This is a genomic window from Amycolatopsis sp. cg9 (assembly GCF_041346945.1).
Taxonomy (GTDB): Bacteria; Actinomycetota; Actinomycetes; order Mycobacteriales; family Pseudonocardiaceae; genus Amycolatopsis.
Window position 1 is genome coordinate 5,899,663 of record NZ_CP166850.1, and the last position, 115,343, is coordinate 6,015,005.

The 115,343-nt window shown below is 74.2% G+C and carries 47 protein-coding genes and 1 pseudogene (2 of these 48 only partly in view); 35 read left to right on the forward strand and 13 right to left on the reverse strand.

Annotated elements, in window-relative coordinates:
- Together AB5J73_RS28125 and AB5J73_RS28130 are read left to right on the forward strand one after the other, a co-directional pair.
- A protein-coding gene (locus tag AB5J73_RS28125; protein WP_370961670.1) for a TauD/TfdA family dioxygenase crosses the window boundary here: on the forward strand, positions 1 to 416 show its 3' end. Its footprint begins 430 nt before the window's first position; only the last 416 of its 846 coding nucleotides appear in the window; its start codon lies off the left edge, out of view; it ends in the stop codon at positions 414 to 416.
- Positions 416 to 1,417, forward strand: a complete 1,002-nt coding sequence (locus AB5J73_RS28130; protein WP_370961671.1) for an aldose epimerase family protein — start codon at positions 416 to 418, stop codon at positions 1,415 to 1,417. The genes AB5J73_RS28125 and AB5J73_RS28130 overlap by 1 nt, the downstream gene beginning before the upstream one ends.
- 309 nt (positions 1,418 to 1,726) lie before the next feature.
- On the opposite strand, the gene AB5J73_RS28135 is transcribed toward AB5J73_RS28130, so the two are convergent.
- Positions 1,727 to 2,224, reverse strand: coding sequence for a hypothetical protein (locus AB5J73_RS28135; protein ID WP_370961672.1), 498 nt, complete (start codon positions 2,222 to 2,224; stop codon positions 1,727 to 1,729).
- A gap of 64 nt (positions 2,225 to 2,288) precedes the next feature.
- Positions 2,289 to 3,029 carry a hypothetical protein gene (locus AB5J73_RS28140; protein ID WP_247024876.1) on the reverse strand — a complete coding sequence of 247 codons (741 nt, stop codon included), beginning with the start codon at positions 3,027 to 3,029 and terminating at the stop codon, positions 2,289 to 2,291.
- 431 nt (positions 3,030 to 3,460) lie between these two features.
- On the opposite strand from AB5J73_RS28140, the gene AB5J73_RS28145 reads away from it, so the two are divergent.
- The 6 genes from AB5J73_RS28145 to AB5J73_RS28170 are packed head-to-tail and all read left to right on the forward strand — an operon-like array spanning position 3,461 to position 8,962.
- The gene (locus AB5J73_RS28145; RefSeq protein WP_370961673.1) at positions 3,461 to 5,035 is read left to right on the forward strand and encodes a pyridoxal phosphate-dependent aminotransferase; all 1,575 of its coding nucleotides are present in this window, start codon (positions 3,461 to 3,463) and stop codon (positions 5,033 to 5,035) included.
- Positions 5,028 to 5,849: a BtpA/SgcQ family protein gene (locus AB5J73_RS28150; RefSeq protein WP_370961674.1), complete on the forward strand. Its 822-nt coding sequence runs from the start codon at positions 5,028 to 5,030 to the stop codon at positions 5,847 to 5,849. The genes AB5J73_RS28145 and AB5J73_RS28150 overlap by 8 nt, the downstream gene beginning before the upstream one ends.
- A gap of 25 nt (positions 5,850 to 5,874) precedes the next feature.
- A complete protein-coding gene (locus AB5J73_RS28155; RefSeq protein ID WP_370961675.1) occupies positions 5,875 to 6,909 on the forward strand; it encodes an SIS domain-containing protein in 1,035 nt (344 codons plus the stop codon).
- A 28-nt stretch (positions 6,910 to 6,937) separates the two neighbouring features.
- On the forward strand, positions 6,938 to 7,231 hold the full coding sequence (locus tag AB5J73_RS28160; protein ID WP_370961676.1) for a phosphopantetheine-binding protein: 294 nt from the start codon (positions 6,938 to 6,940) through the stop codon (positions 7,229 to 7,231).
- Positions 7,218 to 8,171 (forward strand): LLM class flavin-dependent oxidoreductase, encoded by a 954-nt coding sequence (locus tag AB5J73_RS28165; RefSeq protein WP_370961677.1) that lies wholly within the window; start codon positions 7,218 to 7,220, stop codon positions 8,169 to 8,171. The genes AB5J73_RS28160 and AB5J73_RS28165 overlap by 14 nt, the downstream gene beginning before the upstream one ends.
- Before the next feature lie 5 nt (positions 8,172 to 8,176).
- Entirely contained in the window at positions 8,177 to 8,962 is a 786-nt protein-coding gene (locus tag AB5J73_RS28170; RefSeq protein WP_370961678.1) for a class I SAM-dependent methyltransferase, read from the forward strand.
- 112 nt (positions 8,963 to 9,074) lie between these two features.
- Here the strand turns inward: AB5J73_RS28170 and AB5J73_RS28175 are convergent, their stop codons facing one another.
- The 3 genes from AB5J73_RS28175 to AB5J73_RS28185 all read right to left on the reverse strand — a co-directional run bounded on the left by AB5J73_RS28175 (position 9,075) and on the right by AB5J73_RS28185 (position 14,792).
- Positions 9,075 to 10,427, reverse strand: coding sequence for an aldehyde dehydrogenase (locus tag AB5J73_RS28175; protein WP_370961679.1), 1,353 nt, complete (start codon positions 10,425 to 10,427; stop codon positions 9,075 to 9,077).
- On the reverse strand, positions 10,414 to 12,000 hold the full coding sequence (locus AB5J73_RS28180) for a class I adenylate-forming enzyme family protein (RefSeq protein WP_370961680.1): 1,587 nt from the start codon (positions 11,998 to 12,000) through the stop codon (positions 10,414 to 10,416). Before AB5J73_RS28180 ends, AB5J73_RS28175 begins: the two co-directional genes overlap by 14 nt.
- Before the next feature lie 125 nt (positions 12,001 to 12,125).
- On the reverse strand, positions 12,126 to 14,792 hold the full coding sequence (locus AB5J73_RS28185) for a BTAD domain-containing putative transcriptional regulator (RefSeq protein ID WP_370961681.1): 2,667 nt from the start codon (positions 14,790 to 14,792) through the stop codon (positions 12,126 to 12,128).
- A gap of 722 nt (positions 14,793 to 15,514) precedes the next feature.
- Here AB5J73_RS28185 and AB5J73_RS28190 point away from each other — a divergent pair.
- Positions 15,515 to 17,389, forward strand: a complete 1,875-nt coding sequence (locus AB5J73_RS28190) for a Calx-beta domain-containing protein (protein ID WP_370961682.1) — start codon at positions 15,515 to 15,517, stop codon at positions 17,387 to 17,389.
- A gap of 52 nt (positions 17,390 to 17,441) precedes the next feature.
- On the opposite strand, the gene AB5J73_RS28195 is transcribed toward AB5J73_RS28190, so the two are convergent.
- Positions 17,442 to 17,885, reverse strand: coding sequence for a hypothetical protein (locus AB5J73_RS28195; RefSeq protein WP_370961683.1), 444 nt, complete (start codon positions 17,883 to 17,885; stop codon positions 17,442 to 17,444).
- Between the two features lie 167 nt (positions 17,886 to 18,052).
- On the opposite strand from AB5J73_RS28195, the gene AB5J73_RS28200 reads away from it, so the two are divergent.
- The 4 genes from AB5J73_RS28200 to AB5J73_RS28215 all read left to right on the forward strand — a co-directional run bounded on the left by AB5J73_RS28200 (position 18,053) and on the right by AB5J73_RS28215 (position 25,092).
- Positions 18,053 to 18,220 (forward strand): hypothetical protein, encoded by a 168-nt coding sequence (locus AB5J73_RS28200; protein ID WP_370961684.1) that lies wholly within the window; start codon positions 18,053 to 18,055, stop codon positions 18,218 to 18,220.
- 155 nt (positions 18,221 to 18,375) lie between these two features.
- Entirely contained in the window at positions 18,376 to 19,296 is a 921-nt protein-coding gene (locus tag AB5J73_RS28205; protein WP_370961685.1) for an esterase/lipase family protein, read from the forward strand.
- Complete coding sequence (locus tag AB5J73_RS28210; RefSeq protein WP_370961686.1) at positions 19,293 to 23,834, forward strand: hypothetical protein; 4,542 nt, start codon at positions 19,293 to 19,295, stop codon at positions 23,832 to 23,834. Before AB5J73_RS28205 ends, AB5J73_RS28210 begins: the two co-directional genes overlap by 4 nt.
- A gap of 97 nt (positions 23,835 to 23,931) precedes the next feature.
- Positions 23,932 to 25,092 (forward strand): cytochrome P450, encoded by a 1,161-nt coding sequence (locus tag AB5J73_RS28215; RefSeq protein ID WP_370961687.1) that lies wholly within the window; start codon positions 23,932 to 23,934, stop codon positions 25,090 to 25,092.
- A gap of 1 nt (position 25,093) precedes the next feature.
- On the opposite strand, the gene AB5J73_RS28220 is transcribed toward AB5J73_RS28215, so the two are convergent.
- Positions 25,094 to 25,855, reverse strand: coding sequence for a DeoR/GlpR family DNA-binding transcription regulator (locus tag AB5J73_RS28220; protein ID WP_370973365.1), 762 nt, complete (start codon positions 25,853 to 25,855; stop codon positions 25,094 to 25,096).
- Between the two features lie 58 nt (positions 25,856 to 25,913).
- Positions 25,914 to 26,711: a thioesterase II family protein gene (locus AB5J73_RS28225; protein WP_370961688.1), complete on the reverse strand. Its 798-nt coding sequence runs from the start codon at positions 26,709 to 26,711 to the stop codon at positions 25,914 to 25,916.
- A 207-nt stretch (positions 26,712 to 26,918) separates the two neighbouring features.
- Here AB5J73_RS28225 and AB5J73_RS28230 point away from each other — a divergent pair, with 207 nt between their 5' ends.
- From AB5J73_RS28230 to AB5J73_RS28260, 7 genes are all read left to right on the forward strand, one after another.
- Complete coding sequence (locus tag AB5J73_RS28230) at positions 26,919 to 27,182, forward strand: hypothetical protein (RefSeq protein ID WP_370961689.1); 264 nt, start codon at positions 26,919 to 26,921, stop codon at positions 27,180 to 27,182.
- A 13-nt stretch (positions 27,183 to 27,195) separates the two neighbouring features.
- Positions 27,196 to 29,952: a LuxR C-terminal-related transcriptional regulator gene (locus AB5J73_RS28235; RefSeq protein ID WP_370961690.1), complete on the forward strand. Its 2,757-nt coding sequence runs from the start codon at positions 27,196 to 27,198 to the stop codon at positions 29,950 to 29,952.
- Between the two features lie 32 nt (positions 29,953 to 29,984).
- Positions 29,985 to 30,263: a hypothetical protein gene (locus tag AB5J73_RS28240; protein ID WP_370961691.1), complete on the forward strand. Its 279-nt coding sequence runs from the start codon at positions 29,985 to 29,987 to the stop codon at positions 30,261 to 30,263.
- A gap of 88 nt (positions 30,264 to 30,351) precedes the next feature.
- Complete coding sequence (locus tag AB5J73_RS28245) at positions 30,352 to 31,209, forward strand: 3-hydroxyacyl-CoA dehydrogenase family protein (protein ID WP_370961692.1); 858 nt, start codon at positions 30,352 to 30,354, stop codon at positions 31,207 to 31,209.
- Positions 31,210 to 31,485, forward strand: a complete 276-nt coding sequence (locus AB5J73_RS28250) for an acyl carrier protein (RefSeq protein ID WP_370961693.1) — start codon at positions 31,210 to 31,212, stop codon at positions 31,483 to 31,485.
- A complete protein-coding gene (locus AB5J73_RS28255) occupies positions 31,478 to 32,599 on the forward strand; it encodes an acyl-CoA dehydrogenase family protein (RefSeq protein ID WP_370961694.1) in 1,122 nt (373 codons plus the stop codon). Before AB5J73_RS28250 ends, AB5J73_RS28255 begins: the two co-directional genes overlap by 8 nt.
- 26 nt (positions 32,600 to 32,625) lie before the next feature.
- On the forward strand, positions 32,626 to 33,696 hold the full coding sequence (locus AB5J73_RS28260; RefSeq protein ID WP_370973367.1) for an HAD-IIIC family phosphatase: 1,071 nt from the start codon (positions 32,626 to 32,628) through the stop codon (positions 33,694 to 33,696).
- Between the two features lie 134 nt (positions 33,697 to 33,830).
- Here AB5J73_RS28260 and AB5J73_RS28265 read toward each other — a convergent pair whose 3' ends face one another.
- Positions 33,831 to 34,496: an O-methyltransferase gene (locus AB5J73_RS28265; RefSeq protein ID WP_370961695.1), complete on the reverse strand. Its 666-nt coding sequence runs from the start codon at positions 34,494 to 34,496 to the stop codon at positions 33,831 to 33,833.
- 57 nt (positions 34,497 to 34,553) lie between these two features.
- Positions 34,554 to 35,756: a DUF742 domain-containing protein gene (locus AB5J73_RS28270; RefSeq protein ID WP_370961696.1), complete on the reverse strand. Its 1,203-nt coding sequence runs from the start codon at positions 35,754 to 35,756 to the stop codon at positions 34,554 to 34,556.
- Between the two features lie 246 nt (positions 35,757 to 36,002).
- Here AB5J73_RS28270 and AB5J73_RS28275 point away from each other — a divergent pair, with 246 nt between their 5' ends.
- The 11 genes from AB5J73_RS28275 (at position 36,003) to AB5J73_RS28325 (ending at position 49,323) form a co-directional block, all read left to right on the forward strand.
- On the forward strand, positions 36,003 to 38,912 hold the full coding sequence (locus AB5J73_RS28275; RefSeq protein ID WP_370961697.1) for an AAA family ATPase: 2,910 nt from the start codon (positions 36,003 to 36,005) through the stop codon (positions 38,910 to 38,912).
- Positions 38,913 to 38,918: 6 nt separating this feature from the next.
- Positions 38,919 to 41,729, forward strand: coding sequence for an AAA family ATPase (locus AB5J73_RS28280; RefSeq protein WP_370961698.1), 2,811 nt, complete (start codon positions 38,919 to 38,921; stop codon positions 41,727 to 41,729).
- A 363-nt stretch (positions 41,730 to 42,092) separates the two neighbouring features.
- A complete protein-coding gene (locus tag AB5J73_RS28285) occupies positions 42,093 to 42,785 on the forward strand; it encodes a LuxR C-terminal-related transcriptional regulator (RefSeq protein ID WP_370961699.1) in 693 nt (230 codons plus the stop codon).
- Positions 42,786 to 42,801: 16 nt separating this feature from the next.
- Complete coding sequence (locus AB5J73_RS28290; RefSeq protein ID WP_370961700.1) at positions 42,802 to 43,071, forward strand: hypothetical protein; 270 nt, start codon at positions 42,802 to 42,804, stop codon at positions 43,069 to 43,071.
- 272 nt (positions 43,072 to 43,343) lie between these two features.
- A complete protein-coding gene (pfkB, locus tag AB5J73_RS28295) occupies positions 43,344 to 44,279 on the forward strand; it encodes a 1-phosphofructokinase (protein WP_370961701.1) in 936 nt (311 codons plus the stop codon).
- 79 nt (positions 44,280 to 44,358) lie between these two features.
- Positions 44,359 to 45,471, forward strand: a complete 1,113-nt coding sequence (gene mtlA / locus AB5J73_RS28300; RefSeq protein WP_370961702.1) for a mannitol-specific PTS transporter subunit IIC — start codon at positions 44,359 to 44,361, stop codon at positions 45,469 to 45,471.
- Between the two features lie 34 nt (positions 45,472 to 45,505).
- Complete coding sequence (locus tag AB5J73_RS28305; protein WP_247024825.1) at positions 45,506 to 45,814, forward strand: PTS lactose transporter subunit IIB; 309 nt, start codon at positions 45,506 to 45,508, stop codon at positions 45,812 to 45,814.
- Complete coding sequence (locus AB5J73_RS28310; RefSeq protein ID WP_370961703.1) at positions 45,804 to 46,259, forward strand: PTS sugar transporter subunit IIA; 456 nt, start codon at positions 45,804 to 45,806, stop codon at positions 46,257 to 46,259. The genes AB5J73_RS28305 and AB5J73_RS28310 overlap by 11 nt, the downstream gene beginning before the upstream one ends.
- Positions 46,256 to 47,311, forward strand: a complete 1,056-nt coding sequence (locus AB5J73_RS28315) for a zinc-dependent dehydrogenase (protein ID WP_370961704.1) — start codon at positions 46,256 to 46,258, stop codon at positions 47,309 to 47,311. The genes AB5J73_RS28310 and AB5J73_RS28315 overlap by 4 nt, the downstream gene beginning before the upstream one ends.
- Before the next feature lie 35 nt (positions 47,312 to 47,346).
- Positions 47,347 to 49,014, forward strand: a complete 1,668-nt coding sequence (gene ptsP / locus AB5J73_RS28320; RefSeq protein WP_370961705.1) for a phosphoenolpyruvate--protein phosphotransferase — start codon at positions 47,347 to 47,349, stop codon at positions 49,012 to 49,014.
- Between the two features lie 24 nt (positions 49,015 to 49,038).
- The gene (locus tag AB5J73_RS28325; RefSeq protein WP_370961706.1) at positions 49,039 to 49,323 is read left to right on the forward strand and encodes an HPr family phosphocarrier protein; all 285 of its coding nucleotides are present in this window, start codon (positions 49,039 to 49,041) and stop codon (positions 49,321 to 49,323) included.
- 263 nt (positions 49,324 to 49,586) lie between these two features.
- Here the strand turns inward: AB5J73_RS28325 and AB5J73_RS28330 are convergent, their stop codons facing one another.
- Positions 49,587 to 50,642: a DegT/DnrJ/EryC1/StrS family aminotransferase gene (locus tag AB5J73_RS28330; protein WP_370961707.1), complete on the reverse strand. Its 1,056-nt coding sequence runs from the start codon at positions 50,640 to 50,642 to the stop codon at positions 49,587 to 49,589.
- 194 nt (positions 50,643 to 50,836) lie between these two features.
- Here AB5J73_RS28330 and AB5J73_RS28335 point away from each other — a divergent pair, with 194 nt between their 5' ends.
- The 4 genes and pseudogenes from AB5J73_RS28335 to AB5J73_RS28350 all read left to right on the forward strand — a co-directional run.
- Positions 50,837 to 51,868 carry a GDP-mannose 4,6-dehydratase gene (locus tag AB5J73_RS28335; RefSeq protein ID WP_370961708.1) on the forward strand — a complete coding sequence of 344 codons (1,032 nt, stop codon included), beginning with the start codon at positions 50,837 to 50,839 and terminating at the stop codon, positions 51,866 to 51,868.
- 133 nt (positions 51,869 to 52,001) lie between these two features.
- Positions 52,002 to 79,022 carry a type I polyketide synthase gene (locus AB5J73_RS28340; protein WP_370961709.1) on the forward strand — a complete coding sequence of 9,007 codons (27,021 nt, stop codon included), beginning with the start codon at positions 52,002 to 52,004 and terminating at the stop codon, positions 79,020 to 79,022.
- 26 nt (positions 79,023 to 79,048) lie between these two features.
- On the forward strand, positions 79,049 to 104,323 hold the full coding sequence (locus AB5J73_RS28345; protein ID WP_370961710.1) for a type I polyketide synthase: 25,275 nt from the start codon (positions 79,049 to 79,051) through the stop codon (positions 104,321 to 104,323).
- Positions 104,324 to 104,372: 49 nt separating this feature from the next.
- Positions 104,373 to 113,798, forward strand: a pseudogene (locus tag AB5J73_RS28350) (SDR family NAD(P)-dependent oxidoreductase); the annotation flags it as partial.
- An 86-nt stretch (positions 113,799 to 113,884) separates the two neighbouring features.
- On the opposite strand, the gene AB5J73_RS28355 reads toward AB5J73_RS28350, so the two are convergent.
- The gene (locus AB5J73_RS28355) at positions 113,885 to 114,652 is read right to left on the reverse strand and encodes an ABC transporter permease (protein ID WP_370961711.1); all 768 of its coding nucleotides are present in this window, start codon (positions 114,650 to 114,652) and stop codon (positions 113,885 to 113,887) included.
- Positions 114,642 to 115,343: the 3' portion of an ATP-binding cassette domain-containing protein gene (locus AB5J73_RS28360; protein WP_370961712.1), read on the reverse strand. 270 nt of this gene lie beyond the right edge of the window; only the last 702 of its 972 coding nucleotides appear in the window; its start codon lies beyond the right edge, outside the window; it ends in the stop codon at positions 114,642 to 114,644. Before AB5J73_RS28360 ends, AB5J73_RS28355 begins: the two co-directional genes overlap by 11 nt.

The window sequence follows — 115,343 nt, forward strand, 5'->3', positions numbered from 1 at the left end:
TGTGCTGCCACCCGGGCCGGCGGCCCACCGCCGCGCAGACCGTCCTGGTGCCGATGGAAGAGATCGCCGGACGGTTGTCCGCGCCGGACCGCGAGGTGCTGTCCCGCACCCGCTACGCGCACCTGCCGCCGGGGGAACCGATCCTGCGCGAGCACGACGGCCGTCCGGTGTTCTCGTTCCGCGACTTCCTCGGCGGACGCCTCGACTGGGTCAACGACGGCGGCGACCCGCCGGAAGCGGTCGACGCGGCGCTGGAGAGCCTCCACGCGGCGATGTACGCACCCGGCGCGCGGGGCGTGCACTGGCAGCGCGGGCTGCTGGTGGTGATCGACAACCGGCGCCACTTCCACGGCCGGACGGCGGGCACCGCCCCGGCGGGTGCACCGCGTCACCTCAAGCGGCTGCGGATCCGCTGATGCGGGGCATCGAGCGCACGACCGTCGGCAAGGTCCCGGACCGGCCGGCCACGGAGGTCGAGTCGTACACGCTGCACACCGGCACCGGCTTCGCGATCACGGCGTGGAGCTACGGCGCGACCCTGGTGGAGGTGCTGGCGGCGGACCGGGACGGGCGGTACGCCAACGTCTGCCTGCGCCTGCCCGACCTGGACGCCTACCTCGACCGGGCCCGCAACCCGTACGTCGGCGCGACGGTCGGCCGCTACTGCCGCTGCGTGGCGGGGGCCGAGTTCACCCTGGACGGCGTGCGCCACCGACTGGACCGCAACGAGGGCCCGCACCACGTCCACGGTGGAGCGGAGGGCCTCGACCGGCACGTGTGGTCGGCGGAGGCGTCCCGCGACGGCGACGCGCTGGAGGTCCGGTTCACGGCGACCAGCCCCGACGGCGACCAGGGCTACCCCGGCGAGCTGACGGTGTGCACGAGCTACCGCGCCGAGCCGGACGGCACGCTGGTGATCGCGCACCGGGCGAGCACGACGGCGCCGACCGTCGTCGGCCTCACGAACCACGCCTTCTGGAACTTGGCCGGGGAGGGGACGATCGACGACCACCGCCTGCGCCTCACCGCGACGGAAGCGGTCCGGTTCGACGCGGACCTGGTCCCGCTGCCGGGACCGCCGGAAGCGGTGCCGGGTACCGCGCGGGACTTCACGGCGGAGCGGGCGTTGGCGGGGGTGCGGGTGGACAACTGCTTCCTGGTCCCGGGGGAGGAGGAGCTGGCGGCGTTGACGCACCCGGCGAGCGGCCGCGTGATGCGGGTGAGCACGGACCAGCCGGCGGTCGGGGTCTACACGGGGGACTGGTTTTCCGGCCGTCCGCGCGGCGGCATCTGCCTGGAGACGGGTGCGTTCCCGGACGCGCCGAACCGGCCGGACTACCCGTCGGTCCGCCTCGACCCGGGTGAAACGCACCGGCACCGGACGGTGCACCGCTTCGGGGTGGCCGACGCCGGGTGACTTGCGCCGGCACCGCGCGGTGCGCCGGTTCGGGTGGCCGACCCAGGGTGACTCGGGCCGGCATCGTGTGGTGCGCTGGTTCGGGGTGGCTGACGCCGGGTGACTCGGGCCGGCACCGTGTGGTGCACCGCTTCGGGCGCTCCGGCACTGGATGGTGCGCCGCTGCGGCTACGCAGCCGGTTCCAGCGCTGTCTGCCCCTCGCGGGCGCGTTCCCGGTGCCGCGAATGACTCATTCGCGACCTCCAAGGTCCCGAATGAGTCATTCGCGACCTCGGGGCGACCCAGCACCACAACCCGTGAAGCGGGGGTCAGCCCAGCGGGTGGTGGAGGTAGGTCCGCCGCGGGGAACCCTTGCCGCCGAAGATCGGGCCGCAGCGGGCGAAACCCAGCAGGACCATCACGTCCACTGTGGACTCAAGGTCCGGATTCGCCTCGGCCCGCAGCGCGTCCGCGCCGCTCTCCCGCGCAATCGACACCGCACGACGTAAACACTGCGGTCCGGCCAGAGAACCCACCAGATCGGGGTGGACGGCGAGCCTGCTCAGGTAAGCCGGGGTACGCGCCTCCGGAAAGACCCCGGTGGGCGGCTCGAAGGCCGGGTGCCAGGTCAACGTGAACATCGCGGCCGCGCGGTCGTCCGCGCGCAGCAGGTGCACCACCCCCGCGCGCACGCGGGACTCGGTCGTCGCGGGGTTGCGCGCCGGGACGGGGGAAGCGAAGCGGCGGCCCTGGTGCCGGTCGCTCGCGCAGAGCAGTGCGTGGACCTCGGCGGCGTCCGTCGCGATTTCCCAGTGCTGCGTGGTCATCGGTTCCCCGTTCGTCGGGCGGCACGCGGGGGCGCACGGTCCGGGAGAACCGTGCGCGTCCCGCTCACCGCGGCAGGTCGGCGCAGGTTTCCGCGCTCTGCTTCTCCTCGGCGAGGAAGATGGTCTGGGCCATCATCTTGTAGTCGCGCATGCTTTCGCGGAACACCTCGATGGACTCCTCGGGGTGCACCGAGTCGATGACCGCGTTCGGGCCGATCGCGTTGAACTGGTGCGAAGTGCCGCGCGGGATCTGCATGTCCACCCACGAGTTCTCCGGCACGATCAGGTTGTACCGCGTGCGCCGGTGGCCCTCCGGGGTGCCGGGCAGGTCGTCTTCGAAGGCTTCGGGTGCGAACGGCGTCACACCGGGGACGTCGCCGACGATGAACGGCGAAAGGCTGGAAACGCGGATGCGCGTGCCGGGGCCGGTCATCATGCGCACGAACCGCAGACCCGTGTGAAGGTGCATGCGGGAACACATGTCCCGCTCTTCGACGTCGTAGAAGTCCATCAGGTAGCGGTCGGCGAAGTAACCGTCGAACGGGCTCGCCAGCATGTAGACGTCGCCCTCCTCGAACGTCTGGGCGCGGACGATGCCCTCGGCGTCGGGGGAGGTGGCTTCTTCGGACTTGTGGGCTTCGCGGACCACCGACGCCAGCCGGTCGACGATCGCGAAGGCGATGTCGGCGGGCCATTGGGCGACCGGTGTCACCCGGTTCTGCGCCGGGTCGCGGAACCCGATGAGGTCCTGGACCTCGTTCTCCTCGTCCGGCGCGTGCTTCATCGTCTGGGAAACCGCTTCCATCGACCAATCCTTTTCCTCGGCGTTCCGGGCTCTCGCTCCGGGGCGAACGGCGATTCGTCGGGATCGCCAGTGATCCTGGCCGCCACCGAACGTACGGTGCCGGTGCGACATCTGTACAGTTACGAATTCAGGGATCCGCTCATCGCGCGGTAATCAAGGACGCGGTATTCACCACGGGAAATCGCGCTTTACCGTCCGGTTACCCCGGACATTTTATGTCGCCGGGGTCGATTACCCGGTGATGAGGGGGCGAAGAGCGGCGTGGTTGGCCGGGCCCGGACCGAATCGCTAACGTGATCGGTGCCCGCAATTCGGGGCGAAATCACCGAAGTCGCACCTTCGCGCTGCCGGCGGCTCGTGCCGGCCCCATCCCACGCCTGCGGATCTGGTGAGCTGTCCGCTCAGGCCCGGCCCAGAACGGAGCCCGGTTCATGCCGCTGTTCGATCCCCCGTCCCGGCCACGGCGCATAACGGTTCCCGAAGACGCGCGAGCCTGTGCCGCGCTCGCCCGGCCCGCCGAAGCGGACCTGGACACCTTCTGCCCCGACGTCGACGACCGGCTGCTCGACGTCATCGCCCGGGCGGAAGACCCCGGGGACGCCTTCGAACTGCGGGACCTGTGGCTCGGCCGCGTCGAACACGAACTCGGCGCCGACGCCCTGCGCCCCGGGCTCGCCGAGCTCTGGCGCGGTTCCCGCCCCCGCCGGCACGTCGGCGCCGAAGAAGCACTGACTTCGCGAGCCACCGTCCGGTTCGTCAAGGAGCTCTTCAACTGGTACTTCCGCGACGACCTCTACGGCGACCTCGCGGCCGACCGGCAGCTGCTGCTCTCGAGCGGCGCGGTCGACGAAGAGCGCTGGGGACTGCCCGCGGCGCTCAAGGACTGCGTGCGCTTCGCCCTCGACCGCGACTGGTACGGCTACTCGGACTCGCGCGGCCGGATCCCGGCGCGCGAAGCCGTCGCCGCGTACGAGAACGCCTTGATGGAGCGGGACGTCTACGACGAGCACAACGTCGCGCTCACCATGGGCGGCACCTTCACCGTGAGCACCCTGGCCGACTTCCTCCTCACCGGCCGGACCGGCCCGACCGGGCCCGCACTGTGCGGCATCCCCAACTACCCGCCGCTGGTGGAGGCGGTCGCCCGCCGCGGCGACGTCCGGCTGGTGCCGCTGCCCAGCACCGCGGGCCGGACGTCGCTCGAGCCGCTGATCCAGGCGTTGTCGGCCGACACGCCGCTGGTGCTGATCCAGACCGCCGCCAACCCCACCGGCGCACTGGTCGACGAGGACGAGCTGACCCGGCTGATCCGCGCCGCGGGCCCGCGCACCACGATCATCCTCGACGAGTGCCACGAATGGCTCGGGCCGCGGCGCACCCGGGGCACCGCCCGCGCCGCCGCCAACGTCGTGCGCGTGTCGAGCCTGTCGAAGAACTGGTCCGCGCCGGGCATGAAGATCGGCTGGATCCTGGCCGGCCGGGAGTTCATCGACGAGTACTACGAGCACGCGTCGACCGCCTTCGGGGGGCCGCCGTCGTTCCTCTACACGGTCGTCGAGCTGCTCGCCCGGATGGAACGCTGGCTGGTCACCGGGCTCGACCGGCCCGGCGCGGCCGAGGTCGCGGAGTTCGAGCCCGCCTACCGCCTCGACGCCGACCGGCTGGGCGTGGCCTACGCGGGCTACCGGCGGGAGCGCTGGGAGCGCCAGGACGCGCTCACGGCGTTGCGCGACGCGGCGTGCCACCGGCTCTCGGCCGTGGCGAGGGTGACCGTCCCGGCGTACTCCATCAACGCCGCCGTCCGCGTCCCCGGCTGGGACGACAGTTACCGGTGCTTCCGCGACCTGCTGCGCACCACCGGGGTGTCGACCTACCCGGGCATCCTCAACTTCTGCTTCTCCGGCGGGGTGGTCCGGGTGACCACGGCCCGGCCGTGGGCCGAACTGGCGGAGGCCGGGGACCGCCTGGCCTACGCCGTGGCCGAGCCGGGGGTGCTCCGTGTCTGAGCTCGTGCCGGCCGGGTTCGCGGCCCGCGCCGGGCACAAGGCGGTGCTCGGCATGATCCACCTGCCGCCGCTGCCCGGCAGCCCGTACCACCGCGGCGGCACGTTCGCCGGGATCACCGAGACCGCGGTGCGGTCCGCGCGCGCCCTGGAGAACGGCGGCGCCGACGGGTGCCTGGTCCAGACCGCCGATCGCGTCTACGGGACCGAGGACGAAGCCGATCCCGCCCGCGTCGCGGCGATGGCGCTGGTGGTGGCCGAAGTCGTGCGGGCCACCGGACCGGACTTCCGGACCGGGGTGCAGATCATGCGCAACGCGATCTCGGCGTCGCTGGCCGTGGCGTCGGTGGCGGGCGCGTCGTTCGTGCGCGCGGCCACGCTGGTCGGGGCCACGCTCAGCCCGCAGGGCCTCGTCCAGGGCGACCCGCTGCGGGTGATGACCTACCGCCGCGCCATCGAAGCCGGGGACGTCGCGGTCGTCGCCGACGTGGACTCGATGCACTTCTCGTGGCTCACCGGGGACAAGACCACCGGGCAGGTCGCGAAGCACGCCGTGGACGCCGGCGCGGACGCGGTCACCCTGGCCCACCGCGACGAGGACACGGCGCTGGCGATGATCGCGTCGGTCCGCGAGACGGCACCCTCGGCACCGGTGCTCCTCGCCGGGCACACGAACCACCGCAACGCCGCGCGGTTGCTGGGCGCGGCCGACGGCGCGTTCGTCGGCACCTGCCTGGAACGCGACGGCTGGGGCGGTGAGATCGACGAGCGGCTCGTCCACGACTACGTGCGCGAAGTCCGCGCGGTGCGGCAGTGAACCACGAAGGGCGGGCGAGACGCGGATGAAGGCGGAAGTGCTGGTGCGGCAGGCGGATCGGCTCGGCGCGGACCTGCGGGCGTGCTCGGGCGGGATCGCGGAACGGGTGGCGGACCTCTCGGCGGCGCCCGGGTTCGCCGGGATCGGGCGGGTCGTCCTGCTCGGCAACGGCGATTCCCACCACGCCGCCCACGCCGCCGCACTCGCGTTCGCGCGGTTCGCCGGCGTCGCGGCCGACCCCCTGCCCGCGCAACGGTTCGCCGACCACCCGGACCCCGCGACGGGTCCCGGCACGCTCGCCGTCGGCGTCTCGGCCTCGGGTGGCAGCCCGATGGTGGCCGAGGCCCTGGGTCTGGCGCGGGAACTCGGCGCGGTCACCGTGGCGGTGACCGGGCGGTCCGGCACCGCCGTCACCGACGCCGCGGAGCACGCGCTCGTCACCGCACTGCCGGACCTGGAACCGTCGCCGGGCGTCCGCACCCACCAGCTCAGCCTGCTGACCCTGCTCGAGCTCGCGATCGGGCTCGGCGCGCGCCGGGCCACGTTGTCCACAGTGGACGCCCGCGGGCTGGTGGCGGAACTCGGCGGCCTGGCCGCGGTCGTCGAAGAAACGGCGGGACTCGTCCGGCCCGCCTGCGTCAAGACCGCGGCCGACATCGCGCACGCGCCGCTGCGGGTGTTCCTCGGCACCGGCCCGAGCCACGGCACCGCCCTCCACGCCGCCGCCAAGCTCATCGAGGCCACCGGCGCGCCCAGCATCGGGCAGGACACCGAAGAGTGGTGGCACGTCGAGCGGTTCTGCCGGCCCGCGGACATCCCGGTGTTCGTGCTCGCCCAGCCCGGGACCGCCGAGCGGCGGGCGCGGGCCCTCGCCGAACGGGCCCGGCAGCGCGGCCGCCGGCTGCGCTTCGTCGGCGGAAGCGAGGCCGACATCCCGGTCGCGGGCCCGGTGCGGGAGGAGTTCGCCCCGCTCGTGCACGGCGTCTTCGCCCCGTACCTCGCCGCGGCGATGGCGGCCGAGCTGGACCGCGAACCGTTCCTGGCCGACCTGCCCGGCTGAACCCCACCGAGGAAAGGAGACAGCGGACATGGAAAACGCACTGGCGGGGCGGACCGGTGACGCACTGGTCGCGGCCCTGCGCGAGCTCGTCCTGCGCCAGCTGCCCGCCACCGCGGCGGACCTGGGCCCGGACTCCCCGCTGGGCGAGGCCGGGCTGACGTCGCTGCGCACCGTCGCGACGCTGGTCGCCATCGAGGCCGGCCTGGGCGCGGAGCTGCCCCCGGAACTGATCACCCCCGACACCTTCCGCAGCGTCCGCACGCTGGCCACCGCGATCGAACCGGTGGCCGCGGCGGCGGAACCCGCTCGTGACCACGCTTGAGCCGCGGCTGCGGTTCGGAGTCCACTCCGGACAGCAGTACGAAAGCTACGGCGAGATAAGGGAACTGTGGCAGCGCGCCGAAGAGCTCGGCTACGACTGGTGCTCGGTGTTCGACCACCTGCGTCCGCCGATGGGCGGGCCGGCCGGTCCGTGCTTCGAGGGCACGACCCTGTTGTCCGCGCTCGCCGCGAGCACCAGCCGGGTCCGCTGCGCGCTGATGGTCGCGCCGGTGGCGTGGCGGCACCCGGCGGTGCTGGCCGCGCTCGCCGCCACCATCGACCACGTCAGCGACGGCCGCGTGGAACTGGGCATCGGCGTCGGCGGCGCCGACCTGGCGCACGGGCAGTACGGCCTGCCCCAGCCGTCCCGTGTGGACCGGCTCGGGATGCTCGAAGAGACCGCGGAGGTCCTGAGAGGACTGTGGTCGGGCGAGCCGGTCACGTTCGTGGGCAAGCACTTCCGCCTGACCGACGCCCACCTGCGGCCCGTCCCGGTCCAGCCGCGGCTGCCCCTGGTGGTCGGTGGGGTGAGCGAGCCGGTGCTGCGCACCGTGGCGCGGCACGGGGACGTCTGGAACAGCCTGCTCGCCGGCCCGGCCGAGTACCGCGAGCGCAGCGCGCGCCTGGACCGCTGGTGCGAGGAAGCCGGCCGCGATCCGGCGGGCGTCCGGCGGTCGATGACCTTCCGCGCCCTGCTCGTCGAGGACGCGGCGGACCTGCCCGGTGCACTCGACCGGCTGCGGCGCCGGTACCCGCCTGATTCCCCGGTGTGGCCGGAATACCTGGTCTTCGGCACCCCGGAGCAGTGCGCCGAAGCGTTGCGGCCCTATGTCGGGCTCGGGGTCACCGACCTCGTGCTGGGCGTCCGGCCGCCGGTGGACTGGCGCAGCGTCACGCTCTTCGCCGACCAGGTCGTCCCCCAGCTCCGCGCGTCCCGGTGACGGCGGTGAGAAAGGAAGCCACGATGGGCAACTACTACTCGGAGGGGTTCGCCTCCTTCTTCGACAACAGCTACACCGGCTGGGTCAACCGGTTCTCGCCGAAGCTGGTCGCCCACCTGGCGACCGTGCCGGGCACCGACCGCACCGCCGTGGACATCTGCTGCGGCACCGGCGTCACCGCGGCCTGCTTCCTCGACGCGGGCTGGACGTTGCACGGCGTCGACGGGTCCAAGTCGATGCTGGACCTGGCCCGCGCCCGCCACGCCGGGGCGATCGAAGCCGGCCGGTTCTCGGTGGTGCAGTCCGACGCCCGCGCGTTCCGGCTGCCGGCCCCGGTGTCCGCGTGCGTCAGCATGGACGGCGCGCTCAACCACCTGCCTTCCACGGAGGACTTGCGGGCGTGCTTCTCGGCGGCGCACGCGGCGCTCGCCCCGGGCGGCGAGTTCGTCTTCGACCTCTACGAGCAGACGCACTTCCTGCACTGGAACCACGTCACCCTCACCGACACCGACGAGGCGGTCGTGGTCAAGCGCGGGGTCTGGGACACCGACACCCGCACCGGCATGCTGCGCGTGTCCGGGGTGTTCGGCGCGGGGGACCGGGTGCAGCGCGTGGACCAGACGCTGACGAGCTGGTACTACGACGCCGAGGACGTCACGACCGCCCTGCGCGCGGCGGGCTTCGAGCCCCTGCCGCACGGCTTCGGCGGCGAGGACCTCAAGTGCGACTCGGGCTCCTGCTCCCGGACGGCGGTCCCGTGCCGGGCGATCTACCGCGCCCGCAAACCCTGACCCGCCCCGCCCCAAGCACCCCAATGTGGCGTTGGGTGCGCTGGACGCACCGAACGCCACATTGGGTGCGCTGGACGCACCGAACGCCACATTGGGGCGCTCGGGGCCGGCGTCACGCGGGGGGCGGCAGCGGCCAGATGGTCCGCTTGACCCGGTAGTCCTCGACCGCCGCGGCGAGGTGCTCCGGGCGGCACGGGAACCCGCCGCCGCCGAGCGCGCCCGCGGCGCCGGGCACCCAGTTGACCGAGATCTCCTTGGCGCGCACCAGGTGCGCCACCTCGAAGGCTGCTTCCGGCGGTCCCCACACGCTCGCGGCGTGGGCGGCCGCCGAGGTGGAACCGGCCAGCCGCGCCGCCGCCTCGGGGTCGGGCGCGGCCTGGACGGTCAGCAGCGGCCCGGGCACCTCCTGCAGCACGGCCGGGGCGTCCGGCGCGAGGTCGGCCAGCACGCGGGCGCCCCGCCAGAAGCCGTGCTGCTCGGCCGGCCCGAGGCGCGTTTCGGCCTCGAAGCAGAACCCGGCGTCGCTGGTGGCCACCGCGGTGTCGAACAGGCTGAGCTGGTCGAGGTTGTTCAGCGGCCCGAAGTCCACGCCCGCGCGGCACTCGGCCACCGCGTCGGCGAGGCCGTGCACCACCTGCTCGTAGTTCTGCCGCAGCGTGATCACCCGGGCCGGCGCGAAGTTCTGCCCGGCGTTGTGCGTGCGGGCCCTGGCCAGGGCCCGGAACGTCGACCCGGGCGCGCCGGGCAGCACGACCGCGGCGCTGTTGCCGCCCCACCGCAGGTGCGCCGGCCGCAGCCCGGCGCGGTGGGCGACGTCGATCGCGCCCCCGGTGTTCCCGGCGAAGGACAGCGCGTCCACCTGGCCGGCCACCAGGCTGCGCCCGGTCCGGCGGTCGCCGGTGACCACGCCCAGCACGTCGGCGCCCAGCACCGGAACGGCGCTTTCGGCGAGGAACTGCACCGAGTCGGGGGTGCTCTCGGCCGGTTTCACCACCACGGCGTTGCCCGCCACCAGCGCGGGCCCGGCCTGGTGCAGCGCCGACAGCAGCGGGAACGCCCAGTGCACGAGCACCCCGACCACCCCGAGCGGGGCGGAACTGCCCGGCGACAGCGCACCGGCCACGGCGGCGCAGGACCGCAGGTGCCGCACGCCCGCCGCCACCTCGAGCCGGGCGTCGGCGGCCGGCTTGCCGGTGCCCGCGCACTCCAGCTCCACGTACCGGTCGGCGCGGTCCTCGAGGTGGTCGGCGAGCGCGTCCAGCCGCTCCGCGCGATCCGGGCCGCTCAGCCGGGACCACGTCTTCGCCGCGTCCCGAGCGGCCGCGACCGCGGCGGACACGGTGTACTCGTCGCCGATCGGGGCCATCCCGCGCACCTGCCCGGTGCGCGGGTCGAGGAGCAGGGTCGCGGGCCCGCCGGTGACGGCCGGTTCGTCCCCCGGCGTCCGGTGCTCAGTCCCGAACACGCGCGCTCAGGTCGTCCCTCAGCTGCGGGCGCAGCACCTTCCCGGTCGCGGTGCGGGGGATCGACGGCAGCGTGATCACCTGCGCCGGCAGCACCCCCTCGGCGAAGGTGGCCCGCAACGGCCCGGTCAGCGCGGCGGCGTCGGTCTCGCCGCCGGACAGCACGACGGCGGCGATGATCTTCTCCCCGGCGAAGCGGTCCGGCACCGTGACGCACGCGGCGTCCCGGACCTGGGGCAGCGCGCGCAGCACGCGGTCCATCTCGTCGAGGGAGACGGTCTCCCCGGCGACCTTGGCGATGTTCTTGAGCCGTCCGGTGAGGACGAAGAAGCCGCGCCCGTCCCGCTCGACCCGGTAGCCGAGGTCCTGGGAGTGGAACCAGCCGTCGCGGAACGCTTCGCGGGTCGCCTCGGCGTTGCGCACGTACCGCGACATCACGTTGAAGCCCCGCATGCAGACCTCGCCCACCTCACCCGGGGGCAGCGGCGCGCCCGCCGGGTCCAGCACCGCGACCTCGTTGCCGTAGACCGCGACCCCGACGGAGGGGATTTCCGCGTCGAGCATCAGCCCGCGGTAGGTGTCGTCGGACAGGCCCGGCGGCATGGTGCAGGAGAAGTTGGTGGTCTCCGAAAGGCCGTAGCCCTGCAGGACCCGGGCACCGAGGCGCTCGGCGACCGACCGCGCGGTGCGGCTGGTCAGCGGCGCCGCGGCGGAGACGAAGTAGCCGAAGTCCGACGGGAGCTCGGGGCGGCGCCACGTCTCGACGAGCGCTTCGAGGATGCCGGGCACGACACTCGCGATGCGCGGGCGGTAGGTCCGCAGGGTGCCGGGGTAGGCGAGCGGGGAGAAGGAGTCGCACAGCACCGTGTGCGCGCCGGCCGCCATCGTGCCGAGGACGGTGAAGTGCAGGCCGTTGACGTGGTGGATGGGCAGGCACGCGAGCACCCGGTCGTCCCGGACGAGCCCGTGGTGGCGGCGCACGGCTTCGGCGTTGGCCACCGCGTTGAGGTGGGTCTGGGCGACGAGCTTGGACGCGGCCGTGGAGCCGGACGTCGCGAAGTAGAGCGCGTCCGCGGCCGGGTCGAGCGCGGGAAGGGCCGCGGTGGGTTCCGGCAGCTCGGTCCAGTGCGGGAGGGCCCGCGAGTCCGGGCCCGGGGCGCCGGTGCCGGGCAGGTGGACGGTGGCGAGCGCCCCGGCGGCTTCGAGCTGCCGGGCGCGGCGCTCGGGCGGGTCCGACGGCCCGAGCATCAGCAGCCCGAACCCGGCCCGGAGCACGGCCAGCACGGTGAGGACCGACGGGACGTCGTTCGACGGCGCGAAGCCGAGCGCGGCGGGCCTCCCGGTCCCGAATTCGGCGCACAGCCACCCCGCGAGCGCGCGGCTCGCGACGGCGGCCGTGCGGTAGTCGAGGGTGGTCGCGGTGCCGTCGGGCGCGACAGCGGTGACGAAGGGCGCGTCCCCCTGGCTCACGGCGAACCAGTCGAGCGCGTCGAGCGGGGTGCGCCAGGGCGAGGAGGGCGCCGCCGGCCCGGCATCGCCGTAGCGGCGCGCGAGTACGTGATCCGCAACCGTCATCGAACGTAACCCTTTCCTCCGGCGCACCGCCCGTTCGGTCTTGCCGAACGAGCCTAGGCCGGGCGGCCCCGGTGAGCGGTAATCCGGAAACCGGCCCGGAAACGGCGGAGTAATCGGGCCCGGGCTCAGCCGGCCGGGGACCGGGCCGGGACCGCCGTGCTCTCCACACTCGCCCTCGGCGTCCGCGCCGCGTCGATCAGCTGCTCCTTCCGCGCCCGCACCGGCGCCGGCACCCGGGACAACGCGACCTCCCGCAGCCGGGTGTTCGTGAACGCGTAGCGCGTCCAAGCGAGGTCGCCCGGGCGCCGGACGCAGCGCAGGATTCCGCGGTTCACCAGCAGGCGCAACCACCGTCCGCTGGCGTGGTGGCCGTCCTCGGCCGCCAACGTCGCCACCACCGTCTCGGTGACGTCGTCCCCGCACACGGCCACGTCGTACAGCACCGCACGGGCCTCCGTGGGCAGCAGGTCGAGCGCGACCTCCAGCCGGGAGCGGACCGAGTACGGGATCGGGTCCGGCAGGCTCGCCGGATCCTCGTCCGGCAGCCGCCTGCCGTACTCGATCGCGAACAGCGGGTTGCCGCCGAGGGCTCCCGCCAGGGGGACGAGGGTTTCCGGGTGCTCGTCCGGGACCGCGTGGCCGGCGGGGATGCGCGTCGCCTTGTACGCCTCCCACATGAGGCGCGCGGCCTCGGTGTCGGCGAGCGGGTGGAGGCAGACCGACGTGCTGTGCAGCTTGCCCCCGCCCCACGACCGCCGGCGGGTCAGCAGGTCCGGGCGGGCGCTCGCGACGACGAGCAGCGGCACACCTCCCGACCGCTCGAGGAGGTGGTCGAGGAAGTCGAGGACGACGTCGTCGCTCCACTGCAGGTTCTCCACCACCAGCACCACCGGCGCGCGCGCGGCCAGCGCCTCGAAGAACTGGGTCCACGCGTCGAACGTGTCCGCGGTCCACGCCCGGTCGCCGTGGTCCGCCTCCAGCAGCACGCTCAGGTGGGAGAGGATCCACGGCGCCCGGCGTTCGTCGACGACGCCGTTCACGACGTCGCCCAGCCGCGCCAGCGCGAAGGGCATGGCATCGGCGGGGCTGATGCCCGCCGCCGCGCGGACCAGCTCGGCCAGCGCCGTGACCCGGCTGCCCACGCTGATCGCCGACGGCGTGCGGCCGACCAGCACCGTGGTGCGGGTCCCGCCGGCGCCCGGGCCGCGGCGCCGCCATTCCTCCAGCAGCCGGGTGCGGCCGGAACCGGCCTCGCCGAACAGGGTCAGCAGGTGGGGCTGCCGCAGCGTGCGGGCGCCCTCCAGAGCGGCGTCGAGCGCGGCGAGCTCGCGCTCGCGGCCGACGAACGGGAGGTCGTCCGGCCGGTTCAGCAGCCGCACCGCCTCGGCCGTGGTCGGGCACACCCGCACCGGGCCCGCGGCGTCGTCCTCCAGCAGGCGCAGGCAGAGCTCGACCAGGTCGTCGGACGGCCGGGGCCAGGACCGAGCCGGGTCGCCGTGCCGCACCACGGCCGGGCCGGTGGCGACGACGACCCGCACCTCGAACGGCAGCTGCTGCCCGTCGGCGGTGCGGCACCGCGGCTCGGCGGTCAGCCTGCCGTTGAGCGCGTGCGCCAGCTGCAGCGCCTGCCACGGTTCGGCTTCGCCCGCCGCGCCGTGCCCGGCGGTGACCAGCCACACCGGGGCCGACGGCGCTCCCGTGACGTCGCGCCACACCCGGTGCGCGGGACCGAGCAGCGCGGCGCAGTCACCGTCGCCGGTCCCGTCCGGCCCGATCACGCGGGTCCGGCGCGACCGGGCTTCGGCGCGGACGACGTCGTCGAGGTAGCCGCGGATCGCGGCGAGGTCCTGCGGCCCCGCGGACAGCCCCGGCGCGGGCCCGGCGGCGATCACCACGGTGCTGATGCGCTTGAGCTCCTCCAGCGGGACGCGCGCGCCCTCGGTGCCCGCCGGCCGCGGTTCGGGAACTTCGGCTCCGGGCCCGCCGGACGGCGGCTCCGGGGCGCGCTGCCCGGCGACGACCGGCTCGGCGACCTGGCCCAGCGAGCTGTCCTGGGTGAGGATCGCGTGCTCCAGCTGCTGCAGCTCGGGGCTGGGGTCCAGGCCCAGCTTCTCCACCAGCGCGCCGCGGGTGCGGCTGTAGACGGCGAGCGCGTCGGCCTGCCTGCCGCGCTGGTAGAGCACCCGCATGAGCAGGCCGCACAGGCGTTCCCGCAACGGTTCCTGCTCGACGAGCACCTCCAGCTCGGTCAGCACCTCGCGGTGCCGCCCGAGGTGGAAGTCCGCCTCCATCCGGTCTTCCAGCGCCATCAGCCGCGCGTTGCCGACGATGCCGATCTCGGGCCAGTCGAGCGCCTGGTCGGTCAGGTCGGCCAGGATCGGGCCGCGCCACATGGCGGTCGCCTCGCCCAGCAGTTCGGACGCCTGTTCCCAGCACCCGCCGGCGAGCGCCGCGTGCCCCTGCACGGCGATCTCGTTGAAGCGCACGAGGTCGATGTCCTGCGGCCGGATGCGCAGGAGGTAGCCGGGGGAGCGGGTGAGCAGCAGCGGTGGCTCCGCGCTGTCGTCCGAGGCGAGCAGCTTCCGGAGGCCGGAGACCGCGTTGTGCAGCATCTTGCGCGCCGAGACGGGAGCTTCGTCCGGCCAGAGCGCGTCCATCAGCTGGTTGACCGAGATCAGCGAGTTGTGCCGCAGCAGGAGGAGCGCGAGGGTCAGGCGCTGCTTCACGCCGCCCAGCGGAACCCGGCGTCCCCGCGAGGTGACTTCGAGCGGGCCGAGCAGGGAAAACTCCATGAATTCGCTCCAGGTGGTCGCAGCCGGGCCGGTACCAATTCGGATTGATCGCGGAACTCGGTTCGCAGGCGAATTCCCCCAGGGCATCGGGAACGGTGGTGGCTTTGCCGATGATCTTAGGTGATCCGCCGGGCCGGGGTCGGCTGAGCGGGCCTTCCGGGCACATCCGCGGGCACTTACGGGCAGCGGGCCGCGCGGACACCGCCATTGTGCGGATTCCGGGTAAGTCCTTCCGCCGCAGGGTGTTCGGGGCGTCCCGCTGACCGGGCAGTCCCGGCTGTCTTTCTGTCGCCCGATCGGTCCGGGTCCGGCGGGAAAAGGACAAATCGGATACGTCGTTCTCGGTGCCGGTGCGGATTGTTCCCGCGCTTTCCGCGCGACGGCTTTCGCCGCTCGGCCCCGCTACGACATCCGGGTGGTAGTTCCGGTGCCGAGGGGCCGGAAACCGTCGTGCCCCCGGCGAAAAGTGCCACGCACGGTTCCGGAATACGCGCTTCCCGTCGCTCCGAAGTGTGAGGGAAACCCGGCGGATTCCGATCGTTCGGCGCATTCCCGGCATCACCTGCGTAGGCCCGTGCACAGGCCGTTAACCCGTTGGGCCCTGAGCGCAGGGCGCTCCGGGTGACGTCGGCGGCCACGGCTAACAAATCCGCGTGCCGGCCGTCTTTCCCACGAACCCCACACCGGATCCGGCATTCCGCCGGTGCTCGAAAGGGACGTCCATGTCGCGAAGATCAGTTTTCGTCGCCCTCACCGCGGTCAGCGCGCTGCTGGCCCCGACGGCGGTGGCGGCCGCCGCGCCACCGGGGGTCGACCCGGCCACCGTCGACCTCACGCTCGGCGCGGGGCAGAGCACCACCGTCACCAAGCACGTGACCACGTCCGCCGTCCCGCCGAACCCCGACCTCGTCCTGCTCGCCGACACCACCGGCAGCATGGGCAGCGCGATCTCGAACGTGCGGACCAACGCCAACGCCATCACCGGCGACGTGCTCGCCGCGCAGCCGACCGCCCGGTTCGGGGTCGCGGAGTACAAGGACTTCGGCGACGCCGTGCCGTTCAAGGTCGACCAGGGCCTCACCGGGGACACCGCCGCGGTGCAGGCGGGCACGAACCAGTGGGTGGCCTCCGGGGGCGGGGACTTCCCCGAAGCCGACCTCAACGCGCTCTACGAACTGGCCACCGGCGCGGTCACCTTCCGGCCCGACGGCACGCGCATCGTCGCCTGGTTCGGCGACGCGCCGTCGCACGACCCCAGCGGCGGGCACTCCCTGGCCGACACGATCGCCGCGCTCAAGGCGGCGAACATCCGCGTGGTCGCGGTCAACGTCGGCGCACTCGACGCCGAGGGGCAGGCCACGGCCATCACCGAAGCCACCGGTGGCGTGCTGCTGAACAACGTGCCCTCGAGCCAGGTGTCGCAGGCCATCCTGGCCGGCATCAAGTCCATCGAGGTCACGGTGACCCCCAAGGTGACGGCCTGCGACCCGCAGCTGACGCTCACCAACGCCCCGGCGAGCGTCAAGGTGGCCGGCGGGGACGTCGCGACGTTCACCGAGGCGATCGCGGTCGCGGCGAACGCGGCGCCGGGCACGTACCACTGCTCGGTCGACTACCTGGTCGACGGCGTCTCGCGCGGGTTCGTCGAGACGACGACCGTGCGCGTGCTCGGGCTGAGCATCGGCGACGTCACGGTGGACGAAGGCTCCGGCGGCGCGCTGGTGCCGGCCACCTTCACCGTGTCGCTGCTCGGCGGGGCCGCCCCGGACCCGGTGACCGTCCACTACGCCACCGCGAACGGCACCGCCACCGCGCCGGCCGACTACGCCGCGGCCAGCGGGGACGTCACCTTCGCGCCGGGTGAGACGGCCAAGCCGGTGACGGTGCTGGTCAACCCGGACACCGTCGACGAGCCGGCCGAGACGTTCACCGTGAACCTCTCGGCCCCGGCCGGCGCCGGGCTGGTGGACCCGACGGGGGTCGGCACGATCGTCGACGACGACCGCGACGGCGCCTTCTCCTGCACCGGCACCGCGGCGAACGTCATCGGCAGCACCGCCGCCGTGGCGAACCCGCAGAACCTGCCGTGCGCCGACGACAGCGAGACCGTCCTCGACGCGACGCTCAACGCGGGCCTGATCAAGGTGCAGACCCACGCGCTGACCTCCTCGACCGACCTGACCCCGGACAACCAGTCCGCGGCCCCGGCGGCCGGTGACCACGCGCAGGCATCGGCCAAGATCGACAAGACGGTGATCAGCACGGTCGGGCTGACGATCGAGCTGGGCGTGATCCAGTCCCAGGCGGCGGCGACCTGCCAGCCGGTCACCGGCGGGCTCGCCCCGGCGCTGACCGGCAGCTCGAACGTCGCCTCGCTGAAGATCAACGGCGTCCCGGTCACGGTCGGCTCGGCACCGCTGACCATCCCGCTGGTCATCGGCTCGCTGAAGCTGAACGGCCAGACCGTGTCCGGCGGCGTCGTGAAGCAGCAGGCGGTGGCACTCGACACCGCGCTGGCGAAGATCGTGCTGGCGGAGTCCCAGGCCGACGTGCACGGCACCACCGCGCACCCGGCGGGCAACCCCTGCCGGCGGTGACCGGCTGACCGAGCCGGGGCGGACTCCGGTCCGCCCCGGCTCCTCCGGGGCTTCAGCTCGGCGGCTGCTGCGGGTACCCGGGCTGGGCGTAGCCGGCCGGCGGGCCCGCGAAACCCGGCTGCCCGGCCATCGGGTGGCCGGCCGGGCCCGGGTACGGCGCCTGGCGCGCCCGGCCACCCTTGACGGCCGCGAGCGCGACCAGGAGCCAGGAGATCGCCGTGGCGACGTCCAGCGGGACGGCCACCGCCATGAAGATCAGGCTGATGTCACTGGCGCTCAGGTTCCCGGAACTGATCCAGGACGCCGCGTCCAGCGACACGAACTGCCACGCGATGGCCGCCGCCGTCGTCAAGAGCATGACGGCGAAGGCGCCGACCAGCAGGCCCGAGCCGCCCCTGGCGCGGGCCTTGATCGCGAAGATCAGGCCGAGCACGCCCACCACGAGCAGCAGCACCCGCGGGATGATCTCGATGGTCGTCAACGCCAGGGGTGTCATGCCCGCCTCCACGCACTCGCTGCCGGAGATCGAGGCGTCCGGGCCGCGCCGCGCCGATCGTATGCGCCCGCCGGATCCCGCGTGGGCGATTCGCGGGAAGCGCCGGCGGATGGAAGCGCTTTGGAAGCCGGGTCTGCGACCGTTCGGGAAACGAAAGGGATCGAACCATGAAACGTGCTGGTGCAGCCGCTTTGCTCGCCGCGGCCCTGGTCGCGGTGCTCGCCCCGGTGGCCGCCGCGGCGGAAGGCCCTTCGGCCGGCTCCGCCCCCGTCGGCGGGATGGGCGGCGGTCCCTACATCGGCGACATCCCGGCACCCGGCACCGGCGACCGCTGAACCGGCCCGGATCGTCGGCCGCCGCGCCGCGGGCGATCTCCGTCCGCCGGGGTAACGGACGTGCGCTCCGCAACGACTGTGGACACGAGCATCGGCGGGGTTGCCCGGGACACCCCGCGGTCTTGCGGCGGTGTGGCGGTTCGTGGAGGTAGCGGATGACCGAGGTCGTAGCGGTGGGTTCGGCCGAAGGTGCGGTGCTGGACGTCGTCTTCGTGCACGGCCTCGACGGCAACGCGCGTACGTCGTGGTCGGGAAAACGGGAGGACTCGTTCTGGCCGCGGTGGGTGGTCGAGGACATCCCGGGCGTGGCCGTCTGGTCGGTGGGGTACGACGCCGCCTCGAGCAAGTGGCTGGGGCACGCGATGCCGATCCAGGACCGGGCGATCAACGTGCTGGCCCAGCTGCAGAACCGGGGCATCGGGCAGCGGCCGCTGTGTTTCGTCACGCACAGCATGGGCGGGTTGCTGGTCAAGGAGATGCTGCTGCACTCCGCCGAAGGACGGGCCGGCTATCGCGAGTTCGCGGCCGCGGTCCGCGGCGTGGCCTTCCTGGCCACCCCGCACACCGGTTCGGACCTGACGAAGGTCGTGAAGGCCCTCAGCGTCGTCTACCGGGCGACCAGCGCGGTCGAGGACCTGCGGCACAACAGCGCGCACCTGCGTCAGCTCAACGACCGGTACCGGGACTGGGTGGCCGAGCCCGGCGTCGACGTGGCGCACCGCGTGTTCTTCGAGACGCTGCCCACCAAGGGCGTGCGGGTGGTCGACGCCTCGTCGGCGAACCCCGGTCTCGCGGGCGTGCGGCCGATCCCGGTGGACGACGACCACATCGGGATCTGCAAGCCCGCTGATCGCGAATCGGTGGTCTACGGGCAGGTCAAGCTCTTCGTCACCGGCGTCCGGGATTCCGCTCGCGCCGGCACCGGCTCCCCGGCGGGCGAAGCGACGGCCGGCGGGCGGCGCGTGATCGAGGGGCCGGTCGCGGGGGGTGGCGTGACCCTGACCGGCACCTACGTCGCCGGGCACGACATGTGGATCGACGGGGCCGAAGGCGCCCGCGGAAAGCCCCGGCCGTGACCAGCGACCGGGAGGCACCTGGCGCCTCCGCGCTCGCGACGGCTCGGCAGACCTTCGTGGAAGGGCCGGTCGCCGAAACCGGCGACGTCAACCTCGAAGGCAAGTACGTCGCGGGCCACACGCTCAACGTCAACCACTACGGGCCGCAGCCCGAGGAGGGGGCGCTTCCGTTCCTGGTCGTCGACAAGGCGTACCTGGAAGAGCAGGCGGGGAAACCCAAGCGGGTCTACGTCGCGCGGTCGCCGGACTGGGCCGACGTCGTGCACGGCGCCGACTCCGAGCTCCGGTTCATCGAACGCGACCAGACCGCGGCACTGCGGGACGCGGTCCGCGAAGAACTGCTCGCCCCGATCGCGCGCGGCACCGACCACCAGCTGCACTCGCTGTTCGTGCTGGGCGCCCCGGGCTCCGGGAAGACGACGCTGGTCCGGCGCGTGGCGGCGATGCTGGTGCTCGCCGGCGAATGCGTCGTCGTCGACTTCGGGGTGAAGACGGAGCGGGTGACCAGCGGGGACGTCGCCGCCTACATCCGGGCCATGGACCGGATCGCCGGCGAAGGCGTCCCGGTGCTGATGCTGCTGGACGACCCGTTCTTCGCCAACTCCGGGTGGGTCGAGTTGCTGCAGGCACTGGGCCGGCCGCAGCACCAGGGTGTCTCGGTGCTGGGCGCGAGCCCCGACTTCCTCTTCCGCCGGTTCGCCCACTGGTTGTTCGGGAAGCAGGTGGTCGGCCGGAACTTCGACATCACCAGACCGTCGACGGGGGAACGGCGGCAGCTGGCGCAGTTGCACGACCGCGATCCGGCGAGCTTGCTCACCACGGAAGAAGACCTGCTCGTCGTCGCGATGGAAGCCGCGGCGGGCGAATCCTTCCGGGACATCATGCAGCGGATCTGGATCACGCTGAACGACGGTGTCCCCGTGGACCCGAACGCCGACGTGCGGCGCCTTCCCTGGCCGGTCGTGGCCTTCGCGATGATCTGCTACTTCCACCGCCACTACGTGCTGTGCCCGGAATCCCTGCTGCACGAGTTCCTGTCGAACATCCTCGACGAAGCCCCACCCGACCTGCTCGCGCAAGCGCTGGAAGAGCTGGTGACCCAAGAGGGCTGGCGCATCTTCTCCGTGCACTTCCCGCGCCAGGGGCACCCCGGCAGCAGGCTGATCGGCGCGACCCACGCCCGCGTGGCGCGTGAGGCGTGGCGGTACCGCCCGACGCAGGGTCTCAACGTCGAGAAGGGCGTGATCGACGCGTCGGTCCAGGCGCTGGGAGCGGCTCCCCAGCTGGCGGAAATGATCCTCGTGCAGCGGCCGTCGCTGAGGAGCCAGCTGGCCAAGCACTTCGCCGCGCGGTGGAGCGCCGCGGTCGAGGACGGCACCATGGAAACGAAGTCGCTGTGCGCACTGGTGCGGGCGCTCAAGCCGTCGCGCGACGCACGGATGACGTTCCGCCCCGTGCTCCGCAGGTGCCTGAGCCTCCAGAACCGGCAAAGCTGGCTCGCCGCGTGGCAGCTGTACCACCTGTCCTCGGGCAACCTGCTCTCGCAGGAGCGGGAAGCACTGCTCATGAAGAGCCTGCCCGGGATGCTGAAGATCGCCGATCTCTCCGCGGGGCCGGCGGAGTCGATCGAGATAGCCCGGCGCACGAACACCTTCCGGGACATCGTCGTCGAGCGCCTGAGGTCGAGCTTGCGGGGCGAGCTGGACTGGACGGTGGACGCCCAGCAGGCGGCGTGGCTGCTCAAGAGCCTGCCGTCCGCCGAGGTGGCCGACCTCCTGGAGCGGGTGTACGAGTGGCTGGAGAACGCCTCCCTCGACGACGAGGGCGGTTCCTCGCGCACGGCGCTCGTCGTCAAGACGCTGTTGACGCTCTACGACGCCGGCGGACTGCTCGGCGACGGGGAAAACGCCCGGTTGTTCAGCGTGGTCCTGGACTGGCAGCTCACCACCCCCGAGATGAACCAGGATGTGCTCCAGGCCCTGCTCGGCATCACCGAGGGGGCCTTGAACCGGGGTGATCCGAACGGCGGGGCCGCCCTGGACCAGCTGCTCGACTTGCTGTGCGAGCACTCGGGCAGCAACGAGGCCGCCTGGAACGTCTTCCTGGCCGCGCTGGGGCGGCTCTCCGGTACCCCCGATCTGCTTCGGGAAGTCTTGCCGAGGGTCGCCCGGCAGCTGGCGGATCGACCGGAGGTCAACGAGAGCTCCTGGGCCGCGGTGCTGTCGATGGCCGGCCGGGATCCCGATCTGGCGCCGGAAATCGTGGCCGAGGTGATCGGGCAGCTTCAGGCGCGACCGGAAAACTACGAAAGCGTCTGGGTCGCGCTGCCGTCGACGTTCGCCCGGTTTCCGGACTTGGCTCGCGCGTTCGCCCCGCGGTTGTTCGCATGGCTGTGGGGACGGCCGGATGGCAATGACGCCGCGTGGGGCGCCGTGTTGTCGATGTTCGGCCGGGTGCCGGAGCTGGCGGATCTGGCGCGGGAGGTCGTGCCGGGTGCGGTGGAGCGGTTGCTGGAGCGGCCGGATGGCAATGAGGCGGCGTGGAGTGCCGTGTTGTCGATGTTCGGTCGGGTGCCGGAGCTGACCGGGTTGGCTCGTGAGGTCGTGCCGCTGGTTTTCGAGTGGCTGTGTCAGCGGCCGGAGAGCAATGAGAGTTCTTGGGCGGCGTTGTTGTCGACGTTCGGCCGGGTGCCGGAGCTGGCGGATCTGGCGCGGGAGGTCGTGCCGGGTGCGGTGGAGCGGTTGCTGGAGCGGCCGGATGGCAATGAGGCGGCGTGGAGTGCCGTGTTGTCGATGTTCGGTCGGGTGCCGGAGCTGACCGGGTTGGCTCGTGAGGTCGTGCCGCTGGTTTTCGAGTGGCTGTGTCAGCGGCCGGAGAGCAATGAGAGTTCTTGGGCGGCGTTGTTGTCGACGTTCGGCCGGGTGCCGGAGCTGGCCGATCTGGCGCGGGAGGTCGTGCCGGGTGCGGTGGAGCGGTTGCTGGAGCGGCCGGAGAACAACGAGGGTGCCTGGGCGGCGCTGTTCTCGGCGTTCGGCCGGGTGCCGGAGCTGGCGGATCTGGCACGCGAGGTCGTGCCGGGCGCGGTCGAGCGGCTGCTGGAGCGGCCGGACGGCAATGACGCGGCGTGGAGTGCCGTGTTGTCGATCTTCGGCCGGGTTTCGGAGCTGACCGGGCTGGCCCGTGAGGTCGTGCCGCTGGTTTTCGAGTGGCTGCGCCGTCGGCCGGAGAGCAACGAGAGTTCCTGGGCGACCTTGTTCTCGATGTTCGGCCGGGTGCCGGAGCTGGCGGATCTGACGCGGGAGATCGTGCCGGGCGCGGTGGAGCGGTTGCTGGAGCGGCCGGAGAACAACGAGGGTGCCTGGGCGGCGCTGTTCTCGACGTTCGGCCGGGTGCCGGAACTGGGTGGCTTGGCCCGCGAGGTCGTGCCGCTGGTCTTCGCGTGGCTGCTGCGGCGCCCGGAAGGCAACAAGAGTTCCTGGGCCGCGTTGTTGTCGACCTTCGGCCGGGTCCCGGAGCTGGCGGATCTGGCGCGCGAGATCGTGCCGCAAGCCGTCGAGCGGGTGCTCGAGCGCACCGAAAGCAATGAATACGTGTGGAACGCGTCGTTTTCGGCGCTGAGCCGGGTCCCCGAGCTGGCCGACTTGGCACCGGGCATCGTCGCGCGGGGTTTCGACTGGCTGTTGCAGCGCCCGGAAAGCAACGAGAGTTCCTGGGCCGCGTTGTTGTCGACGTTCGGCCGGGTTCCCGGGCTGGCGGACCTGGCGCGCGAGATCGTGCCGGGTGCGGTCGAACGGCTGCTGAAGCGGCCGGAAGGCAACGAAGGTGCTTGGGCGGCCTTGCTGTCGGCGTTCGGCCGGGTCCCGGAGCTGGCGGACCTGGCGCGCGAGATCATCCCGAAGCTGTTCGAGCAACTGCTGAAGCGGCCGGAAGCGAACGAGAGCATCTGGCTCGCGCTTCCGTCGGCGCTCGGTCCGTTCCCGGACCTGGCCCGCGACTTCGTGCCGCGGGCCCACGAGTGGCTCCTGGAGCACGAAAGCAACGAGGGTGCGTGGGGATCCCTGCTGCTCATCCTCGGCCGGATACCCGAGTTGAGGGACCTGTCGGACGACATCGTGCCGGAAGTCTTCGAACTGCTGCGAAGCCGGTTCGACCCCGGCAACAGGGTGTGGACCGGCATGGTGCTCGCGCTGTCGTCCCCGGCCGGCATTTGCGCCGGCAGCCGCGCGGAGATGCTCGGCACCCTGTCCGGCTGGTTCGGCGACCGGCCACCGGAGAACGTCATGCTCCGTTCGGTCCGCCTCCTTCGCGTTGCGGGCGGAGAAGCCGAAGAACTGGTCTCCACTGTCCTCGCCGAGCTGGTCTCCTTCGAGGAGAACCCTGATCGCCGCGCTGATTTCGTCCTGGTGCAAGCCTTGGCGTACGCGGTGGCCAGAACCGGCCGGCCGGACATCGAGGCGAGGTTCGCCGCGGTGGAACGGAGATCCCGCGATGTCGATGAGACTGAAGTGGCGGACATCGAACCGCCGCCCACGTGGTGAGCGGGTAGCCGGCCGCCGGCGCCGGGTTCGCTAGGGGTTCTTCCAGACTTTCGCCGCCATCGCGGACGGGGGCGCCGCCGCGGGGTAGAACCGGGTCATGGTGAGCACGGAACCCGGGATCGTCGCCTTCCCGCGGCGGGCGCCCGGTCAGGTCACTCCGCCCGACGGTTACGCCGAGCTGCGTGCCCGGCCCGGGTTGTGCCGGACCGTCCTGCCCGGGGGTACGCCCGTCTGGCTCGTCGCGCGGCACGAGGACGTGCGGGCCGCGCTGACCGATCCGCGGCTGAGCTCCGACCCGGCGCAGCCGGGCTTCCCCGCCACCGGTGGGGCACCGGAAGCGCTTCCCGGGTGGTTCGTGGCCATGGACGCACCCGAGCACACGCGGTACCGGAAGCTGCTCATCCCGGAGTTCACCGTGCGGAAGGTGCGGGAGCTGCGGCCGGGCATCCAGCAGGTCGTCGACGAGCGGATCGACGCGATGCTGGCCGCCGGGAACTCCGCGGACCTCGTGTCCGCCTTCTGCCTCGTGCTGCCGTCACTGGTCATCTGCCAGCTGCTGGGCGTGCCCTACGAGGATCACGAGCACTTCGAGTCCCGCACCCGCGTCCTGGTCAGCCTCGCTTCGACGGCCCGGCAACGGGAAGTCGCGCTGGGCGAGATCAACACCTACCTGGCCGAGCTGATCGCCGCCAAGCGGGCGCGGCCCGGCGAGGACCTGATCAGCCGGCTGATCGGCGGCGGGGTGCTGGACGACGCCGAACTGCTCGGCGTGGCCATGCTGCTGCTGGTCGCCGGCCACGAGACCACCGCCAACATGCTGTCGCTCGGCGTCGTGATGCTGCTGGAGAACCCGCAGTGGATCGGGCACGAGGGGGTCGTCGAGGAGCTGCTGCGGTTCTTCTCGATCTCCGACGTCGTCAGCCTGCGCGTCGCCACCGAGGACCTCGAGATCTCGGGCCAGCTGATCCGGCGCGGCGAAGGGGTCGCGCCGCTCGGGCTGGCGGCGGGGCACGACGGGACCGTGTTCGAGGACGCCGGCGAGTTCTGCCCCGCCCGCTCGGCGCGCCACCACGTCGCCTTCGGCTACGGGATCCACCAGTGCATCGGGCAGCACCTGGCCCGGCTGGAGATGGACGTCGCGCTGACCACGCTGTTCGAGCGGGTGCCGCGGCTGCGGCTCGCGGTGCCGGCCGACGAGCTCGAGTTCAAGCACGACGGAGTCCTCTTCGGACTCTACGAGCTGCCGGTGCGCTGGTAGCTCAGGCGGTCAGGACGTGCACGCCTTCGCGCTCGATTTCGGCGGCCACCGTCGAATCGATCCCGCCGTCGGTGATGAACGTGTCCACTTCGGACAGTTCGGCGAAGCGGGCGAAGTGGTCGTTGCCCACCTTCGTGTGGTCGGCGAGCAGCACGACGCGGCGGGCACCGGCGATCGAGGCCCGCTTGACCATCGCTTCCGCCGGGTCCGGGGTGGTGAGGCCGCGCTCGACCGACAGGCCGTTGGTCGCCATGAACGCCACCTCGACGAACGTTTCGCTCAGCGAGTGCAACGCCCACGAGTCGACCGACGCGAGCGTGCGCGCCCGGAGGCGGCCGCCCACCAGCATCACCGTGAGGTTGGGCCGCTTGGACAGCGTCAGCGCGATGTTCACGGAGTTGGTGACCACCGTGAGGTTGCAGTCGATGGGGAGCGCCTCCGCGAGGTGCGCGGTGGTCGTGCCCGCGTCGAGCAGGATCGCGCCTTCCGCGGGCAGTTCGGCGAGCGCGGCCTTGCCGATGCGCTTCTTCTCCGCCGTCATCACGCTTTCGCGGGTGTTCAACGCCGGTTCGAAACCCAGGCGCTCGATGGGGATCGCCCCGCCGTGCACCCGGCGGAGCGACCCGTGGCGTTCCAGCGTGGTGAGGTCACGGCGGATCGTCTCCGTCGTCACCGCGAACTCGCCGGCGAGCTCGGCCACGTCGACCCGGCCGCGGGACCGGGCCTGCTCGAGGATCAGCTGCTGACGCTCTTCCGCGTACACCGCGACCCCCCGTCCGTGCCTGCTCGTCATGTCGTTCTGTGTGGTTGCTGATGTTACTTTATGTTGAATCGCGCCCGGAGTGCAATGCCGCCGCGGGGGCGGTGAGGGCCTGCAGCTCGCGCTGGAGCTCGGTGTTCACCGCGCTCTGGTGCCGGGCGAGGAAGAAGTGGCCGCCGGGGAAGACCGCCAGCCGGAAGCCGCCTTCGGTGTGCTCGCCCCAGTTCCCGGCCTCCTCGGCGGTGACCTTCGGGTCCTGGTCGCCGATCAGCGCGGTGACCGGGCAGCGGACGCGGCGCCCGGCCGGGCAGGCGTAGGTCTCGATCGCCCGGTAGTCGGCGCGGATCGCCGGCAGCGCCATCCGCAGGATCTCGTCGTCGCCGATGACCGTCCGGTCCACCCGGTTGAGCTCCCGGACCTCGTCGAGCACGCCGTCGTCGTCGCGCTCGTGGATCCGCTCGTCGCGGAAGGTCGACGGCCCGCGCCGCCCGGACGCGACGATCGCCCCGGGCGCCCGCAGGCCGCGCAGTTCGAGCCGCCAGGCGGTTTCGAAGGCGAGGACCGCGCCCATGCTGTGCCCGAAGAACACGGCCGGCTTGTCGGAGAGGGCGGCCAGCTCGTCGGCGACCAGATCGGCCAGCCCGGCGACCGAGTCGACGTTCGGCTCCCGGCGGCGGTCCTGCCGCCCCGGGTACTGCAGCGAGACGACGTCGACGTCCGGCGCGAACCGCGCCGAGACCGGGTGGAAGTAGCTGGCCGAACCACCGGCGTGGGGGAAGCAGACGAGCCGGGTACCCGCGCCGGGCGCGGGGTGGTAGCGGCGGATCCACGACGTCGTGGCGTTGTCCGCGATGTTCACGAGAGCGTTTCCCTTCGACGCGGTGTCAGGTCCGCCAGTGAACCGCGCCGGGGGCCACGGATTCCTTAGTGTTGCCGCTCACACCACGGGGTCGCGGCACCGGCGCCCGCTGCGGAATCCGCCGAGGTTCCGGGGTTTTCCGGGTGCGCGACGACCTACCGTCGGCGGGGCACGCGATCCGCCCGTGCCCCGCCGAGAGGAGTCCTGATGACCGCTGACGCGCTCACCGCCGCCCGGCGCAAGGCGACCGAGCTGCGCCGTGCCATCCAGTCGCTGCACCGGATCCACGGTGACACGCCGCCGATGCGGCGGCTGATGAGCGATCTCGGCTGGATCGAAAGCGGGCTGGGGGAACTGCCCGCCACCCCATCGGCCGTCGCCGATCGGGTGCTCGTGCCGGACACCCCGTACGCGCGCGAAATGTGGCACGGGGCCGACGACGAGGGGCTGGGCGGCCGCCGCCTTCCGTGAAAGCAGGGTGAGGATGGCGGAGGTGACGGGCGTCGCCGGGCGGGTGGTCGGGCGGCTGCGGGAGCTCGAGGTCCTCGGTTCGGCGTTCGCCAACGCGCGGGCCGGTTCGGCGACCCTCGTGCGGGTGCGCGGGGCGACCGGCACCGGCAAGACGGCGTTGCTGGCGGAATTTTCGCGGTCGGTCGGCGACCGCGCGGTCGTGCTGTCGGAGACCTGCCGCCGGCCGGGCGGCGGGACCGCCGGGCGCGCCGCCGAGGGGCTGCTCCCGGACGCCGGGAGCCGGTACGGCATGCCGGTGCCGGTGCTGTCGCGCCGGCTGGGCCGCCGGCTGGCCGACCTGACCGTGGCCGGCCCCGTCGTCGTCCTGCTCGACGACTTCCACCACTGCGACGAGGCCTCCGTCCGGGTGCTGGCGCACCAGGCGCACCGGGGCGCGGAGCAGCCCCTGCTGGTCGTGGTCGCGCAGCGCCCCACCGGCCGGCCGCTGTGGCCGCCGATGACGCTGCCGCCGGGCGACGTCGCGACCGTCGACCTGGCCGCCTTCACCGAAGCCGAGGTCGCCGGCGTCGCCGCCGCGTGGTGGCCCGAGCCGCCCGGACCCGATTTCGCGCGCGAGCTGGCCGGGCTGACGGGTGGCAACCCCGCGCTGCTCGGCGAAGTCTGCGCGGCCCTGCACCTGGAGGGGCTCGACCCGGACGACCGGGCGCTGGCGCGGGCCCGGGTGCTCGCCCCGGCCGCCCGCGCCCGGCTGGTCGAGCGCGTCCTCGCCGGCCGTCCGGAGCACGTCCGGCACGTCGCCGAGGCGGTCGCGGTGTTCGGCGCGCCCGACGTGGAGCTCGTCGCCCTGCTCGGCGGGGTCCCCGAACCGCTCGCCGCCGACGCGCTCGGCGTCCTCGCCGCCGAGGGGCTGCTGCGCGACGACGGCGGCGAGCTCGCCTCGCCCGCGGTCCGCGACGCGGTACTGGCCGGCGTGCCGGAACGGCGGCTCGGCCCGCTGCGGCTGACCGCGGCCCGGCTGCTCAACGACCGCGGCTGCCCGCCCGAGGACGTCGGCGCGCACCTGCTCGGCCGGCGGCGGCTGCCGGAGCGGTGGATGCGGGACGTGCTCGCCGAGGCCGCGCGCACCGCGGAACGGTCGGGCCGGCCGCACGACGCCGCCCGCTACCTCGGGGTGCTCGTCGCCGACCGGCCCCAGGACATGCCGGTGCGCATCGAGTTCGCCCGCCTGGTGGGGGTGCGCGATCCGCTGGCGGCGTACGCGACGCTCGCCGGGATGGCCGAACTGGCCGAGGACGCCCGCAGCCGGGCCCGGATCTCCTTGCAGCTGGCCATCGCGGCGCTCTCGGCCCGCGAGCCGCAGGAAGCGACGCGGCTGCTGACCGGCGCGCTGGCGCAGCTCGACGACGACCGGGGCGAGGACGCCGGGGACGCCGGCCGCGGCCTGCGGACCGAGCTGGAGGCCGCGCTGCTGGCGGTCGCCTTCGAACAGCCCGGCTCGCTGGACCTGGTCGGCGCGCGCCTGCCCGCGATGTCCGCGCTGCCCGGCCAGACCCCGGCCGAGGTCGGCGTGCTGGCACTGGCGGCGGTGGCGCACCTGATCCGCGGCACCGACCGGGACCTCGCGGTCTCCTGCGCGCGGCGGGCACTCGAACGCCCGGAACCGTCGGTGCGGTGGGCCTGCTCGCTCGCCGCCTACGTCCTGTTCGCCGCCGACGAGGTCGACGAGGCCCTGCACGCGCTGGGCGGCCTGTCGCCCGGGCCGGTCCGCGACGACGCCGGCTGGGCGGAAGTCGTGGCCCTGACCGCGCATTCGTGGCTCACGTGCGGGGCGGGCGACCTTTCCCGCGCGCTCTCGGACGCGACGGCGGCCGTGCGCGCCGCCGAGCGCGACGACCGCGCCGAGCTCGCGACCGCGCCCCTGGTCGCCCAGGCACTGGTCCTGCTGCAGCAGGGTGACGTCGACGGCGCGGCCGCGGCGCTGGCCCGCGCCGACCGGGCCGGGCCCGACGGGTCCGTCCTCCGCTTCCCGTTCCACCTGCTGGCGCGGGGACGGCTCGCCGAGGCGCGGGGCGACCTGGAGGAGGCGCTGGCGCACCTGCGCCGGTGCGGTGCCGCACTGCGCGCGGAAGGCGGCGCCAACCCGCTGTTCGTCCCGTGGTGGCTCGACGGCGCCCGGGTGCTGGTCCGGCTCGGCCGGCGGGCGGAGGCCGCGGACCTCGTGGCGCACGGCGAAGAACTGGCCCGTGCCTGGGGATCGGCGTCGGCGCGGGGACTGGCGTTGCTGGGCCGCGGCCTGGTGGCCGAGGGCGACGCCGCCGTCGACGGGCTCCACGCGGCGGCCGGCGTGCTCGGCGGGACGGCGGCGTCCTGGTACCTCGCCGAAGCGGAAACCGCGCTGGGACAAGCACTTCTGCGGGCCGGTGACCACCAGGGCGCGCGCCGGGCGTTCCGGGCCGCCGTGGACCTCTCGGTGCGCTCGGGGTTCTGGAGCCGGGCCGAGGAGGCGCAAGCCGGCGTGACCGCGGCCGGCGGGCGCAACTACCCGGTCACCGGCAGCGTGACCGACGTGCTGACGCTGGGGGAGCGGCGGGTCGGCGAGCTCGCCGCGACCGGCGCCACCAACCGGACCATCGCCGACGCGCTCCAGCTCGCCGTGCGGACCGTCGAAATCCACCTCACGAGCGTCTACCGCAAGCTGGGTGTCAGCGGCCGCACCCAGCTGCAGGAGCGGTTCCCCGGCGGCCTGCTCGCGCCGGAACCGGCGCTGTGACCGGTGACACGGGGAAAACACGGGGGAGTGCCATGCGTCCGGTGCCCGGCCTGGCGGTGATCGTCGACGACACCGGCGTGCTCGAAATGGTGCTGCCCACCGGGGAGCACCGCGTGCTCGCCAGCGGTCTCGGCGCGGCGATGTGGATCGCGCTGGCCCAGCACGACTGGGATCCCGCGGCCGCGGCGCTCGCGCTCGCGCCCACGTGCGACCTCGAACCGGCCGAGCTCACCGGTTCCCTGCGCGCGTGGATGGGCGACCTGGCCGCGCTGGGCGTGTTGAGCACCGGCCCGGCCGACGGAAAACCCTAGATATGCGCGCTGTTCGTTGACCGGCACCACCGCGGTGACCGACGCTCCCCACGCACGGAAGAAAATCCCGAAGACTCAGGGAGGCGCGGTGGGCGGGCAGGCGCAGGATCGGCCGGCCGTGATCGGCGGCGGGGTGATGGGCTCGGCCATCACGGCGATGGCGCTGGGACACGGAGTTCCGGTCACCCTGGTCGAAACCGACGGCGAGGCGGTCGAACTCGCGAAGCGGCGGGTGGCGCAGCAACTGCGGCACGGCCGGCTGATGGGCGCGTTCCCCGACGTCGCCGAAGGCGAGCTGACCGCGACGACCGGCCTGGGCGCGGCGAAGGACGCGACGGCGGTCATCGAAGCGATCATCGAAGACGACAAGGTCAAGGCCACTGTGCTCGGTGAGCTCGCGGCGCTGGTCGCACCGGGCACCCCCTTGATCACCAACACTTCCGGCATCCCGGTCGACGAGCTGGCCGACGCGGTCGAGCGGCCCGCGGACCTGCTGGCGACGCACTTCATGAACCCGGCGTACCTGATCCCGAACGTCGAGGTCGTCCGCGGCCCGCGCACCGGACAGTCCACTCTGGACGCGGTGCTGGGCCTGCTGGAACGGCTGAGCCGCAAGCCGATCGTCGTGCGCGACTCGCCGGGGTTCGTCACCAGCCGGCTGCTGCACCCCATGATCAACGACGCCGCGCGGGTGGTCGAGGAAGGCACCGCGTCGGTGGAAGCCGTGGACGAGCTCATGCAGGGCTGCCTCGGCCACCCGACCGGCCCGCTGCGCACCGCCGACCTGATCGGCCTGGACAACCTCGCCGACGCGCTGCGGGCGCTCGCCGAACGCACCGGTGACCCGCGGCACGCGCCGTGCGCCCTGCTGCAGTCCAAAGTGGCCGACGGCCACCTCGGCCGGAAGACCGGACGGGGCTTTTACGAGTACGGGAAGGTGTTCTGAGTGAACGACGTCTCCACCACCGCAACGCCGGCGCGCACGCCGGAGGCCGTCACGCGGGAGATCCGGGAGTTCCTGACCGGGCGCGTCAAGCAGGACGTCCCGGTCGACCAGGACCTCTTCCGCACCGGCCTGGTCTCCTCGATGTTCGCCATGGAGCTGGTCGTGTTCCTCGAGCAGACCTACGGCATCGCCATCGTCGGGCCGGACCTCAAGCTCGACAACTTCCGCACCGTCGAAGGCATGACGGCGCTCGTGGGGCGCCTGCTCGATGAGTGACAACCCGCTCGCGGCGGCCGCCGCCGACCTGACCGCCCGGGTCGGTGACCGGGCGGCGGCCTGGGACGTCGAGGGCCGGCTGCCCGAAGACCTGTTGCGCGCCCTCGGCGCACGAGGCCTGCTGTGCGCGGAAGTGCCCGCCCAATACGGCGGTCTCGGCGCGAGCAGCATCCACAGTGGAGGGTTCACCGCGCACGCCGGCTCGCTGTGCAGCTCGCTGCGCAGCGTGATGACGTCGCAGGGCATGGCGGCCTGGACCATCCAGCGCTTCGGCGACCGCGCCCAGCGGGCGAACTACCTCGGCCGGCTCACCTCCGGCGACCTGGCCGCGGTGGCCTTCAGCGAACCCGCGGCGGGCAGCGACCTGTCGTCGGTGGCCACCACCGTCCGCGCCGACGGCGACGACGTCGTGGTCAACGGCGAGAAGGTCTGGATCACCGCGGCGGCGTACGCGGACCTGATCGTGGTCGTCGGCGAGCTGGACGGCCTCGGCACGGCGGTCGTGGTGCCGTCGACCGCCGAGGGCGTCACGATCGAGCGCGTCCCGCACCCCAGCGGGTGCCGCGCCGCCGGCCACTCGACCGTCCGGCTCCACGACGTCCGGCTGCCGCGCTCGGCGGTGCTCGGCGGCGGCGGGGTCGAGCTGTCCATGCTCATCACGACCGCGCTCGCCTACGGCCGGATCTCGGTGGCCTGGGGCTGCGTCGGCATCCTGCGCGCGTGCCTGGCCGCGGCCGGCGCGCACGCGGCGAACCGGCACCAGGGCGGCGTGGCGCTGGCCGACCGCCAGCTCGTCGCCCGGCACCTGGCCGACCTGTACGCCGACGAGCAGGCCGCGACCCGCGTGTGCGAGCACGCCAGCCGCGCCTGGGACGGGCGCTCACCCGAGATGGTGGTCGCGACCGTGCTGGCCAAGTACGTCAGCTCGACCGCGGCGGCCCGCGGGTCGGGCACCGCGGTGCAGGTGCTGGCCTCGGCCGCGGCCCAGGACGGCCACGTGGTCGCCCGGGCGCACCGCGACGCGAAGCTGATGGAACTCATCGAAGGCAGCAACGAGATCTGCCAGCTCATCCTGGCGGGGCACACCCGTGTCCTCGTGAATACCGGCGACTGAGGAGGACTCCGGTGGCAAGCACGACCATGGTCAAGTGCCTGGTGTGGGACCTCGACGAAACCCTGTGGAACGGCACGCTGCTCGAAGACGGCGCCGTCGAGGTTTCCGAGGAGATCCGGCAGCTGGTGAAGACCCTCGACGCGCGCGGCATCCTGCAGTCGGTCGCGAGCAAGAACGACCACGAGCACGCCTGGGCGCGGCTGGAAGAGCTGGGCCTCGCCGAGTACTTCGTGCTGCCGCAGATCGGCTGGCACGCGAAGTCGCAGTCGGTCAAGGCAATCGCCGACGAGCTCAAGTTCGCCCTCGACACGATCGCGTTCGTCGACGACCGCGACAGCGAGCTGGCCGAGGTGACCTACCACCACCCGCAGGTGCGCACCTACCGCGCCGAGGACGTGCTGGAGCTGGCGAACCTGCCGGAGTTCAGCCCGGAGACGGTCACCGTCGACTCGCGGCGGCGGCGCCAGATGTACCAGGCGTCCTTCCGCCGCCAGGAGGCCCAGGCCGGGTTCGCCGGCCCGGACGAGGACTTCCTCCGTTCGCTGGACCTGCGGATGACGATCCTGCCGGCCACCGACACCGAGCTGTCCCGGGTCGAGGAGCTGACCCGGCGCACGAGCCAGATGAACGCCACCGGCATCCACTACTCCGACGAGAAGCTGCGCGAGCTGCTGGACGATCCGTCGCACCGGGTGCTGGTGGTCAGCATGCGCGACCGCTTCGGGCCGCACGGCGCGGTCGGCGTGATCCTGCTGGAGACGTTCGAAGAGTTCTGGCACCTGAAGCTGCTGGCGACGTCGTGCCGGGTCGTGTCGTTCGGCGCGGGCTCGATCATCCTGCGCTGGCTGGCCAACCAGGCCGCGAGCGCCGACGCGCACCTGGTCGCCGACTTCCGGGCGACCGACCGCAACCGGATGATGGAGATCGCCTACCGCTTCGCCGGGTTCGCCGACGACGCGTGCGCGTGCACGGCCGTGCTGCCCTCCGGTGAGGTCCCGGGGCTGCAGCGGCTGCACCTGGAGCCGGTGCCGCAGGAGGAGCCCACGACGGTGACCCTGGTGGCGCCCGACCTCGGCGAGCCGGTCGGGGTCCGCTGAGTCCACTGTGGAAGGCCCGCTCCCGCTCCGGGGGCGGGCCTTTCCGCTGCCGGCTGACGCGCTGAAGGGGACTTTCCTCGCATCACATGCGAGCAAAGTCCCCTTCAGCGCGTCAGATGCGGGGAACGTCCCCTTCAGCCGGCCTTGCGGATGAGCGTGATGCCGTCGGCCATCGGCAGCAGCGACATCTCCACGCGCGGGTCGTCGCGCACGAAGCGGTTGAACTCGCGGATGGCGACCGTGTCGGGGTCCTGGGCCTCGGGATCGGTGACGCGGCCGAAGAAGAGGGTGTTGTCGACGACGATGAGCCCGTCGGGGGCCAGCAACCCGAGCGCGGCCTCGTAGTAGGCGGCGTACCCGACCTTGTCGGCGTCGATGAAGACCAGGTCGACCGTGCCCGGCCCGTACTCGTAGAAGAGCGCGTCGAGCACCTGCGTGGCGGGATCGATCCGCAGGTCGATCCGGTCCTCGACGCCGGCGCGCCGCCAGTAGGGCCGGCCGAACGCCGGCCAGCGGTCGGTGACGTCGCAGGTGATGAGCAGCCCGGTGGCGGGCAGCGCCCGGGCCATGCAGAGGGAGCTGTAGCCGGTGAAGGTGCCGACCTCCACCACCAGGCGCGCCCGGGTGAGCTTGACCAGCAGCGCGAGCAACCGGCCTTCTTCCGCGGACACCTGCATCGCCGCCCCCATGGGCAGCGACGCCGTCTCGTCGCGCAGTTCGCGCAGGATCTCGTCCTCGGCTTGCGAATGCTCGCTCACGTAGCCGAGCACGTCGGAGGACGCCAGTAGTTGGGTCGCCATGGCGGAAGCCTAGGTTCGCCGGTTCCTGGAAGTGTCTAGTGTCGCGGCGACCCCGGTTCAGAGGCGCAGCAGTCCTTGGTGGACGCGGTGCAGCAGGGCGAGCGGCGGGCGCCCGGCGAGCCCGAGCTCCGCGACGTCGGCGACGAGCAGCCCACCGTCGATGCCGTGCCGGACGAGCACGCGGGTGTCGTCCAGCGACCGCCGGAGGTAGGCGGAGACCTCGGCGATCGAGGTGGGGATCTGGCACATCCGGCAGAGCGCGGCGAGATCGGGATCGAGCTCGGCGGCGGTCCGGTGCCGCCCGGTGGCGAAGACCATGACCTCCGGGGGCAGGAGGTGCCGGGCACGTGGGGGCGGGGGCGTGCTGCCGCGGACGTAGGGCCGTTCACGCGGGCTCCGGGGGAGGCCGCCGGTCTCGGGCGGTTCGCCGGGGCGGGTGCCGAGGGTGGCCGCGCGGCGCCCGCGGGTGCGGTCGTCATCGACGGAGGCGACGGGCTTGGCGGGCCGGGGCTTGCGGGCGGGCGCGCTGGCGGGGTTCGCGCTGGCGGCGGGGTGTGCGGTCTCGCCGGAGCCGGAGCCGGAGCCGGAGCCGGAGCCGGAGCCGGAGCCGGAGCCGGAGCCGGAGCCGGAGCCGGTGCCGCGGCCGGTGCCGGTGCCGGAGCCAGGGCCGGTTCGGTGCGGGCCGGAGTCGCGTGCGGTGGCGGCTTCGCCGGGACCGGTTCGCCGCGAGCCGGTGCTGGTTCCGCGGTCGCTGGTGCGGGTCGCGGCCCGGGCGGGGTCGCCGATGGCCTCGTCCGCGCGGCCGGTGTCGGCTGTTCTGCCGGGGCGGGTGCCACGCTTGCCCCGGGCTGGGGAGCTGGCCGCGGAGCCGGTGGCCTCACCAGGGCGAGGGCCGGTGTCGCGGTCGCCGGTGGCGTCGCCCGCGCGGCCGGTGCCGGTGGTCTTGCCGGGGCGGGTGCCACGCTTCCCGCGGGCAGGAGAGCTGCCCGCGGTCCCGCTGGCGCTCGCCTCGCGGTCGGAGGTCGCGTCGCCGTCGGGCGTCTTCCCGGCCCGGGCGCCGCGCTTGCCCCGGGCGGGGGAGCGGCCGCCGCCAGTTCGCTCAGGCGGGTCCCCGGCCTGCTGCTCCGGGGCGTGAGCCGGGTCGGAGTTGGGTTTGGGTGTGAATCCATGCGCTGCCCACACCTCGTAGTCGCCCCACCCGCCGAAGGACAGGGCGGCTGATCCGATCTTCGCGGGGCGGCGATCGTGGGAGTTTTTCATGTTCGCGGCCTCGAAACCGGTCGGGCGGGGTGGTGAGCCACCTTCACCCACGGCCCTGGCGGGGTGTCAAGACACTTTGCCTTAATGTAGGGATTTCTGGGTCTTCGTGGGTAGTGCGTTGTCGATGGGGGCCAACCGCAGACAAAACGAAGGTGCTGGACTTGTTAAACCAACATTGGGCGCCTTAGGCTGGAGAGCCACGTCACCCACCGGTACACCGCCGGCGGATGACGTCAAGCAGCCGCTGTGGTGCGGAGGGTGATGGTGGTGCCCGGACCAGGTAGAGCCGGATCGGCGTGGCCGGTCGCGCCTGTCCTGCCCCCCGCGGACACCGCCGCCCGGACCGCGGGCCGCGTCGGCGAGCCCGTGCTGACCGTTCCCTGGCTCGGGGAACGGGACGACCGCTCGCGCCGCACCGCCGAAACGCGGCTGGTCGAGCGGGAGGACGAGATCGCCGTGCTGCGGCGGGGGATCCGCGGGGTGCTGGCCGGGCGGTCCGGTCAGGTGACCGTCGTCGGCCCGCGCGGAGCGGGACGCAGCGCGTTGCTCGCCGCCGCCGTGAGGGAAGCCAGGGTCGCCGGCGTGATCACCGCCTTCGCCTCCTGCTCGCCCGGGGAATCGGCCGTGCACCGCGGCGTCATCAACCGGCTCTTCGCCGACATCGCCGACGCCGACTGCCGGCTCGACGGCGGGCCGCGCTCCTGCGGCCGGGCCTCGGCCGAGCGGTCCATCCCGACCCTGTGCGGCGACTTCGTGGGCGTCGCGAGCCAGGGCCCGCTGCTGATCGCCGTCGACGACGCCCAGTGGGCGGACCCCGGTTCGAAAGCCTGGCTCGAGGCCATGGAGCACCGGCTGCAGCAGGCGCCGATGCTGCTGGTGCGGTCCGTGCTCGCCACCGGTGAGCACCCCGGCGTGCCCGGCGGGGACACCGCCGCCGTCCGGCTGCTCACCGAGGACGGCCTGCGGCAGCTGGTCGGCGACCGCTTCCCCGGCAGCGAGCCCGATCCCCGCTTCACCGCGGGGCTGCACCGGGTCACCGGCGGGCGGCCCGCGCTGGTCGCGCCGGTGCTCGAACGGCTCGCCGCCGCCGGGCAGGACCCGGTGGCCGAGCACCTGCCGGCCGTCACCGCGCACCTCGCCGACGTCCGCGCCGCCGAGCTGGCCGTGTCGATCGCGGCGCTGCCCGCCGACGCCTTGAACCTGCTGCGCGCCATCGCGGTCTGCCGCGGGCGGCTCGACTTCGACCTCGTGACGAACCTGGCCGGCCCGCTCGCCGGTCGCGTCGGCGACGCCCTGCGCCAGCTGGTCGGGTTCGGCCTGGTGCGCGAAGGCGCGCCCACGCACATCGCCGACCGCACGACCGCCGACGCCGCCCTCGGCACGCTGAGCGCCGCCGACCGCGGCGAGCTCGCGAACCGGTGCGTCGAACTGGCCTACCGCGCGGCGGTGCCGGACGACCAGCTCGCCGAGCTGCTCACCGCGGTCCGCCCGGTCGGTGCGTCGTGGGCGGTCGCGACGCTGCGCCGGGCCGCGGAACGGCGCCGCGTGCTCGGGGACGACGCGGGCGCGGCGCGGCTGCTCGGCCGGGCGCTGCGCGAACCGGTCAGCCCGGCCGAACGCCGGAAGCTGATGCTCGGCCTCGCGCTGGCCGAGGTCGCCGACGAACCGGAGCTGAGCGACCAGCGCCTGCAGCGCGTCCTGCTCGACACCGGCCCGGAGGTCTCCGGCGCGGTGCTGCTCGAGGCGGCCGACCACCTGCTCGCCCGCGGGGACACCCGCACGGCGCACCGCGTGATCGCCGCGACCTGCCGCCGCCGCAGCGGGTTCGAAGCCGGCACGTCCGCGCTGGCCGCGCTCGGCAGGCTGGCGCAGGCGGACTGCGCGGCCGGCCCGGTGGTCCCGGCCGCCGCGTTCGACGCGCCGCCCGCGGCCCCCGGCGACACCGATCCCGTGCGCGCGGCGACGACCGCGGTGGAGCTCGCCCGCCGCGGCCGCGAGCCCGGCCGGGCGCGGGAACTCGCCCGGCTCGCGCTCGAACCGCGCGCGAACCTGCCGCACACCCTGCGCCTGCGTGCCGCGTGGGTGCTGCTGTGCACCGACGAGCTGTCCGAGGCCGTGCTCGGTCTCACCGACGTCCACCAGGACGCGGTCCGCGCCGGGGCCCGCGCGGTCGCGGCGAACGCGGTGCTGCTGCGGGCGCGCTGCGAACTGCGCCGCGGCAACCTCGGTCAGGCCCAGGCCGATCTCGAAGCCGCGGTGGCGCGGCTGCCCGAACGCGCCTGGCACCCGCGGGCGCTGCCCGGACTGCGAGCCGTGCGCGCGGAAGCGGCGCTGGCCGCGATGCGGCTCGACGACGCCGAGCGCGCGGTGACCCCGGCGCTCCCGGCCGGCGCGGACGACGGACTGGCCGCCGGGTACCTGCTGCTGCAACGCGGCCGCGTGCACCTGGCGAAGAGCGACGCGCGAGCCGCGCTCGAAGCGTTCCGCGCGGCCGGCCGCGGCACCACCGGGCGGCGCGAAGGCAACCCGGTCGACCTGCCGTGGCGGACCGGCGCGGCGCTGGCGCTGGCCCGCGCCGGGGCCGGCGGTGCCGTCGAGCTGGCCCGGGAAGCGCTGGCCCGCGCGGAAACCTGGGGTGTCCCGGGCGCGCGCGGGGCCACGAGCCTGCGCCTGGCCGACGTCTTCACCGGCGCCGAACGCCGTGCGCACCTGGAACGCGCCGTCCTGCTGCTGGAGGGGACGGCCCGGCGCGTCGACTTCCTCACCGCCGTCACCGAACTCGCCGCCGCGCGGCTCGACGACGGGGACGTCGCCGAGGCCACCGCCCTGATCGGGCGGGTCGCCACCCTGCGGCCGCAGCTGCTGCCGGCCGGGCTCGCGGAGAAGATCCGCGACGTCTCCGGCCGGCTGGCCCGCCGCGGTCCGGACGCCGCCGCGCGGCCCGCGTCCGGCGACCCCGCCGGCGCACTGTCCGAACAGGAGGCCCGGATCGCGGCGCTCGCCGCCGCGGGCCGGACGAACCCGGAGATCGCGCGGGCGTTGCAGCTGAGCAGCCGCTTGGTGGAGCTGCGCCTGACCCGGATCTACCGCAAGCTGACCGTGACCGGCCGGGGGCAGCTCGCCGAGCTGATGAGCCCCGGCTCCGCAGCGAGTTGATGGCCGGTGCTGCTGGAGCGAGACGCCGAACGGGCCGCGATCGCGACCGCGCTGAACGCGGCCGCGGGCGGTGACGGTTCCCTGCTGCTGATCAGCGGTCCGGCAGGCAGCGGGAAGTCCGCGCTGCTGCGGGACACCATGGCGGCGGCGTTCGGCGCGGGCGCCCGCGTGCTGCGCGCGGACGCCACCCGGCTCGAAGAGGACTTCGCGTTCGGCATCGCCCAGCAGCTGTGCCGCCCGGTGCTCGTCGCGGCGGGCGAAGCCGAGCGGGACCGGTGGTTCCAGGGCGCGTCCGAGCAGATCCTGCGTGCCCTGACCGAAGAACGGCTCATCACCGACGGCCACGAGCACTACCTGCCCACCGAAGCCGTCCTCTATGGACTGCACACGGTCGTGCACGCGATGTCCCACGACGACCTGGTCGTGGTGATCGTCGACGACCTGCAGTGGGCCGACCAGGGATCGCTGCGCCTGCTGGGCTACCTCGCCAAGCGGCTGAGCGGGTCGCGGATCCTGCTCGCGCTGGCGCTGGCCGACGAGTGCGAGGCGCCGAAGTACCCGCTGGTGCACGAACTGGTGACGGCGGCCGCGCGGATCGTCGTGCCCGGAGCGCTTTCGCGGTCCGCGGTCGCGTCGATGGCGGAGGTCGCGTTCGGCGAGCGCGCCGAGGAACCGTTCACCGCGATGCTGCACGAGGTCTCCCGCGGCAACCCGGCCGACGTCGCGACCGTCCTCACCGGACTGGTCGCCGAGGGGCTGCGGCCGGTCGCCGCGCAGACCGCGGCCGCGGAAACCGAAGCCGTGCGGCTGCTCGACCACCGCGTCCTGATGTCGCTGGGCTCGCAGCCGCCCGCGGTGCTCGCGCTGGCCCGCGCGGTCGCGGTGCTCGGCGACCTCGCCGAGCCCGGGCTCGCCGCCGACCTCGTCGGCCTCGACGACGTCGAGTACTCCTCGGCCGTGCAGCACCTGGAGCGGCTCGGCCTGGCCGCCCGCGAGGACGGGCGGATCGGGTTCGTCACCACGAGCGTGCGGGACGGCATCGAGTCCGCGATCCCGGTCGAGCTGCGCGAAGACCTCTACCGGCGCGCGGCGCGGCTGCTCTACGAGCACGGCCGCCCGGCGGAACGCGTCGCCGAGACGCTGATGAAGGTCGGCATCGCCGAAGATCCCTGGGAAGTGCGGATCCTCAGCTCGGCCGCGGGCAGCGTCCTGGAGCGCGGGGCCGGCGAGCTCGCGGCGCGCTACCTGCGCCGGGCCCTGCTGAACACCGCGCCCGACAGCGAAGAGCGCGGGCGGCTGCTCGTCGAGCTCGCCGCCGCGGAACGGGGTTTCGACCTGGTCGCCGCGGCCCGGCACCTGTCGCAGGCGCTGTCGCTGCTGCCGCCCGGGCCACAGCAGGCGGAAGCGGCGCTGTGGATCCCGCCCGCGTTCGCCGCGGCGGCGCCGAACGTCGGCGCGGCGGTGCGCGCCGCCGTCGAACCCGTGCTGCGCGAAGGGGAACCGGCGGAGCTGGCGCTGCGGGCCGAAGCCCGCACCTGGTACCCGGGGATCGGGCAGCCGGGCCGGGGCGAGGCCGCGCTGGCCCGCCTCACCGAACTCGAGCTCACCGGCGGCCTGGACACCGCGGCCGGCCGGGAGCTCGCGGTGGTGCTGCTGCACACCGCGGTGCTCTCGGGCAGCGTGCCGGTCGACGACGTCGAGACCGTCCTCAAGCGACTGGTCAGCGAGGAACCGCTCGACCCGCGGCACGCCTACACGTCCCTGCCGCTGCTGGTGTCCACCGCGGTTCTCGCCGACCGCGCCGCCGTGCTCGAGCCCGCGCTGACCGCGGCCGCCCAGGCGGCGCAGGAGCACTGGCCGGACACCGCGTCGCTGATCGCCGCCGAGCTCGCGGAAGTCAAGCTGGCGCAAGGGGAGCTGGCCAAGGCGCGGCGGATCGCGCTCGGCGTCCTGGAGGGCACCGACCACGAAGCCTGGCCGGACGCGCTCGCGCGGTCGGTCACCACCCTCGCCCAGATCGCTTTGGAGACGCAGGATCCCGAGCTCGGCGAACGCCTGCTGGGCACGCCGATGGACGGCACCGACCACCGCGTGTTCGCCGCGCGGCGGCTGACCCGCGGGATGATCGACCTGGTCCGCGGTGACCCGGCGACGGCGCTGGGCCGGTTCCTCGACTGCGGGCGGCGCCTGGAACGCGAAGGCTGGGTCAACACGCCCCAGTACCCGTGGCGGATCTGGGCGGCGCTGGTGCGCCAGCGGCTCGGCGACCTGACCGCGGCCCAGGCGCACGCGGCCGAAGAGGACCAGTTCGCGCAAGCCTGGGGGACACCGCTGAGCGTCGGGCGTTCCCTGCGCCTGCAAGGGATGCTGACCGGCGGTGCCGACGGCATCGCGCTGCTGCAGGAGGCCGCGGGCATCCTGCGCGAGTCGGAGAACGTCGTCGAGCGCGCCCGCACCGCCGTCGTGCTGGGGGCCCGGCTGCTCGACGCCGGCCTGCCCGACGCCGAAGACCTGCTGGCCGAGGGCCGGGAACTGGTCAAGGCGATCGGGGCGTCCTGGTTGGACGGCAGCGGCGAAACCGAGCTGAACGGTCCCGTGCTGCGGTTTTCCGGTGACAGCCTGGGGAACCTCACCAAGACCGAGGCCGCGGTCGCGCGCCTGGTGGTCCAGGGCTGGACGAACCAGCGGATCGCCGATTCCCTCGGCGTCACCCGGCGCGCGGTCGAGAAGAACCTCACCGGCACCTACCGCAAGCTCGAGGTCAGCGGCCGGGCCGAGCTCATCGAGCGCTTCGGCGCGCTCGACCAGGAGAGCTGATCGCCGGTACCGAACCCCGCACCCACCCGCGGGGTTCGGTACGCGGGTGCGGTGCGGGGTGCGGGGGTACGGACCCCCTTTTCGCCGGATTTCCCAGGTCAGGAGCCAAAAGGGCAGCGCGGTTGCCCGCTCTTCCCCAGGTTCGGTACCGCACCGCACCGCACGGCGGTCCGTACCTCCGTACCCCCACCGCCCCCGCACCACAGTGTTAAGGCCGGGTGTCCGGATTGTGTTGCCCGGGATAATCAAGCGTGCATAACATGATCTGCATCACCCCGGAGAAACGGCTCACACACTGACTGCCAGCCGTCGGCCTTCTCGCCCCCGGGGCTTCAGCTTCCAGCCGGAGAAAGGAATGCCTTCATGAGTGCGGACGTTGCGGATCTGGCTGTGGGTGCCGAGGTGGCCGGGGTCGCGGACCGGGCGGTCCGGACGGCCACCCGAAAGCCCGCGCTGCGCGCCATCACCCCCGAGATGTGCATGGTGAACCTGGACCACCGGCTGCGGATCGTCTCCGCCAGCATGGAGTTCTTCCGCGTCTTCGAGCGCAGCTCGGACGCGGTCACCGGCACCGGGCTCTGCGATCTGCTGCACCCCAGCGTGCGGAGCAAGGTCGAAAACCAGCTGCGGCTGCTGGCGCGCGGGGAGCGCAGCCGGTTCGTCGAGCGGATCCTGGTGATGCGCGAGAACGGCACGACGCTTTCGGGCGAGTTCATCGGCTCCACGGTGCACGGGGTCGGCGACCGGCTCGACAGCCTGACGGTCGTGTTCCGGCCGGACAAGAACGAGCGCGCCAACCAGGTGGCCTGCAGCAAGAAGAAGATCCTGTCCGAAATCGACGCCCGCATCCTCGAAGGGGTCGCCTCCGGGGTCTCCACGATCCAGCTCGCGGCCAACCTCTACATGAGCCGCGGCGGCGTGGAGTACCACGTGACGACGCTGCTGCGGAAGATGAAGGTGAAGAACCGGCCGGCGCTGATCTCGAAGGCCTACTCCATGGGCATCTTCGGGGTCGGGTCGTGGCCTCCGCGTGCGCTCCCGGACTTCGTGCGGTGATGGGGACGTGGCCGCGATGGGTGCGACGAGGCTCCCGGACGAACTGACCCACCGGGCACGGGCGATGCTGCGCGCGGTCGCGGCCGGCCGGGCGGAAATCGCTTGCAGCTGCGAGCCCGACCTCTACATCGACGGGCTGGTCTGCTGCGACCAGTACACCGCCCACGAGCTCGCGCACCGCGGCCTGGTGGCGCCGGCGCGGCCGGGCCGGGTGGGGCAGCGGGTGCGCGCCCGGCTGACCCCGGCGGGAGCCGCGGCGCTCGGGACGGTGGGCGAAGCGGCGTGACGTGCGGAAACAGCTTGGCGGGCCGGGTGTCCTTCCGGGAATCGGAGGGCCACCCGGTCCGCCTTGTCGTGCTCGTGCTCGGGGGCAACTATATGGCTTTGTGTTGGTTTGCTGCCACGCGGCGTGGTCGGCGTTCTTCCTGGCCACAGTGCGAAGATCATGGACTTCCGAAGATAACGGTTGAACTTCCGGTGAAGTTGGGTCTTGCAAACGAAGATGAACGCAGGCAATATCAACCAAACCAACGAGGACCCCGGCGGAGGTGTGCTGAAGTGTTCGTGACCCTGACGGCGAACCCGAGCGTCGACCGGACGATCGAGGTCGACCGGCTCATCCGGGGCGAGCTGCACCGGGCTACGGGTGCGCGTGTCCAGCCGGGAGGCAAGGGCATCAACGTCGCACGCGCCTTGGTGCGCAACGGACTCAAGGCCCGGGCCGTCGTCCCGGCCGGCGGGGCCGACGGCGACCACCTGATCAGCCTGCTGCACGACTACAACATCGACGTGGTCCGGGTGCGGACCGTGGAACCCGTGCGCAGCAACATCAGCGTGGTCGAACCGGACGCGACCGTCACCAAGGTGAACGAGAGCGGGCCGCACCTCTCCGGTGCGGAACTGGAAACCCTGTGCGACACCTTGATGGCGCACGTGGCCGACGCGGAATGGGTGGTGGCGGCGGGAAGCCTGCCACCGGGCGCCGGCGAAGACTTCTACGCCGACCTGATCGCGCGCCTGGCCACGACCGGCGCCAAGGTCGTCGTGGACACCAGCGGCCCGGCGTTCCGCACGTCGGTCAAGGCCGGACCGGCCCTGGTCAAGCCGAACCTCGACGAGCTCGAGGAAGCGGTCGGCCGGCAGCTGGACACCGTGCGGGACGTCGTCGACGCCGCGCAGGAACTCCGCGCCCTCGGCGCGGGCACGGTTCTCGCCAGTCTCGGCAGCAAAGGCGCCGTGCTGGTGGAAGACGCGGGAGTCTGGTGCGCCAACGCATCGGCCGAACCGCGGAGCTCGGTGGGGGCCGGCGACGCGATGCTCGCCGGTTTCCTGGCGGCAGGGGGGAGTGGCCCGCAGGCGCTGGCCACAGCCGTCGCCTGGGGAGCGGCAGCAGTGTCGCTGCCCGGGAGCACGATGCCGGGTCCCGAAGACGTGGGGGCGCGTCGAGTGCGGGTGGACCCGCGTCCGGAGTGGGACGAGAAGGTGCGCGAGTAGCGCGCCGGCCCGGACCGCTCACCGCCATCGCCGGATGGCGATCCCTCCCCAACCCCTTTCCCAGAAAAGGAAGCCAACGATGACTACCACTGCGGAGCGCGAAGAGGAAGCCACTCCGTCGAGGGCGGAACGCGCGCGGGTCAGCATCCAGCGGTTCGGCGGGCACCTCGCCGGCATGGTCATGCCGAACATCGGCGCGTTCATCGCCTGGGGTCTGATCACCGCGCTGTTCATCCCGAGCGGCTGGACGCCCAACGCGCACATCTCCGAGCTCGTCGACCCGATGATCAACTTCCTGCTGCCGGTGCTGATCGGGTACACCGGCGGCCGGATGGTCCACGGCCAGCGCGGCGCGGTCGTCGGCGCGGTGGCCACGGTCGGCATCGCGGTCGGCGCGTCGATCCCCATGTTCCTCGGCGCGATGATCGTGGGCCCGCTGGGCGGCTTCCTGATCAAGCTGTGGGACGAGAAGGTCGGCAGCAAGACCGCGCCGGGCTTCAAGATGCTGGTCGACAACTTCAGCGCCGGCATCATCGGTGGCACGATGGCGGTGCTGGGCATGCTGGGCATCGGCCCGGTGGTGCAGGGCATCACCAAGGCGCTCGGCAACGGCGTGCAGGGCCTGATCGACGCGCACCTGCTGCCGCTGGTCTCGATCATCGTCGAGCCGGCCAAGGTGCTCTTCCTCAACAACGCGATCAACCACGGTGTGCTGAGCCCGCTGGGCGTGGCCGACGCGCTGAAGGACGGCAAGGCGATCGAGTTCCTGATCGAGCCGAACCCCGGTCCCGGCCTCGGCATCCTGCTGGCGCTGACCTTCTTCGGCGCCCGCAGCGCGCGGGCCACCGCGCCGGGCGCGATCGTCATCCAGTTCCTCGGCGGCATCCACGAGATCTACTTCCCGTACATCCTGGCGACCCCGCGGCTGATCCTGGCCGCGATCGCCGGTGGCGCCGCGGGTGTCGCGACGTTCAGCATCTTCGACGCGGGCCTGACCGCCACGCCGTCGCCGGGCAGCATCATCGCGGTGCTGGCCGTGACGCCGAAGGGCGGCTACCTGGGCGTGATCGCCGGCGTCGTGATCGCGGCGGCCGTGTCGTTCATCGTCGCGGCGGTGCTGCTGAAGTTCGGGCGGGACGCCCGCAAGGAAGAACGTGCCGCGGCGATCGCCGCCGGTGGCTCGGTGGCGTGACGATCACCGTCGATCGAAGGAAGGAACCACGAGGATGAGCAGCATCGAAGGCAAGGAAGTCAAGAAGGTCATCATCGCCTGCGACGCCGGCATGGGCAGCAGTGTGATGGTCGCCTCCCAGCTGGCCAAGCGGCTGAAGCCGTACTCGGTCAAGGTCGAGCACACCCCGGTCAACGAGATCCCGGCGGACGCGCAGGTCGTGCTGTGCCAGTCCACTTTGGTCAGCCGGGCGCGCAAGGCGAGCACCGGCGCGGTGATCCTGGGCTTCCAGAGCTTCCTCGGCGACCCGGTCTTCGACCGCGTCGAGCAGGCGATCCGGGACGGCGGTTCCCTTGCCGACTGACGCCACCATCCTCGGGCCCGAGTCCGTGCTCATCGGCTGCACCGCCCCCGACCAGGCGGACGCGATCACCCAGGTCGGGCGGAAGCTCCTCGAACTGGGGGCGGTGGAGCCGGGGTACCTCGACGCGATGCACGAACGCGAAAAGTCCGTGTCGACCTACCTCGGCGAGGGCGTCGCGATCCCGCACGGCACCGACGAATCCCGCAAGTTCGTCAAGCGCACCGCGCTGGCGATCCTCCAGTTCCCCGCCGGGGTCGACTGGGACGGCAACGACGTCCGGCTCTGCGTCGGCATCGCGGCCAAGGGATCGGAGCAGGTCGGGATCCTGTCCTCGCTGGCCCGGATCCTGATGGACTCCGAACAGGTCAAGCAGCTGCGCGAGGCCCCGGACGCCGAAACGATCCTGCGACTGTTGAACGAAGTGGACGAGGAGTTTTCCCGATGAAGGTGGCACGTTTCTACGCGCCGGGTGATCTGCGGGTCGAAGACGCGGACGAGCCGAAGCCCGGCCCGGACGAGATCAAGATCCGCGTGCACAACACGTCGACGTGCGGTACCGACCTGAAGATCTTCCGGCACGGGCACCACCACATCGACCCGCCGCGCGTGATCGGTCACGAGATCGCCGGCGAGGTCGTGGAAACCGGCGCCGGCGTGTCCGGCTGGGCGGCCGGTGACCGCGTGCAGGTCATCGCGGCCATCCCGTGCGGCGAGTGCAAGCAGTGCCGCAAGGGGCTGCAGCAGGTCTGCCCGAACCAGCTGTCGATGGGCTACCACTTCGACGGCGGGTTCGCCGAGTACATGATCGTGCCGAAGCAGGTCCTCAAGGTCGACGGCGTCAACCGGATCCCCGAGGGCGTCAGCTACGCCGAGGCTTCGGTGGCCGAACCGCTCGCGTGCGTCCTGAACGGACAGAACTTCGCGCAGGTCGGCGCGGGTGACGTCGTCGTGGTCGTCGGCGCCGGCCCGATCGGCTGCCTGCACGTGCGGCTGGCGCGGGCGAAGGGCGCGGCCGCGGTCTACCTGGTCGAGCTCAACCGCAACCGGCTGGACCTGGCGGCCGACCTCGTCAAGCCGGACGCCGCGATCTGCGGCAGCGAGGTCGACGTGGTCGAGAAGGTCCTCGAGCTCACCGGCGGCGACGGCGCCGACGTGGTCATCACGGCCGCGGCGGCGGGCAAGGCCCAGGAGGACGCGCTGAAGATGACCGCGCGCCGCGGCCGGATCAGCTTCTTCGGCGGCCTGCCGAAGGACAACCCGATCATCGCGTGCGACTCGAACCTGGTGCACTACCGGGAGCTGACCATCTACGGCGCCAACGGGTCCAGCCCGGACCACAACCGCCAGGCGCTCGAGCTGATCTCCTCGGGCAAGGTCCCGGTCGACGACCTGATCACCCACCACCTGCCGCTGTCGGACGTGCTGAAGGCGATCGACATCGTCAGCAGTGGCGAGGCGATCAAGGTGACGATCGAGCCGGGCAGCGTCTCCGCGTAAGCGGTGCGGTGCGGACCCTGAGGAGGCGACCAACGGTGGTTGACGAACTGCGCGGCAACCCGGCGAGCCCGGGCGCGGCCGCCGGCCCGGTGGTGCGGCTGACGCCGCCCCCGGTGCTGCCGGAGCACTGGGACACCCCGGCGGCTCCCGAAGCGGAGCTGGCGGCGGCGACCGAAGCGCTCGACGCGGCGGTGGCGGACCTGGAGAAGCGCGCGGCTTCGGTGTCGGGCGAGTCGAAGTCCATCATGGACACCCAGATCATGATGGCGCAGGACCCGTCGCTGCGGACCGGCATCGCCGACGGGGTGGCCGGCGGCCGCCCCGCCGCGTGGGCGATTCGCGACGCGTTCGGCAAGCACGTGGCCGCGCTCGAGGCCATCGGCGGTTACCTCGGCGAGCGGGCGGCCGACCTGATCGACATCCGCGACCGGGCGATCGCCGCCGCGCTGGGCCTGGCCCAGCCGGGCATCCCGGCGGTCGACGGGGCGTTCGTCCTCGTCGGACAGGACATCGCTCCGGCCGACACGGTCCTGCTCGACCCGGCGAAGGTGCTCGGCATCGTCACCGAGAAGGGCGGGCCGACCAGCCACACGGCGATCGTCGCCCGGGCGCTGGGGATCCCCGCGGTGGTCGGCTGCGCCGGCGCCGCGGGCCTGGCGGACGGGCAGCGGATCGCGGTCGACGGCACGCGCGGCACGGTCGCGGTCGACCCGGACGACGAGTACGTCCACCGGATCGAAGCGGAAGCGGCGTCACTGAAGGAAAAACTCGCGGCCCACAGCGGTCCCGGCGCCACCGCGGACGGCCACCCGGTCAAGCTCCTGCTCAACGTCGGCAGCGCCGGCGGGGCGGCGACGGACGCCGCGGCCGACGCCGAAGGGGTCGGGCTGTTCCGCACCGAGTTCCTGTTCCTGGACCGCACGGAGGCCCCGACGGTCGAGGAGCAGCGGGCGGCGTACGGCGAAGTGCTGCGCGGGTTCTCCGGCCGCCAGGTCGTGATCCGCACGCTCGACGCCGGCGCCGACAAGTACATCCCGTTCGCCAACACCGAGGACGAGCCGAACCCGGCCCTGGGTGTGCGCGGGTACCGCGTCGGCGTCCGCAACCCCGGTCTGCTCACCGCGCAGCTGAAGGCGATCAGCCTGGCGGCGGCCGACCACGACGCCGACGTGCGCGTGATGGCGCCGATGATCGCCACCCCGGCGGAAGCGGCGGCGTTCCGGGACCTGGCGCGGGAACACGGGATCGGCAAGACCGGCGTGATGATCGAGGTGCCGGCCGCGGCCATCCGGGCGCGGGACATCCTGGCGGAGGTCGACTTCGTCAGCATCGGCACCAACGACCTCTCGCAGTACACCTACGCCGCAGACCGCATGCTCGGCGAGCTGGGGGAGCTGCTGGACCCGTGGCAGCCGGCGCTGCTGGCGCTGGTGGCCAACGTCGCCGCGGCGGCGAAGGAGGCGGGCAAGCCCGCCGGCATCTGCGGGGAGGCGGCGAGCGACCCCGGGCTGGCCCCGGTGTTCGCGGGGCTGGGCATCACCAGCCTGTCGATGTCGGTGTCCGCGGTCCCGGCGGTGCGGGCCGCGTTGAAGGACTACACGTTGGAGCAGTGCGAAATCCTGGCCGGGGAAGTGCTGAGGGCACCGGACGTGCCGTCGGCGCGGACGGTCGTCGAAGAGTTCTCGGCCCGGTCGGTCGACTAGCGTTCACGAGATGGGGAAATCCTGATGCCCAGTAGGAAAGTGGTGATCGGCTCGCCCGTCGGGCTGCACGCGCGGCCGGCGAAGCTGCTCGTCGAGCTGGCCGGCCGCCTGCCGGTCCCGGTGAAGATCGGCCGCGACGAGAACCAGCTCGTCGACGCGGCCAGCATCCTCGCGCTGATGGCCCTCGGCGTCCGCGGCGGCGAAGAGGTGCTGGTGACGGCCGAAGGCGAAGGTGCCGAGGACGCGGTGACGCAGGTCGTCGAGCTGCTGGCCCGCGACCTCGACTCGGCGGAGCAGCCGGCGGGCTGACGCCTCCAGTACGGCCGGGGAGCTTCGTGGACTCACCCGGCCCCCTCCGGCGGGGCGCCCGGTGACCCCCAGGCCGGGCACCCCGCCGGTCCCTTCCTTCCGGCGGGCCGTCTGGCCACTGCGCGGGCGGCCCGCCGGAGCCCCACGAACGAGAACCGCCCCCCGGAACCCGGTGGGCGGTTCTTCGCGTCCCTGGGGCCGCACTTTCACGTGAAAGTGATCCGGAGTCCGCCCTCCGTCTCACTTTCACGTGAAAGTGCGGGTCAGCGCGCGCCGTAGAAGTCCGCGACGCGGGCTGCGATGACGTCCTGGTCCGCTTCGGACAGTCCCGTGTGGGTCGGCAGGCACAGGCCGGCCGCCGCCAGCTTCGCCGCGTTGAGCTCCGTCCACGACGGATCGAGGTACATCGGCTGGCGGCTCATCGGCGGGAAGAACACCCGCGTCTCGATGCCCGCGGCGGCCAGGTGGGCCTTCAGCTCGTCGCGGTCCTCGGCCAGCAGGTCGTACATCCACAGCACGTCGCGGCCGGGCATGCGCGTGATCCCGGGGAAGTCCAGGCGCTCGTCGTAGCGCTTCTCGATCTGCGCGCGCAGTTCCAGGATTTCGTCCAGCCGCTCGACCTGGGCGAGCGCCACGGCCGCCTGCAGGTTGGTCATCCGGAAGTTGTAGGCGAGGTTCTTGTGCACGAAGTCGTGGGCCTTGCCGGTCGCGAAACCGCGCAGGTGCGCCATCTGGGCGGCCAGGCGCGGGTCGTCGGTCAGGCAGATCCCGCCCTCGCCGGCCGTGACGATCTTGTTGGCGTACAGCGAAAAGCACGCGATGTCACCGACCGGGCGGACGCCGTGCGCCTCCGCGGTGTCCTCGACGACCCGCAGGTTGTACTCGAAGGCCAGCTCCATGACGGCGTCCATGTCGCAGCGCCGGCCGTGCACGTGGACCGGCATGATCGCCTTGGTGCGCGGCGTGATCGCCGCCTCGGCCAGTGCCGCGTCGATCGTGAGGTCGTCTCGGCAGTCCACGAGCACCGGGGTCGCACCGGTGTAGGTGACCGCCCAGGCCGAAGCCACGAACGTGAACTCCGGCACCAGCACCTCGTCGCCCGGGCCGATGCCCAGCGCCCGCAACGCCAGCGTCAGCGCCGCCGTGCCCGAGGAGCACGCGACGCCGTGCGCGACGCCGTTCCACGCGGCGAAAGCCGCCTCGAACCGCGCGACGAACGGCCCCTGCGCGGAAATCCAGCCCGAGCCGACCGCTTCGGTGACGTAGTCGCTCTCCCGGCCGGTCAGGTACGGCTGGGACACGGGGTACGCAAAGGCCATCGGTTCCTCGCTCGTCTCGGGGATGCCGGAAAGCGCCAGGATGGGCCCGCCCGCGACTGGAAAACACCAGTGATCGCCGCGGATCACCCGGATTCTCCAATGTTTTCCCGAGTCGGCGGGGCGTCCAATGGAGCCCGATCAGCGGCAGTCTCGGGAAGCCGTGGGCGCAGCCGGCCGGTGGACGTGGGAGAACCATGACGAAACGAGCATTGATCACGGGCATCACGGGGCAGGACGGCTCCTACCTCGCCGAGTACCTGCTGAAACTGGGGTACCAGGTGTGGGGGCTGGTGCGCGGCCAGGCCAACCCGCGCAAGCTGCGCATCAGCAAGCTGGCCACGGAGCTGAGCTTCGTCCACGGCGACCTGCTGGACCAGGCGAGCCTGGTCGCGGCGGTGGACCTGGTGCAGCCGGACGAGGTCTACAACCTCGGCGCGATCTCCTTCGTCCCGATGTCGTGGCAGCAGGCCGAACTCACCTCCGACGTCAACGGCATGGGCGCGCTGCGGGTGCTCGAAGCGATCCGGATGGTCTGCGGGCTCGACAAGTCGCGGCCGACCACCGGCGGCGGGATCCGCTTCTACCAGGCTTCGTCGTCGGAGATGTTCGGCAAGGCCGCGGAAACCCCGCAGAACGAGCGCACGATCCTGCACCCGCGCAGCCCCTACGGCGTCGCGAAGGCCTACGGCCACTACATCACCCGCAACTACCGCGAGTCGTACGGGATGTACGGCGTCTCGGGCATCCTGTTCAACCACGAGTCGCCGCGGCGCGGGATGGAGTTCGTCACCCGCAAGATCTCCAGCGCGGTCGCGCGGATCAAGCTCGGGGTGCAGGACGAGCTGCGGCTGGGCAACCTCGACGCGGTCCGCGACTGGGGGTTCGCCGGCGACTACGTCCGCGCGATGCACCTCATGCTCCAGCAGGACGAAGCCGTCGACTACGTCATCGGCACCGGCCGGATGCACACCGTCCGCGAGGCCGCCGAGATCGCGTTCGCCTCGGTCGGGCTCGACTGGCGCGACCACGTCGTCATCGACCCGGGCCTGGTGCGCCCGGCCGAGGTCGAGGTGCTGTGCGCCGACGCCACGCGCGCCCGCACCGACCTGGGCTGGAAGCCGACCGTCACCTTCGAGGAACTCATGCGGATGATGGTCGAGTCCGACCTGACCCAGACCAGCCGCGAGCTGGACCTCGGTGAGGCGCTCACGGCCGCCGTCTGGTAGCCGCTTTCTCCCGCGAGGGAAACCAAAGACATTCGCGCCCCGGGCGGTCACGCCGCCGGGCGCCGGGTTGCCGGAGCAGCAGCCGTCACCGGGGCGCACCGCTCGCCGTCGTGTCGGGATGGGTTGCTGATTCATGGACAACGAACAGAAGCTGCGGAGCTACCTCAAGCGGGCGAGCGCGGACCTCGTGCGCACCCAGCAGAAGCTGGCGGAGCTGGAGAGCCGCGCGGCCGAGCCGATCGCGATCGTCGGGCTGGGCTGCCGCTACCCCGGCGGCGTCGCCGGGCCCGAGGACTTCTGGGAGCTGCTGAGCGCCGGGCGCGACGGCGTCACCGGGCTGCCCGCCGACCGCGGCTGGGACCTCGGCGCGCTCGCCGCGGACGGCGGCGAGGCGGCGATGTCCGGCGGCTTCCTGCTCGACGCGGCCGAGTTCGACGCGGGCTTCTTCGGCATCTCCCCGCGGGAAGCGGCCGAAATGGACCCGCAGCAGCGGATCCTGCTCGAAACGGCGTGGGAGGCGATCGAACGCGCCGGCATCGTGCCCGGCGCGCTGAAGGGCACCCGCACCGGCGTGTTCGTCGGCGCGATGGCGCAGGAGTACCTGACCGGCGCGGCGGGCCCGTCCGAGGGCTTCCTGCTGACCGGCAACACGAACAGCGTGCTGTCCGGCCGGCTCGCCTACGTCCTCGGGCTGGTCGGCCCGGCGGTCACCGTGGACACCGCGTGTTCGTCGTCGCTGGTCGCGCTCCACCTGGCCGCGCAGTCGCTGCGCTCGGGCGAGTCGGAGCTGGCGCTGGCCGGCGGGGTCACCGTGATGTCCGCGCCGACGACGTTCGTCGAGTTCAGCCGCCAGGGCGGGCTGTCCCCGGACGGCCGCTGCCGCTCGTTCGCCGACTCCGCCGCCGGCACCGGCTGGGCCGAGGGCGCGGGCGTGCTGGTGCTGGAACGGCTGTCCGACGCGCGCCGCCACGGGCACCCGGTGCTCGCGGTCCTCCGCGGCAGCGCGGTCAACCAGGACGGCGCCACCAACGGGCTCACCGCCCCGAACGGCCCGTCGCAGCAGCGCGTGATCCGGGAGGCGCTGAAGGCGTCCGGGCTCGCGCCCGGGCAGGTCGACGTCGTCGAGGCGCACGGCACCGGGACCACGCTCGGCGACCCGGTCGAGGCGCAGGCACTGCTGGCGACCTACGGGCAGGACCGGCCGGCGCCGCTGCTGCTCGGCTCGGTGAAGTCGAACTTCGGGCACACCCAGGCCGCCGCGGGTGTCGCCGGGGTGATCAAGGTCGTGCTCGCGATGCGCCACGGCGTCATCCCGCCGACCCTGCACGTCGACGCGCCTTCGTCCCATGTGGACTGGATGGCCGGGAGCGTCGAGCTGGCGACCGCCGCGACGCCGTGGCCGGAGACCGGTGAGCCGCGCCGCGCCGGCGTTTCGTCGTTCGGGCTGAGCGGGACGAACGCGCACGTGGTCGTCGAGCAGGCGCCCGCCGTCGAGGAGCCGGTCGGGGACGGTGCCGCGCGGCCGCTGCCGGTCCTGGTTTCGGGCAAGAGCGAAGACGCCGTGCGGGCGCAGGCCGCGAGGCTGGCCGAGGTGCTCGAGCGGGGGACTCCGCTCGCCGACGTGGCTTTCTCGGCCGCCACCGCGCGGACGGCGTTCGACGTCCGGTCCACTGTGGTCGGTGCGGACGCTGCCGCGGTGGCCGCCGCGCTGCGGGATCTGACCGCGTTCGACTCGCCGCGGGCGAAGGGCAAGACCGCGTTCCTGTTCACCGGCCAGGGTTCCCAGCACGTGGGGATGGGCCGGGCCCTGCACGGTGCGTACCCGGTGTTCGCGGCCGCGTTCGACGAGGTCCTCGCCCGGCTCGAGCCGGGCCTGCGCGCCGTCGTCTGGGGTGACGACGCCGACCGCCTCGCCGACACCGCCCAGGCCCAGCCGGCGATCTTCGCGGTGGAGGTCGCGCTCTTCCGGCTCCTGGAGTCGTGGGGCGTCCGGCCGGACGTGCTGGCGGGGCATTCGGCGGGGGAGATCGCCGCCGCCCACTGCGCCGGGGTGCTCTCCCTCGATGACGCCTGCGCGCTGGTGTCGGCCCGCGCCCGCCTGATGGGCGCGCTGCCCGCCGGTGGCGCGATGGCCGCCGTGCGCGCGTCCGAAGAGGACGTCCGGGCGGCTCTGGTGGACGGGGTGGACATCGCCGCCGTCAACGGGCCGTCGTCGGTGGTGGTGTCCGGTGTGGAGGCTGCCGTCCTGGCCGTCGCGGCGCGGTTCGAGCGCACGACCCGGCTGCGCGCGTCCCACGCGTTCCACTCGCACCTGATGGACCCGATGCTGCCCGCGTTCCGCGAGGTCGTCTCGGGCTTGACCTTCGCCGAGCCGGCGGTGCCGCTGGTCACCGCGGGCGAGGTCGCCGACCCGGAGTTCTGGGTGCGGCACGTCCGCGAGACCGTCCGTTTCGGCGACGCCCTCGCGCGGCTGGCGGAGTCCGGTGTGCGGCGCTTTGTCGAGGTGGGCCCGGAAGCCGCGCTGACGCCGCTGGTCGACGTGCCCGGCACGCTCGCCGTGCCGGTGCTGCGCAAGGACCGCGACGAAACCACGTCGGCCGCCGAGGCGCTCGGCCGGCTCCACGGTGCCGGCGTCGCCGTGGACTGGACCGCGTTCTTCGCCGGGACCGGTACCCGGGTCGACTTGCCGACGTACGCCTTCCAGCGGCAGCGGTTCTGGCCGCGCGACACCGGTCGCGCCCGGGGCGACCTGCGCTCGGCCGGGTTGCGCAGCGTCGACCACCCGCTGCTGGGCACGGCGGTCGAGGTCGCCGACGCCCACGGCCTGCTGCTGACCGGCCGCCTCGACGCGGGCACCCACGCGTGGCTCGCCGACCACCGCGTCGGCGGCGCCGTCGTCGTGCCCGGCACCGCGCTGCTGGAACTGGCCGTGCGCGCCGGCGCCGAAACCGGCTGCCCCGAGGTCGAAGACCTGACATCGACCCGCCCGCTGGTGCTCGGCGCGGCGGGGGAGCGGGTCGTCGTGCAGGTCTGGGTCGGCGCTCCCGACGAGCGGGGCCGCCGCCCGGTCGCCGTCCACTCGCGACCCGACGGCGAGGTCGGGTGGACCTCGCACGCGGTCGGGCGGCTGGCCGAGCGGATCGAATCCGCAGTGGAGGTCCCGGGTGCCTGGCCGCCGGCGGACGCCACCGCCGTCGACCTCACCGGGTTCTACGACGAACGCGAGTACGGCCCGGCGTTCCGGGGACTGCGCGCGGCCTGGCACCTCGGCGACGAGGTCTTCGCCGAAGTGGCGCTGCCCGACGACGTCGAGGCCGAGACGTTCGACCTGCACCCCGCGCTGTTCGACGCGGCTCTGCACGCCGCGGCCTGCTTCGCCGGTCCGGGCGGCGTGCCGTTCTCGTGGCAGGACGTCGCCGTGCGCGCGGTCGGTGCCACGGCGCTGCGCGTGGTGCTGCGCAAGACCGGCGACGACACCCTGGCGCTTTCGCTGACCACGCCCGAAGGCGACGTCGTCGCCACCGCCGGATCCCTCACCGTACGTCCGATCTCGACCGAAGCGCCGGTGACCGGCGGAAGCGTCTACCGCGTGGACTGGACCGAACCGGTCACCGGTGTCACCGACGCCGACGCCGACGTCGTCACCCTGTCCACTCCGGACGGAACCCCGCCCGAGGCCGCCCGTGCGCTCGCGGGGGAAACCCTGGACTTGCTGCGGGAGCGGCTGACCGAAGACGCGCGCCGGCTGGCGCTGGTCGTCCCGGCCGGGCTGCCCGCCGCCGCCGTGCGCGGCCTGGTCCTGGCCGCGCAGCAGGAGCACCCCGGGCGGTTCGTGCTCGTCGAGTCCACTGAGGACGTGCCAGCCGAGGCGCTGGCGACGGCGTTGTCGACCGGCGAGCCCCGGCTCCTGATCCGTGACGGGCGCGTCCTGGCGCCGCGGCTGGTGCGCACGGCGACCGGCGAGGCGCACGCGTGGAACCCGGACGGCACCGTCCTGATCACCGGCGGCACCGGCGAACTGGGCCGCGCGCTGGCCGCGCACCTCGTGCGCGAACACGGCGTCCGGCACCTGCTCCTGGCCGGCCGCAGCGGCGCCGCGCCCGAGGGGCTGGTCACCGAGCTGGCCGGGCTCGGCGCCGACGTCACGGTCGCCGCCTGCGACGCGAGCGACCGCGAAGCCTTGGCCGCGCTGCTGGCCGGGATCCCGGCCGCGCACCCGCTCACCGCCGTCGTGCACGCCGCCGGCGTCCTCGACGACGGGCTCCTCGACACCCTCGACGCCGGCCGGCTCGCGAAGGTCCTCGCGCCGAAGGCGGACGCCGCCTGGCACCTGCACGAACTGACCCGCGACCTCGAGCTCGACGCGTTCGTGCTGTTCTCCTCGCTGGCGGGCACGCTCGGCGCGGCCGGGCAGGCCAACTACGCCGCGGCCAACGCGTTCCTCGACACCCTCGCCCGGCAGCGGCAGGACGCGGGACTGCCCGCGATTTCGCTGGCCTGGGGCCCGTGGGGCGGCGACGGCATGGCGGGTGGCGCCGGCGGCCGGTTCGCCAGGCTGGGTATCCCGGCGCTGACCGAAGCCGAAGGCCTCGCCCTGTTCGACGCCGCGCTGACGACCGGCGAACCGGCCGTCGTACCGGTCCGCTTCGACCTGCCGGTGCTCGCCGCGCAGCCGGAACCGCCCGCCGTGCTGCGTTCCCTGGTCGGCGCGCGTCGTGCGGTGCGGACCGCCGGCGGGGCCGGCCGGCTGGCCCAGCAGTTGTCCACTTTGGACGACGCCGGGCGCGCCGCGCGGGTGACCGACGTCGTGCGCCGCGAAGTCGCCACCGTGCTCGGCCACGCCGGGGCCGGGGCGGTCGACCCGGCGCGGTCGTTCGCCGAGCTGGGCTTCGACTCGCTGACCGCGGTGGAGCTGCGCAACCGGCTCGACGCGGCGACCGGCCTGCGGCTGCCCGCGACTCTCGCGTTCGACTACCCGACCCCGGCCGCGCTCGCCGGCCACGTCCGCGACCGGCTGCTCGGCACCGAAGCCGCCGGCCCGGCCGTCACCCGGACCGCGGCCGCCGACGACGACCCCGTGGTCATCGTCGGCATGAGCTGCCGGTTCCCCGGCGGCATCGCCACGCCGGAGGACCTCTGGGCGGCGGTGGCCGACGGCCGCGACACGACGTCGCCGTTCCCGGTCAACCGCGGCTGGGACCTCGGCGCGCTGTACCACCCGGACCCCGACCACGCCGGCACGTCCTACACCCGCGAGGGCGGTTTCCTGCACGACGCCGGCGAATTCGACGCCGCGTTCTTCGGCATGAGCCCGCGCGAGGCCGAGGCGACGGACCCGCAGCAGCGCCTGCTGCTGGAGGCGTCCTGGACGGCGATCGAGCGTGCCGGGATCGACCCGCGCACCCTGCGCGGCAGCGCGACCGGCGTGTTCGCCGGCGTGATGTACAACGACTACGGCCTGGTGCTGGCCGGCGGCGACTTCGAAGGTTTCCAGGGCAGCGGGACGGCGTCGAGCGTCGTCTCCGGCCGGGTCGCCTACGCACTCGGCCTGGAGGGCCCCGCGGTCACCGTGGACACGGCGTGTTCGTCGTCGCTGGTGGCGCTGCACTGGGCGGCGCACGCGCTGCGGTCGGGGGAGTGCTCGCTCGCCTTGGCCGGCGGTGTGACGGTGATGTCCACGCCGAACTCGTTCGTCGAGTTTTCCCGGCAGCGCGGTCTTTCCCCGGACGGCCGGTGCCGGTCCTACGCGGACTCCGCCGACGGCGTCGGCTGGTCCGAGGGCGTCGGCGTGCTCGTGCTGGAACGGCTGTCGGACGCGCGCCGGCACGGGCACCGCGTGCTGGCCGTGGTGCGCGGCTCGGCGGTCAACTCCGACGGCGCGTCCAACGGATTGACGGCGCCGAACGGGCCCTCTCAGCAGCGGGTGATCCGCGCCGCGCTGGCTTCCTCCGGTCTGTCCACTTCGGACGTCGACGTCGTGGAGGGGCACGGGACCGGAACGACCCTGGGTGACCCGATCGAAGCCCAGGCGTTGCTGGCGACCTACGGCCAGGACCGTTCGACGCCGCTGCTGCTCGGTTCGGTGAAGTCGAACATCGGGCACACGCAGGCCGCGGCCGGGGTCGCGGGGATCATCAAGATGGTCCTGGCGATGGCGCACGGCACGGTGCCGGCCTCGCTGCACGCCGGGACGCCGTCGTCCCGGGTGGACTGGAGCGAAGGTGCGGTGGCGCTGGCCGCCGCCGCGACGCCGTGGCCCGCATCGGACCGGCCGCGCCGCGCGGGTGTCTCGTCGTTCGGCATCAGCGGGACGAACGCGCACGTGGTGCTCGAAGCGGGTCCGGCGGTCGCGCCGGTCGAGGTCGAGACCCTGGCGGACGCGCCGCTGGTGCTCTCGGCGCGCACCGCCGAAGGCCTGCGGGCCCAGGCCGCGAATCTGGCCCGGCTCGGCGACGTCGCACGCGGCGACCTGGCGTGGTCCCTGGCGACGACGCGGACGGCGTTCGAGCACCGGGCCGTGGTGCACGGCCCCGACGCGGCTTCGGCGCTGGGCGCGCTGGCGGCCGGCGGGCCGGCTCCAGGAGTGGCGACCGGCGTCGCCGCCGACGGCGGGCTCGCGTTCGTCTTCCCCGGCCAGGGCGCCCAGCGGCTCGGCATGGGACGTGAGCTGGCCGGGCGGTTCCCGGTGTTCGCGTCGGTGTTCGCCGAGGTGCTGGACCGCTGCGACCCGGGCCTGCGCGACGTCGTGTGGGGAGCCGACGCGGCCGCGCTGGAGCGGACCGGGAACGCGCAGCCGGCGCTGTTCGCGTTCGGCGTGGCGGCGTTCCGGCTGCTGGAGTCGTGGGGCGTGCGCCCGGACGTCGTCGCCGGGCATTCGGTCGGCGAGATCGCGGCCGCGCACGTCTCCGGGGTGCTGTCCCTCGAGGACGCTTGCACACTGGTGTCGGCCCGCGCCCGCTTGATGGCAGCGTTGCCGTCCGGTGGCGCGATGGTCGCGGTCCGGGCGTCCGAAGAGGACGTTCGGGCGGCACTGGTGGACGGTGTCGATCTGGCCGCTGTGAACGGGCCGGAGTCGGTGGTGCTGTCGGGTGCCGAGGAGGCGGTGCTGGCGGTCGCGGCCCGCTTCGGCAAGACGACGCGGCTCGCGGTGTCGCACGCGTTCCACTCGCACCTGATGGACCCGATGCTGGACCCGTTCCGCGCGGTGGTGTCCGCGTTGACGTTCTCGTCGCCGACGCTGCCGTTCGCGTCCCACGGCGACGTGTGCTCGCCGGAGTACTGGGTCGAGCACGTGCGCGCGACGGTCCGCTTCACCGGAACGGTCGCGGACACGGCGTCGACGTTCCTGGAGCTGGGCCCCGACGGCACGCTGTCGGCGCTGCTGGACCGTCCCGGCACGGTGCCGCTGCTGCGCAAGGACCGTCCCGAGGTGGAGTCCGCCGTCGCGGCGCTGGCCACGGTGCACACGCGCGGCTGCGCGGTGGACTGGCGCGCGTACCTGGGCGGCGGCCGCACGGTGGACCTGCCGACCTACCCGTTCCAGCGCGAGCACTACTGGGCGGCGCCGGTCCCGCGGACCCCGGAGCAACCGGAGGGCCCGCTGTGGGAGGCGATCGGCCGCGGCGACGCGGCGGAACTGGCGGGACTGCTGGACTTGGGGGAGGAGCAGCAGTTCTCGCTGCAGACCCTGCTCCCGGCCCTGACCGGCTGGCGCGACCGCCGCGCGGCCGAGGAGACGGCGAAGTCCTGGCGGTACCGCGCGGAGTGGACCCCGTTCCGCACCCCGGAGACGCCCGTGTTGAGCGGCCGCTGGCTGCTGGTGACGGCAGATGCGGCGGAAGGCGCGGAGGTCGAATCGGCGCTGGCCGCCCACGGCGCGACGGTGACTCGGATCGCGACCGCGGACCTCGACCGGACCGATCTCGCCACCGCGCTCGCGCCCGCCGGGCCCGGTCAGGTGGGCGGCGAGGCTGCTGCCGCCGGGCGGGTTCCGGCGGCTGGTGAGGCTGCGGCTGCCGGGCCCGGCCCGGCGAGTAGCGAGGCTGTTGCCGGCGGGCAGGTTCCGGCGGCTGGTGAGGCTGCGGCCGCCGGGCCCGGCCCGGCGAGTAGCGAGGCTGTTGCCGGCGGGCAGGTTCTGGTGGCTGGTGAGGCTGCGGCTGCCGGGCTCGCCTCGGCGGGTGGCGAGGTTGCGGGCGCGGGGCCGGTTCCCGTGGCCGCCGGGCCAGCTCCGGCGGGCGGCGAGGCTGCTGCCGCCGGGCGGGTTCCGGCGAATGGTGAGGCTGCGGCTGCCGGGCAGGCTCCGGCGGGTGGCGAGGCTGCCGCCGCGCCTGCCCCCGTGACCGCCGACCGTGCCACGCTCGCCGCCGCTGTCACCGCGGCCGGGCCCGTCGATGGCGTCATCCACCTACCCGCCGTCGGCGACGAAGGTCTGCGCGAGCTCCTCACCCTCGTCCAAGCCCTCACCGACGCCGATCTCGGCCCGCGGCTCTGGTGCCTCACCCGCGGTGCCGTCGCCACCCCCGGGGACCACGGCCCCGATCCCGCCGCCGCCAGGGTCTGGGGGTTCGGCCGCACCGTCGCGCTCGAACAGCCCGCCCTCTGGGGTGGGCTCATCGACCTGCCCGCCGCCCTCGACCTCCCCACCGGCCGGCGGCTCGCGGCCGTGCTGAGCGGGGTCAACGGCGAAGACCAGGTCGCCCTGCGGCCGCAAGGTGCCTTCGGGCGCCGGGTCGTGCGCCACCAAGCCGCCGGGACCACGGGACGCTTCCGGGCCCGGGGCGCCGTCCTCATCACCGGCGGCACCGGCGCCCTCGGGGCCTCGGTGGCCCGGTGGCTCGCCGGCGCCGGGGCCGAACACCTCGTGCTCGTCAGCCGCCGGGGCCCCGATGCACCAGGCGCGGACGCACTCGAACGAGAACTCACCGCCACCGGCGCCCGCGTCACCATCGCCAAAGCCGACATCGGAGACCGCCAAGCCGTCGAAACCCTCCTCCAGCAGCACCCCGACCTGACCGGGGTGGTGCACACCGCGGGCATCGCGCAGGCCATGGACCCCGTCCACACCACGGACTTCGCCGAGCTCACCCGCGTCATGGCCGCCAAGACCACCGGCGCCGCCCACCTCGACGCGCTCCTCGCCGGGCACGACCTCGACTTCTTCGTGCTCTTCGGGTCCGTCGCGGGCGTCTGGGGCAGCGGGGGCCAGGCCGCCTACGCCGCCGGGAACGCCTACCTCGACGCCCTCGCCGAAGCCCGCCGGAACACCGGCCGCCGGGCGACGTCCGTCGCCTGGGGCGCCTGGGCGGACGAGGGCATGGCCACCGACGAGCACGTCGCCGGGCAGCTCACCCGCCGCGGGCTCGGCTTCCTCCCGGCCGCAAACGCCCTCGCCGAACTCGAACGCGCCCTGGTGCGCGACGACACCGCCGTCGTCGTCGCCGACGTCGCCTGGGACACCTTCCTGCCCGTCTTCACCGCCACCCGCGCCAGCCGGCTCTTCGACGCCTTCGCCGAAGCCCGGCCCGAGCCGGTCAGCGCCGTCATCAGCGCCTTCGCCGCCCGCTTCGCCGGGATGTCCGAGGACGAACGCGACCGCGCGCTGCTCGACCTGGTCCGCACCGAGGCCGCCGCCGTGCTGGGGCACGTCACCGCGGACGCCGTCGCCGAAGAACGCGCTTTCCGCGACCTCGGCTTCGACTCGCTGACCGCCGTCGAGTTCCGCCGCCGCCTCGCCGACGCCACCGGCCTGGCCCTGCCCGCGACGCTCGTCTTCGACCACCCGACCCCGCTCGGCCTGGTCGCGTTCCTGCGCGGGGAGATCGACGGCCCGGGCACCGCTGGCGCCGTCGCCGTCGCGACCGGGGCCACCGACGAGCCGATCGCCATCGTCGGCATGGGCTGCCGCTTCCCCGGCGGCGTCACCACGCCCGAGGAGCTCTGGACCCTGGTCACCGGCGGCGTGGACGCGATCTCGGCGTTCCCCGGCGACCGCGGCTGGGACGCCGCCGGCCTGTTCGACCCCGATCCCGAACGCGGCGGAAAGACCTACTCGACGCTCGGCGGGTTCCTCGAGAACGCGGCCGAGTTCGACGCCGGGTTCTTCGGCATCTCGCCGCGCGAAGCCCTTTCGATGGACCCGCAGCAGCGGCTGCTGCTCGAAGTGTCCTGGGAGGCCTTCGAACGCGCGGGCGTCGACCCGGCGGCCGTGCGGGGGAGCCGGACCGGCGTGTTCGTCGGCTCCAGCTTCCAGGACTACGGCGTCGCGACCGGCGACGGCACCGAAGGCCACCTCGTCACCGGCACCATCCCGAGTGTGCTTTCCGGACGGTTGTCGTACCTGTTCGGCTTCGAAGGCCCGTCGGTCACCGTGGACACGGCGTGCTCGTCGTCGCTGGTCGCACTGCACCTGGCGTGCCAGTCGCTGCGCTCCGGCGAATCCGAGCTGGCCATCGCGGGCGGTGTCACGGTGATGGCGTCGCCCGACCCGTTCGTCGCGTTCAGCCGCCAGCGCGCGCTCGCCTTCGACGGCCGCTGCAAGGCGTTCTCCGACGAGGGCGACGGCATGTCCCTCGCCGAGGGTGCCGGGATGCTCGTGCTGGAACGGCTTTCCGAGGCCCAGCGCCTCGGCCACCCGGTCCTCGCCGTCGTGCGCGGCACGGCGGTCAACTCCGACGGCGCGTCCAACGGCCTCACCGCGCCCAACGGCCCGTCGCAGCAGCGCGTGATCCGCCAGGCACTGGCCAACGCCGGGCTCGCACCGTCCGAAGTGGACGCGCTCGACGCGCACGGCACCGGCACCGCGCTCGGCGACCCCATCGAAGTCCAGGCGCTGCAGGCCACCTACGGCCGCGACCGCGACCGCCCGCTGCTGATCGGCTCGGTGAAGTCCAACATCGGGCACACCCAGTCCGCCGCGGGGGTCGCGAGCTTGATCAAGATGGTGCACGCCATGCGCCACGGCGTGCTGCCGCGCACCCTGCACGTCGCCAGGCCGTCCACGAAGATCGACTGGACGGCCGGGGCGGTCGAGCTGCTCGCCGAGGAGACGGCCTGGCCGGAGACGGGACACCCGCGCCGCGCCGGCGTTTCTTCGTTCGGCATCAGCGGCACCAACGCCCACGCGATCATCGAGGCCGCGCCCGCGGCCGAAGAAGCCGTCGAGCCCGAGCACACCGGCCCGGTCGTGTGGCCGCTGTCGGCGAAGAGCGCGCCCGCGCTGAAGGTCCAGGCGCTGCGGCTGCTGGACTTCCTCGGCGACGAGCGGCCGGTCGACGTCGGCTGGACGCTCGCGCACCACCGCGCGACGTTCGAGCAGCGGGCCGTGGTCGTCGGCGAGGACGTCGCCGGCCTGCGGCGCGGGCTGGCGGCGCTCGCCGGGAACACCGCCGACCCCGCGCTCGTGCAGGGCGCGGCCAAGCGGTCCGGCGCGCCGGTGCTCGTCTTCCCCGGCCAGGACTCGCAGTGGCCGGGGATGGCTCGCGAACTCCTGGCGACGTCGCCGGTGTTCGCCGGCCGGCTGGCCGAGTGCGCCGCCGCGCTCGACCCGTTCGTGGACTGGTCGCTCGCGGACGTGCTGCACGACGACTCCTTGACCGGCGTCGACGTCGTCCAGCCGGTGTTGTGGGCCGTGCTGGTTTCGCTCGCCGAGCTGTGGCGGGCGCACGGCGTCGAGCCGGTCGCGGTGATCGGGCACTCCCAGGGCGAGATCGCGGCCGCGTGCGTCGCGGGTGCACTGTCCCTGGAGGACGGTGCGCGCGTGGTCGCGCTGCGGTCGAAGCTGATCGCCGAGCGGCTTTCCGGGCACGGCGCGATGCTGTCGGTCGTCGCGAGCCGGGACGAAGTGCTTTCGCTGATCGGCGAGCTGGCCGACCGGATCGCCGTCGCCGCGGTCAACGGGCCGCGCTCGGTCACCGTGTCCGGCGAGCCCGGGGCGCTGGCCGAACTGGAGGTCCGGCTGGCCAAGGCCGGGCTGATGCGCTGGCGCCTGGAAGGCGTCGACTTCGCCGCGCACTCGCCGCAGGTCGACGGGATCGCGGCCGAGCTGGCGGAGCTGCTGGCGCCGGTCTCCCCGCGCGACACCGGAGTCCGGTTCTACTCGACGGTCACCGGCGGGCTCGTCGAGCCGGCCGGGCTGACCGGCGAGTACTGGTGCCGGAACCTGCGTGGGACGGTCGAGTTCGCGGCGGCGCTGTCGGCCGCGGTCGCCGACGGGCACGCGGTGTTCGTCGAGTCGAGCCCGCACCCGGTGTTCGGCATGGCGATCGGCGAACTCGCCGAAGCGGCGGGCGTCCCGGTCACCGCGCTCGGCACCCTGCGTCGTGACGACGGCGGGGTCGACCGGTTCCTGAAGTCCCTCGCGGAGGCCCACACCCGCGGGGTCGCGGTCGACTGGGCGGACACCCTCACCGGCGGGCGGCGGATCGACCTGCCGACCTACGCGTTCCAGCACGAGCACTACTGGGCCATCGACGAAACCGAGGCCACGACGGCTCCGGTCGGCGACGAACTCTGGCAGGCCATCACCCGCGACGACCGTGCCGGGCTCACGAACCTGCTGGAGCTGGACGAGCGTCAGCAGACCGCGTTGGAGGACCTGCTGCCCGCGTTGTCGGCGTGGCACGCCCGCCGCGACGACGAGTCCACTGTGGACTCATGGCGCTACCGGATCGCCTGGCGTCCGGTCCGCCCGGCCGGGACGACGCTGTCCGGCAGCTGGCTGATCCTCGGCGACGGCGAAGACGTCGCGAACGTCCTGCGCGAGCACGGCGCCGACGTGCGCGAGACCGACGACGTCACGCCTGGGGACCTCGACGGCGTCACCGGGATCGTTTCGCTGCTCGCGGCCGACCACGCGCCGACGGACCACCCGGGCCTCGACCGCGGCCTGCTGCGCACGCTCTCGCTCGTCCAGGCCGTCGCCGGGATCGAACCCGCGCCGCGTGTGTGGGCGCTGACCCGGGGAGCCGTCTCCACCGGGCCCGCCGACCCCGTCCGCGACCCCGCTCAAGCCCAGGTCCACGGCCTCGGCTGGTCCGCCGCCCTCGAACACCCCGCGCACTGGGCCGGGCTCGTCGACCTGCCCGAAACCCTCGACGCCGCGGCCGCCCGGCGGCTCGTCGCCGTGCTCGCCGGGGCCGGGGACGAAGACCAGCTCGCCGTCCGCTCGGGTGGCGTCTTCGCCCGGCGGCTCGTGCCCGCCCCCGTCAGCGGCGCGCCCAAGCGGACCTGGCGCGCCCACGGCACCGCCGTCATCACCGGCGGTACCGGCACCCTCGGCCCGCACCTGGCCCGCTGGCTCGCCGACGAAGGCATCGACCACCTCGTCCTCACCGGCCGCCGCGGGCCGGACGCCCCCACCGCCCAGGCCCTGCTGGACGAACTCGGCACGTCGGCCGAAGTCGTCTCGCTCGACGTCACCGACCGGCAAGCCGTCGCCTCCCTGATCGCACGCCTGAAGGGCGAGGGACGGCGGATCACCACGGTCGTGCACACCGCCGCGCACATCGCGCTCGCCCCGCTCACCGGCACCGACCCGACCGCGTTCGCCGAGGTCCTCGACGCCAAGGTCACCGGCGCGACGAACCTCGACGCCGTCCTCGACGAGCTCCTCGACGAGGGCGAACTCGAACACTTCGTGCTGTACTCCTCGACCGCCGGCCTGTGGGGCAGCGGGGACCACGGTGCCTACTCCGCGGCCAACGCCCACCTCGTCGCGCTCGCCGAGCAGCGGCGCGCCCGCGGGGTGCCCGCGACCACCGTCGCCTGGGGCATCTGGGCCGACGACCGCGAGCTGGGCCGGGTCGACCCGGGCCGGATCCTGCGCAGCGGCCTGCGGTTCATGGAACCCCGCCTCGCGCTCGCCGGGCTCGAGCGCGCGCTGGCCGACGACGAAACGTCGCTGCTCATCGCCGACCTCGACTGGGACCGCTACCACCCGGTGTTCACGTCGGTGCGGCCCAGCCCGCTGTTCTCCGAGCTGCCGGCCGTCCGGAAGCTCGCCGAAGCGGCCGACGACACCGCGGACGCCTCGGCGTTCGCGAGCCGGGTCCGCGCGCTGCCCGCGACCGCCGGGCGGCGGCTCGTCGTCGACCTGGTGCGCGCCGAAGCGGCCGCCGTGCTCGGCCACTCCGGTGGTGACGCCATCGAGGCCGATCGCGCCTTCCGCGAGCTGGGCTTCGACTCGCTCACCGCGGTCGACCTGCGCAACCGCCTCGAGGTCGTGACCGGGCTCAGCCTGCCGAGCACCGTCGTGTTCGACTACCCCAACGCCGATACCCTCGCCGGCTTCATCCTGTCCACCTTGGACGGTCCGGTGGCCGGCGAAACCGCCGTCGCGGCCACCGCCGTCGACGAGCCGATCGCCATCGTCGGCATGAGCTGCCGGTTCCCCGGCGGGGTCACGTCGCCGGAAGCGCTGTGGGACCTGGTCCTCGGCGGCGGCGACGCGATCTCGTCGTTCCCGCCCGACCGCGGCTGGGACGCCGCCGGGCTGTTCGACGCCGACCCGGACCGCAGCGGCAAGACCTACTCGACGCTCGGCGGGTTCCTCGACGGCGTCGCCGACTTCGACGCCGGGTTCTTCGGGATCTCCCCGCGCGAGGCCCTCTCGATGGACCCGCAGCAGCGCCTGCTCCTCGAAGTAGCCTGGGAGACCTTCGAACGCGCGGGCGTCGACCCGGCCGCGGCGCGGGGCAGCCGGACCGGCGTCTTCGTCGGCGCCAGCTACCAGGACTACGCCTCGACCGTGCTCAACGCCGCCGAGGGCTCCGAAGGGCACATGATCACCGGCGCGGTGTCGAGTGTCCTTTCCGGACGGATCGCCTACCTGTTCGGGCTGGAGGGACCGGCCGTCACGCTCGACACGGCGTGCTCGTCGTCGCTGGTCGCGCTGCACCTGGCGTGCCAGTCGCTGCGCTCGGGCGAGAGTTCGCTCGCACTCGCCGGCGGGGTCACGGTGATGGCGACCCCGGCGCCGTGGATCGGGTTCAGCCGCCAGCGCGCGATGGCGCCCGACGGCCGCTGCAAGGCCTACTCCGACGACGCCGACGGCATGAGCCTCGCCGAGGGCGTCGGACTGGTGCTGGTCGAACGGCTTTCGGACGCCCAGCGCAACGGCCACGAGATCCTCGCGGTCGTCCGCGGTTCGGCGATGAACTCCGACGGCGCGTCCAACGGCATGACCGCCCCGAACGGCCCGTCCCAGCAACGCGTGATCCGCCAGGCGCTGGCGAGCGCCGGCCTGTCCCCTGCGGACATCGACGCGGTCGAGGGCCACGGCACCGGCACGCCGCTCGGCGACCCGATCGAGGTCCAGGCGTTGCAGGCCACCTACGGCCGCGACCGCGAGCGGCCGCTGCTGCTCGGCTCGGTCAAGTCGAACCTCGGCCACACGCAGATGGCGTCCGGCATCGCCGGGGTGCTCAAGCTCGTCATGGCCATGCGCCACGGCGTGCTGCCGCGCACCCTGCACGCCGCCACGCCGTCGTCGCACATCGACTGGTCGAGCGGCGCGATCCGGCTGCTCGACGAAGCCGCCGAGTGGCCCGAGACCGGTGCGCCGCGGCGGGCCGCGGTGTCGTCGTTCGGCCTGAGCGGCACGAACGTCCACACGGTGCTGGAGCAGGCACCCGAGCCGGACGCCGTCGAAGAGCCCGAGCCGGTGGTGCCCGGCACCGTGCCCCTGGTCCTGTCGGCCCGGACGCCGGAAGCCTTGCGCGCCCAGGCCGACCGGCTGCGCGGGTGGCCCGGCGAACCGGCCGACCTCGCCTTCACCCTGGCCACCGCCCGCGCCGACCTGAGCCACCGCGCGGTCATCCTGGCCGCCACCCCCGAGGACGTCCGGACCGGGCTCGCCGCGGTCGCCGAAGACGAACCCGCCGCGCACGTCCTGCGTGGCCGCTCGACCGCCCGGCCCACGACGGCGTTCCTCTTCACCGGGCAGGGCAGCCAGCGGCCGGGCGCCGGTCGCGATCTGTACGAGCGGTTCCCGGTCTTCGCCGAGGCCCTCGACGAGGTCCTCGCGCACCTCGAGCTGGACCGGAGCCTGCTCTTCGCCGAGCCGGGTACGCCGGAAGCCGGGCTGCTGAACGAAACCCGGTACGCCCAGCCCGCGCTGTTCGCGATCGAGGTCGCGCTGTTCCGGCTCCTCGAGTCCTGGGACGTGCGGCCCGACCACGTCGCCGGGCACTCCGTCGGCGAGATCGCGGCCGCGCACGTCGCCGGGGTGCTGTCCCTGGCCGACGCGGCCACGCTGGTGCAGGCGCGCGGCCGGCTCATGCAGGCCCTCCCGGCCGGCGGGGCGATGGTCGCGATCCGCGCCGCCGAGGCCGACGTCCGCGCGCAGCTGCCGGACGGCGTCGACCTCGCCGCGGTCAACGGCCGGGAGTCCATCGTGGTCTCCGGACCCGAGGAAGCGGTGCTCGCCTTCGCGGAGCGGTTCGAAAAGACCCGGCGGCTCACCGTGTCCCACGCGTTCCACTCGGCGCTGATGGACCCGATGCTGGACGAATTCCGCGCCGCCATCGCCGGGCTCACCTTCTCGGCGCCGGAGCTGCCGTTCGTCTCCACGGTCGCCGGCGCGGACCTCGCCGACGGCCCGGACTACTGGGTGCGCCACGCCCGTGAAGCCGTCCGGTTCGCCGACGCGCTCACGACCCTGGCCGAAGCCGGGGTCACCGCCTACGTCGAACTCGGGCCGGACGCGGTGCTGTCGGCGCTGTCCGAGGCGCGGCCGATGCTGCGCAAGGACCGGCCGGAGGACGAGACCGTCGCCGCGGTGCTCGGCGACCTGCAGGCGCGGGGCCACCGGCCGGACTGGGCCGCGTTCTTCGCCGGGACCGGTGCCCGCCGGATCGACCTGCCCACGTACGCGTTCCAGCGGACCCGCTACTGGCCGGAGCCCGCACCCGCAGCACCGGAAGCCGACCCGGGTTTCTGGACCGCACTGGAAGCCGCGGACGTCGAAGAGCTGTCGACCACCCTGGACGTCGACCGGGACGCGCTCGGCACCGTGCTGCCCGCGCTCACCGCGTGGCGTCACCGCGTCCGCGACGAGTCCGAAGTGGATGCCTGGCGCTACCGCGTGGTCTGGCGCCCGGTCCGGGCCGAGCCCGCCGCGCCCAGCAGGGTGCTGGTCGTGGCCCACGACGACCCGTGGGCGGACTCGGTCGCCGAAGCCGTCGGCGGTACCCGGGTCGAGCCGGGCGCTGAGCTGCCTGAAGCCGACCACGTCCTCTCGCTGCTGACCGACCCCGCCGAATCCCTGCGCCTCGCGCAAGCGGTCGGGGACAAGGCCCCGCTGTGGTGGGCCACCCGGGGCGCCGTCAGCACCGGCGCGGCCGACCCGGCGCCCGACCCGCGCGCGGCCGCGCTCTGGGGTCTCGGCCGGGTGGTCGGCCTGGAACAGCCGCAGCGCTGGGGCGGGCTCGTCGACCTCCCCGAGGTCCTCGACGCCCGCGCGGCCGGCCGCCTCTTCGCCGTCCTGCGCGGGATCGGCGACGAAGACCAGGTCGCCATCCGCCCCTCGGGCGTCTTCGCGCGGCGGCTCACCACCGCACCCGCCGGCCGTATAACGGACTACACCCCGCGGGGCACGGTGCTGATCACCGGCGGCACGGGCGGCCTCGGCGCGGAGGTCGCGCGGCAGCTCGCCGCCGCCGGCGCCGACCACCTCGTCCTGCTCAGCCGCCGCGGCCTGGACGCCCCGGGCGCGGCCGAGCTGGCCGCCGAGCTGAACGCGACCGTCGAGGCCTGCGACGTCACCGACCGTGACGCGCTGGCCCGGGTCATCGCGGCGATCCCGGACCTGACCGCCGTGGTGCACACGGCGGGTGTGGTCGACGACGGCACGACCGGCTCGCTGACCGCGGAGCAGTTCGCAAAGGTCTTCGCGGCGAAGTGCCTCGGCGCGGAGCACCTCGACGAGCTGACCGCGGACCTCGACCTCGACGCGTTCGTGCTGTTCTCCTCGACCGCCGGCACGTTCGGCGCGGCCGGGCAGGGCAACTACGCGGCCGCCAACGCCCACCTCGACGCCCTTGCCGCTCGTCGACGGGCCGCCGGCCGGGTCGCGACGTCGATCGCGTGGGGCCCGTGGGCGGGCGCCGGGATGCTCGGCGGCAACGCCGGGGTGCAGGACCGCGTCGGCCGCGGCGGCCTCGCGCTGCTGCCGCCGGACCGGGCCGTCGCCGCGATGCGGCGGGCGATCGGCGCCGGGGACACCGAGGTCCTGGTCGCGGACATCGACTTCACGCGGTTCGTGCCGGCGTTCACGATCGGCCGGCCGTTCCCGCTGCTGGCCGACCTGCCGGGCGCGAAGGCCGTGCTCAGCGAGGCCCGGGAAGCGGCGGAGCGCGGCGACCTGCGCACCACCCTCGCCGGGCTGCCGCCCGCCGACCGCGAGAAGCACCTGCTGGGCCTGCTGCGCACGCAGGTCGCGCTGGTGCTCGGCCACGCCGACGCCGGGGCGGTGTCCCCGGACGCCGCGTTCGCCGACCTCGGGTTCGATTCGCTCACCGCGGTCGAGCTGCGCAACGGCATCGGCGCGGCGACCGGGCTCGCGCTGCCGTCGTCGCTGGTGTTCGACCACCCGACGCCGCGCGTGCTCACGGCGTTCCTGCTCGGCGAACTGGTCGGCGCCGGCACCCCGGTGATCGCGCCGGTCACCACCCGCGCCACCGCCGACGACCCGATCGTGATCGTCGGCATCGGCTGCCGCTTCCCCGGCGGCATCACCTCGCCGCGCACGTTCTGGCAGCTCCTCGAAGACGGCGGGGACGCGATCGGGCCGTTCCCGGCCGACCGCGGCTGGGACCTCGCGAAGCTCGGCGACGGCCACGGCGGGTTCCTGCCCGACGCGGCCGGGTTCGACGCCGGCTTCTTCGGCATCTCCCCGCGGGAAGCCCTGGCGATGGACCCGCAGCAGCGGCTGCTGCTGGAGACGTCGTGGGAGTCCCTGGAGCACGCCGGGATCGACCCGGCGAGCCTGCGGGGCACCGCCACCGGCGTGTTCGTCGGCACCAACGGCCAGGACTACACCGGGCTGCTGCTCAACTCCGACGCCGACGTCGCCGGGCACATGGCCACCGGCACCACGGCGAGTGTCCTTTCCGGACGGCTCTCCTACACCCTGGGCCTGGAAGGCCCGGCGGTCACGGTCGACACGGCGTGCTCGTCGTCGCTGGTCGCCCTGCACTGGGCCGCCCGCGCGCTGGCCGACGGCGAGTGCTCGCTGGCCCTGGTCGGCGGTGTCACCGTGATGACCAGCCCGTTCTCGTTCACCGAGTTCGACGCTCAGGGCGGCCTCGCCGGCGACGGCCGGTGCAAGGCGTTCTCCGACGACGCCGACGGCACGGCCTGGTCGGAAGGCGCCGGTGTCCTGGTCGTCGAGCGGCAGTCCGACGCACTCCGGCACGGCCACGAGATCCTCGCCGTGGTGCGGGGTTCCGCGATCAACCAGGACGGTGCTTCCAACGGCCTCACCGCGCCGAACGGGCCGTCGCAGCAGCGCGTCATCCGCGCCGCGCTGGCCGACGCCGGTCTGTCCACTTCGGACGTCGACGTCGTCGAGGCGCACGGCACCGGGACGACCTTGGGTGATCCGATCGAAGCCCAGGCGCTGCTCGCGACCTACGGGCAGGACCGCGAAACGCCGGTGCTGCTGGGGTCGGTGAAGTCCAACCTCGGGCACACCCAGGCCGCCGCGGGTGCCGCCGGGGTGATCAAGGTGGTCCTCGCCCTCGGCCACGCCGTGGTGCCGAAGACGCTGCACGTCGGCGAGCCGTCGTCCCATGTGGACTGGACGGCCGGGTCCCTGGACCTGGTCACCGAGGCGACTCCGTGGCCGGAGACGGCCCGCCCACACCGCGCCGCGGTGTCGTCCTTCGGCGTCAGCGGCACGAACGCGCACGTCATCCTGGAGGCCCCGCCCGCGCGGGAGGTCGTGCCCGGGACCGCGCCCGCGGTGGTGCCGTGGCCGGTGTCCGCGCGTTCCGCCACGGCCTTGGCCGACCTGGTGTCCACTGTGGCGGGTGACGCGCTCGACACCGGGTTCACCCTGGCGACCGGCCGGGCCGCGTTCGACCACCGGGCGGTGCTGCTCGGCGGTGAGGTCGTGAGCCGGGGAGTGGCCCGCGAGCGCGTCACCGCGTTCCTCTTCTCCGGCCAGGGCGCCCAGCGCCTCGGCATGGGCGGCGAGCTGTACGCGCGGTACCCCGTCTTCGCCGACGCGTGGGACGACGTCTGCGCGCACCTCGGGATGACGCTGGGCGACGTCGCCTGGGGCGAGGACGCCGCCGAGCTGGACCGCACCGGCTGGGCGCAGCCCGTGCTGTTCGCCTTCGAGGTCGCCGCGTTCCGGCTGCTGGAGTCGTGGGGTGTCCGCCCGGACTTCGTCGCCGGGCACTCGCTCGGCGAGGTCGCCGCGGCCCACGTGGCCGGGGTGCTCTCGCTGGACGACGCGTGCACGCTCGTCGCCGCCCGCGCCCGGCTGATGCAGGAGCTGCCCGAGGGTGGCGCGATGGTCGCGCTGCGGGCGTCCGAAGCCGATGTCCGGGAGCGGCTGACCGACGGGGTCGCGATCGCCGCGGTCAACGGCCCGCAGTCCGTCGTGCTGTCCGGAGACGAAGAAGCCGTGCTCGCGGTGGCCGAAACCTTCGGCGGCGGACGGCGGCTAGCCGTGAGCCACGCCTTCCACTCGCCGCTGATGGACCCGATGCTCGACGAGTTCCGGGCGGTCGTGACCGGGCTGCGGTTCGCGGCCCCGGTGATCCCGCTCGTCACCGACGGCGATGTCACCGATCCCGAGTACTGGGTGCGGCACGTCCGCGAGACCGTCCGCTTCGGCGACGCCCTCGACCGGCTGGCCGGGTCCGGGGTCTCGCTGTTCGTCGAGGTCGGGCCGGACGCCGCGCTGACGCCGCTGGTCGACCCGGCCGACGACCGCGTGATCGTGCCGCTGCTGCGCCGCGGCCGGTCCGAAGAGGACAGTGCGGCGACCGCGCTGGGCACGCTGTTCACGGCGGGCGTGAACCCGGACTGGGCCGCGTGGTTCGCCGGCACCGGCGCCCGCCGCGCCGAGCTGCCGACCTACCCCTTCGAGCACGAGCGGTACTGGCCCGAGGTGGTCACGAGCGGCCCGGCCGACGACGGCTTCTGGGCCTCGGTCGACCGCGCGGACACCGCCGGGCTCGCGGAACAGCTCGCCGTCGACCCCGCCGCGGTCGACGCCGTCCTGCCCGCCCTCGCCGCCTGGCGGCGCAAGCAGGCCGAAGCGGCCGCGGCCGACGACCTGCGCTACCGGATCACCTGGCAACCGGTCCTCGTCGCCGAGCCCGAGCCCGCGAACATCGCGGTCGTCCCCGGCGAAGACGCCGAGTGGGCGGACCGGGTCACCGAAGCCCTCGGGGCCGGCCGCGACCCGGCCGATGCCGACGTGGTGGTGTCGCTGCGGGAAACCGTTGCCGGAACACGAGAACTCCTGGCCGAGGTCGACGTCCCCGTCTGGTGCGTGACGCGCGGCGCGGTCGCCGTCACCCCCGCCGAGCGCGTCGACGGACCGGCCGCGCTGTGGGGCTTCGGCCGTGTCGCCGCCCTGCACGACCCGATGCGCTGGGGCGGGCTCGTCGACGTCCCGGCCGCATTGGACACCCGCGCCGCGGCCCGGCTCCGCGCGGTGCTCGGCGGGGACGAAGACCAGGTCGCCGTCCGCGCGGCCGGGGTTTACGGCCGCCGCCTGACCCGCGCCGCCGCCGGCGGGGAACGCTGGGAGCCGCGCGGCACCGTGCTCGTCACCGGCGACGGCCCGGCCGCGCTGCTCGCCGGCCAGTTGACCGGCGTCGACGTCGTCCGCGATCCGGCCGCACTGGCGTCCCCGCCGGACGCGGTCATCCACCGCGGAAGTCTCGAAGAGGCCAGGCAGTACGCCGAGTGGCCCCTGGAAGCGTTCGTGCTGCTCACTTCGGTCGCCGGGGTCTGGGGCGTGCGCGGCCGCGGCGACGAAGCCGCCGAGGCCGCCGAACTGGAGGCCTTCGCGCGGCAACGGCGTGACCGCGGCGAACCCGCGTCCGTCGTCGCCTTCTCGGCCTGGGCGGGCACCGGCGAGGACGAAGCCCACCTGCGCGACAGCGGGCTGCCCGTGCTCGACCCGGCCGCCGCCACCACCGCACTGCTCGCCGCCGTGCGGTCCGCCGACCTCACCACGGTCGTCGCCGACGTCCGGTGGGACCGCTTCGGCCCGGCGTTCACCGCGGCCCGGCCGAGCCCGCTGCTGTCGCCACTGTTCGCCCCGGCCCCGGCGACCGGGCCCGGCCTGCGCGACCTGGCTCCGGGGGAACGGTTCGAAACGGTCCTGGACCTGGTCCGGACCGCCGCCGCGACCGTGCTGCGCCACCCCGGCACCGACCGGATCGAACCCGACCGCGCGTTCTCGGCGCTGGGCTTCGACTCGCTCACCGCGATGGACCTGCGCACGGCCCTGAGCGCCGAGACCGGGCTGCGGCTGCCGGCGACGCTGGTGTTCGACCACCCGACCCCCCGCGAGCTGACCACGTTCCTGCTGGCCGAGCTGTTCGGCGAGGCGGAAGAAACCACCGAAACGGCCCCGGCGGCGCTCGGCGACGACCCGGTCGTCATCGTCGGCATGAGCTGCCGCTACCCCGGCGGCATCGGCTCGCCGGAGGACCTCTGGCGGGCGGTCGTCGAGGAGCGGGACGTCGTCGGCGGCTTCCCGGCCGACCGCGGCTGGGACCTGGCCGCGCTGACCGGTGACGGCCCCGGCAGCAGCGCCGCCAAGGAAGGCGGGTTCCTGCACGACGCGGCCGAGTTCGACCCCGGGTTCTTCGGGATCGCGCCCCGCGAAGCGATCGTGATGGACCCGCAGCAGCGGCTCGTCCTCGAAGTGGCGTGGGAGGCCTTCGAACGCGCCGGCATCGACGCCACCGGGTTGCGCGGCGGCGACACCGGCGTCTACATCGGCGGCGGCTCGGGCGACTACACCCCGCCCGCCGACACACCCGGGCACCAGGCCACCGCGCAGGCGGCCAGCCTGCTGTCCGGCCGCGTCTCCTACGCCTTCGGGCTGGAAGGCCCGTCGGTCAGCGTCGACACCGCGTGCTCGTCGTCGCTGGTCGCGCTGCACCTGGCGGCGCAGGCGCTGCGGGCCGGGGAGTGCTCGCTCGCCGTCGCCGGTGGCGTGATGGTGATGTCGAGCCCCACCGGCTTCGTCGAGTTCGGCGAGATGGGCGCGCTGTCGGCGGACGGCCGCTGCAAGGCCTTCGCCGACGCCGCCGACGGCACCGGCTGGTCCGAAGGCGTCGGCATGATCGTGCTGGAGCGCGAGTCCGACGCCCGCCGCCACGGCCACCGGATCCTCGCCGTGGTGCGGGGTTCGGCGGTCAACTCCGACGGCGCGTCCAACGGGCTCACCGCGCCCAGCGGCCCGGCCCAGCAGCGCGTGATCAAGCGCGCCCTCGCCGTGTCCGGGCTGGCACCGTCCGAAGTGGACGCCGTGGAGGCGCACGGCACCGGCACGAAGCTCGGCGATCCCATTGAAGCGCAAGCCTTGCTGGCCACCTACGGCCGCGACCGCGACCGGCCGCTGCTGCTCGGTTCGGTGAAGTCCAACCTCGGTCACACCCAGGCGGCGGCCGGCGCGGCCGCGGTGATCAAGATGGTGCTGGCCATGCGGTACGGGCTGCTGCCCAAGACGTTGCACGTGGACAAGCCGTCCGAGCACGTCGACTGGTCCGCGGGCAGCGTCGAGCTGCTCACCGAAAGCCTGCCGTGGCCCGAAACCGGGCACCCGCGCCGGGCCGGGATCTCCGCGTTCGGCGCCAGCGGCACCAACGCCCACCTGGTGCTGGAACAGGCCCCGCCGGGGGAGCCGCGTCCGGCCGCCACCCCGGGGACCGTGCCGGTCCGGCTGTCCGCGCGAAGCGCCGACGGCCTGCGGGACCAGGCTCGCGCCCTGCGGGAGCACCTGGTCGCGCACCCCGGACTCGCGCTGCCCGACGTGGCGTTCTCGGCGGCGACGACCCGCGCCTGGTTCGAGTCGCGGGCCGTCGTCGTGGCCGCGGACCGGGAGGAACTGCTGACCGGGCTCGGCGCGCTCACCGCCGGGACGCCGTCGCCGCTGGTGCACACCGGCAAGCCCGCGACCGGGAAGCTCGCGTTCCTGTTCTCCGGGCAGGGTTCGCAGTACCCGGGCATGGGCCGCGACCTGTACGAGCGGTTCCCGGTGTTCGCCGCCGCGTTCGACGAGGCGTGCGCGCACCTGGACCTCGACCTGCCCGGCCCGCTGCGGGACGTCGTCTTCGGCGACGACGCCGACGCGCTGGCCGAGACCCGGTGGTCGCAGCCGGCGGTGTTCGCCGTCGAAGTCGCGCTCTACCGGCTCGTCGAGTCGTGGGGCGTGCGGCCCGACCACCTCGCCGGGCACTCGATCGGCGAGTTCGCCGCCGCCCACGCGGCCGGCGTGCTGTCGCTGGCCGACGCGTCCCGGCTGGTCGCCGCCCGCGGCCGGCTCATGCAGGAGCTGCCGGGCGGGGCGATGGCCGCGCTGGAGCTCGGCGAGACCGAGGCGGAAGAGCTGATCGGCGGGCGGCCGCTGTCGATCGCCGCGGTCAACGGACCCGAGGCGGTGGTCGTCTCGGGCGACCCGGACGCGGTCGCCGAGGTCGCGGACCTCGTCGCGGCGCGCGGCCGAAAGACTAGACGTTTAAGGGTCAGCCACGCGTTTCACTCGTCGCATATGAACGCGATGAGGGACGAGTTCGAGCGGATCGCCGCGGGGGTGCAGTTCGCCCCGCCGGCGCTCCCGGTCGTGTCCACCGTCACCGCGTCCCCGGTCACCGGCGAGCTGGGCACGGCGGCGTACTGGGCCGACCACGTCCGCCGTCCGGTGCTGTTCGCCGGTGCCGTCGCCGCGCTCGACTCACTCGGCGTCACCAAGTACCTGGAGCTGGGCCCGGACAGCACCCTCGCGGCGCTCACCCGGCCCCTGACCGGCGAGTCCGCCACGGTGACCGCCGCCCTGCGCGCCGGCCGCGAGGACGAGCCGACGCTGGTCTCGGCCCTCGCTCGCCTCGACGTCGGCGGCACCCCCGTCGAGTGGGCCGGCCTCTTCGCCGGGGCCCGGCCGGTCGACCTGCCCACCTACCGGTTCCACCACGAGCGGTTCTGGCCGGACACCCCGGCCGCGGCCGCCACGCCGGACTTCCTGACCGGGCTGGACGCCGACGTGCTCGCCAAGGAGATCGACGTCGACCGCGCCGCGCTCGACGCCGTGCTGCCCGCGTTGCTGGACCTGCAGCACCGCCGGGCGCAGCAGTCCACTGTGGACGAGCTGCGGTACCGCGTCGCCTGGAAGCCGCTCGGCGGCGCTTCGGGTGCGGTGCCGGACGGCAAGTGGCTGGTCGTCGTGCCCGCCGGCTTCGCCGAAGACCCGTGGGTCGCGGGCGTGGCCGAGGCGCTCGGCGCCGAGGTCACCGGCCCCGACACCTTGACCGCGGCGCTCGACGGCGTCACCGGCGTCGTTTCCCTGCTGGGGCTGGACGAATCCACGCCGACCGCGGGCGCCGCGGCCACCACCGCGCTGCTGCAGGCCCTCGCGGGCACCGGCAGCGCGGCCCGGCTGTGGTGCCTGACCCGCGGCGCGGTCACCGCCGTGCCGTCGGACCGGGTCACCTCGATCGCGCAGGCCGCGCTCTGGGGCCTGGGCCGGGTCGCGGCGCTGGAGCAGCCGCAGCGCTGGGGCGGCCTTGCCGACCTGCCCGCCGGCCTCGACGAACGCGCATTCGCCCGGCTGGGCGCCGTGCTCGCCGGGACCGAGGACCAGGTCGCGGTGCGCGCGGCGGGCACGTTCGCCCGGCGGCTCGTGCGCGCTCCGGCCGGTCAGCCGGCGCGGGCGTGGCAGCCGCGCGGCACCGTCGTCGTCACCGGCGGCACCGGCGCGCTCGGCAAGCACGTCGCCCGCTGGGCGCTCGCCGAAGGCGCCGCGCGGGTCGTGCTCACCGGCCGGCGCGGCCCGGACACCCCGGACGCCGTCGCGCTGCTGGCCGACCTGGGCCCGCGGGCCTCGGTCGTCGCCTGCGACCTCACCGACCCGGCCGCCGTCCGTGACCTGCTGACCCCGGACGTCACCGCGGTGATCCACGCGGCCGGCGTCCTCGACGACGGCGTGCTCGAGGGCTACGGCCCGGACCGGTTCGACGCCGTGTTCGCGGCGAAGGCCGCGTCCGCGCTCGTGCTCGACCGCGTCTCCCGGGACCTGAACCTCGACGTCTTCGCGCTGTTCTCCTCGGCGTCCAGCTCGGTCGGCAACGCCGGCCAGGCGAACTACGCCGCGGCGAACGCGGTCCTCGACGCCGTCGCCGAACGCCGGCGCGCGGACGGCCTGCCCGGCACCTCGATCGCCTGGGGCGCTTGGCGAGCGGGCATGGCCGAGACCGCCGACGCCGCGGCCCGGGCCCAGCGCACCGGCACCCGGCCGGTGCCGCCGGAGCTCGCGCTCGCCGCGTTCGCGCAGGTCGTGCTCGCGGCCGACGCGGCGCCGGTGGTGGCCGACATCGACCACGCGACCTTCCTGCGGACCTTCACCGCGGCCCGGCCGGCACCACTGCTGACCGATCTGCCGGAGTACCGGCGGCTCACCGCGGAAGCGCCGGTCGAAGTGGGAGTTGTGCTGCGGGAGCGGCTCGGCAAGCTGCCGCCGTCCGATCGCGAGAAGGCCGCGCTCGACGTCGTCCGCACCCAGGTCGCCGCGGTGCTCGGGTTCGCCGGGCCGCACGCGGTCGACCCGGAGCGGCCGTTCTCCGGGCTCGGGTTCGACTCCCTCAGCGCGATCGAGCTGCGCAACCAGCTCGCCGCGGCGACCGGGCTCGACCTGCCCGCGACGCTCGTGTTCGACCAGCCGTCCCCCGCCGTGCTCGCCGCCGACCTGGTGCGGCAGCTGGCTCCGGGTGCGGCTCCCGACGACCTGGACCCCGAGCTGCGCGCCCTGCTCGCGGCCGTTTCCCCGGCACGCCTGCGCGAAAGCGGCGTGCTGGACACCTTGCGCCGCCTGGCCGGGCCCGACCCGGCCGGGGACGAGGCCGCCGACATCGACGGCATGTCGGTCGACGACCTGGTCCGCGCGGCGCTCGACGGCGAGGCCACCTGACCCCGATGAACCTACGGAGCTGACACATGTCCACCCCGAGCGACCGGGTCGTCGAAGCACTCCGTGCCGCGATGAAGGAGTCCGAGCGGCTCAAGCGGCAGAACCAGGAGCTGCGCGCCGCCGCCACGGAGCCGATCGCCATCGTGGCCATGGGCTGCCGGTTCCCCGGCGGCGTCCGCGGCCCCGAAGCGCTGTGGCGGCTCGTCGAGGACGGCGGCGACGCGATCGGGCCGTTCCCGGCCGACCGCGGCTGGGACGTCGAGGCGGTCGCCGGCGCCGGGGTCGACGAGCGGGGCATGGGGGTCAGCCAGGCCGGCGGATTCCTCGACGGCGTAACGGACTTCGACGCCGGGTTCTTCGGGATCTCGCCCCGCGAGGCGGTGTCCCTGGACCCCCAGCAGCGGCTGCTGCTGGAGGTGTCCTGGGAGGCGATCGAGCGGGCCGGTCTCGACCCGCGGCGGCTGCGCGGCAGCCGGACCGGCGTCTTCGCCGGGACGAACGGGCAGGACTACGCCTACCTGATGGTCCGCTCGCTGGCCGACGCCGACGGTTCGGTCGGCACCGGCATCGCGGCGAGCGCGCTGTCCGGCCGGGTGGCCTACACGCTCGGGCTCGAAGGCCCGGTCGTCACGGTCGACACGGCCTGCTCGTCGTCGCTGGTCGCGGTGCACCTGGCCGCGCAGGCGCTGCGGGCGGGGGAGTGCACGCTCGCGCTGGCCGCGGGCGTGAACGTGATGTCGACGCCCGGTTCGCTGCTGGAGTTCAGCCGCCAGGGCGGGCTTTCGGCCGACGGCCGCTGCAAGGCGTTCTCCGACGACGCCGACGGCACCGGCTGGTCCGAAGGCGTCGGCGTGCTGGTGCTGGAAAAGCTGTCGGACGCGCAGCGCAACGGGCACGAGGTGCTCGCCGTCGTCCGCGGCACCGCGGTGAACTCCGACGGCGCGTCCAACGGGTTCACCGCGCCCAACGGTCCTTCGCAGCAACGCGTGATCCGCGCCGCGCTCGCCGCGTCCGGACTGTCCACTTCGGACGTCGACGTCGTCGAGGCGCACGGCACCGGCACGAAGCTCGGCGACCCGATCGAAGCCCAGGCGGTCCTGGCCACCTACGGCCAGGGCCGCGAGACCCCGGTGCTGCTGGGGTCGGTCAAGTCCAACATCGGGCACACCCAGGCGGCGGCCGGGGTCGCCGGGATCATCAAGGTCGTCGAGGCGATCCGGCACGGGGTCGTGCCGCGGACGCTGCACGCGGAGACGCCGTCGTCCCATGTGGACTGGAGCTCCGGTGCGGTCCGGCTCGCGACCTCGAACGAGCCTTGGCCCGCGGTCGATCGTGCGCGCCGGGCCGGTGTTTCGTCGTTCGGGGTCAGCGGCACCAACGCCCACGTCCTCGTCGAGCAGGCGCCCGCCGCGCCGGTCACCCCGGCCGGACGCACGCCGGTTCCCGCGCCCTGGCTGCTTTCCGGGCGGACTCCGGCCGCGTTGCGTGCTCAGGTTGCCCAGATCGCCGGCGTCACAGGCGATCCGCTGGACGTCGCTTTCTCGCTCGCCACCACCCGCTCGGCCTTCGAAGAGCGGCTGAGCGTCCTCGACCCGGATCCTCGGGCGGCGCTGACCGCTTGGCTGGCGGACGGGGACGCGCCCGGCGTCGTCACGGGGTCGGTCGAGCGGCCGCCCGCGCTCGCGTACGTCTTCACCGGGCAGGGCGCGCAGTGGCTGGGCATGGGCCGCGCGCTGGCCGCGCGGTTCCCCGTCTTCGCCGACGCCCTCGCCGCGACCCTGGACCGGCTCGACCCGGCCGTCCGCGAAGTGTTGCAGGGCACCGATGCCGCTGCCCTGGACCGGACCGGGTACGCGCAGCCCGCGTTGTTCGCGGTCGAGGTCGCGCTGTTCCGGCTCCTCGAATCCTGGGGGATCCGCCCCGACTTCGTCGCCGGGCACTCGGTCGGCGAGGTCGCCGCCGCGCACGTGTCCGGGGTGCTGTCGCTGGACGACGCCTGCGTGCTCGTCGGCGCGCGGGCCCGGTTGATGCAGGCGCTGCCCGCCGGCGGCGCGATGGTCGCCGTCCGCGCGAGCGAAGCGGACGTCCGGCCGTACTTGAGCGACGACGTCGCCCTCGCCGCGGTGAACGGGTCGCGCTCGGTCGTGCTGTCCGGGGCCGAGGCCGCCGTGCTGGCCGCCGCCGCGCACTTCGAGCGCCCGCGCCGGCTCGCGGTGTCGCACGCGTTCCACTCGCCGCTGATGGACCCGATGCTCGACGACTTCCGCGCGGTGGTGGGCGGGCTGTCCTTCGCCGAGCCGGTGCTGCCGTTCGTCGCATCCGGCGACGTCACCTCGCCCGAGTACTGGGTGCGCCACGTCCGTGAGCCGGTCCGGTTCGCCGACGCCGTCTCGCGCCTCGCCGAGTCCGGTGCTTCGGTGCTCGCCGAGCTGGGCCCGGACGCCGCGCTCACGCCGCTGATCGGGGACGGCACCGCGATTCCGCTGGGGCGCCGGGACTCCGACGAGCCCGCTGTGCTCACCGAAGCGCTGGCCAGGTTGCACACGGCGGGGGTGCGGGTCGACTGGCCGGCGTTCTTCGCCGGCACCGGCGCCCGCGCGATCCCCTTGCCGACGTACCCGTTCCAGCGTGACCGCTTCTGGCCGTCCACTGTGGACGTCGCCGCCGATGCCGCCGGGCTCGGGCTCGACCCGGTGGCCCACCCGCTGCTCGGTGCGTCCCTGGCCCCGGCCGGGTCCGACGGGCTGCTGCTGACCGGGCGCCTCTCGGCGCGCACCCACCCGTGGCTCACCGGCGGCGTGTTCCCGGGCACCGGGTTCGTCGAGCTCGCCCTGCGCGCGGGCCTCGACCTCGGCTGCGACCTGGTCGAAGAACTCACCCTCGGCGCCCCGCTGGAACTGGCCGCCGACGAGGCCGCCGACCTGCAGCTTTCGGTCGGTGAGCCGGACGGCACCGGCCGCCGCCGGCTCGACATCCACACCCGGACCGGGGACCGCTGGGTCCGCCGCGCCGAGGGCGTGCTCGCCACCGGGGCGCACCACGAAGACTTCACGGACGACTCGTACACCGAAGTCGCCTTCGGTGAGGACGAACCGGAGACGGCTCGCTTCGGGCTGCACCCGCGGCTCCTCGAGGACGTCCTGCGAGCGGCGGGGATCACCGGGTACCCCACCCGGTGGACGCGCGTTTCGCTGCACGCGGCGGGAGCGGCTCGCGTCCGGGTCCAGGTCGGTGCCGGCCTGGCGCTCACGGACACCGCCGGGCAGCCGGTGGCGTCGATCGGCTCGGTGCGTGCGGAAGCCGTGGCCGCGGAGTCCGATGTGGACTCGCTGTTCGAGCCGCGCTGGGTGCCGGTCGTGCTGCCGCCCGAAGGCGCCACCGACGTCACCCTCGTCCGGTTGACCGGCGACGGCAGCCCGCTCGACGGCCTCACCACGCTGACCACCCGAGCCCTCGAACTGGCGCAGGACTGGCTGGCGGACGACCGTTCCGCGGCGTCGCGGCTGGTCTTCGTGACCGAACCCGACGACCTCGCCGCGGCGGCCGTGTGGGGCCTGATCCGCACCGCGCAAGCGGAAAACCCGGGCCGTTTCGTCCTGGTCGACGCCGACGCCGAGACCACCGACGACGTCATCCACCGCGCCCTCGCCCTCGACGAACCCCAGCTGCTCCTGCGCGGCAACACCGCCCGCGCGGCCCGCCTCGCCCGCGTCGACCCCGCACTTTCACGTGAAAGTGCCCACCTGGGGGCCGCACTTTCACGTGAAAGTGCGGCTTGGGATCCGGACGGGACCGTGCTGATCACCGGGGGTACCGGGGGGCTGGGGGCCGAACTCGCCCGGCACCTCGTGCGCGAGCGCGGTGTCCGGCACCTGCTCCTGCTCAGCCGCCGCGGTCCGGACGCGCCCGGCGCCCGGGAGCTGCGGGACGAACTCGGCGCCGACGTCGAGATCCGCGCCTGCGACGTCGCCGACCGCGACGACCTGGCCGCCGCGCTCGCCGCGATCCCGGCCGCGCACCCGCTGACCGCGGTCGTGCACGCCGCCGGCGTGCTCGACGACGGCGTCGTCACCGCGCTCACCCCCGACCGGCTCGCCCCGGTGCTGGCCGCCAAGGCCGCCGCCGCGTGGCACCTGCACGAGCTGACCCACGACCTCGACGCGTTCGTGCTGTTCTCCTCCGTCGCCGGGGTCATGGGCGGCGCCGGGCAGGGCAGCTACGCCGCCGCCAACAGCTTCCTCGACGCCCTCGCCGCCCACCGCCGCGCCGCCGGCCTGCCCGCCCACTCCCTGGCCTGGGGTTCCTGGACGGTCGGCATGGCCGGCTCGCTCGCCGAAGCCGACCGCGCGCGGATGGCCCGCTCGGGCATGCCGCCGCTGGAGCTCGAGCACGGCCTCGCGCTGTTCGACACCGCCCTCACGCTGCCGCGGGCCCTGGTGGTGCCGGTCGCCGTCGACCTCGCCGCCCTGCGCCTCCTCGACGAGCTGCCGCCGATCCTGCGCGGCCTCGCCGGGGGCATCCGCCGCTCGGCCGCGACGACGTCCGGCGCGGCCGCCGATCTCGCCGGGCAGCTGCGCGCCTCGAGCGACGACGAGCGCCTAGCGAAGGTCACCGACCTCGTCCGCGGCCGCGCCGCGACCATCCTCGGCCACCCCGATCCCGCCGCGGTCGGGGCCGAAAAGTCGTTCTCCGAACTGGGTTTCGACTCCCTGACCGCCGTCGAGCTGCGCAACCGGCTGGCGGCCGCCACCGGGCTGCGGCTGCCCTCGACGCTCGTGTTCGACCACCCGACGCCGGTCGCGGTCGCCCGGCTGGTGCTGGCCGAGCTGTTCGGCGAAGCCGATACGCCCGTCGCGGTGACCACCGGACGGCGGGACGACGACCCGATCGTCGTGGTCGGCGTCGCCTGCCGGTTCCCCGGCGGAGTCGAGAGCCCCGAAGACCTGTGGGACCTCGTCGCCACCGGCCGCAGCGGGGTGTCGAGCTTCCCCACCGACCGCGGCTGGGACGCCGCCGCGCTGGCCGCGTCCGACACCCGCGCGGGCGGGTTCCTCTACGACGCCGCCGAATTCGACGCCGGCTTCTTCGGCATCTCCCCGCGCGAAGCCGTCGCCATGGACCCGCAGCAGCGCCAGCTCCTGGAGGTTTCCTGGGAGGCCTTCGAGCGCGCCGGGCTGGACGCGACCGGCCTGCGCGGCTCCCGCACGGGCGTGTTCGTCGGCACCAACGGCCAGACCTACTCCGACCTGTTCCTCACCGCGGACGTCGAGCTGCGCGGGCAGACCGGCACCGGCATCGCGGGCAGCGTCGTGTCCGGCCGCCTGTCGTACGTGCTGGGCCTGGAGGGCCCGGCGATGACCATCGACACCGCCTGTTCGTCGTCGCTGGTCGCGATGCACCTGGCCGCGCAGTCGCTGCGCGCGGGGGAGTGCGACCTCGCGCTCGCGGGCGGCGTCACGGTGATGGCGACGCCGGGCGGGTTCGTCGGCTTCAGCGGCCAGAACGGCCTGGCCCCCGACGGGAACTGCAAGGCCTTCTCCGACGACGCCGACGGCACCGGCTGGTCCGAAGGCGTCGGGGTCCTGGTGCTGGCGCGGCAGTCCGAGGCGATCCGCGCCGGGCACGAGGTCCTCGCCGTGGTCAAGGGGTCCGCGGTGAACCAGGACGGCGCTTCGAACGGCCTCACCGCCCCGAACGGCCCGTCGCAGCAGCGCGTCATCCGCGCCGCGCTGGCCGACGCCGGTCTGTCCACTTCGGACGTCGACGTCGTGGAAGCGCACGGCACCGGGACGACCCTGGGCGACCCGATCGAGGCCCAGGCGCTCCTGGCCACCTACGGCCAGGGCCGGGAAACCCCGTTGCTGCTGGGGTCGGTGAAGTCGAACATCGGGCACACCCAGGCGGCCGCGGGTGTGGCCGGCGTGATCAAGGTGATCGAGGCGATGCGGCACGGGATCGTGCCGAAGTCGCTGCACGTCGGCGAGCCGTCGTCCCATGTGGACTGGGAAACCGGCGCGGTCGAGGTCGTCTCCGAAGCCGTCGAGTGGCCCGCGGCCGGGCGGCCGCGCCGGGCGGGTGTCTCGTCGTTCGGCATCAGCGGCACCAACGCCCACGTCATCCTCGAAGCCCCCGAGCCGCGTCCGGTCCCGTCGCCGCGACCGGACGCGCCGGTGGTGCCGTGGGTCGTGTCGGCCAAGACCGAGGAAGCCCTCACCGCCCAGATCGACCGGCTCACCGAGGCCGGGCCGGACCCGCTCGACGCCGGGTATTCCCTGGTCACGGCCCGTGCGAGCTTCCCGCACCGCGCGGTGCTCCTGGCCACGCCGGACGGCGTCCGCGAAGTCGCCCGAGGAACCGCGGACGCGCCTTCGGTGGGCTTCCTGTTCACCGGGCAGGGTTCCCAGCGGCCCGGCATGGGCCGCGAGCTGTACGCCGCGTCGAAGCCGTTCGCCGACGCGCTCGACGCCGTCCTGACCCACCTCGAACCCGGCCTGCGCGACGTCCTGTGGGGCGACGACGCGAGCCTGCTCGCCGAGACGGGCTGGGCGCAGCCCGCGCTGTTCGCCCTCGAAGTCGCCCTGGCCCGCATGGCCGAGGCGCACGGTGTCCGGCCCGCCCGGGTCGCCGGGCACTCGGTCGGCGAGATCGCCGCCGCCCACATCGCCGGGGTCCTCTCCCTCGAAGACGCCTGCGCGCTGGTGACCGCCCGCGGCCGCCTGATGCAGGAGCTGCCGCGCGGCGGCGCGATGGTCGCGGTCGAAGCGTCCGAAGCGGACGTTCGCGCCCGGCTCACCGACGGCGCCGACATCGCCGCGGTGAACGGCCCGCGCGCGGTGGTGCTGTCGGGCAGCGAAGCCGCCGTGCTGGCGGTGGCGGCGAACTTCGAGAAGACCAAGCGGCTCGCGGTGAGCCACGCGTTCCACTCGCACCTGATGGACCCGATGCTCGACGGCTTCCGCGCGGTCGTCGCCGGGCTGACCTTCTCCCCGCCGCGGATCCCGCTCGGCACCACCGGCGACGTCACCGACCCGGAGCACTGGGTCCGCCACGTCCGCGACACCGTCCGCTTCGCCGACGTCCTCGCGGACCTCGACGTCACGGCGTTCGTCGAAATCGGCCCCGACGGCGTCCTCTCGGCGCTGGTCGACGAGCCCGGCGCGGTCGTGACCCCGTTGCTGCGCAAGGACCGCCCGGAGCTCGACGCCGTCCTGACCGGGCTGGCGCGGCTGCACGTCGCGGGCGCCGACGTCGACTGGAAGCCGTGGTTCACCGGCGCCCGGCGGATCACGCTGCCCACGTACGCCTTCCAGCGCAAGCACTACTGGCCGCGGGTCGTGCCGGGCCGCGGCGCCGTCGAGCGCCTCGGGCTGACCCCGGCCGGGCACCCGCTGCTGGACTTCGCCGTCGACCTCGCCGACTCCGGCGGTGTCGTCCTGTCCGGGCTGCTGTCGACCGAAGCGCAGCCGTGGCTGGCCGACCACGTCGTCGGCGGGCACGTGCTGTTCCCCGGCACCGGGTTCCTCGATCTCGCCGTCCGCGCGGCGGACCAGGTCGGCTGCTCGGCGGTGGAGAGCCTGTCCATCGCCGCGCCGCTGTGGCTGCGCCCGGACGAGCCGGTGCTGCTGCAGATCGCCGCCGGCGGGCCCGACGACGCCGGGCGCCGCGAGCTGAGCATTTCCTCCCGCGGCACCGGCCCGCACGCCGAGTGGGTGCAGCACGCGGCGGGGTTCGTCGCGGTCGGCGAGCACCCGGCCCCGCCGGCCGGCGAGTGGCCGCCGTCCGGCGCCACCGAGCTCGACGTGTCCACTGTGTACCCCGAGCTGGCCGGGACCGGCCTCGCCTACGGGCCCGCGTTCCGCGGCCTGACCCGGGCCTGGCTGGACGGCGACGCGCTGCTCGCCGAAGCCGAGCTGCCCGGCGAAGCCGACGGCGACTACGGCCTGCACCCGGCGCTGTTCGACGCGGCTTTGCACGCCCTCCATCGCCTCGACACGATCGCGGGCGGCCTGCCGTTCGCGTGGTCCGGGGTGTCGCTGCACGCCTCGGGCGCGACCCGGATCCGCGTCCGGATCACGCCGGTGGACCGCGAGTCGGTGGCGATCGCGGTCACCGACGAGACCGGCGCGCCGGTCCTGACGGTCCAGTCCTTGCAGCTGCGCGAGGCCGCCCAGCGCGACGCCGACGACGACTCCCTCTTCCAGACCACGTGGGTTCCGGCCGCCCTGGCCAAGGACGCCCCGGCGGGCACCTGGGCCCTCCTCGGCGACGACCCGCTGCTGGCGTCCGTCGCCCGCCCGTGCGCGGACCTCGAAACGGCCCTGTCCCTCGAACCGGACGTCCTCCTGGTCCCGCTCGCCGCCGCCCCGGACGGGCTGAAGGGGACGTTCAGCTCATCTGATGCGCTGAAGGGGACTTTCCTCTCATCAGATGCGGGCAACGTCCCCTTCAGCCCGGCCGGGCACCCGCTGCTCGCCGCCGTCCGGGAGGTCACCGCCCACGCGCTGAGCGTGCTGCAGGGCGCCGACGAACGGGCCCGCCGGGTTGTCTTCGTGACCCGGGAAGCCGTCGCCGTCGAGCCCGGTGACCGCATCGCCGACGTCGCCGCCGCGGCCGCGTGGGGGCTCGTGCGGTCCGCGCAGTCCGAGCAGCCCGGCCGGTTCGTCCTGGTCGACCTCGAAGCCGGCGCCGCCCTGCCCGGCACCGGGTTCGTCGTCTCCGGGGAACCCCAGTTCGCCGTCCGCGGCGAGAGCGTCCGCGTCGCCCGGCTCGGCCGCCTCGCCGGCAACGGCGACCTCCTGCCCCCCGCGGTACCGGCGTGGCGGCTCACCGCCGGTCCCGCGGGCATCGACGACCTGGGCGCCGAAGCGTGCCCGGACGTGCTCGCCGACCCGCCCGCCGGGCACGTCCGGATCCGCCTCGAAGCGGCCGGGCTCAACTTCCGCGACGTCCTGTCCGTGCTCGGCATGTACCCGGGCAAGCTCGGCGACCTGGGCGCGGAAGGCGCCGGCGTGATCGAGGCGACCGGCCCGGGGGTCGACCCGGCCCGCGTCGGCGAGCGAGTCTTCGGCATGCTGCCCGGCTCGTTCGGCACGCACAGCGTCTCCGACGTCCGCTACCTCGCGCCGGTGCCCGCCGGGTGGTCCGCGCGCACCGCCGCGTCCGTCCCGCTCGTCTTCCTGACCGCCTACTACGCGCTGGTCGACCTCGCGGATCTCAAGCCCGGCCAGAAGATCCTCATACACGCGGGCGCCGGTGGTGTCGGCATGGCCGCCATCCAGCTCGCCCGCCACCTCGGCGCCGAGGTCTTCGCGACGGCGAGCGCGGGCAAGCAGCACGTCCTGCGCGAACTCGGCGTCGCCGACGACCACATCGCGTCCTCCCGCTCGCTGGAGTTCGCGGCCGACTTCCGCCGCGTCACCGGCGGCGCGGGCGTCGACGTCGTGCTCAACGCGCTGGCCGGCGAGTTCGCCGACGCCTCCCTGGACCTGCTCGCCGACGGCGGCCGGTTCCTCGAGATGGGCAAGACCGACATCCGCGACGCCGCCGCGCTGCCGCGGGTCCGCTACCGCGCGTTCGACCTCGGCGAGGCCGGGCCCGGCCGCACCGCCGAACTGCTCGCCGAGCTGCTCCGGCTCTTCGAAGACGGCGTCCTCGCGCCGCTGCCGATCCGGAGCTGGGACCTGCGCCAGGCCCCGGCCGCGTTCCGGCACATGAGCCGCGCCAAGCACGTCGGCAAGATCGTGCTGACCCTGCCGCCGCGCTGGGAACCGGACGGCACCGTGCTGATCACCGGCGGCACCGGCGGGCTGGGCCGCGAGCTGGCCCGGCACCTCGTGCGCACCTACGGCGTCCGGCACCTCGTGCTCACCAGCCGCCGCGGGCCCGACGCCCCCGGTGCGGCCGAGCTGCGGGACGAGCTGGGGGTGGACGTCACCATCGCAGCCTGCGACGTCGCCGACCGCGACCAGCTCGCCGCCGTCCTCGCCCGGATCCCGGCCGAGCACCCGCTTCGGGGCGTCGTGCACACCGCGGGCGTCCTCGACGACGGCGTCGTCGCCTCGCTCGACCCGGCGCGCCTGGACACCGTGCTGCGGCCGAAGGCCGACGCCGTCGTCCACCTCGACGAGCTCACGCGCCACCTCGACCTGTCGGCGTTCATCGTCTTCTCCTCGGTCGCCGGCACCGTCGGCTCGGCCGGGCAGGGCAACTACGCCGCCGCCAACGCCTTCCTCGACGCCTTCGCCCAGCGCCGCCACGTCGAAGGCCGGGCCGCGCTCGCCTTGGCCTGGGGTGGCTGGGAAACCGGCATGGTCGGCACGCTCACCGACGCCGACCGCGAGCGGATGGCCCGCGGTGGCGTGCCGCCGCTGACCGTCGAGCAGGGCATCCGCCTGTTCGACCGGGCGACGCGCTCGCCGAGCGCCGTGGTCGTGCCGATGCGCGTGGACATGACGGCCATGCGCGCCCAGGGCGAGCTGCCGTGGCTGCTGCGCCCGGTCGCCCGGCCCGGCCGCCGCCGCGCGGGCGGCGACGCCGAGCACGTGCGCGGTTCGCTGCGCGAACAGCTCGCCGGGATGCGCGCGGCCGAGCAGCTGCGGCTGCTCACCGGGCACGTCGCCACCGAGGCCGGCACCGTCCTCGGGCACGCGCCCGAAGACGTCGAGACCACGCGGGAGTTCCGCGAGCTGGGCTTCGATTCGCTGACCGCGGTGGAGTTCCGCAACCGGCTCGCCGCGGTGACCGGGCTGCGGCTGCCGTCGACGCTGGTGTTCGACTACCCGACCCCGGGGGCGGTCGCGGAGTTCCTGCGCGGCGAGCTGGTCGGCTCGGCGGGGACCGGCGCCGCCGTCACGGCCGCCGGGCGGGTGTCCGGCGACCCGGTCGTGGTCGTCGGCATGGCGTGCCGGTTCCCCGGCGGCGTCACCGGTCCCGACGGGCTGTGGGATCTGGTCGCCTCGGGCGGGGACGCCGTTTCGGGCTTCCCCGCCGACCGCGGCTGGGACACCGCCGCACTGGCCGCCAGTGACACCCAGGCGGGCGGGTTCCTCTACGACGCCGCCGAATTCGACGCCGCGTTCTTCGGGATCTCGCCGCGTGAGGCCGTCGCGATGGACCCGCAGCAGCGGTTGCTCCTCGAAGTCTCGTGGGAGGCGTTCGAGCGCGCCGGGCTGGACGCGACCGGCCTGCGCGGCTCGCGCACCGGCGTGTTCGTCGGCACCAACGGCCAGACCTATTCCGACCTGCTGATGACGACCGACGCCGACCTGCGCGGGCAGACCGGCACCGGCCTGGCCGCGAGCGTCGCCTCCGGCCGGCTGTCCTACGTGCTGGGCCTGGAGGGCCCGGCGATGACGATCGACACCGCCTGTTCGTCGTCGCTGGTGGCCCTGCACCTGGCCGCGCAGTCGCTGCGGTCGGGGGAGTGCGACCTCGCGCTCGCCGGCGGCGTGACCGTGATGGCCACGCCGGGCGGGTTCATCGGGTTCAGCGGCCAGAGCGGTCTCGCCCCCGACGGCCGGTGCAAGGCGTTCTCCGACGACGCCGACGGCACCGGCTGGTCCGAAGGCGCGGGTCTCCTGGTCGTCGAGCGGCAGTCCGACGCGCTGCGCCACGGGCACCGGATCCTCGCCGTGGTGCGGGGTTCCGCCGTGAACCAGGACGGTGCTTCGAACGGCCTCACCGCCCCGAACGGCCCGTCGCAGCAACGCGTCATCCGCGCCGCGCTCGCCGACGCCGGGCTGTCCACTTCGGACGTCGACGTCGTCGAGGCCCACGGCACCGGCACCACCCTGGGCGACCCGATCGAAGCCCAGGCCCTGCTCGCGACCTACGGCCAGGACCGTTCGACGCCACTCCTGCTGGGGTCGATCAAGTCCAACATCGGGCACACGCAGGCCGCGGCCGGGGTCGCCGGGATGATCAAGGTGATCGAGGCGATGCGGCACGGGATCGTGCCGAAGTCGCTGCACGTCGGCGAGCCGTCGTCCCATGTGGACTGGGACGCGGGCGCGGTCGAGGTCGTCGCCGAGGCCGTTCCCTGGCCGTCGGCGGACCGGGTCCGCCGCGCGGGTGTCTCGTCGTTCGGCATCAGCGGCACCAACGCCCACGTCATCCTCGAAGCCCCCGAACCGCGGCCGGAAGCGCCGCGCGAAGAGGCCGCCGCGGCGCCGGTGCCGCTCGTCGTCTCCGGCCGGACCGCCGACGCGCTGCGAGACCAGGCCGCCCGCCTCGCCGCCCGGCTCGAGACGTCCGGCGAACTGCTCGACGTCGCCTTCGCCGCGGCCACCACCCGCGCGAGCTTCGCCCACCGGGCCGCGGTCGTCGCCGCCGAACCGGAAGCGGCGATCCGCGAACTGCGCGCGCTGACCGGGGCTGCCGAAACCGGCCGCCCGCCCGTGCAGGCGTTCCTCTTCCCCGGCCAGGGCGCGCAGCGGCTCGGCATGGGCCGCGAACTGGCCGGGGCCTACCCGGTCTTCGCCGCCGCCCTCGACGAGGTGCTCGCCTGCTTCGGCCCCGGGCTCCGTGACGTCATCTGGGGCACGGACGCCGGCGCCCTGGCGCAGACCGGGCACGCGCAGCCGGCGCTGTTCGCGATCGAGGTCGCCCTGGTGCGGCTGCTGGCGTCGTGGGACGTGCGGCCGGACTTCGTCGCCGGGCACTCCGTCGGCGAGATCGCGGCCGCGCACGTCGCCGGGGTGCTGTCCCTCGAGGACGCTTGCACGCTGGTTTCCGCCCGCGGCCGCTTGATGCAAACGCTTGCGCCCGGCGGCGCGATGGTCGCCGTCGAAGCGTCCGAAGCGGACGTCCGCCCCTTGCTGACCGGCGAGGTCGACCTGGCGGCGGTGAACGGGCCGCGCTCGGTCGTGCTCTCCGGCGCCGAGGACGCCGTGCTCGCGGTGGCCGCGCGGTTCGGGAAGACCAAGCGGCTCACCGTCAGTCACGCGTTCCACTCGCACCTGATGGACCCGATGCTCGACGACTTCCGCGCGGTCGTCGGCGGGCTGACGTTCGCCGAGCCGGAGATCCCGGTCGTCACCGCCGGGGACGTCACCGACCCGGAGTACTGGGTCGGGCACGTCCGCGACACCGTCCGGTTCGCCGACGCGGTCGCCGGGCTCGCCGAGCGCGGCGTGACGTCGTTCGTCGAGGTCGGGCCGGACGCCGTGCTCACCGCGCTCGTCGACGTCCCGGGCGCGGCCGTCGTCCCGGTGCTGCGCCGCGACCGCGACGACCGCACCGCCGTGGCCGCCGCGGTGGCCGCCCTGCACGTCGCCGGCACCCGGATCGACTGGGCCGCCTGGTTCGCCGGCACCGGCGCCCGCGGCACCGACCTGCCGACCTACGCCTTCCAGCGCCGCCGCTACTGGCCGGAACCCGCGGTGCGGACCGCCGCGGACGACTCCTTCTGGTCGGTCGTGGAGAACGGCGACCTCGCGTCGCTGGCGGCGGACCTCCAGGTGGACGCCCCCGCGCTGGAGTCGGTCGTCCCCGCGCTGTCCGCCCTGCGCGCCCGCCGGCAGCGGCAGTCCGTTGTGGACGGCTGGCGCTACCGCGTCGAGTGGCGCCCCTTGCCGACCGTGGCCGCGACGGCAGGCGAACGGCTGGTCCTCGTCCCGCCCACGGACGACCCGTGGTTCCGCGAGGTCGCGGACGCGCTGGGCACCTCCCTGACCGTGTCCACGGTGGACCGTGAAGAACTGGCCGAGCTGCTGCGCTCGCAGGTCGCCCCGACGGTCGTCTCGCTGCTCGGGCTCGGCGAGACCACCGCGCTCATCCAAGCGCTGGACGACCTCGGCGCCGACACCGCGCTGTGGTGCGTCACCCGCGGCGCGGTCTCCACCGGCCCGGCCGACCCGGTCACCGCACCCGCCCAGGCGGCGATCTGGGGTCTCGGCCGCGTCGCCGCGCTGGAGTACCCGCGCCGCTGGGGCGGCCTCGCCGACCTCCCGGCCGACCTCGACGCCCGGCTCCTCGGCCGCCTTGCCGGGGCCCTCGACGGGGACGACGACCAGATCGCCGTCCGCGCCTCGGGCGTCTACGGCCGCCGTCTCACCCCGGCGACCGCCGCGCCCACGCCGTGGCGGCCCCGCGGCACCGTCCTCGTCACCGGCGGCACCGGCGCGCTCGGCCGTCACGTCACGAAGTGGCTGCTCGACCAGGGCGCCGGCCGGGTCGTGCTGGCCAGCCGTTCCGGCGGCGAACCCGGCCCCGACGAGCGGGTCGTCGTCGCGCGCTGCGACGTCGCGGATCGTGCGCAGCTGACCGGACTCCTCGAAGCTCATCGCCCCGACGCCGTCGTGCACGCCGCCGGCGTCCTCGACGACTGCGTCCTCGGCGGCCTCACCCCGGACCGGTTCGACGCCGTCTTCCGCGCGAAGGCCGACTCGGCGGTGCTGCTCGACGAGCTGACCGGCGACCTCGACGCGTTCGTCCTGTTCTCCTCGGTCGCCGGCGCCGTCGGCAACCCCGGCCAGGCCAACTACGCCGCCGCCAACGCCGTCCTCGACGCGCTCGCCGAAGCCCGGCGCGCCCGTGGCCAGGCGGCGACGTCGATCGCCTGGGGCGCCTGGGCCGGCGACGGCATGGCGGCCGGGCTCGGCGGTGGCCTGGACCCCGACCTGGCCGTCACCGTGCTCGCCGACGCGGGTGGCCCGGCCGCGCAGCTCGTCGTCGCCGACATCCAGAACGCCGACGTCCTGCGGTCGCTGCTGAGCATCCGCCGCAGCCCGCTGCTGGCCGACCTGCCGGTCGTCCGCCGGGTCCTCGCCGAGCTGGCCGCCGCGCCCGCCGCCGGGGGCGCGCTGGCGACGCGGCTGCTCGCGACCCCCGCCGCCGAACGCGTGAGCGTGCTGCTGGACCTGGTCCGCGAGCACGTCGCCACCGTGCTCGGGCACGCGGGCACCGCGGAAATCGGGGCCACGCGGGCGTTTTCGGACCTCGGGTTCGACTCGCTCACCGCGATCGAGCTGCGCAACCGGCTCGACGCCGCGACCGGCCTGAGCCTGCCCGCGACGCTGGTGTTCGACCACCCGAACCCCGCCGCGCTGGCCGAGTTCCTGCTGACCGAAGTGCTCGGCGGTGACGTCCCGGCGACCGCCGTGGCGGGTCCGGCGAACACCACCGGCGACCCGATCGTCGTGGTCGGCATGAGCTGCCGCTTCCCCGGCGGTGTCCGCACCCCCGAGGACCTGTGGACGCTGCTGGCCGAAGGCCGCGACGCGATCACCGGGTTCCCGGCCGACCGCGGCTGGGACATGTCGGCGCTGGCCGGCGAAGGCCGGGGCAGCAGCTACGTCGACCGCGGCGGGTTCCTGCCCGACGCCGCCGACTTCGACCCCGAGTTTTTCGGGATCTCCCCGCGTGAAGCACTGGCGATGGACCCGCAGCAGCGCGTGCTCCTGGAAACGTCGTGGGAGGCGGTGGAGCGCTCCGGCATCGACCCGACCGGCCTGCGCGGCAGCCGCACCGGCGTCTTCGTCGGCACCAACGGCCAGGACTACGCCGGGGTGATCGTCCGCTCCGCCACCGACGTCGAAGCCCACGCGGGCACCGGTGTCGCGGCGAGCGTCGTGTCCGGGCGACTGTCCTACGTGCTCGGTCTCGAAGGCCCGGCGATGACCATCGACACGGCGTGCTCGTCCTCGCTGGTCGCCCTGCACCTGGCGGCGCAGGCCCTGCGCGCGGGGGAGTGCGACCTCGCGCTCGCCGGCGGAGTCACGGTCATGGCCACCCCGGTCAGCTTCGTCGGCTTCAGCCGCCAGAACGGCCTCGCCCCGGACGGGCTGTGCAAGGCGTACTCCGACTCGGCCGACGGCACGAGCTGGTCCGAAGGCGCCGGGGTCCTCGTCGTCGAGCGGCTGTCCGACGCGCGCCGCCACGGCCACGACGTCCTCGCGGTGGTGGCCGGTTCGGCGATCAACTCCGACGGCGCGTCCAACGGCCTCACCGCCCCCAACGGTCCTTCGCAGCAGCGCGTGATCCGGCAGGCACTGGCCAGTGCCGGACTGCGACCGTCCGAAGTGGACGTCGTCGAGGGGCACGGCACCGGCACGACCCTCGGTGACCCGATCGAGGCGCAGGCGCTGCTGGCCGCTTACGGCCAGGAACGCGAGCGGCCGCTGCTGCTGGGGTCGGTCAAGTCCAACCTCGGGCACACCCAGGCCGCGGCGGGCGTCGCCGGCGTCATCAAGATGATCCTTGCCCTGCAACGGGACCGGATCCCGGCTTCGCTGCACGTGACCGAGCCGTCGACCCACGTCGACTGGACGTCGGGCGCGATCGAACTGCTCACCGAGCCCGCCGACTGGCGGGAGAACGGGCACCCGCGCCGGGCCGGCGTCTCGTCGTTCGGCCTGTCCGGCACCAACGCGCACGTGATCATCGAGCAGGCCCCGGCCTGCTCGCCGGTGCCGCCGGAGCGGGACGTCACCCCGGGTGTGGTGCCGTGGCCGGTCTCCGGCCGGTCCGAAGCCGCCCTCGACGCGCAGCTCGCCGCCCTGCCCCGCGACCTCGACCCGGTCGACGCCGGGTTCTCGCTCGCCACCACGCGCCCGGCTTTCGAGCACCGGGCCGTGCTGGTCGGCGGCACGCCGGTCGCCCGCGGCGTCGCCCGGGACCGGTCGGTCGCGTTCCTGTTCACCGGCCAGGGTTCGCAGCGGCCCGGCATGGGCCGCGGGCTCTACGAGCGATTCCCGGTTTTCGCCGACGCCTTCGACGCGGTCTGCGCCCACCTCGACACCGCCCTGCCGCGCCCGCTGCGTGAAGTCGTCTTCGGCGACGAAGCCACTTTGCTCGACGAAACCGGCTGGGCCCAGCCCGCGCTCTTCGCGCTCGAAGTCGCGCTGTTCCGCCTGGTGCGCTCGTGGGGCGTGCGGCCCGCCTTCCTCGCCGGGCACTCGGTCGGCGAGATCGCCGCGGCCCACGCCGCCGGGGTGCTGTCGCTGGCCGACGCGTGCACGCTCGTCGCGGCCCGCGCCCGGCTCATGCAGGCGCTGCCGTCCGGCGGGGCGATGGTCGCCGTGCGCGCCACCGAGGACGAGGTCCGGCCGCTGCTGTCGGACGACGTCTCGCTCGCCGCGGTGAACGGGCCGTCGTCGGTCGTGCTCTCCGGAACCGAGGACGCCGTGCTGGCCGCGGCCGCGGGTTTCGAGCGGACCAAGCGGCTCACCGTGTCCCACGCCTTCCATTCGGCGGCGATGGACCCGATGCTCGACGACTTCCGCGCGGTCGTTTCCGGGTTGACGTTCAGCGAGCCGGAAATCCCCGTCGTCGGCGACTTCACCTCGCCCGAGTACTGGGTGCGGCAGGTCCGGGACACCGTCCGGTTCGCCGACACGACCGCGCGCCTGCTCGACGCGGGCGTCACGGCGTTCGCCGAGCTGGGCCCGGACGCCGTGCTCACCGCGCTCGTCGACGGCGAGGTCCTCGCCCCGCTGCTGCGCGCCGGGCGTGACGAGGAAGCCACCGCCGTCACCGCGCTGGCCGCGCTGCACGTCAACGGCGTGCCGGTCGACTGGGCGGCGCTGTTCGCGGGCACCGGCGCCCGGCGCGTCCCGCTGCCGACGTACGCCTTCCAGCGGCAGCGGTACTGGCCGCGGCTCGTCCCGGGCGCGCACCAGCTCGGCATCACCGCGGCCGGGCACCCGCTGCTCGGCGCGGTCACCGAGGTGGCGGGCTCCGGCGAGGTCGTCTTCTCGGGGCGGCTCGCGACGTCGTGGCTCGACGAGCACGTGATCGGCGGCCAGGTGCTGTTCCCCGGCGCCGGGTTCCTCGAGCTCGTGGTGCGGGCCGGCGACCAGGTCGGCTGCGGCCGGGTCGAGGACTTCACCGTCGCCGCGCCGCTCGTGCTGTCCGGCGCGCCGCTCGTGCAGGTCGTGGCCGGCGCCCCGGACGCGGACGGCCGCCGCGAGGTGAGCGTGTCCTCCCGCGCCGACGCCGAGTGGGTCCGGCACGGCACCGGCGTCCTGGCCCCGGGTTCGCTCCCGACCGGCTTCGACGCGGGGGAGTGGCCGCCCGCCGGAGCGTCCGAAGTGGACTTGACCGGGTTCTACGACACCTTCGCCGACGCCGGGTTCGCCTACGGGCCCCAGTTCCGCGGCCTTCGGCGAGTCTGGTTGCGTGCCGGGGAAGTCTTCGCGGAAGCCGAGCTGCCGGGCGACGACCACGAGGACTACGGCCTCCACCCGGCCCTGCTCGACTCGGTGCTGCACGCGATCACTTTCGCTGATTCAGTGCCGGGCGGGCTCCCGTTCTCGTGGGCGGGCGCGGAACTGCACGCGACGGGCGCGAGCCGGGTGCGGGCGCGGATCACCCGCGCCGGCGACGACTCGGTGACCCTCGACCTGGCCGACGAGACCGGCGCGCCGGTGCTGTCGGTCGACGCCCTGACCCTGCGCGCGGCGACTCCGGTCGAGTCCGGCCCGGAGTCGTTGTTCCGCCTCGACTGGGTCCCGCTGCCCGGCGGAACCCCGGAAGGGAGCTGGGCGGTACTGGATTCCCGGCTCGCGGACCTGGGCACGGAGTACCCGGACCTCCCCACGGCGCTGGCCGCGGAGCCGGACGTGCTGCTGGTCGGAGTGCACGGCGGTACCGACGTGCTCGCCGACACGCGCCGTCTCACCGCCGACGTCCTCACGATCCTCCAAACCGCCACCGAGACCCGGATCGTCTTCGTCACCGAAGGCGCGGTCGCCGGGGAAGACCTGGCCGCGGCCGCCGTCTGGGGCCTGGTCCGCTCGGCGCAGACCGAAAACCCGGGCCGGTTCGTGCTCGCCGACGTCGACGACGCCTCCCTGGCCGGCCTGCCCGCCGCCGTCGCGACCGGCGAACCGCAACTGCTCCTGCGCGACGGCACCGCCCGCGTCGCCCGCCTGACCCGAGCGGCACTTTCACGTGAAAGTGCCGACCTGGGCCCCGCACTTTCACGTGAAAGTGCGGGCTGGGACCCGGAGGGGACCGTCCTGATCACCGGGGGTACCGGGGGGCTCGGGCGGGTGTTCGCCCGGCACCTGGCCGCCGAGTACGGCGTCAAGCACGTCCTGCTCGCCAGCCGCCGCGGCGGGGACGCCGACGGGGTCGTCGAGCTGGTCGCCGAACTCGCCGCGCACGGCACCGAAGTCACCGTCGCCGCCTGCGACCTCGCCGACCGCGAAGCGGCCGCGGACCTCATCGGGAGCATCCCCGCCGACCGGCCGCTGACCGCCGTGCTGCACGCCGCCGGGGTCCTCGACGACGGCGTCCTCGGCTCCCTCGACCCCGGCCGGCTCGACACCGTGCTGCGCCCGAAGGCCGACGCCGCCTGGAACCTGCACGAGCTGGCCGGCGACGTCGCCGCGTTCGTGCTGTTCTCCTCGGTCGCCGGGACCATCGGCTCGCCGGGGCAGGCGAACTACGCCGCCGCCAACGCGTTCCTCGACGCGCTCGCCACGCACCGGCACGCCCGCGGGCTCGCCGCGACATCGCTGGCGTGGGGCGCGTGGGAAACCGGCATGGTCGGCACCCTCACCGACGCCGACCGCGAGCGGATGACCCGCGCGGGCCTGCCGCCGCTGCCGGTCGAGCAGGGCTGCGCGCTCTTCGACCGGGCCGTCGCCCTCGCCGAGCCCGCGCTCGTGCCGGTGCTGATGGACCTGCCGCGCCTGCGCGGCCTGGCCGAACCGCCGTGGTTGCTGCGCCCGGTCGGCCGGCGGACCCGCCGCGGCGCGGGCCGGGCCACCCCGGCCGCGAACGCTCTGCGCGAACGGCTTTCCGGCCTCCGCGGAAGCGAACAGCACAAGGCTTTGCTGGAGGTCATCCGCACCCAGGTCGCCGCCGTGCTCGGCTTCGACGCCGCGAGCGTCGACGTCGAGCGCGAGTTCCGCGGCCTCGGCTTCGACTCGCTCACCGCGGTCGAGTTCCGCAACCAGCTCGCCACCGCGACCGGCCTGCGGCTGCCGGCCACCCTCGTGTTCGACCACCCGACCCCGGTCGTGCTGGCCGGTTTCCTGCGCGGCGAACTCGCCGGCGAGGACGTCCCGGTCGCCCGCACCACCGTCCGGGCGCCGGTGTCCGACGACCCGATCGCCATCGTGTCGATGGCCTGCCGCTACCCGGGCGGGGTCACCTCGCCCGAGCAGCTGTGGCAGCTCGTCCTCGACGGCGGCGACGGCGTCGGGCCGTTCCCGGCCGACCGCGGCTGGGACCTGGCCGGGCTGTTCGGCGCCGACCGCGGCCGCTCCTACGTCCGGGAAGGCGGGTTCCTCGGCGAAGCCGGGATGTTCGACCCCGGCCTGTTCGGGATCTCGCCGCGCGAGGCCCTCGCGATGGACCCCCAGCAGCGGCTGCTGCTGGAGACCTCCTGGGAGGTCGTCGAACGCGCCGGCGTCGACCCGCTTTCGTTGCGCGGCAGCAAGACGGGCGTGTTCGCGGGCGTGATGTACCACGACTACGGCCAGGGCGTGCAGTTCCCGGAGGAGGCCCTCGGCTTCCTCGGCATCGGCACCGCGGGCAGCGTCATGTCCGGCCGCGTCGCCTACGCGCTCGGGCTGGAAGGCCCGGCGGTCACGGTGGACACGGCGTGTTCGTCGTCGCTGGTCGCGATGCACTGGGCCGCGCAAGCACTGCGGGCCGGGGACTGCGAACTGGCGATCGCCGGTGGCGTCACGGTGATGGCGACCCCGGGTGCCTTTGTCGATTTCTCGGCACAGGGCGGCCTGGCCGCCGACGGGCGGTGCAAGTCGTTCTCCGATTCCGCCGACGGCGTCGGCTGGGCCGAAGGCGTCGGCGTGGTCCTGCTCGAACGGCTCTCCGACGCCCGCCGCAACGGCCACGAGGTCCTCGCCGTGGTGCGCGGGTCCGCGGTCAACCAGGACGGCGCGTCCAACGGCCTCACCGCGCCCAACGGGCCCTCGCAGCAGCGGGTGATCCGGCAGGCGCTGACGGTCTCCGGCCTCACGACGTCCGATGTGGACGTCGTCGAAGGGCACGGCACCGGCACCCCGCTCGGGGACCCCATCGAGGCGCAGAGCCTCCTGGCCACCTACGGCCGCGACCGCGAAACGCCGTTGCTGCTGGGCTCGGTGAAGGCCAACATCGGCCACACCCAGGCCGCCGCCGGGGTCGCGGGCGTGATCAAGATGGTGCAGGCGATGCGGCACGGCGTCGTCCCGAAGTCGCGCTACTCCGGCGAGCCGTCGTCCCACGTGGACTGGACCGAGGGCGCGGTCGACCTCGTGGCGGACACCACGGCGTGGCCCGAAACCGGCCGCGTCCGCCGCTCGGCGGTGTCCTCGTTCGGGATCAGCGGCACCAACGCCCACGTCATCCTCGAACAGCCCGCACCCCACCCCGAGCGTCACTTTCATAGGGAAAGTGACACGGAGGACCGGTCTCCGGATCACTTTCCCTATGAAAGTGCCGCCCTTGCCGGTCCGGTGCCGGTCGTGGTTTCCGGCCGGACGCCCGAAGCCCTGCGTGCCCAAGCCGCCCGCCTGGCCGACCACCTCGAGACCAACGAAATCCCGGTGGCCGACCTGGCCCACGCGGCCGCGGTGACCCGGGCGGCGTTCACCCACCGGGCCGCGGTCGTCGGCAGCGAACTCAGCGAAGTCGTCGCCGGGCTGCGGGCCGTCGCCGCCGGGGACGCGGCCGTGCGCGGCGAGGCACGCGTCGCCCCGCCGGTCGCGTTCCTCTTCTCCGGCCAGGGCGCGCAGCGGGTCCACATGGGACGCGGCTTGTACGCCGCGCACCCGGTGTTCGCGGCCGCGTTCGACGAGGTCCTGGCGCTGCTCGCCCCGGAGGTGCGCACCGCGCTCGACGACGAGGACCGGATCGACCGCACGGAGTTCGCGCAGCCCGCGCTGTTCGCCTTCGAGGTCGCGCTGTTCCGGCTGCTGGAGTCGTGGGGCGTGCACCCCGACTTCGTGACCGGGCACTCGGTCGGCGAGATCGCCGCCGCCCACGTGGCCGGCGTGCTGTCCCTGCCGGACGCGTGCGCGCTGGTTTCCGCGCGGGCCCGGCTGATGGGCGCGCTGCCGGAAGGCGGCGTCATGGTCGCGGTGCGGGCGTCCGAAGAGGACGTTCTCCCGTTCGTCGGCGAAGGCGTCGACGTCGCCGCGGTGAACAGCCGCGGCTCGGTCGTCCTTTCCGGACACGAGGAGGCCGTCGTCGCGGTCGCGGCGAAGTTCGCCAAGCACCGGCGCCTGCGCGTCTCGCACGCCTTCCACTCCGTGCTGATGGAGCCGGTGCTCGCCGAGTTCGGCGACGTCGTCGCGAAACTGGAGTTCGCCGAGCCGCGGGTGCCGGTCGTGTCGGCGGGCGACGTGACCTCTCCGGCGTACTGGGTCAGCCAGATCCGCGACACCGTCCGCTTCGGCGACGCGATCGAGCGGCTCACCGAGGCCGGCGTGGCGGTGTTCGCCGAGCTGGGCCCGGACGCCACGCTCACCGCGGTCGTCGACGAACCGGCCGCGCACGTGATCCCGGTGCAGCGCAAGGACCGCGACGAAGCCGCCGCGGTCGCCGAGGCCCTCGCGCGGCTGCACGTCGCCGGGGTCGCCGTCGACTGGGCCGCCCGCTTCCCGCGGGCCCGGCGCGTCGCGCTGCCGACGTACGCCTTCCAGCACGAATGGTTCTGGCCGCTGCCGGCCGCCGGTGGCGACGCCACCGGCCTCGGCCTCACCCCGGCCGGGCACCCGCTGCTCGGCGCGACCCTCGCCCTCGCCGACTCGCCGGGCGTGGTCTTCTCGGGGCGGCTGTCCGCGGCCACCCAGCCGTGGCTGCGCGACCACGTCGTCGGCGGCACGATCCTGTTCCCCGGCGCGGCTTTCCTCGAACTGGCGGTCCGCGCGGCCGACGAGGCCGGCTGCGCGGCGGTCGAGGACCTGACCCTGGCCGTGCCGCTGGTCCTCGACCCGGACGGCGCCGTCGTGCTGCAGCTGGCCGTGGGGGAGCCGGGCGAAGGCGGCCGCCGCGAGCTGACGATCTCGTCGCGGGCCGACGACGACTGGACCCGGCACGCGACCGGCACCCTGGTCCCGCGCGCGGTGGCCGCCGAGCCGCTGCCCGACGCGTGGCCGCCGGCCGGTGCGGTCGAAGCGGATCTCACGGACTTCTACGCCTCCGCGGCCGAAGCCGGATTCGCCTACGGGCCCGCGTTCCAGGGCCTGCACCGCGTCTGGCGCGCCGGCGCCGAGGTCTACGCCGAGCTGGCCCTGCCCGACGGCACCGACGCCGGCCGGTTCGGGCTGCACCCGGCGTTGCTTGACGCGGCCCTGCAGGCCATCGGCTTCGGCGAAGGCGCCCCGGCCGGGCTGCCGTTCGCCTGGACCGGGGTGACGCTGCACGCGTCCGGCGCGAGCCGCGCCCGGGTCCGGATCACCCCGGCGGGCGGCGACTCGGTGACCCTGGCGCTGGCGGACGACGCCGGGAAGCCGGTCCTGACCGCCACCGGCGTCACCCTCCGCGCGGCCGAAGCCCCCGCCGAGGCCGACGCGCTGTTCGAGCTGCGGTGGACGCCGGTCCCGATCCCCGAGCCCGGCGACGAGACCTGGGCGGCCGTCGGGGACGAGCTCGCCACCGCCCTCGGCGTCGAGGCCCACCCGGACTTCGCGGCCGCGCTGGCGTCCGGCGCCGACGTGCTCGCCGTCCCGGTCACCGGCGGCCCGGATGCGGCGGCTTCGGCCCGCGCGCTCACCGCGGAAGTCCTGGAATACCTGCAAAGTCCCGCACCGCGGCTGGTGTTCGTCACCCGCGGTGCCGTCGCCGGGGCGGACGTCGCCGCGGCCGCGGTCTGGGGCCTGGTGCGCTCGGCGCAGTCCGAGGAACCCGGCCGCTTCGTCCTGCTGGACGCCGACGACCCCGACGGCGACACCCTCCGCGCGGCCCTGGCCACCGGCGAACCCCAGCTCCTCCTGCGCAACGCCACCCTGAGCGTCGCCCGCCTCACCCGAGCCGCACTTTCACGTGAAAGTGCGGACCTGGGCCCCGCACTTTCACGTGAAAGTGCGGGCTGGGATCCGGACGGGACGGTGCTCATCACCGGCGGGACCGGGGGGCTGGGGCGGGTTTTCGCCCGGCATCTTGTCGCGAAGGGGGCGCGGAAGCTGCTGCTGCTCAGCCGTCGTGGCCCGGCGGCTGAGGGGGTCGACGAGCTGGTCGCGGAGCTGGCCGGGGCCGACGTCCGGGTGGTGGCCTGCGACGTCGGCGATCGGGACGCGCTCGCCGCCGTGCTCGCCGGCGTGCCCGACCTGACCGCCGTCGTGCACACCGCGGGCGTCGTCGACGACGGCGTGCTCGCGTCGCAGTCCCCGGAGCGGCTGGAGACGGTGTTCGCGCCGAAGCTCGACGCGGCCTGGCACCTGCACGAACTCGCCGGCGACGTCGCCGGGTTCGTGCTGTTTTCCTCCGTGGCCGGCACCATCGGCACGCCGGGGCAGGCCAACTACGCCGCGGCGAACGCGTTCCTCGACGCGCTCGCCGAACGCCGGCGCGGCGACGGGCTGGCCGGGCTGTCGCTCGCGTGGGGTGCCTGGGACACCGGCATGACCGGCGACCTGACCGACGCAGACCGCGAGCGGATGGTCCGCGGCGGGATGCCGCCGCTGAGCGCCGGGCAGGGCACCGAGCTGTTCGACCGCGCGGTGGCCGGCAACGCGGCGCACCTCGTCCCGGTGCGCGTCGACCTGCCGACGCTGCGCACCCGCGGCGAGCTGCCGTGGCTGCTCCGCCCGGTCGGCCGTCCCGGCCGCCGGAGCGCGGCCGCCGGACCGGACCGGGCCGCCGCGGCCGACCTGCGGGTGCAGCTGGCCGGGATGCGCGAGAGCGAACAGGAACGGACGCTGCTTTCCCTGGTGCGCCACCAGGTTTCCGCGGTGCTCGGGCACCCGGCCGAGCAGGTCGGGGCCGGGCTGGAGTTCCGCGAGCTGGGCTTCGACTCGCTGACCGCGGTCGAATTCCGCAACCGGCTCACCGCCGCGACCGGGCTGACCCTGTCGGCGACCCTCGTCTTCGACTACCCGACCCCGGCCGGGCTCGCCGCGCACCTGCGGGCGGAACTCGCCCCGGCCCCGGCCGCCGCGACTTCGCTGCCGGACGAGCTGGACCGGCTCGAAGAGCTGGTCGCCGCGGGCACGGCGGGCGAGTTCGCGGAGGCGGACGTCGCGGCCCGGCTGCGCCGGCTCCTGGCGAAGATCGCCGACGCGGAGCCCGCCGGCGAAGACGTCTCCGAGCGGCTCGACGCGGCCAGCACGGACGAGGTGTTCGCCTTCATCGACCACGAACTGGGCCGGCTCGGCGACGGGTCCGGACTCGAGCGGGAGGGCTGAGGCCGCCATGACCGAGGACAAGAAGCTCGTCGAGTACCTGAAGTGGGTCACCGCCGACCTGGCCAAGACGCGCAAGCGCGTCGAGGAGCTCGAAACGGCGGAACCGGAACCCGTGGCGATCGTCTCGATGGCCTGCCGCTACCCGGGCGGGGTCACCTCGCCCGAAGGGCTGTGGGAGCTCGTGCTCGACGGCGGGGACGGCATCGGAGCGTTCCCCGAAGACCGGGGCTGGGACCTGGGAGGTCTGTTCGGCGATGAAAGAGGACGTTCGTACGTTCGTGAAGGCGGTTTTCTCGACCATGCGGGCCGCTTCGATCCTGGCCTCTTCGGGATCTCCCCGCGCGAGGCGCTGGCCATGGACCCGCAGCAGCGCCACCTCCTCGAGGTCTCCTGGGAAGTGATCGAACGCGCCGGCGTCGACCCGCTTTCGTTGCGCGGCAGCAAGACGGGCGTGTTCGCCGGCGTGATGTACCACGACTACGGCCAGGGCGCGCGGTTCCCCGAAGAGGCGTTGGGCTTCCTCGGCGTCGGCACCGCGGGCAGCGTGCTGTCCGGCCGCGTCTCCTACACCCTCGGCCTGGAAGGTCCGGCGGTCACGGTGGACACGGCGTGTTCGTCGTCGCTGGTGGCGATGCACTGGGCGGCGCAGGCGCTGCGGGCCGGGGACTGCGAGCTGGCGATCGCCGGCGGCGTCACGATCATGGCCACCCCGGGGTCCTTTGTGGACTTCTCGGCCCAGGGCGGGCTCGCGCGCGACGGGCGGTGCAAGTCCTACGCCGAGTCCGCCGACGGCGTCGGCTGGGCCGAAGGCGTCGGCCTCGTCCTGCTCGAACGGCTCTCCGACGCCCGCCGCAACGGCCACGAGGTCCTCGCCGTGCTGCGCGGCTCGGCGGTCAACCAGGACGGTGCGTCCAACGGCCTCACCGCCCCCAACGGACCTTCGCAGCAGCGGGTGATCCGGCAGGCGCTCACCACCTCCGGGCTGACGGTGTCCGATGTGGACGTCGTCGAAGGGCACGGCACCGGCACCCCGCTCGGGGATCCGATCGAGGCCCAGAGCCTCCTCGCGACGTACGGCAAGGGCCGGACGACGCCGCTGCTGCTGGGTTCGGTGAAGTCCAACATCGGGCACACGCAGGCGGCCGCGGGGGTCGCCGGGGTGATCAAGATGGTGCAGGCGATGCGCCACGGCGTCGTGCCCGAGTCGGTGCACCTCGACGAGCCGTCGTCCCACGTGGACTGGACGGCCGGTGCCGTCGAGGTCGTCACCGAGCACACGCCGTGGCCCGAGACCGGGCGCGTCCGCCGCTCGGCGGTGTCGTCGTTCGGCATCAGCGGCACCAACGCCCACGTGATCCTCGAACAGCCCGAACCCGTCGAGCAGACCGAGACCGAGGCCCGGCCCGGGGTCCGCGCGTTCGTCGTCGCCGGGCGCACCGAAGCCGCGCTCGCCGCGCAGGCCGCCCGCCTGCGTGACCACCTCGACTCCGGTGATACTTCGGCGGCCGACCTGGCGTGGTCCCTGGCGAAGTCGCGGGCCGCGCTCGACCACCGGGCCGTCATCGTCGCCGAGGACCCGCGCGACGACTTCGCCGCGCTCGCCGCCGGCACGCCCGGTCCGGCGGTGACCACCGGCGTCGCCGACGTCGACGGCCGGGTCGTGTTCGTCTTCCCCGGCCAGGGCGCGCAATGGGCGGGCATGGGCGCCCGGCTGCTCGACGAGTCGCCGGTGTTCGCCGCCCGCATCGCCGAATGCGAAGCCGCACTGGCGCCGTACCTCGACTGGTCGCTGACCGACGTCCTGCGGGGTACGGCCCCACTCGACCGCGTCGACGTCGTGCAGCCCGCGTCCTTCGCCGTGATGGTCGCGCTGGCCGCGCTGTGGCAGGCCCACGGGATCACCCCGGACGCCGTCGTCGGCCACTCCCAGGGCGAGATCGCCGCGGCCTGCGTGTCCGGCGCGCTCGACCTCGCCGACGCCGCCCGGGTGGTCGCCCTGCGCAGCCAGGCCATCGCGCGCCGGCTCGCCGGGGCCGGGACGATGCTGTCGGTCTCGGTGCCCGCCGCCGACGTCGAAGCCCGCCTCGCCCGGTTCGAAGGCAAGCTGTCGGTCGCCGTGGCGAACAGCCCGTCCTCCGTCGTCGTCGCCGGCGACCCGGCGGCGGGGGAGGAGTTCCTGGCCGAGCTGGCCGAGGCCGGCCTGCGCGCCCGCCGCATCGACGTCGACTACGCCTCGCACTCCGCCCACGTCGAGCTGATCGAAGACGAGCTGGCGACCGCGCTCGCCGGGCTGAAGCCGCGGCCGTCGGAGATCCCGTTCTTCTCCACCGTGGACGGTGACTGGCTCGACACGAGCCGGCTGGACGCCGGGTACTGGTACCGCAACCTGCGGCAGCGCGTCCGGTTCGAAGACGCCATCCGCGAGCTGCTTTCCCTGCAGTACCAGGCGTTCCTGGAGATCAGCTCGCACCCGGTGCTCAACGTCCCGCTCCAGGAGATCGCCGAGGACGCGGGCGCCCGCGCGGTCGTCACCGGCACGCTGCGCCGCACCGACGGCGGCCTCGACCGCTTCCTGACGTCGGTGGCCAAGGCGCACGTCCGCGGCGTCAGCCCGGACTGGGCGAGCTTCCTCGCCGAGGGCGCGAAGATCGTCCCGCTGCCGACTTATGCCTTCCAGCACGAGAACTACTGGCCCGAACCCGCCGCGGCGGCCACCGCGGACCCGGCCGAGGCCGCGTTCTGGACGGCGGTCGACGACGCCGACTTCGCCGCGCTCAGCAGCACCCTCGACGTCGAAGAGGACGCGCTGACCCGCGTGCTGCCCGCGCTGTCGTCGTGGCGCCGCCGCCGCGGCGAACAGTCCGCTGTGGACGGCTGGCGATACCGCGTCACGTGGAAGCCTTTGCCCACGGGGACTTCCGCGACCGGTCGCTGGCTCGCGCTGGTCCCCGAAGACTTCGACGTCCCGTTCGACGCCGACTGCCTGGTGGTGGCGCCGGACGCCGACGCGGTCGAGGTCCTGCGCACCGGGCTCGGCGACCACACCGGCGTCGTCTCCTTCCTGGAACTGGACGGGACGACCTTCACCACGACCGCCGCGCTCGTCGAATTCCTCGCCGGGGCCGATCCGGTCGTGCCGCTGTGGGCCGTCACGCGCGGCGCGGTGTCCGTCGGCCGCTCCGACCCGCTCGCCGACCCCGCCCGCGCCGCGCTGTGGGGTGCCGGGCGAGTGCTCGCGCTGGAGTACCCGAAGGCCTGGGGCGGCCTGATCGACCTGCCCGCAACCCTCGACGAACGGGCCGCCGCCCGGTTCGCCGCCGCGCTCGGCGGCCCGGAGGACCAGGTCGCCGTCCGGGCGTCCGGCGTCTTCGGGCGGAGGCTCGTGCACGCCGCGGCCGGGGGCGCCGCCGAACCGTGGCGCCCGCACGGCACCGTGCTGGTCACCGGCGCCGAAGAAGGCTTCGGCGCGCGCGTCGCCGAATGGGTCACCGAGTCCGGCGCCGACGTCGTCACCGACATCCCCGGGGACCGGCCGCTCACCGCGGTCCTGCACACCGCGGGGATGACCGGCGACCCCGGCGCGTGGACCACCGCCGTCCGGCTCGACGAAGCCCTCGCCGGCACCGACCTCGAAGCGTTCGTGCTGTTCACGTCGGTGAGCGCGGTGTGGGGTGCCGAAGGCCGGCGCGACCGCGCCGCCGTCGACACCGGGCTCGAAGCGCTCGCCCGGCACCGCCGCGACCGCGGCCGGGTGGCGACCGCCGTCGCGTGGAGCGCCTGGGCGGACACCGGCGTCGCCGAAGACGAAGAGACCGCCGGGTTCCTGCGGGCCCGCGGCCTCCCGCCGCTGCCGGTCGAGCAGGCGCTGCTCGCGCTCGGCCAGGCCGTCGCCCACAACGACACCGCCGTCGTGCTCGCCGACGTCCGGTGGGACCGGTTCGTCCCGGCGCTCACCTCGCGCCGCGACGGCACCCTGTTCGACGAGCTGCCCGAGGTCCGCGCGCTCGCCGAGACCGGTTCCGGCGATGTCACCGCGGCTTCGGGACTGCTGGGCCGCCTGCGCGAAAGCGACCCGCGTGACCGCGAAACCCTGCTGTTGGACCTGGTCCGCGAACAGGTCGCCGGTCTGCTCGGCTACGCGGGCGCGGCGGCGGTCGAACCGCGCCGCCCGTTCAAGGAACTGGGCTTCGACTCGCTGACGTCGGTCGAACTGCGCAACCGGATCAACGCGGCGACCGGCCTGACGCTGCCGGCCACCCTGGTCTTCGACCACCCGCGCCCGGACGCCGTCGCGAGCCTGCTCGCCGCCGAACTGCTCGGCGGCGAAGACCGGGCCGCCGCGCCCGTCGTGTCCGGTGTGGCCGATGGTGACCCGATCGTCGTGGTCGGCATGAGCTGCCGCTACCCGGGCGGCGTCCGCTCGCCCGAAGACCTGTGGCGGCTGGTCGCCGACGGCACCGACGCGATCACGGAGTTCCCCGGCGACCGCGGCTGGGACCTGCTCGGCCTCCGCGACGGCGCGTCCTACGTCCACGAAGGCGGTTTCGTCGACGGCGTCGCCAACTTCGACGCCGGCTTCTTCGGCATCTCCCCGCGCGAAGCCCTCGCGATGGACCCGCAGCAGCGCCAGCTCCTGGAAGTGGCGTGGGAGCTGTTCGAACGCGCCGGCGTCGACCCCGAAGCCTTGCGCGGCAGCACCACCGGCGTCTACGTCGGCGGTTCCGGCAACGGCTACGCGCCTCCGCCGGAACTGGCGGGGCACCTGCTCACCGGCGCCGCGACGAGCGTGCTGTCCGGCCGGATCTCCTACCTGTTCGGGCTGGAAGGCCCGTCGGTCACCGTCGACACCGCGTGCTCGTCGTCGCTGGTCGCGCTGCACATGGCGGCGCGGGCGCTGGCTTCGGGGGAGTGCTCGCTGGCCGTCGCGGGCGGGGTCACCGTGATGGCGACGCCCAGCGCGTTCGTCGAGTTCAGCTACCAGGGCGGGCTCGCCCCGGACGGGCGCTGCCGGTCGTTCGCCGAGACCGCGGGTGGCACCGGCTGGTCCGAAGGCACCGGCCTGCTCCTGCTGGAGCGCCTGTCCGACGCGCGGCGCAACGGCCACACCCCGCTCGCGGTGCTGCGCGGCTCCGCCGTCAACTCCGACGGCGCGTCCAACGGCCTCACGGCTCCCAACGGCCCCTCGCAGCAACGCGTGATCCGCCAGGCCCTCGCCAACGCCGGACTGTCCACATCGGACGTCGATGCGGTCGAGGCGCACGGGACCGGCACGTCCCTCGGCGACCCGATCGAAGCCCAGGCCCTGCTGGCCACCTACGGCCGGGATCGTGAAGAGCCGTTGCTGCTCGGCTCGATCAAGTCGAACCTCGGGCACGCCCAGTCGGCCGCGGGTGTCGCGGGCGTGATCAAGATGGTCGAGGCCATCCGCCACGGCGTGCTGCCCAAGACGGTGCACCTGGACGAGCCGACGTCCCAAGTGGACTGGACGGCCGGGGCGATCTCACTGCTGACCGAGCAGCGCCCGTGGCCGGAGACCGGCCGCGCTCGGCGCGGTGCCGTGTCGTCGTTCGGGGTCAGCGGGACCAACGCGCACGTGATCCTCGAACAGGCCGAGGACGCCGAGCCGTCGGAGGCGTCGGTGACGGGCCCGGTGCCGGTGCTCCTCTCCGCCCGCACCCCGGAGCGGCTCGCCGCCCAGGCCGCGCGGATCGCGGACTTCGTCGCCACGCAACCGGATCTCACCGACCTCGCCGCCGCGCTGGCGACCACCCGCACGCACTTCGACCACCGCACCGCGGTCGTCGCCGCCGACCGGGCCGAGCTGCTGGCCGGCCTCCGCGAGATCGACGGGCCGACCCTCGCCGGGCCGGAAGGCAAGCTCGCCGTCCTGTTCGCGGGGCAAGGGAGCCAGCGCCTCGGCATGGGCCGCGAGCTGGCCGCCACCTACCCGGTGTTCGCCGACGCGCTCGACGCCGTCCTCGCCCACCTCGACGTCGAGCTGGACCGCCCGCTGCGCGAGGTCGTTTACGGCGACGACGCCGAGCTGCTCGACCAGACGCAGTACGCGCAGGCGGCGATCTTCGCGTTCGAGGTCGCGGCGTTCCGGCTCCTGGAGTCGTGGGGGATCACCCCGGACCAGCTGGCCGGGCACTCGGTCGGCGAGATCGCGGCCGCGCACGTCGCCGGTGTGTTCAGCCTGGCGGGGGCGTGCCGGCTGGTCGCCGCGCGCGGCCGCCTCATGCAGGCCCTTCCGCCGGGCGGCGCGATGCTTTCCGTGGTGGCGAGCGAAGAAGAGGTCGTCCCGCTGCTCGGCGACGACGTCGTGATCGCCGCCGTCAACGGCCCTCGCTCGGTCGTCGTCTCCGGCGCCGAGGCCGCCGTCCTCGCGGTGGGGGAGCACTTCGCCAAGACGAAGCTGCTCGCCGTCTCGCACGCCTTCCACTCGCCGCTCATCGAACCCGCCCTGGCCGAGTTCGGCCGGGTCGTGGCCGGCTTGGACCTGGCCGCCCCCTCGATCCCGATCGTCTCGACCGTCGCCGGGGACGCCGACTTCACCTCGCCGGAGTACTGGGTGCGCCAAGCCCGCGAAGCCGTGCGGTTCGCCGACGCCGTCACGACGCTGGCCGGAGCGGGGGTGACGACGTTCCTCGACATCGGCCCGGACGGCGTCGCCGCCGCGATGGCGGCCGAAAGCCTGACCGGCGGCGAAGTCGTCGCGGCCGTGCGTGACGAGCCCCGGACCCTGGTCACCGCCCTGACGCGGCTGCACCACGCCCGCGTTCCCGTGGACTGGGCGAAGTTCTTCGGCGGCGGCCGCCCGGTCGCGCTGCCGACCTACCCGTTCGCCCCGGACCGCTACTGGCCCGAAGGCTTCCACGGCGCGAACGGCGACCTGCGCCTGTCCGGCCTGCACTCCGCGGAGCACCCGCTGCTCGGCGCCGGGGTCGCGCTGCCGGAGTCGGGCGGGTTCCTCTTCACCGGCGCGCTTTCCCCGCAGCTGCAGCCGTGGCTGGCCGACCACACCGCCGGCGGCGTGATCGTGTTCCCCGAGGCCGGGTTCGTGGAACTGGCCGTGCGCGCGGGCGACGAGGTCGGCTGCGACCTCGTCGAGGAGCTGACCGTCGAGGTCCCGCTGACGCTGCCGCCGGTCGGCGGGGTGCACGCGCAGGTCGTCGTCGGCCCGGAAGGGACCGCGGGGAGCCGGGAACTGACCATCTGGACCCGGCCCGAAGGCGAAGGCGAGCAGCCGTGGACGCGGACCGCGGCCGGCCGGCTCGCCCCCGGCGCGGCCGAACCGGCGGTCGACCCGGCCTGGCCGCCGTCCGCGGTGGAACTGGTCCTCGACGGCTTCTACGAGGACCACGCCGAGGCCGGCGCCGCCTTCCGCGGGCTGCAAGCGGCGTGGCGCTCGGGTGACGAGGTCTTCGCCGAGGTGGCGCTGCCCGCGGCACGCCAGGACGACGCGGCCGCGTTCGGCCTGCACCCGGCGCTGCTCGACGCGGCCCTGCAAGCCGCGACCCTGCTGGACACCCCGCTGCGCCCTGCGACGGGCTGGACGCGGTTCGCGCTCCACGCCGCCGGTGCGGCGGCCGCGCGCGTCCACCTCCGCCGTACCGAAGACACGATCGCCCTCACCCTGACCGACCCCAGTGGAGCGCTGATCGCGTCCGCGGAAGCCGTGTCGTTCGGGGAAGCCGCCACGCCGCGGCAGCAGGGGCACGACTCGCTGTTCCACCTCGAGTGGACCCCGCTGCCCGAGCTTTCGCCGTCGGGCAAGCGGCTCGTCGTGCTGGGGGAGGACGCGACCGACCTGGCCGGGCTGGTGGCCGCGGCGAAGGACGACGGCGTGGTCGTCGTCGGGGTGGACACGAGCGGGGACCCGGTCACCGCGACCCACCGCGCGACCGCGCTGGTGCTGGACCAGCTGCAGTTCTTCCTGGCCGCCGACGACGTCCAGGTGGTGTTCCGCACCGGCGACGGCCCCGCGGCCGCGGCGGTGCAGGGCCTGGTCCGGGCGGCGCAGTCGGAGAACCCGGGCCGGTTCCTGCTGGTCGAAGGCGATGCCGTCGAGGCCGCCGTGGCCTCCGGGGAGCCGCAGGTCGCGGTGCGCGACGGCGTCCCGCACCGCGCCCGGCTGGTCCGGGCACCCGCGGCGGACCGGCCGGAACCCGGCTTCGGCGACCCGGACGGCACGGTGCTCGTCACCGGCGGCACGGGCGGGCTCGGCCGGCTGCTGGCCCGGCACCTGGTGACCCACCACGGCGTCCGGCACCTGCTGCTGGCCGGCCGGCGGGGCCTCGGCTCCGCCGGGGCCGCGGACCTGGTGAACGAGCTGAAGGGCCTGGGCGCGGACGTGCGCGTCGCGGCGTGCGACACCGCCGACCGCGAAGACGTCGCCGACCTGCTGTCGGGCATCCCGGCAGGCCACCCGCTGACGGCGGTGGTGCACGCGGCCGGCGTCCTCGACGACGGCGTCGTGGGGTCGCTGACGCGAGCGCGGCTGAAGAAGGTGCTGCGCCCCAAGGTGGACGGCGCCTGGCACCTGCACGAGCTGACCCGCGGCCTCGACCTGGCGGCGTTCGTCCTGTACTCGTCGGCGAGCGGCCTGCTCGGCGGCGTCGGCCAGGGCAACTACGCGGCGGCGAACTCCTTCCTGGACGCACTGGCTTCGGCCCGGCGCGCGGAGGGGCTGCCGGCGGTGTCGCTGGCGTGGGGCCCGTGGGCGCAGGCGGACGGCATGGCGGGCACGCTCGCCGACGTCGATGCTCAGCGCCTGGCGAAGTCCGGCATGCGCCGCTTCACCCCGGAGGAGGGCCTGGCGCTGTTCGACACGGCGGTGGCTTCGCCGGCCGCGATGGTGGTGCCGGTGGGCCTGGACCTGGCGGTGCTGCGCGGCCACATCGTCCCGCCGGTACTGGGCGACCTGGTCCCGAAGACCCGCCGCACGGCCCGCATCGACGCCGACGGCGTGCGGTCGTTCGTCCCGCGCCTGGGCGAGCTGGCCCCGGACGCGCAGGACCGCGAGCTGCTCGGCCTGGTCCGCGAACTGGCGGCGAGCGTCCTCGGCCACGGCTCCCCGGCGGCGATCGACCCGGACACGGGTTTCACCGAGATCGGCTTCGACTCGCTGACGGTGGTGGAGCTGCGCAACCGCCTGGGCTACGCGACCGGGCTGACGCTGCCGGCGACGGTGCTGTTCGACCACCCGAACCCGCGGGTGCTCAGCACGCACCTGCTTTCGCTGCTGAGCCCGGAGCCGGTGGACGCGTCGTCCCGGGTGCTGGACGAGTTCGCCCGCTTCGAAGCGCTGGCGGAGGACCCTTCGCTGACGCCTGAGACGGTCGGCTTCCTGACGACCCGGCTGCGGTCCCTGCTGGACCGCCTCGGCGGCGACAGCGAGTTCCTGGAGTCCCTGGACTCCGCGAGCGACGGCGAGCTGTTCCGCCTGATCGACTCGGAGCTCGGCAGCGACTGACCCCGTTCGCCGGCGGCCGGGCGAGCGGGGGCGGGCACGAAAAACCGGGCCGGGGGAGAACCCCGGCCCGGTCGGGTCGTGCGAGATCAGGCAGCGACCGCCTGGAACGTGCGCGAGTTCCACCGCACCGCCAGCGCGGTCAGCGCGATGATCACCACCGCGCCCACCAGCGTCGGCACCACCGGCAGCGTCTGCCGGAAGCTCGCCCGGCTGATGTCCACCACGTACGCCAGCGGGTTGAACCGCGACAGCACGTACAGCCACATCGGGGCGCGGTCCGGGGTGATCGGCAGCAGGATGCCCGACAGCAGCGTCAGCGGCAGGATCACGATGTTGACGATCGACGAGAACGTGTCCTCGTTGCGCAGCTTCAGCACGATCGCGTTCGCGCAGCACGCGATCGTCAACGCCGTCAGCGCCGTGATCACCAGGACCAGGACCACGCCGACCGCGCTCACCGCCACCCCGAACACCAGGCTCGCCAGCAGCAGGATGATCACGCCCTGCACCAGCGACAGCGTCACCGACGGCAGGGCCTGGCCGAGGCTCAGCGCCGTGCGGCTCACCGGGGTCACGCGCAGCCGGTCGACCGCGCCCGCCTTGATGCCCGACAGCAGGACGAAACCGCAGTAGACACCGTTGGTCGCCGCGATCTGGATGATCAGCGCCGGGGTCAGGTCCACCCAGGACGTCTGGGCCGCGACGCCCGGCGTCTTGCTGACCAGCACCGCCAGCAGCGGCCCGCACAGCACCAGGTACAGCACCGGCTGGATCATGCCCATCACCAGGTACGGCTTGTTGCGCAGCAGCACCGCCAGCTCGCTGCGGTAGACCAGGATCGCTTCACGCAGCATCGGTGACCTCCTCGGCCGGCTCGCGCGGGCCCCGGCCGGTCAGGGCGAAGAACACGTCGTCGAGGGTGGGGCGCCGGACGCGCAGCGCCACCAGCGGGATGTCCTGCTGGTCCAGCGCCCGCACCAGCGGCGACAGCACCTCGTCGCTCTGCGCGACCTGGAACCGCACCGTCGCGTCCTCGCGGCGCAGGCCGCGCACCCCGGGCAGCCCGGCCACCAGCAGTTCCGCGTGGTCCGCGCGTTCCGGCGGCACCGTCACCTCGACGCCGTCGCCGAGCAGGCGGGACTTGAGCGCCTCCGGGGTGTCCTCGGCGACGATCACGCCGTCGTCGATCACCTGGATCCGGTCAGCCAGCGCGTCGGCTTCGTCGAGGTAGTGGGTCGAGAGGAACACCGTCACGCCCTGCTCGTCGCGCAGCCGCCGGATGTGGCTCCAGAGGTGGGCGCGGCTCTGCGGGTCGAGGCCGGTGGTCGGCTCGTCGAGGAACAGCACCACCGGCAGGTGCACCATGCCCAGCGCCAGGTCGAGCCGCCGCCGCTGGCCGCCCGACATCGCCGACGTCAGCCGGTCCTCCAGGCCGGTGAGGCCCAGCTGACCCGAAATCTCGCGGACGCGCTCGGCGGCGTCGGTCTTGTTGAGCCCGTAAAGCCGGGCCTGCAGCATGAGTTCTTCGCGGACCTTGCGTTCGTC

Excerpts from the sequence above, each read along its gene's own strand:
- AB5J73_RS28130 (WP_370961671.1), top strand. The coding sequence starts at position 416 with ATGCGGGGCATCGAGCGCACGACCGTCGGCAAGGTCCCGGACCGGCCG.
- AB5J73_RS28135 (WP_370961672.1), bottom strand. The coding sequence starts at position 2,224 with ATGACCACGCAGCACTGGGAAATCGCGACGGACGCCGCCGAGGTCCAC.
- AB5J73_RS28140 (WP_247024876.1), bottom strand. The coding sequence starts at position 3,029 with ATGGAAGCGGTTTCCCAGACGATGAAGCACGCGCCGGACGAGGAGAAC.
- AB5J73_RS28145 (WP_370961673.1), top strand. The coding sequence starts at position 3,461 with ATGCCGCTGTTCGATCCCCCGTCCCGGCCACGGCGCATAACGGTTCCC.
- AB5J73_RS28155 (WP_370961675.1), top strand. The coding sequence starts at position 5,875 with ATGAAGGCGGAAGTGCTGGTGCGGCAGGCGGATCGGCTCGGCGCGGAC.
- AB5J73_RS28160 (WP_370961676.1), top strand. The coding sequence starts at position 6,938 with ATGGAAAACGCACTGGCGGGGCGGACCGGTGACGCACTGGTCGCGGCC.
- AB5J73_RS28180 (WP_370961680.1), bottom strand. The coding sequence starts at position 12,000 with ATGACGGTTGCGGATCACGTACTCGCGCGCCGCTACGGCGATGCCGGG.
- AB5J73_RS28185 (WP_370961681.1), bottom strand. The coding sequence starts at position 14,792 with ATGGAGTTTTCCCTGCTCGGCCCGCTCGAAGTCACCTCGCGGGGACGC.
- AB5J73_RS28190 (WP_370961682.1), top strand. The coding sequence starts at position 15,515 with ATGTCGCGAAGATCAGTTTTCGTCGCCCTCACCGCGGTCAGCGCGCTG.
- AB5J73_RS28195 (WP_370961683.1), bottom strand. The coding sequence starts at position 17,885 with ATGACACCCCTGGCGTTGACGACCATCGAGATCATCCCGCGGGTGCTG.
- AB5J73_RS28200 (WP_370961684.1), top strand. The coding sequence starts at position 18,053 with ATGAAACGTGCTGGTGCAGCCGCTTTGCTCGCCGCGGCCCTGGTCGCG.
- AB5J73_RS28205 (WP_370961685.1), top strand. The coding sequence starts at position 18,376 with ATGACCGAGGTCGTAGCGGTGGGTTCGGCCGAAGGTGCGGTGCTGGAC.
- AB5J73_RS28215 (WP_370961687.1), top strand. The coding sequence starts at position 23,932 with ATGGTGAGCACGGAACCCGGGATCGTCGCCTTCCCGCGGCGGGCGCCC.
- AB5J73_RS28230 (WP_370961689.1), top strand. The coding sequence starts at position 26,919 with ATGACCGCTGACGCGCTCACCGCCGCCCGGCGCAAGGCGACCGAGCTG.
- AB5J73_RS28235 (WP_370961690.1), top strand. The coding sequence starts at position 27,196 with ATGGCGGAGGTGACGGGCGTCGCCGGGCGGGTGGTCGGGCGGCTGCGG.
- AB5J73_RS28240 (WP_370961691.1), top strand. The coding sequence starts at position 29,985 with ATGCGTCCGGTGCCCGGCCTGGCGGTGATCGTCGACGACACCGGCGTG.
- AB5J73_RS28255 (WP_370961694.1), top strand. The coding sequence starts at position 31,478 with ATGAGTGACAACCCGCTCGCGGCGGCCGCCGCCGACCTGACCGCCCGG.
- AB5J73_RS28260 (WP_370973367.1), top strand. The coding sequence starts at position 32,626 with ATGGTCAAGTGCCTGGTGTGGGACCTCGACGAAACCCTGTGGAACGGC.
- AB5J73_RS28265 (WP_370961695.1), bottom strand. The coding sequence starts at position 34,496 with ATGGCGACCCAACTACTGGCGTCCTCCGACGTGCTCGGCTACGTGAGC.
- AB5J73_RS28270 (WP_370961696.1), bottom strand. The coding sequence starts at position 35,756 with ATGAAAAACTCCCACGATCGCCGCCCCGCGAAGATCGGATCAGCCGCC.
- AB5J73_RS28285 (WP_370961699.1), top strand. The coding sequence starts at position 42,093 with ATGAGTGCGGACGTTGCGGATCTGGCTGTGGGTGCCGAGGTGGCCGGG.
- AB5J73_RS28290 (WP_370961700.1), top strand. The coding sequence starts at position 42,802 with ATGGGTGCGACGAGGCTCCCGGACGAACTGACCCACCGGGCACGGGCG.
- mtlA (WP_370961702.1), top strand. The coding sequence starts at position 44,359 with ATGACTACCACTGCGGAGCGCGAAGAGGAAGCCACTCCGTCGAGGGCG.
- AB5J73_RS28305 (WP_247024825.1), top strand. The coding sequence starts at position 45,506 with ATGAGCAGCATCGAAGGCAAGGAAGTCAAGAAGGTCATCATCGCCTGC.
- AB5J73_RS28315 (WP_370961704.1), top strand. The coding sequence starts at position 46,256 with ATGAAGGTGGCACGTTTCTACGCGCCGGGTGATCTGCGGGTCGAAGAC.
- AB5J73_RS28325 (WP_370961706.1), top strand. The coding sequence starts at position 49,039 with ATGCCCAGTAGGAAAGTGGTGATCGGCTCGCCCGTCGGGCTGCACGCG.
- AB5J73_RS28330 (WP_370961707.1), bottom strand. The coding sequence starts at position 50,642 with ATGGCCTTTGCGTACCCCGTGTCCCAGCCGTACCTGACCGGCCGGGAG.
- AB5J73_RS28335 (WP_370961708.1), top strand. The coding sequence starts at position 50,837 with ATGACGAAACGAGCATTGATCACGGGCATCACGGGGCAGGACGGCTCC.
- AB5J73_RS28340 (WP_370961709.1), top strand. The coding sequence starts at position 52,002 with ATGGACAACGAACAGAAGCTGCGGAGCTACCTCAAGCGGGCGAGCGCG.
- AB5J73_RS28345 (WP_370961710.1), top strand. The coding sequence starts at position 79,049 with ATGTCCACCCCGAGCGACCGGGTCGTCGAAGCACTCCGTGCCGCGATG.
- AB5J73_RS28355 (WP_370961711.1), bottom strand. The coding sequence starts at position 114,652 with ATGCTGCGTGAAGCGATCCTGGTCTACCGCAGCGAGCTGGCGGTGCTG.